We start from the raw sequence: 113,514 nt of genomic DNA, 5'->3' as shown, positions 1-113,514 counted from the left end.
TGTTGCGGCGATCTGCGCGCAGCTGGAAGTACCGCACACCATCCGGACGCCCCCACAACCGATTTCCGGAAATCTTCAGTCGGCGGCACGGGCGGCCCGCTATGCGTTGCTGGAGGATTGGGCGACGCGCGAACATCTGCGCTGGATTGCGACGGCGCACCATGCCGACGACCAGCTCGAAACGGTATTGATGCGACTGATGCGCGGCAGCGGCATCGACGGATTGTCGGCCATCCGCCCGGTCAACGGCAAGATCATCCGTCCCCTGCTCCGGTTTCGCAAGGTCGACCTTGTCGCACATATTGAAAGCCGCGGCCTGGAGGCGGTTGCGGACCCCAGCAATGTGGACGACGCCTTTGACCGGGTCCGACTGCGCAAAACCCTGTCCGGCTTCCCCGACTTCGACCCCGAACGCCTGGAACGCAGCATCCGCGCGACGCGGGAAGCGGGCGATGCATTGCGATGGGCAAGCGCGCGGGAGGCCGAAAACCATATTCAGCCGATCGGGGATGGGGTGATACTGACACGCACGGACTATCCCGCCGAACTGCTCCGAAGGCTGGTTATCGCCTGTCTCGATGCCGTCGACCCCGGCCATGCAGCACGCGGACCGGCGCTCGACCGGCTTATCGAAACGCTTTCCGAAGGACAAAAGGGAATGATCGGCAAAATTCTCTGTGTCGCTGAAAGTTCCGATAATTGGCGGTTTTCAAAGGCTCCGCCCAGGAAAACGGGCTGAAATGGTTCAGCCATCGGGCGGTCATCCGTACCAGCCAATTGTCTTTTGACCACAAAATCCTATTTTGGTCGGAACAGAAGGGCCTACACGCGATGAATGACGACAAAGAACCCCAAGACGGCGGCACCAGCCCGTGGATGAAGAGCCTCTTCATCTGGGCTGGCATTCTGGTCGCGCTCATCCTGTTCGTCACCATGTTCGACAGCGGTGCCGAAGCGACGGACAACACGCTCGCCTACTCGGATTTTCTCGATCGCATCGAGCAGAACGAGGTTCAACAGGTCGAGATCAACGAAGGCTATATCAGTGGCACACTGACCGACCAGTCCACCTTCCGTACCGATATGCCGCCGCGCGTGGCTGTGCCGATGGACGAGATGCGCGACGCTGGTATCGCAATCAGCGGCCGCCCCGCCGAACAGGCCAGTATCTGGACCTATGTGCTGCTCAACCTTCTGCCCTTCATCCTGATCTTCGGCATTGCTTTCCTGATCATCCGCCAGATGCAGAAAAATGCTGGCGGCGGCGCGATGGGCTTTGGCAAGTCCAAGGCCAAATTGCTGACCGAGAAACAGGGCAAGGTGACGTTTGAAGATGTCGCCGGTATCGATGAGGCCCGCGAAGAGCTTCAGGAAATCGTCGAGTTCCTCAAAGACCCGGGCAAATTCTCCCGCCTTGGCGGACAGATTCCCAAGGGCGCCCTGCTTGTCGGTTCTCCCGGCACCGGTAAAACCCTGCTCGCCCGCGCGATTGCCGGGGAAGCGGAAGTGCCCTTCTTCACGATCTCCGGCTCCGATTTTGTCGAAATGTTCGTCGGTGTCGGCGCAAGCCGCGTCCGCGACATGTTCGAACAGGCCAAGAAGAATGCCCCCTGCATCGTCTTCATCGACGAGATCGATGCCGTCGGCCGCCATCGCGGCGCGGGCCTTGGCAATGGCAATGATGAGCGCGAACAGACGCTCAACCAGCTGCTCGTCGAGATGGACGGCTTCGAAGCGAATGAAGGCATCATCATCATCGCCGCCACCAACCGGCCCGATGTGCTTGACCCTGCATTGCTGCGCCCGGGTCGTTTCGACCGCCAGGTCGTCGTGCCGCGTCCCGATATTGACGGCCGCGAGAAGATTCTCGATGTCCATATGAAGAAACTGCCGCTGGCACCGGATGTGAAATCCCGGACGATTGCCCGCGGTACGCCCGGCTTTTCCGGTGCCGACCTTGCCAATCTGGTCAATGAGGCAGCGCTGCTGGCAGCCCGCAAGGGCAAACGCCTTGTCGCAATGGCCGAGTTCGAGGAAGCCAAGGACAAGGTGATGATGGGTTCCGAACGGAAATCCATGGTCATGACCGAAGACGAGAAGCGGATGACCGCCTATCACGAGGCCGGCCATGCGATCGTCTCGATCCACGAAAAGGCATCTGATCCCATTCACAAAGCCACGATCATTCCCCGTGGCCGCGCGCTTGGCATGGTCATGCGTCTGCCCGAACGCGATAACTACAGCTATCACCGGGACAAGATGCACGCGAACCTCGCGGTCAGCATGGGCGGCCGCGTCGCCGAGGAAATCATCTTCGGCTATGACAAGGTTTCAAGCGGCGCTTCCAGCGATATTCAATATGCAACGAAGCTCGCCCGCGACATGGTCACCCAATGGGGCATGTCGGACGAAATGGGGCCGCTGCAATATGAAGAACCGCAGGGCGAGACTTTCCTCGGCTATTCCCAGTCGAAAAGCGTCAACATGTCCGACGAGACGGCCAAGAAGATCGACAGCGAGATTCGCCTGCTAATCGACAACAGCTATTCGCGTGCCAAGCAGGTTCTGACCGATAACGCTGATGAGCTCCATGCGCTGGCTAATGCGCTGCTGGAATATGAAACGCTTTCCGGTGACGAGATTGACGAGCTGATCGAGACGGGCAAGTTCGAACGGCCCGACGGCGAAACCGTCAAACCCTCGACAGTGCCGCCCGGCGGTTCGAGCATCCCCAAGACCAAGCCGCGCAAACGGCCCTTCGGAGATGCCGCCCCCGAAGGCGCATAACCGATATTATCATGACACGGAAAAGGCTCGCTTCGGCGGGCCTTTTCTTTGCCCGGTCTCTGCTATCCCAGCGCTCCGATGGTAAGCAACATTACAAAGAAGATAAACGCCGCAGTGAAACAGAAAAACGACAGGAGCACCGTTCTGAAAAAGGCGCTTATTCGCCCAATTTGATAAGTTCCGCGCAATTGCTTGTACATATGGATGAAGGGAATGAAGACCGCCGCGAGCGGTATCCAGGGTATCCCCATGCCCGCGAAACCCAGCACCGTCAGTATGATCGCGAAGAGCGACATGAAGGCCAGCGAATAGGTGACGAACACGGTGTGATCGTACATCTTGAAGCGTCGTGTATAAAAGAACAGCAGCCAGACAAAGGGCACGGAAAGCGGGATCAGCAGCCAGGAAAACTTATAGAAGTTGGCCTGCAATTTGTAGAGCGCCAGCCCCGGATTTTCGTTGATCTTCTGGATGCCATAATCGAGCCTGGCCCAGCCTGTCGAAATATTTGTACCGCTGATATTGGCCTCACCGGCCGGCCCGCCAATCAATTCAAGCGAGTCCTGGCCGAACTCCATCTCCGCGATTCGCTCATCGAGAGCCGCTGCTTCCTGCGCCAGTTCCGCGAGTCTCGCCCGCTGCCCCGGCTGGCTACCGGCTATCGCAATTCTGCGATCGACAGCCTCCCTCTCCGCCTGCACTTCGGCCATTTGCGTATTGATATGCGCGCGAGCCGCGTCCACGTCCACAACGGCCGGGCGGTCGCCAATGTCGATATTGGAGAGTGACGCGCCATAGATGGTCAGAATCCCGAACATCAGGAACACGCCAAACAGAAACATGCCGAGCGGCGAAACAAACTTTGCGCGCTCGCCATGGATATAGCGGCGGGTCAGCTGGCCCGGTTGCCAGATCAGCAGGGGCAATGTCCGCCAGAATTTCCCGTCCAGATGCAACACACCGTGCATCAGATCATGGCCGATTGCCGAGATGGATCGGTGAACATGCGCTTTTTGCCCGCAATAGTGACAATGCGTCCCGATCAGTTCGGTCGAACAGTTCAGGCAATGGGTCTCGCTGTGCTCCGAAGCGCTTTCGCCATGGTCCGGTTCAACCGCCCGCGCTGCCAGCCCGCCGGTGATAGCGTCCCCGATCCCTTCGATACCATTGTCCATCATTTGCTCCCCCGACCGCACATAGCCGCGCCGGTACCGTTTCGTCGATAGTCGTTCACGCCCGGCGCCGGGCATGATATGGCCCGCCGCCATGAACGAACATCGCACCATCCCGACCCCCACGGCCCTGATCGCCGATATGGGTGCCCGCGCGCGCGCAGCTGCGGCAATTGTCTCACAAGCCTCCACGGCCGCGAAAAGCGCGGCTTTGCAACATGCGGCCAAGGCCCTGAGAGAGACCAGAGATACGATCCTCTCGGCCAATAAGGATGATATGACGCGCGGCACGGCCAACGGCCTGAGCCCTGCGCTTCTCGACCGGCTGAAGCTTGATCCGGAGCGGATTGAGGGCATTGCCGGCGCGCTGGAATCGGTTGCCTCGCTCCCCGATCCCGTCGGCGAGCTGATCGACAGCAGCACTCCGCCAAACGGACTGGAGCTGAGCCGGGTGCGCATACCGCTGGGCGTGATCGGAATCATCTATGAAAGCCGGCCCAATGTGACAGCCGATGCGGGCGCGCTCTGCCTGATGGCTGGCAATGCCGCGATATTGCGCGGTGGCTCGGAAGCGATCGAGTCCAGCCGGGCGATCCATGGCTGTCTGGTCACTGGGCTGCGCAAAGCCGGGCTGCCGGAAGACGCCATCCAGCTCGTGCCGACCACCGACCGCGAAGCCGTTGGCGCCATGCTGCGCGCGAGCGGCCTGATCGACATCATCGTACCACGCGGCGGCAAAGGGCTCGTCGCCCGGGTGCAGGATGAGGCCCGGGTGCCCGTGCTCGCCCATCTCGACGGCATATGCCACACCTATGTGCACGCCGCCGCCGAGCCGGAAATGGCCCGCTCCATCGCGGTCAACGCCAAGATGCGGCGGACCGGCATCTGCGGCGCAATGGAAACATTGCTGATCGATGCGCAATTTCCGGACGCCGCAGCCCTTGTCGCGGCCCTGATCGAGGCCGGCTGCGAAGTGCGCGGCGATGAGGCGGTTCAGGCGCTGGACAACCGGGTCGTCGTCGTCGCCGCCGAGGACTGGGACACCGAATATCTCGAACCGATCGTCTCGGCCGCTATGGTCGAGGGGCTCGATGCGGCGCTGGCTCATATCGCCGCCCACAGCTCGGGCCATACGGATGCGATAGTGACCGAGGATCTGGATGCCGCGACGCGCTTTCTCGCTACGGTCGACAGCGCCATTGTGATGCACAACGCCTCCAGCCAGTTCGCTGATGGCGGTGAATTCGGGCTTGGCGCGGAAATCGGCATTTCGACCGGTCGGCTCCACGCCCGCGGCCCGGTCGCGCTCGAAGGCCTCACGACCTATAAATGGATCGCGCGGGGCAAGGGGAACATAAGGCCGTGAGTGGTAGATTTCTGCTGATCGTCGGTGGATGGCTATCAGGCGCTGCCGCCCTTCTGCATCTCGCGGTGATTATCGGAGGGCCAGACTGGTACCGGTTTTTCGGTGCCGGCGAAGAGATGGCGAGAATGGCCGCCCGGGGGGATTCTTACCCGGCCATCGTCACGATCTTCATAGCCTCGATCCTTGCAATCTGGGCCGCCTACGCTTTTTCCGGTGCCGGGCTGATCCGCCGCCTGCCGCTGTTGCGCACCGGCCTTATCGCAATCTCCGCGATCTACTTGCTGCGCGGACTTATCCTGATTCCGATTCTGCTTTTCACGGCAACGCCCATCGGACAGTTCGGTATCTGGAGTTCGCTGATCGTTCTTGTCTACGGCGTCGCCTATGCCGCCGGCACATGGTTGCGCTGGCCCTTACTCGCCCCCGGCACGGAACAGTCCGCGTCTTGAAACCGACCGGTCTCCTTGGCGGTTCGTTCAACCCGGCCCATGGCGGACATCGAGGGATCAGCCTGTTCGCGCTCGATGCACTCGGGCTGGACGAGATCTGGTGGCTGGTTTCGCCCGGCAACCCGCTGAAAGAGGGCGCCAGGGATATGGCGCCGCTGCAGGCGCGGCTGAAATCGGCCCGGAAAATGGCGCGGGGTACACGGATTCGGCCGACCGCTATCGAGCGCGACCTGGGCACGCGCTACACCGTGGAAACGCTGGAAAAGCTGATCCGACGCTATCCGAAACGGCGGTTTATCTGGATCATGGGATCGGACAATCTCGCCCAGTTCCACCGCTGGAAAAACTGGCGGCGCATAGCCCGGCATATAGTGATTGCCGTAATCGCCCGTCCGGGGTATGACGATGAAGCCTTGTCCGCTCCGGCCATGGCTTGGCTGCGGCGCTTCGTCCGGCCCGCAAGCCAGTCGCGTAATTGGACCGATTGGAGACCGCCAGCGCTCGTGTATTTGCGCTTTCGACCCGATCCCCGTTCCGCCACCCGCTTGCGGCGTGACAATCCGCAATGGCATCTTGCCTTCTCAACCACAGCTTCGCGTGACCCGGTTACGCGACGGCGCATCCCATAGGAAAACCTTTTGCCCGCTTCATCAGTTGCGACGCTCCAGAACCGCGAAGCCTATACGGCCGAAGACCTTCACCAGCTCATTTTGCAATCCCTTGAGGACGATCAGGCACAGGATGTGACCTCGATCCCGCTTGCCGGAAAATCGTCGATTGGCGACTATATGGTCATCGCCAGCGGCCGCTCGACGCGCCATGTTGCCGCGATTGCCGAGAAGCTGGCCGAAGCAATGAAATCCGCATTCGGTATACCGACACGAATCGAGGGCCTGCCCACGGCCGACTGGGTACTGCTCGATGCCGGCGATGTGATCGTTCATCTGTTCCGCCCTGAAGTCCGTAGCTTCTACAATCTGGAGCGCATGTGGGGCTTTGGCGAGCAGGAAGAAAGCGAAGAAACCCCTGTCGAGGACGATAGCTGAGCCTTTCGCTCCACATTGTCGCCCGCGGGAAGATCGGCCGCGGACCGGAGGCCCAGCTTGTCGACCGCTATGTCCAGCGTATCGGATGGCCCGTCCGCCTGACGGAACTGCCGGAGAACGGAGGCAAAGTCCCTCCCCTGTCTGCAGCAAGCAGGATCGTGACGCTGGATGAAACCGGAAAACAGCTGGGATCGGTCCAGTTTGCGCGGCAGATTGGTGACTGGCAGGATCAGGGCATTCGCGAAATTCGCTTCCTGATAGGCGCCGCCGACGGCCTGACAGCAGAAGAACGAGCCAGCGCGGACCTGTCCATCGCCTTCGGCAAGGCAACCTGGCCGCACCTGATGGCACGGGCAATGCTCGCGGAACAGCTTTGGAGGGCAAGCTCGATCCTTGCCAATCACCCCTATCATCGCGAAGGATAGCCGGATGATAGTGCGCCTTCTCGCCCTGATCGCTTTGTTCTCGGCAGTTCTGGCCCCGTTTGCGCTCGCCCAGCCCGGAGATCGCGGCAGTGAAGCCGAAGCGCTGGAAGAAGCGCTGCGCCAGCGCACCATCGCCCAGCAACGGGCGAGCCAGTTCGAACGGCAAGCCGAAAATGCCCAGAGCCGTGCGGAACGCGCCGCTGCCGATGAAGCCGCCGCCGCGGCTCAGGTGCAGGCCGCCGAGGCAGATCTCACTGCTGCGCAAAGCCGCATTCGCCTGATCGAAGAGTTACGCGCCGGACAGCGGGCGCGCCTCGCCGAGCGGCAAGGAACGATCATCGGGTTGACCGCTGCGCTGCAAACCATGGCGCGCCGCCCCCCGGCACTGGCGCTGGTTCACCAGGGCAGCATCAGTGACCTTGTCCATATCCGATCCCTCTTTTCGACAACGCTGCCGATAGTCCGCGAGCGCACGGCGAGCCTCCGGGCGGAGGTTGTGCGCGGCTCCAACCTACGCCTCCAGGCCGACCGGGCGGTCGCGTTGCTCGGACAACAACAGGAAAATCTTGAGGCACGCCGGGTCCAACTCGCCGCACTCGAACGGGGTTCGCGGCAACAGGCCGAGCAGCTGGAGCGCTCGGCAATGTTCGAGGGTGATCGCGTCATGGCGCTGGGCGAGGATGCCCGCGATATTCGCACGCTCATGTCCGAACTCGACCGGCAGGCGGAGATTCGCGAGGATCTGATCACGCTTCCCGGGCCAAGATTGCGCCCAGCCCAGCCGGGAGAGGCCAGCGCGCCGACGCAACGAACGGCCCGCAACGCCAGCAACCGGCGGCCGCCCTATCGCCTTCCGGTGATGGGCGAAGTGGTGGAGGGCCTTGGCGAAGTGTCCGAGGCGGGCATCCGGTCCCGCGGCCTGACAATCGCCACCCAGCCGGGCGCACAGGTGATTGCGCCAACCGCTGGTCGGGTCAGCTATGCTGGCGATTTTCGCGGCTTCGGCCAGATTGTGATTATCGACCATAGCGGCGGCTGGACGACGCTGATCACCGATCTTGCTTCGGTCAGCGTACAGGTGGGCCAGCTTGTGCAGCAAGGCGCGCCGATCGGAAGAACCGGCGGCGACCGGCCGACCGTCACCGTTGAACTGCGCCGCGGCGGCGAGCCGGTCGATATTTCCTCTCTCGTAAGCCGCGGTTAAGGCAGATCAGCATAAGCTTTGCCGAAGACCCGAAAACCGCTATCATGCGGGCACCAGTTTAGAGAGTTAAAGCCATGGCAAGACCTATTATCAGTGCGATTGGTGCCGTCAGCACCCTGGCGCTAATCCCGGCCTTTACCGCCTCTCTCGCGGCCGTCGATGTCGACACCTATCGCGAGCTCGACCAGTTCATGGATGTTTTCGAGCGTGTTCGCGCCGAATATGTCGATGAAATCAGCGATGAAGACCTGATGCGCGGCGCCATCGGCGGGATGCTCTCGAGCCTCGATCCGCACAGCTCTTTTCTCGACGAAACGGGCTTTGAACGCCTGACGACGCAGAGCCAGGGCGAATATGGCGGCCTCGGGCTGACCGTGACGCTGGAAGACGGCGCGGTAAAAGTCATCGCACCGTTCGAAGACACGCCCGCCGACCGGGCCGGAATCCAGGCTGGCGACTATATCACCCATCTCGACGGCGAATTGATTTTCGGCGGTACGCTGGACGAAGCGGTCGAAGAAATGCGCGGCGCGCCGGGCACATCCATCGACCTGACCGTTGTGCGCCCGGGCGCCGACGAACCGCTCGAATTCACCCTGACCCGCGAAGTCATCGAACTCCATGCTGTTGAGTGGGAAGTGCAGGACCGGGTCGGCATCATCAATATCAACACGTTCAACCGCAACACCGGTGAGGAAGTGCAGGCCGCGATTGCAGCCATCAACCAGTCGCTTGGCGCACCGCCAACCGGCTATGTGATCGATCTCAGGTCCAATCCGGGCGGCCTGCTCGATCAGGCGATCGCGGTTTCCGACGTATTCCTCGAACGCGGTGAGATCGTATCCCAGCGCGGACGCCGGGCCGACGATATCGATCGCTATTATGCGCGTTCGGGAGACGACACCAACGGCCTTCCGATCGTTGTGCTCGTCGATGCTGGCACCGCCTCGGCCTCCGAGATCGTCGCCGGTGCGTTGCAGGACCATCGCCGCGGCCTGATCATCGGCGAACGGACATTCGGTAAGGGATCGGTCCAGACGATCCTGCCGCTTTCGGAAACCACCGCCCTGCGCCTGACCACCGCGCGCTATTACACACCTGCCGGCAATTCGGTGCAGGAAGGCGGGATCGAACCCGATCTCGATGTGCCACAGCTTACTAACCCGAACTGGCGGGATGCGCCGCGCTTTCGTGAAGCCGATCTCAGACGCCATCTGGTCAACGAGACGGCAGTGCAGGATGACGTGATCGAAGAAGATGTTCGGGACGATCCGCGTTTCTCGGCCACCACCGAGGAATTGGCGGAACAGGGCATCACGGATTTCCAGATGCATTATGCTGTGGAAACGATTGCACGCCTTTCACGGGAACGCCGCGCGGTTGCCGCCGCGCCGACGGCCAACCGCACACGCAACCGGTAGATAGGATAATCTGGTAATGGGTTCCATTGGCCTTGCCCGGACGCTTGCACTGGTGGTGCCGGTCGCCCTGCTCGCAGGCGCTCTCGGTTCGCAGTATCTGGGCGGCCTTTACCCATGCGAAATGTGCCATTGGCAGCGATGGCCGCATTACGCCGCTGTGCCGCTCGCATTGCTCTCTATTGTCCTGCGCGACAAAGGCATGGGAACGGTTTTTCTGTGGCTTGCGGCAGTGGCGATTTTCGCAAGCGGAGCGATCGGCGTCTTCCATGCCGGGGTCGAATATGGCTGGTGGGAAGGCTTGACCAGCTGTTCAACCTCCCCCGGCGGAGGTGGCGATTTCCTTGCCGATATCATGGCGACGCCGGTTATCTCCTGCGATCAGCCGCAATGGACATTATTCGGTATTTCGCTGGCCGGATTTAACGCGATAATTTCGATCGGCGCTGCTATGGTGATCGCATGGCTGACACGCAAAACGACGCGCTGACCCTACCCGGCGATTCCCGGCCCGATGTCGAATCGATGATTCGCGTCGATCAGGCCGGCGAATATGGCGCGACCCGCATTTATGCCGGACAACTCGCCATCCTGGGCGATCGCGATCCCGTAGCGCGCTCAATCGCGCGGATGGCAGAGCAAGAACGCCGCCATTGCGATCGGTTCGACGCGCTGACCATTGAACGCGGCGTCCGCCCGACCCTGCTACAGCCTTTATGGGATCGCGCCGGCTTTGCGCTTGGCGCGGCCTCCGCGCTGTTGGGGCCCAAAGCGGCCATGGCCTGCACCGCCGCCATCGAAACCGAAATCGATCTCCATTATAGCGAGCAGCTTGAGGAACTTGGCGATTCCGATCCCGAACTCAGCTCCATGATCGCCGAATTCCAGGCCGAAGAGGTCGAACATCGGGAGACCGCAATTGCCGAAGGCGCGGAACAGGCTCCCGGCTACCCCTTCCTGTCCGGCGCTATCCGCCTGGGATGCCGTATAGCCATTGCGGCCGCCAAGCGTATATGACGGTTTTGGCCAGTTCAGCATCGGGCAATATTGGTTAAGCCATCTTGCGAAGACCCAGCCAAAGGCTGTAGCGTTGAGGCTGCAATAGGAGAAGATAATGACGCGTTTGCTTGCCGCCACGGCACTTGTTGGGGCTCTGGCCGTTATTCCCTCCGCGCCGGCCGCAGCGCAGAATAATGTCCGGATGCAAATTGTCTATGGCGACGAGGAATGCACGACAAGCAATGGCGAGATCATCGTCGTTTGCGTTCGTCGTGACGAAAGCGAACGCTATCGCATCCCCCCCGAATTGCGCGACACGCGGGATCTTGCCGCCAATGAGAGCTGGCTATCCCGCTCACAAAGCGTTGAATATGTCGGCAGGGGCGGCACGATGAGCTGCTCGCCCGTCGGCCCCGGCGGCTTCACTGGCTGCACCCAGGAATTGCTACGTTCGGCCCGCGCGGAACGCGGTGCCCTGCTCGAATTCTAGCAGGCCACGGCCGGCGCGAAACGTTTAGCCGTCCAGCTCCGACAGTTGCGCCGCGATCCAGCGGTCGATCTGTCCTTCCAGCACATCCAGCGGAACCGATCCCTGCCCGATCACTGCATCGTGGAAATGCCGAACGTCGAAATTCTCGCCCAGCGCCGCTTCGGCCCGCGCCCGCAATGCGCGAATCCTGAGTTCGCCCATCTTGTAACCGAGAGCCTGGCCGGGCCAGCTGATATAGCGATTGACCTCCGCCTCGATATTCGCGTCGGTCAGCGCCGTATTCTCGCTCATAAAGGCGATCGCCTGCTCCTTGGACCAGCCGAGCGCATGAATGCCAGTATCGACGACCAGCCGGCAGGCGCGCCACATCTCATAGCTTAGCCGGCCCATATTCTCGGCAGGCGTATCGTAGAGCCCTATCTCGATGCCGATACGCTCCGAATACAGCCCCCAGCCTTCGGTAAAGGCGGTAAAGAAGGCGAGATTCTGGCGCAGCGGATGCATCTCGATTTCCTGCTGCAAGGCGATCTGGTTGTGATGCCCCGGCACGCCCTCATGCGCGGTGAGCGCAGGAATTTCCCATAAGGGCCGCTGGTCTAGCAGCGATGTGTTCACGTAATATGTGCCCGCAATGCCGCTCTCCGGCGAGCCGGGGCTGTAATAGGCCGTCGTCGTGCCTTCAGCGATTTCATCCGGAATCGCGCGGATGCCGTAGGGCAGCCTGGGCAGGGTTGCGAACATGGTCGGCATCAACCCGTCAATCTCCTTGGCCTGCAAGGCAACGGCGGCCATCAGCTCTTCCGGCGTCTCGGCATAATATTGCGGATCGGTGCGCAGATGCTCGATATAGGCTTCGCGGGTCTCGAACCCCGCTTCCGCCGTAACCGCTTCCATCTCGGCGCGGATCCGGGCGACTTCGGACAGGCCGATATCGTGGATTTCCTGCGCGGTAAGATCGGTGGTCGTCATCTGCCGGACGCGGAATGCGTAATAGTCGGCACCGCCCTCTTGCGCCGAAATGCCGACTTCTTCGCGGCAGGCCGGCCGATAGACGTTCAGATACCATTCCAGATGCTCGGTATATTCCGGCGCCAGGATGTTCGTGATGATGTCGTGCGCGCGCGCCGCATACCCGGCAAAGGCTTCCTCGCTCACGCCAGACGGACGCGGGCGCGTAAACGGTGCGTAGAAGCGCGACGCCAGGGGGTCGTCGCCGATCACGCCGGAGATCGACCGTTCGTAACCGTCCAGAACGGCACAGGGCAGTGTATAACCCTGCTCGACTGCCTGGGTGCTGATCGCGATCGCCTCGTCATTGATCGTCGGATACAGGCTGAGGCGGGTGAGATAGCTCTCGAAATCGGACGGCGTCTGGAACGACAGGGCATTTGCCAGCCCGGCGAAACTCTGGTGCCAGCCGCTATAGGTGGTGAACAGCATCACGCGCTGGCCAAAGCCATTGCCCTCGATCGTTTCGCTCAACAGGCGATCCAATATGCCGAAATTGGTTTGCCCATCGGCCGAGAGTTGATTCTGCGGGATCGCGCGCAGCCGGTCACGATAAGCCTGAGCCTCCGCAGCGCGACGATCCTGGGCGGCGAGGCTGATATCGAAGACCTGGTCGTCATAGTCATGGACACCGACCCGGGTCGCCATGACCGGGCTGTCGCGCAAGGCCGAAGCCCAGACTTCGTCCATCAACATTTCCAGATCGTCATCCGGCGCCGCCCAGGCGGGCATGGCGGTTCCCAGAGCCAGAGCCAATATCAATGCACGCATTTTGCCGTCTCCCCTATCCGTTATCGCCATGGGTTAAGGCGCGCCGCGCCTATTGGCCAGTATCGGCTCGACGAACGGGCCTACGCAATCTGCGAGCTTCTCCAGCCTCACCTCACCGGACAGTGATTCTTGAACCGCGGTGCAACCAAAAGCGCCTTCATGCTTTAATATGGTAAAAGGAAAGGAAAATCATGAGCGGCAATATCTACAAGGTCACCGAGGTCGTCGGCACGTCCGAAACCAGCATCGAGGACGCAATCAGCGGCGCGATCGAACGAACGGCAAAAACGGTTCGCGATATCGGCTGGTTCGAAGTCATCGACACGCGCGGCCATGTCGTCGACGGGAAAGTGGCGCATTATCAGGTGACGCTCCGAATCGGGTTCCAGCTCCACGACTGAATCCGCCTAATCGAGAAGCATCCGTTCACCGAGCAGGTTCCGGGCAGTATCTTCTTCCAGATCCAGGATTCTGAGCGGCGACGCGAGTGAGGCACCGGCCGTGCCGATCGCCAGGGTTGCCAGACCAAATCCCTGCTGTGTCAGGCCGCGCACGAGCGTCGCCGACTGCGCTTTGGCAAGAGGAAGGATCGTCACCCGCGGTCGCCAGAATCCTCGCCGAACAAATAGGACATCCTTCCAGAAACAATAGCCATGCGCGTGATACTGCAGCAGCGGTGCAATAAGCAGGAATGGTGCCGCCGCCAGCAGCAGGGGCCAGCCGTTCCAGAAGAATGCCGCGATCAAAACCGCAATGCCCAGTGCAAGCCCGTCTTGGGTCCAGCTCCGCCAGATCAGTTTCGGCGAAACGCGAACGAAATCCCGGGCGGGCGGCGGGAGCGGCATGCTCAGCTCATCCAAAACGGGGACGAGTTCATCAGACGTCGCGAGCGGCGAAACCTCGTGATGGGTGCCTGCATTGCCGTCGCTCCCCAGACTCTGAACCGCGAGGCCGCTCCAGCCGAACAGTCGTTTGATTATACCTGTCGAGACAATTCCCGCCTGCACGCGGCGCAGCGGAATAACGACATCGGTGCGGGTAAACAGACCCCGCTCCCTGCGCAGTCCCGTTTCTGTCCGTGTCAGCCTGAATCCAAAATCCCGGGCAATGGTCCGCATCAGCCCGGTCACGATACCGACCAGCAGCAAGAGCATTGCGAACGACAGGATGGACAGGGCGGAAATCAGGCCCACTGCCTCTTTGCGATAGGCGCCGACCCAGCGGCTCGGATCGAGATATTCGGCAGGCAGGTAGCTTCCCAGATATTGCCAGACGCCGCCCAGGATCGCGAGAAAGACAAGCGAGAAATTAAACAGTCCAGCAACGACCAGCCGCCTGAAATCCATCGCATAAAGCGGTGGCAGCGCCTCCCCCTTCCCTTCGTCGACAGTGTATTCCCGCTCCGCATTGCCGGCGCGATAGGCTCGAATCCGGTCGCGCAGACGATCCGCCTCCGCGCGGCTGACGCAATCCAGTTCACCCTCGTCGCCGCCCGAACTGCCGGTTTCGATCCGCACGATGGAAACGCCGAAGAGGCGCGCCAGCAGTTTCTGCTCCAGGCTGACATCCTGAATGCGGTCGAAAGGGATAGTCCGCCGGTTGCGGTTCACGATTCCGCTCTCGATCACCAGCTGTTCCGGGCCGACCCAATAGGTAAAGCGCCGCCAATAGACAAAGGCGAAGAGCATCGAGGCAGCCAGACCGGCGCCCGCCAGAAACAGGGCAACGACAATACCCGTATCGCCGATGAAATAGGCCGCCGCAGGAAGGCCCAGAACCAGCTCGGGTAGCCTTTCAAGCGCCCGGATCGCCAGGGTTGCTGGATGCAGTCGCGCCCAGTTTTCTGGCTCTTCGCTCACGCCAGGTCCTGGCCTATATGCGCACGGATAGCATCACGCATCCGGTTGGCGTCGGCAATCGCCAGGCCCGGCAAGTCGACTGTGCTGTTATAGCTTCCGGCCGTGTGCAGGGTCAGCGTGGCCACACCGAATGCGCGTTCGATCGGTCCGCGTGAGACATCGATATGCTGCACCCTGTCATAGGGCACGACGGTTTCCCTGCGCACCAGCAAGCCGGACGCAATACGGATGGCGCGTTCCCCGGTGCGGTATCCCCAGCGGCGATACCGCCTTCCCGGCAGCAGCAGAACGGAGAATAAGTATAACGCTATCCCTAGGCCGATGCCCCAGCCTAGGGAAAAGCCCAGTTCCCGGTTCAGGATGACATCGCCGATGGCCAACATCGCCAGCGGCACCAGCCCGGCAAGCAGCGCCCTGATACGCAGCACATGTTTCTGTCGCGGATCCAGCGCCGCAAGCCTGTCTGCTTCTCCCTGCGCGCTGTCTCGATTCTCGGCCATGGTTTTCCCTCGTTATCCGATCCTGACGCATTCCAACTAATAATTATTCTCAACTGAAACAATCGCCCCTGCCGCCCGTTGGTAAAGCAAAGCAAAGAAGGAGACAGCCACAATGGCAGTTGAGAACATTTTCGCCCGGCTCAAGGAAGATCATGACAAACATCGCACCATGCTCGACCTGATCGACAAGACCCATGGCGACAGCGAGGGCCGGCGCGAATTGTTCGGCCGCTTCAAGACCGAAGTCACCGCGCACGCCGCCGCCGAAGAGGAAACGCTTTATGCAACGATGTTGGCCGATCCGGACCTGCGCGACAAATCGCAGCATTCGGTCGCCGAGCATAAGGAGCTTGAAGATTACCTCGAAGAATTGGAAGAGATGGACTATTCCTCGACGGGCTGGCTCACGCGCTTCCGCACGATGAAGGATCGTTACCTTCATCATATAGAAGAAGAAGAGAATGAGATGTTCATCGCGGCGGCCAAGGGCCTGAACGAAAAGACCGAGAAGGAACTGGCGACCAAGTTCGAGAAACGCAAACCGGAAGAACTCGAACGAGCGGCGGACTGACGCCAATCCACTAATCACTTGCCGCGCACCGCCAGCGCTCTAGTCTACCCCAAAAATTTGGGGGAATGACAAGCTATGAGCGTGGGCGAAGCGAATGAAGCTGTAGCGGCGATGGAGGAGCCGATCGAGGATCGGTCTTTCCTGGGCCATCCCAAGGGCCTTGGCTATCTCGCCTTTACCGAAGCCTGGGAGCGCTTCTCATTCTACGGAATGCAGGCGCTCCTCGTGCTTTACATGGTCAATTATCTGCTGCTCGACGGGCGCGAAGAGGGCGTTCTGTTGTTCGAGCCGTTCAGCCGGCTTTATGGCGGCATTGAGGGCCAGGCGCTCGCTTCGGCGGTCTTCGGGACCTATGCGGCCAGCGTTTACCTCACCCCAATTATCGGCGGCTGGCTGGCCGACCGCATTCTCGGCAAAAGGCGCACAGTCCTGCTGGGCGCTGTCACGATGGCGTTCGGCCATTTCCTGATGGCATTCGAAGTGAGCTTTCTGTTTGCCTTGCTTTGCCTCATCCTCGGTTCGGGCATGTTCAAGGGCAATATCGCGAGCCAGGTCGGTGCCCTCTACAAGCCGGACGATCTCAGACGCGCCGACGCCTTCCAGATTTTCTATCTCGGCATCAATGCCGGGGTGATCGCCTCACCGTTCATCGTTGGTACGCTGGGCGAGAAAGTCGGTTGGCACTGGGGCTTCGGCGCAGCGGGCATCGGTATGCTGATCGGTTTGGCTATTTATGTCGCCGGGCAGAAATATCTGCCCAAAGAGCATTTCGAACCGCAGGGTGCGGGGGAAAAGACGGAAAAGCCGCCCAAGCTGGCGCGGAAGGACTGGCCGGCTCTAATCGCCTTGCTGATGCTCATTCCGGTACTCGCGATCGCAATCGTCCCCAACAACCAGATCTTCAACGCGTATCTGGTTTGGGGCGACCAGCAATTCGATCTCAATTTTTTCGGCACGCGATTGCCGACAACGTGGCTGATCACGCTTGATGCGATCGTTTCGGTCAGCTTCCTCGCCCTGGTCGCCCTATTCTACCGCTGGTACGGCAAGCATTGGCAGGAGCCGGACGAGATCACCAAGATCATCATCGGCTCGCTCTTTTCCATCGGCGGGATGCTGTGCCTGTTCATGGCGGCATCAACACAGGGGGAAGGCGAGAAGATCGGCCTGTTCTGGCCCGTCACCTTCCATGTCGTGAACTCGATCGGCTTTGCGCACATGCTACCTGTCAGCCTGGCGCTGTTCGCGAAACTCGCACCCAAGGCCGTGAACGCTACGGTTATCGGGCTGTATTATATGGCCTTCTTCGTCGGCAATTCGATGGTCGGCTGGATTGGCGGCTGGTACGAGGCGATGCCGACCACGACATTCTGGCTGATGCACGCTGGCTTCGCCGTCGTATCGGGCGTCTGCTTCATCCTGTTCAAGCTTATCGCTGGCCGGATATTGGCCAGCGATGGCAGCGATGCAGAGGCGACGGCCACCTAGCTAGAAGCGCAGTTCGACACCGCCAAGGATTGTCTGCGGCTTGCCGGGGCGCAGGCCCGCGGGGCGCCGCGCCACGGCATATTCTTCGTCGAACAGATTGTCGATGCGCGCAAACAGGCCGATCTGGTCGTTGACGGCGAACCGCGCGGCCAGATCGAAAACCCAGCGGCTCGGTACGCGCTCAAGCGTCGGGATCGTTCCCTGCCCGGCTTCCGTCCGTACCGAACTGACATAATTACCGCCGAAGGTCAGCGCCATACGGTCGCTCTCGATGCCGGCTGAAAGGTAAAGCTGGTGCTCGGGAATATAGGGCAGCGCATCTCCGGCAACCACATTGCCGAAAAAGTTTGAATCGAAGGTCTGCTGAAATTCCGCTTCGGTGTAAGTATATACCGCGCGGACCGGGATGCTGAAGGTTGCGTTGATCGGGAAAGCCCCGCCGACGACGGCCTCGAGGCCAAGCACATCGACTTCGCCGCCATTGAACTGGTCCCCGATATCGCCGGCGGTGCAGCCGGTCGCATTGGTGCAATCGCCGAGCAGGTTCGAATAGTCGTTGAAGAAACCGATGGCCGAGGCTTCCCAGTTGCCCCGTGCGAAACGAATGCCCGCTTCATAGTTCCAGCTCTTTTCAGGATCGGCAGCCGAACCCGGGCCGGGCGGCGAGAAACCGCGGCTGAAGCTCGCAAGCAGCAACAGGCCTTCGTCAAGTTCATAGGTTGCACCGAGCGCGGGGAGCACAGCCTCGACAAAATTCCGGCGGACCCGCGTGGGCCCGGCCGAGCGCGACGGATCGGCCGTGGAGTAATCGATACGTGTCAGCTGCACGCCTTCATAGCGCAGACCCGGCGTTACGGTAAGCGGCCCTGCCTGGATGACGTTCTGGATATAGAAGGCAAAGGCGTTGGCCTGTGCCTGCCGGTTGGCGTTGCTGCCGAGCGGGTCGACCGACGTACGGACTAGCTGCCCGTTCAACATCTGGAAGCGCTCGTAATTCTGGAGCCGGTCTTCCTCATCCTCGTGATAGCGCGCGGATACGGTCAGCACATTTTCCACGGACCCGATTTCCCAGGGCAGCGTCATCGCGGTCTGGAGACCGAAACTGTAATATTCGCGGCTATTGTTGCGCAGCCGCAGGGCATCCGGCGCCGTGTCGACCTCACCGCGCAGGACAGCAAGACCAAGGTTACTCGATGCGGTGCCCGGATTGCTGAAGAAACTGTTCGGGCTGACGAAACCGTTGCCATCGCCAATGTCGAGATTTTCTAGCTTGAACCAGTTGCGGGAGAATTCGTTGTAATAGGCCACAGTTTCGAACTGGGCACGCCCTGCCTCGATCGTGTGGGTCAACTGATACTGATAATGGTCGGACGCAAAATTGTCGGCCGCGCTCGCCGCATAACGGCGAAACGGATCGGTTGCGAAATCCGCATCCGACAGGCCGAGATAGGTTTCGCTGGCCTCGCGATTGGTATGGCCGAACTTGAATTCGAGGCTCATCGGCGTGGCCGCACCGGCCGGCGTTTGCCAACGAAGCCGGGCGAGATAATCCTCTACCTCGAATCCGGTGTCGCCGCCGCCATCAAGCTCTTTGAAGCCGTCGCTGCCCGACTGATAGGTCTCGACAAGCGCGGAAAACTGGCCGGCCGTGCCACCAGCCCAGCCATGCACGACATAATTGCCATCCTCGCCGATCTGACCGGAAAGATAGCCGGCATAGGGCGCGTCGGGAATCTGCGTCGAGCGCAGGTTGATCGCGCCGCTGATCGTGCGAGGGCCATAGCGAACCGCCTGGGCACCCTTCACGACCTCGATAGATTGCATCCGCCCGATCTGCGGGAAATAATAGGCTGCGGGCGCCGCATAGGGCGCGGGCGCGATCAGCACGCCATCTTCCATCAGGGTGATGTTCGAGGAACGCTCCACCGAGCTGCCGCGCAAACCGATATTGGGGAACAGGCCTGCCCCATCCTCTTCCTGCAGGTTAACGCCGGGAACCTGGCGCAGAATCCGGTTGGCATCGCCGTAGCGAAATGATGCCAGTGCATCCTGATCGAGCACGGTTACCGAGCCCGGCACGGCGAACGGATCGAAACGATTGCCGATCACGAGAATGGACTGAATCGACGACGGGTCGGCATCCGCAGCTGTCGTGGCGGCAGCGGCCGCAGCAGCGGTAGTCGCCACGGCGCCCGAACTGTCTTGCGAAACTTCCGCCTGGGCCGGATTTGCCAACATGGCCGCTACCGCAAGAAAAGACGTCGACACCGTGATACGCACACATATTCCCCTACAAATTCTCTAATGCAGGAGGCGGTTACACATGCTGCGAATGACTTGCAATAACAAATGATGTTTGCGAGCGATTTTCATTATCGGCTGCTTTACGCACTCCCGCTGAGAGCAAAACAGGATCGCCACAAACGCCCGGCAGCCCCTATTCGGCCGCCAGAAGCGTTTCTGCCCCGCCGAGATCGACGGAGACAAGACGGCTCACTCCGCGCTCGACCATCGTCACGCCGTAAAGGCGGTGCATGCGCGACATCGTCACCGCATTGTGGGTGACGATCAGATATCGGGTATCGGTTTCGGCGGACATTTGGTCCAGAAGTTCGCAGAAGCGCTCAATATTCGCGTCGTCGAGCGGCGCATCGACCTCGTCCAATACGCAGATCGGCGCCGGATTGGTCAGGAAGAGAGCGAAGATAAGGGCTACCGCCGTCAGCGCCTGTTCGCCGCCCGAAAGCAGCGTCAGCGTCGCCAGTTTCTTGCCGGGAGGTTGGGCCATGATCTCAAGGCCCGCCTCAAGCGGATCATCGGAATCGATTAGCGCGAGATGCGCCTGCCCGCCCTGGAACAGGGTGCCGAACAGCCGGCGGAAATGGATGTCGACTTCCTCGAACGCCGCAAGCAACCGGGCCCGTCCCTCGCGGTTGAGGTTGCCGATAGAACCGCGCAGCCGGTTGATCGCCTGGCCCAGCTCTTCGCGTTCGGCAATCGAACTGCCATGTTCGGCTTCAAGCTCTTCCAGTTCGCTTTCCGCGACAAGGTTTACCGGCCCGATCCGCTCGCGATCCGCCTTCAGCTTGTCGAGCTGCGCCGACTCGCGCTCTGCCTCTTCGACCGTTTCGGCGTCGAATTCGAACTTGGCGGCCAGCGCGCGCGGGGCCGACTGGAATCTCTCGCTCGAAACGCGTTCGAACTCGCGCCGCCGGGTCTCGGCATTCTCAAAACGGGCCTGTCCGGCGGCGCGATTTTCGCGGGCCATGGACAACGCCTCGATAGCCTCGGCAGCCAGACGCTCGGTCTCGGTTACCCGCTCCTCGCCAACCCGTTCTTCGGCACGGGCGCTTTCTGCCAGGACCTCTGCTTCACCAACCCGGGTCAGCAACGCGGCAATATTCGTTTCAATCTCTTCCGGCGCGTCGACCAGCGCCCTGGCTTCCGCTTCCGCTTCTGCCGCGCGCTTCGCCATTTCCTGCACCCGCCGCGCCGCTTCGCCGGCCCGGTTTTTCCAACTGCTCGCTTCGGCGCGGGCGGCATCCAGTCGTGCCTTGTCGGCGTCGATCGCCTGACCGATAGTCGCCGCTTCCGCACGCGCTTCGGCCAGGATAATCCGCGCCGCTTCGCTCGCGGCCTTCAACCGTTCGACCGTTGCATCGGAGTCTCCGCTGTCGGGCAGATCGGCAATTCCGCCTTCTGCTGCTTTCAGGCCTTGCTGCGCCTCGGCAAGCTCGGCCCGCGCCCGGTCACGGCGTTCTGCAAGCCCCGCCTGCTGGTCGGCAAGACGCTCTATCGCCGCCCGGGCTGCATCCTGTTCGCGGATCGCCGCGCGCGCGCGATTTTCAGCCTCGCCCATCGCCTCGCGAGAATCTTCCAGCACGGTGCGTGCTTCGGTAACCGCCGCCACCGCCGAGGTCGCACGCGCGGCGGCCTCCTCGACCTTGGCCCGAGCCTCTGGCAGCGCAGCCTCTATCGATTCCAGGCGATTGACGCGAACCAGCCGTTCAGCCGCCGCCGCGCCATCCCCGCGCGCGATATAGCCGTCCCAGCGCCTCAGCCCGCCCTCATGCGTGACAAGGCGCTGCCCCACGGCGAGCGCGATCGACCCGTCATCGGCATCAACGACACCGATCTGCGCCAATCTTCGCAGCAACTGGGCCGGCGCTTTGACATGCTCTGCCAGACATTGCGTACCTGCGGGCAGCGCAGGATCGCCATCTGCGGAGCTCGAGCCGGTCCAGCGTCGCGCCCCGGTTTCGCCAAGGCCAGCCTCCAGGTCGTCGCCCAAAGCGGCAGCAAGCGCCTTTTCATATCCTTTGGCCGCACGAACATGGCCGAGCGCCTTGTCCTCGACCGCATCGTCCATGCCTCGTTCCAGAGCCTGCGCCTCGGATTCGAGCGCTGCGAGCGCCGCGCGGGCGGCCGCCGTTTCGCTTTCGGCCTCGTCGCGGGCGTTCGCCGCTGCTTCCCGCTGCCCGTCCGCCATTTCGATGGCATCCCGTAACTCGGCGATCTTTGCTTCGGCCGCGTTCCGGGCCGTTTCAGCCTCGCGATACGCTGCCTCAAGCGGCTCCACATCGCCAAGTTCGGCCAGTTCCGTCGCGACCCGGCCTGCCTCCGCCTCGGCTCGCGCAAGACGCTGCTGCGCGCTTTCCATATTGGCTTCCGCCACGCGAATATCGGCCTGTTGCGATGCCTGGGCAGCCAGCGCCCGCGCCATGGCCAGTTCAGCATCCCGCGCAACGGTTTCGGCTTCCTGTAACTTGCGCTCACTCTCGGCCCGGCGTTCATCCGTGCCCTCGAGCCGGGCCGTAATTTCCTGCTCTTCCGTCTCAAGCCGCTCAAGCGCCGCTGCCGCATCGCTGGCCAGGGCGTCTTCCCGGCCCCGGTCGCGCGCCAGATTTTCCTGTTGGCTCGAAAGCTCCCCGATCCGCCGCTCGAGCGCGCTGCGCTCATTTTTCAATGCGGCCAGCTCATGGCCGAGGGTTGCTGCTGCAGCCCGCGCCTCTTCGGCTGCACTGCGCTGTTCGGCCAGTTTGCGTGCGGCATCGGCCTGATGCACGGCGGCGTTGCGCTGGCGTTCAGCGGCCTCCGACACCTGCGTTTCGGCCTGCTCAGCTTCGGCTTTTGCCACCTCTGCCGCGCTGGCCGCATCGCGCCAGCGCGCAAATACCAGCCGCGCCTCGCCCAATTCGATGGAATCGCTGAGCTTGCGATAGCGACGCGCCTGATTGGCCTGGCGCTTCAACGCGCGAATCCGGCCGTCCATATCGGCCAACAGGTCATCAAGTCGGGACAGGTTGGTTTCGGTTGCGCGCAGCTTCTGTTCCGCATCTTTTCGGCGCACATGCAGACCGGCGATGCCGGCGGCTTCTTCCAGCATCTGCCGCCGTTCGGCAGGCTTGGCGGAAACCACCGCGCCTATCTTGCCCTGGCTGACCAGCGCCGGGGAATGGGCGCCGGTCGCCGCATCAGCAAACAGCAACGCGACATCTTTGGCGCGTACATCGCGGCCGTTCACCCGATAGGCGGACCCAGCTCCGCGTTCGATCCGGCGGACCACCTCCACTTCGCTTTCCAGCGCAACAGTTTCGTTATCGGGGCGGTCACCCTCGTCGCGCTCCGCAAGGATGGATACTTCGGCAAAATCGCGCGCAGGGCGGGCATCGGTTCCGGCAAAGATCACATCTTCCATGCCGCCGCCGCGCATGGATTTGGGGGAGCTTTCCCCCATCGTCCAGCGCAACGCCTCGAGCAGGTTGGATTTGCCGCACCCATTGGGCCCGACAATGCCAGTCAGGCCGGATTCGATTCGCAGTTCCGTCGGATCGACAAAGCTCTTGAAGCCCGCAAGTTTCAGGCGCTTTATCTGCATCGGCTGAGCCTGTTCCGCATCCGCCTGCTGAATACCCCCCAAACGCTCAAACTACTCAACCAGCTCCTGGAGCCGCGCATCGAGCTGCGCCCAGTTCGAAACGCCTGCCGCCAGCTGGCCGTTGATAATGAATGCGGGCGTTCCCGTGATGTTGTGATCGTTTAAAGCTGCGTTCCGCATTTCCTCAAGCTCCTGCACGGCTTCGCCGTCAGCAAGGCACTGGCGAGCCTGCTGGTCGGAAATGCCGAGCCCGCCAACCAATTCTATCAGGCCCGCCGCTTCCGCAAAGCCGACAAAGGTCCGGCCGCTCTGCAGCGCTTCAGGCGTCGCAAGCGCCTGAAGCTGCGCCTGATCCGCTCCCTGGATCGTCTCGAACATGGCACCCTGATTGGCGAACAGCCTCTCATTGAGCTGGAAGAACGGCCCTTCGCCGTTGCACCGCGTCAGCAACGCCGCGCTCAGATCGAGCGGATCGCGGACGAAATTGCGCACCTCGAAATTGACGGTCCCCTGCGAAACATAATTCTCCGTCAGCGGCGTGAAACTCTCTTCCGCGAAAGTTGCGCAATGGCTGCAGGTCAGCGAAGCATATTCGATAATGGTAATCGGCGCGTCGGGGTTCCCCATCCGAAAGCCGCCATCTTCTGTCTTCGTCACCGTCTCGACCCAGTTTTCAGACGTATCGGCGGCAACCGGTCCAGTCGCCGCGCCGCCATTGGCGGATGTCTCGCTGCCGCATGCGGCCAAAGTTGCCGCCAATGCGATCGCGGATACCTTCAATAAGTTCGTCATTACTCGCTCACTCCGTTTGATGTGTCCCGGCCAATATCGCCGAGACGCTTAACCTGCAATTGCCGGGGCGGCACCTGATTATCGACCAACGGCGCTCCTTCAGTCGCGATCACCGAGGCCGCCAGTCCTTCCAGACAGGCGCGCAATTCGGGATCTGCTATTTCGCGTAGCGACGCGCCGAGCGCCTCCGGAACGGGCCTGAGCGAAGGCGGCGCTGGCGCGCGCCTGGCCGGTTTCTCTGCCCTGCCCTGCTGGATCGATATCCGCGCAATCGCCGGATAGCCGAAAAAGCGGTTCACCCGCTCGATAATGGCCGGCTCGATATGCTGCATCATTGTCGCATGCGCTCCGACGACGTTCAGCTTGAGCACTCCGTCCGACCGTTTGCCGACAGGAAAGCGGATCGATTCGGGCGTCGAAACCTCGGCATAGCGTTCGCCGACAATCTCCGGCCAGCGCGAAACAATCGAGCTCTGGACGAAACCGAAGCGTCGAAACGAGGCTTTTCCGATTTTCGGCAGCATATCGCCGACCGCACGCGGCCGACGACTGCGCCCAGCCGCCTTGTCAGACGGATCGGACTTGTCGCGTCCGGACATATTGCGGGTTTTCGCCATCCCACTGCTCATGCCATAGGGGCCCAATGGCTACCATAAAAACTTGCAGGCCCGTGTGGATAATCCGCATGGCACGAAAAGCACTGTGAATGGCTGAAAAACCACTCAGCGACGGGCTTTTGCGATGGTATCGTAGCCATGCGCGCGCGCTGCCATGGCGGGCCCCGCCTGGAAAGAAGCCGCCCGATCCCTATCGCGTCTGGTTATCGGAAATCATGTTGCAGCAGACGACCGTCGCGGCGGCAAAACCCTATTTCGCTACCTTCACCGAACGCTGGCCGACCGTTGAAGCGCTCGCAGCAACAGCCAGTGAGGATATCATGGCGGCATGGGCGGGGCTTGGATATTATGCCCGGGCCCGAAATCTCCATGCTTGCGCGCGGGCGATCGTCGCCGATCATGGAGGGCAGTTCCCAAGCACCGAAACAGAGCTGCGGACCCTGCCCGGGATTGGCGCCTATACCGGCGCGGCGATCGCCGCGATCGGCTTTGGCGAACCGGCTACCGTGGTCGATGCGAATGTCGAACGGGTGATCGCCCGCCTTTACGCCATCGAAACGCCGCTGCCCGGGGCCCGGCCCGAAATCCGGAAAATGGCCGAATTGCTGACACCGGAAGACCATGCCGGCGATTTCGCCCAGGCAATGATGGATCTTGGCGCCACAATCTGCAGCGCACGCGCACCGGACTGCACGCGCTGCCCCTTGCAAAACCGGTGCCGGGCGGCCCGAACGGAAGATCCCGGAAAATTTCCGTTCAAAGCGCCGAAGAAAACCAAACCCGTCCGCCGCGGCACGGCCTATTGGCTGGAGCGCGACGAAGCGGTGCTTCTGGTTCGTCATCCCGAACGCGGAATGCTGGGCGGTATGCGCGCCCTGCCCAGCCATGGCTGGCGGGAGCCCGCAGCCGACCCCGTAGAAACTCCCGGGGATATCGACTGGATCCGCTACGGCACAGTCCGCCATGTCTTCACGCATTTCGCACTCGAGCTCGATGTCGTGGGCGGACATGTCTTGACGGATGAGGCCCCCGAAGGCGAATGGTGGCCCATCGCCATGATCGAAGAGGCAGGACTGCCGACTTTGTTCGCCAAAGCCGTCACCCTGGTCGCGGCCTATAGGGAGAATGATCCGTGAATACGCCTTTTCGGCCCGGCCTGACCGGTTCGCGCCTCGACCGTGCGGACCAGATCCGGGTGAAAGATGAATTGCTCGACGAAGTGCGCGGCAATCTGCGTGCGCGCCTTTTAAAGCTGAACGATCTCGATCCCGAAATTAACCCGGACGGCACTCTGGTCTGGGGCTCGATGGCCGATCGCCCCGATGATGCGGAATTGCTGTTTCTAGGGCTCGACGACGGGATTCCCTGCTTTGCACCGCTGATCGAAAACCAGCCGCCGGCGGGTCAGCGGGCCTATGCGGTATGGCGCCATCTGGACATCATGCCGCCGGAAGAAGCGTCGACATACGCCGCTGCGCGCTCCCTTATCGAATGGCATCGCGGCCATCTTTTCTGCAGCCGTTGCGGCACGCGCTCTGCCCTCTCCAAGGGCGGCTGGGGCAGGAAATGCCCGGAATGCAATGCCGAGCATTTCCCCCGCGTCGATCCGGTGGTCATCATGCTCGCCACCTTTGAGGACAAGGCGCTGATCGGCCGCCAGCCCCTGTTCCCGCCCGATCGCTATTCGGCACTGGCCGGGTTCGTCGAACCAGGAGAATCGCTGGAAGGCGCGGTAACCAGAGAACTTTTCGAGGAAGCCGGCGTCCGGGCCACATCCGTCCGCTATCTGACCAGCCAGCCCTGGCCTTTTCCCAACACCATGATGATGGCCTGCATCGCACCGGTTGAGGATGATGCGCTAACGCTGGATACCGAGGAACTGGAAGCGGCCAAATGGGTGACCCGGGCCGAGGTTCAGGGGGCGTATGACGGCGCGGTGGATGCCGCCTTTATCGCGCCGCCCCATTTCGCGATCGCCCATACCTTGTTGCGCGCATGGGTAGACGGGAAATGATTGCCTGCTTGCGATAATGCAATCCGCTCTTTAAAGCACCGCGCAAGCAATCCGGACAGACGGGAATCAAACAGAATGAGTCAGTTCAACACCATTGCAGGCTGGTCTTTGGCGGGCGGCATCGTTGCCCTGGGCACATCGATCGTCGTTGGCGAAGTTTTTCACGCGGAACGCCCTGAGACGATGGGCTATGTCGTAGAAGGCGTGGTCGAGAATGGCGGTGAGGAAGAAGCCGAACTCACAATGGCTGCAGCGTTCCCGCAGGTGACCGTCGAACAAGGCGAAGCCGTATTCCGCCGCTGCGCGAGTTGCCACACGGTCAATGAGGGCGGAGCCAACGGCATTGGCCCCAATCTCTATGGCGTTGTCGGCGCCCAGCACGCGCATCGCGCAGATTTCGGCTATTCCTCAGCACTGAGCGAAATGTCCGGTGCGTGGACGTTTGACGATCTGAGCGCTTGGCTCGCCCGGCCTTCGGCATATGCGCAGGGAACGACGATGAGCTTCGCCGGTCTGTCCGATCCGCTCGATCGCGCTGCTGTCATCCTGTACCTTAATGCTCAGGGTTCCAACCTGCCTTTGCCTGAACCGCCGGCTGCGGACGAACCCGAAGCTGAAGATGAAGCGATGGAAGCCGAAGAAGCTGCCGATCCCGAAACTGAAGCGGATATTGAAGGCGGCGATGCCGCAGAGGCCGAGCCGGAAGCCTAGTCCAGTTCGACTTTCGTCGGCTCGCACTTCCAGCCGATCGGTTCCTGGTAGAATTCCGTAATCATCTGCCAGGCTTCATCGGCCGTTTCCACGAAGCGCATGATCTTGAGGTCGTCCGGCGATATTGTACCTTCTTCGGCCAGCGCCTTGAAATCGATCACCCGCGTCCAGAAATCCTTGCCGAACAGCAGGATCGGCAGGGCTTTCATTTTACCCGTCTGCACCAGCGTCAGCAGTTCGAACATCTCATCGAACGTTCCGAACCCGCCAGGGAACACGGCAACGGCGCGGGCACGGATAAGAAAATGCATCTTGCGCAGCGCAAAATAGTGAAACTGGAAGCTTAGCGACGGCGTCACATATTCATTGGGCGCCTGTTCATGAGGCAACACGATATTGAGGCCGATGGATTCGGCTCCCACTTCAGTCGCCCCGCGATTCGCCGCCTCCATAATGGCCGGCCCACCGCCCGAGCATACCACGAACTGGCGCTTGCCGTCTTCGTCGCAATCGCATTGGCTTGCCGCTTGGGCCAGCTTGCGTGCCTCTTCGTAATATTTCGCTTTGTCCTGCAGCCGTTTGGCAATGCGCTTCTGCGCGCCTTCGGGGGCGGCGGCATAGGCGGCATCGGCCTTGGCCTGTTCGTGAATGCGCGCCGAGCCGTACATCACAAGCGTCGACCCGATATTCGCCTCGTCGAGCAACAGCTTGGGCTTCAACAGTTCAAGCTGGAACCGGATTGGACGTAGATCCTCCCGCAGGAGGAAATCCGTGTCCTGAAAGGCCAGAGTGTATGCCGGGTGCTCGGTCTGCGGCGTCGAGACGACCTGACGCGCATAGGCCGCGTCCTCGCCGGAGGAATAGAAAATTTCATCGGGAATATGGGGATCGTTCATAACCCCACCCTATTAGCGGCAATATGGCCCGCGGCTACCCATATCGAAGTGAAAATGGTTCCGATGGTCGGCATTGGCATCTGGACCGAGCACAATTTCAAACCTTTCGCAGGCCCCGCGATGAAGATCGCGCAGGAAGCGTCGCTCGCGGCTGTCGCTGTTGTTCCATCCGTTAAGCACGGTAATTCGCCGGCCGCCTGACAGGTTGAAAGCGGAGATATCGATGGCGTTCGCCTTACCATGTTCCGATAGCCGCCCGGTTCCCGAAATATTGCGGCAGCCATAAGTGCCGAACGTCTCGACCAGCGATACCTGCTCGCCGAAATGCCGTTCGGCCGCTGGCTGCAAAACCTCCCTCGTCCAGCGGGCATAGCGGTCTGCGAGTGGACAGGTCATCGCCCCGAGATTGCGTGTCGGCGTGCCGACCTGCACCAGCTGAACCGCGCCAATTGCGCGGCAGCCATTGGCGAAATTGCGATCCGGAAGGCGGCGATATTCGACGCCCCGGCTCGAAAGGTTGGCAAGGCATTGCCGGGTTTCTCCGGTGGCCGCCGGAAGCCGCTCAGTCGTACGGGACGGTTGAGGCCCGTCTGTGTTGCCATCAATCATGCCACAGGCGGAAAGCAGCAAGGCAACGGGCAAGAGGATATGAAGCTGGCGCATGGCCGTATTTTTATCCTCTTATGGTTATCGCGGGGTTAACGCCGCTTCGCCTTGCCGCGCGAATCCATCCGCCAATCGGATGCGATCAACATCCCGGGCAATTTCATCTTCGATATTGACATGCTGCGCTGCAATACGCATTGCGGCGCCGGGCCACGCTGCCCCAACGCAGCGCTAACTCTCTGTGAGGAGAGACGATATGTCTACTGAACCTACGGTCCGTCCGGGCCGCCCGTTTTTTTCTTCCGGACCCACATCCAAATTTCCTGGCTGGTCGCTCGACAAGTTGAGCACGGAATCGCTCGGCCGTTCGCATCGTTCAGCACTCGGGAAGGGACGCCTCAAATATGCGATCGACCTGAGCCGCGAAATTCTGGGCATTCCAGACGATTATCTGATCGGCATCGTGCCGGCCTCCGATACCGGAGCCGTCGAGCTCGCCATGTGGAACATGCTCGGTGCGCGCCCGGCAACTGTTGCCGCCTGGGAAAGCTTCGGCAATGTCTGGATCCAGGATGCCGTCAAGCAACTCAAGCCGAGCAACCTGACCGTACTTGAGGCCGATTATGGCGAGATTCCCGATCTCTCCTCAATCGACAAGGGCGACGATATCGTCTTCACCTGGAACGGAACGACCTCGGGTGCCCGCATTCCCGACGCAGACTGGATCGCCGACGACCGCGAAGGTGTGACCATCAACGACGCGACCTCCGCCATTTTCGCGCAGGAGATGGATTGGTCGAAGCTCGATGCAACAACCTATAGCTGGCAGAAGGTTATGGGTTCTGAAGCCGCGCACGGCATGCTGATTCTCAGCCCACGCGCCGTTGACCGGATCGAAAATTACGACCCGGAATGGCCGCTTCCCAAAATCTTTCGTGTCAAGAAGAACGGCAAGATCAATCGGGCCATCTTCGAAGGCGCGACGATCAACACGCCGTCCATGCTGGCGACAGAAGATTATATCGCGGCGCTGGAATGGGCGAAATCGATCGGCGGAATGACCGAACTCCAGGCGCGTGCGGATCGCAACGCTGCCGTTGTCCAGGAATGGATCGATGCCACGCCCTGGATGCGGAACATGGTTTCGGATCCAGCCAAACGCACCAATACCGGTGTCTGCATGGTGTTTCAGGGTGAATGGTATGACAGCCTCTCGCCCGAGGACCAGGCTGGCGTGCCGAAGAAAATCGTATCGATGCTCGAAGAGCGCCATGTCGGATATGATTTCAATGGCTATCGCGATGCCCCTCCTTCCTTGCGCATCTGGTGCGGATCGACAGTCGAAACCGACGATGTCGCCGCGCTTCTGCCCTGGATCGAATGGGCCTATGCCGAAGTCAAAGCCTCTCATTCCTAAGACAATCCGTGCTCCTGCGCAGTCAGGAGACCAGGGCAGCCGATCGATGACCTTGCGGCCCTGGATTCCTGCCCGCGCAGGAATACAGTTGGAGACACTATCATGCCTAAAGTGCTTATTTCTGATAAAATGGACCCAAAAGCCGCCGAGATTTTCCGTGCGCGCGGCGTAGAAGTCGATGAAATCATCGGTCTTTCCAAGGAAGAACTGGCCGAGATCATCGGCAAATATGATGGCCTGGCCGTCCGTTCCTCGACCAAGCTCACGCCGAAGATCCTCGAATCCGCTACGAACCTGAAAGTGGTCGGACGGGCCGGGATCGGCGTCGACAATATCGACATCCCCGCCGCCTCGGCAAAAGGCGTTGTCGTGATGAACACGCCGTTCGGCAACTCGATCACGACCGCCGAACACGCCATTGCGATGATGTTCGCTCTCGCCCGCCAGCTGCCCGAAGCCGATGCATCAACCCAGGCCGGCAAATGGGAAAAGTCCAAATTCATGGGCGTTGAACTGACTCACAAGACGCTGGGCCTTATCGGCGCTGGCAATATCGGCTCAATCGTTGCCGATCGCGCGCACGGCCTGAAGATGAAGGTCATCGCCTATGACCCCTTCCTGACCGAAGAGCGGGCAGTCGAACTCGGCATTGAAAAGGTTACGCTCGACGAATTGTTCGAACGTTCGGATTTCCTCACGCTGCACACGCCGCTCACCGACCAGACGCGGGGCATCGTATCGCGCGAGGCGCTGGCCAAAACGAAAAAGGGCGTGCGCATCATCAATTGCGCGCGCGGCGGCCTGATCGACGAAGAGGCACTGAAAGACGCGCTCGAATCCGGCCATGTAGCCGGAGCGGCGCTCGACGTGTTTGCCGAGGAGCCAGCCAAAGAAAATGCGCTGTTCGGTACGCCTGGTCTGATCTCAACCCCGCATCTGGGTGCATCGACAAGCGAGGCCCAGGTCAATGTTGCGATCCAGGTGGCCGAACAGATGGCCGATTTCCTGCTCGACGGCGGCGTGACCAATGCCCTCAACATGCCGTCGCTAACGGCTGAGGAAGCGCCGAAGCTCAAGCCCTATATGGCGCTTGCCAAGAAACTCGGCTCGCTGGTCGGGCAACTGGCGCATGACGCGGTAAAGGGCATTTCGATCGAGGTCGAAGGCGCGGCCGCTGAACTGAACCAGAAACCGATTACCGGCGCGGTGCTGGCCGGTTTCATGGGGGCCTATTCCGATTCCGTGAACATGGTCAACGCGCCGTATCTGGCGAAGGAACGCGGGCTCGATGTTCGCGAAATTCGGCATGAACGCGAAGGCGTCTATCACACGCTGATCCGTGTCGCCGTGATGACGGACGAAGGCGAAAAGTCGGTAGCCGGAACATTGTTCGGTGAAGACGCGCCTCGTTTGGTCGAGCTGTTCGGAATCAAGATCGAGGCCGATCTCGATGGCGACATGCTGTACGTCGTCAACGAAGATGCGCCCGGCTTTATCGGCAGGATCGGCACGACTCTGGGTGCAGCAGGTGTCAATATCGGCAACTTCCATCTCGGTCGCCGCGACGGTGGCGGGGATGCCGTGCTCCTGCTGTCGGTGGACCAGCACGTCGATGAACCGATCTTGTTGGAGGTATGCAATCTTGAAGGCGTGAAGACCGTCAAGACGCTGAGCTTCTAGACAGGCAAGAAAGCGAGTATGAAACGGCCATGAGCAAGATACCGCCCGGCCTCCTTCCCGAAGGATTGCGCGACCGGCTTCCGCCAGAGGCGGAGGCCGCCGCGCGCCTGTTGCGTTCGATTATGGATAGCGTGGCGTCCTATGGCTATGAACGGGTGTCGCCCCCGCTTGCCGAATTCGAGGAAGGGCTGGTAGGCCAGCTGAAATCGGACGGCGCTCAGGACCTGCTCCGGATCATCGATCCGGTCTCGCGCCGGACGCTGGCCCTGCGGCCCGACATAACGGCGCAGGTCGGGCGGATCGCCGCAACCAGAATGGCTGGGCGGACCCGGCCTCTCAGGCTCGCCTATGGCGGCGAGGTGCTGAAACTGCGCGCGACCCAGTTGCGCCCCGAGCGCCAGTTGCTTCAGGCCGGCGCCGAACTGGTCGGCAGCGACAGCGTGGCGGCGGCGAGCGAGATCCTGTCCATGGCCGTGGACGCGCTCGAAGCGGCCGGCGTCACGGATATCACGATCGACCTGACCCTGCCCGATCTTGTGCCCACACTGGCCGCAGGCCCCTTTCCGCTCGACCCCGGTCTCGTCGATTCGGTACGTGCCGAGCTTGACGAGAAGGATGCCGGCGCAATCGCGGCCCTGGGCGCGGATGCGTATCTGCCCCTTGTCCATGCCGCCGGGCCGCTGGATATGGCGATGGAGCGGATGCGCGCCATCGATGCCGGCGGCGCCCTCCAGTCCCGTCTGGACGGGATCGCCGGGATCGCCGACGCGCTGCAAGGCCGCGCCACGATCACCCTCGATCCGACGGAACGCCACGGTTTCGAATATCAGAGCTGGCTGGGTTTTTCCCTGTTCGGCGCCGATATGGCCGGCGAGCTCGGTCGGGGCGGCAGCTACACTATCTGCCACGCCGATGGCGCGGAGGAAGTCGCGATGGGCTTTTCACTCTATCTCGATCCGCTGATCGATGCCGGACTTGGCTGGAAAGAAAAAAAGCGCCTGTTCGTGCCGCTGGGAACCGAATCCGACCTTGCCGACCGACTGCGTTCCGAAGGCTGGCGCACCGTTGCCGCGCTCACCGATGCGGACACAGCCGATGGGCTGGACTGCACCCATCAGCTGATAAACGGCGAACCGGAGCCACTATAAACCCAGACCTGTCCAGCACCTGTTGAACAGGGGCGTGGACGTGCCCGCTCAGGACAATTAGGAGCAGGGCGTAACCAGCAAGCGAAAGCAAATCCGCATGGCCAATGTAACCGTTATCGGCGCCCAATGGGGTGATGAGGGCAAGGGAAAGATCGTCGACTGGCTGTCATCCCGAGCCGATGTCGTCGTCCGCTATCAGGGCGGTCACAATGCCGGTCATACGCTCGTCGTCGGCAACGAGGTGTACAAGCTCTCCCTGCTGCCGTCGGGCATCGTGCGCGGCACGCTCTCGATCATCGGCAATGGCGTAGTCCTTGACCCCTGGCATCTTCGCGAAGAACTGGCGAAGCTGCGCGGCCAGGGGCTGACAATCACGCCGGACAATCTGCACATCGCCGAAACCTGCCCGCTGATCTTGCCTTTCCATCGCGATCTTGACGGGCTGCGCGAAGATGCCAGCGATTTCAAGATCGGCACGACCCGGCGCGGCATCGGCCCTGCCTATGAAGACAAGGTGGGCCGCCGCGCCATCCGGGTGTGCGACCTCGCCCATCTCGGCGATCTCGACCCGCAGATCGACCGGCTGTGCGCCCATCATGACGCGGTGCGTGCAGGGTTTGGCGAAACACCGATCGACCGGGATCGGCTCAAGCGCGATTTGGAAGATATCGCCCCGACAATCCTGCCCTTCGCCAAACCGGTATGGCGCGAACTCAACGATATCCGCCAGCGCGGCGACAGAATCCTGTTCGAGGGAGCACAGGGCATGCTGCTCGATGTAGATCATGGTACCTATCCGTTCGTCACATCCTCGAACACGATTGCCGGCACAGCCGCCGGCGGTTCGGGCGTCGGGCCGCAAACGACCGGCTTCATCCTCGGCATCGTCAAGGCCTATACGACCCGTGTAGGCGCCGGCCCCTTCCCGACCGAACTCGACGACGCCAACGGCCAGAAACTGGGCGAGCGTGGCCATGAATTCGGAACCGTCACCGGCAGGCAGCGTCGTTGCGGCTGGTTCGACGCAGTGCTGGTACGCCAATCTGCCGCCGTTTCGGGTGTGACCGGGATAGCGCTCACCAAGCTCGACGTGCTCGACGGGTTCGAGGAACTGAAGATCTGCACCGGCTATCGACTGAACGGCGAAACATATGACTATCTACCGCCCCATCCCAAGGACCAGGCGTCGGTCGAACCGGTTTACGAGACGATCGAGGGCTGGAGCGAGTCGACGGCGGGCGCACGGACATGGAACGAACTTCCCGCCCAGGCCATCAAATATGTGCGCCGGGTCGAAGAGTTGATCGGCTGTCCCGTGGCTCTCGTCTCGACGAGCCCGGAGCGTGAAGACACGATCTTGGTGCGCGACCCCTTCGCCGATTGATCGCTGACAGCGATGTTAGTAGACTGATCTCAAAAAGAGAGAGGATCAGATCTATGAAATCCATCGCAGCCATGGCCGCTATGTTGCTTGCGTCGACAAGCGCCTTTGCCGCCGTCCACACCGTAGAAGCCGGGCCGAATGCCCAGGAACGACTGCAGGGCGCGCTTATCGAGGCCGAGCCCGGCGATGTGATCGAAATCGGCGCGGGCCGGTTCGAGCTGACCGACGGCCTCTCGCTCGACGTCGACAATGTCACGATCCGCGGCGCGGGAGCGGGCGAATCGATCCTCGATTTCACGAATCAGGTCGGCGCGGGCGAGGGCTTGATGGTAACATCCGACGATGTGGTGCTGCGCGATTTCGCAGTTGAGAACAGCCGGGGCGACGGGATAAAGTCGAAAGAGGCGGACCGGATCGTGTATCACGGCCTGCGCGTGGAATGGACCAACGGGCCCGATCCAAGCAACGGCGCCTATGGCATCTACCCGGTCGAATCGACCCATGTTCTGGTTCAGAATTCCCAGGTGATCGGGGCATCGGATGCCGGCATCTATGTCGGCCAGTCCCAGCAGATCGTTGTGCGCCACAATATGGTGCGCCAGAATGTGGCCGGTATCGAGATCGAAAATAGCTATTTCGCCGATGTGTATGAAAATATGGCCACTGAAAATACCGGGGGCGTACTCGTGTTCGACCTGCCGAACCTGCCGCAAATGGGCGGCCATAGCGTCCGTGTTTTCCGCAACATGATCGAGAACAACAACACCGCCAATTTCGCGCCCGAAGGCAATATCGTCGCGGGCGTACCGGCCGGAACCGGCGTCATGGTGATGGCCAACCGCAACGTCCATGTGTTCGAGAATGTGATCCAGGAGCATGGCTCCAGCAATGTGATGCTCGTCGCTTACACTGAGACGTTCGACGACCCGAACTACGAACCCACGATTCGCGACGTTGTCGTCCATGGCAATGTTCAGGGACGGGCTGGCTATGCGCCCGATTTCGAGGGCGGCGAACAACTGGCCGCCGCCGTGGGCGGTACGCTTCCCCCGATCCTGTGGGACGGTATTGGCACGGGAATTGTCGTCAATGACGAAGTCCCTGTCCTGACGCTGGGCCTCACCGCCGCCGGACAGTCGCTCACGGAAGCGCAGCCTTCCATGGCCGAGCTTTCCAGCGAAACACCAGCCGCCAGCCCGGAAGCCGTCACGCTTCCAGAAAGCATGCTGGCCGCCGTTCAATGACCAGAGCCCTGCTCGCGCTTTTCGGGTGGCTGGCGCTGGTCAGCGCCAGCGCGCCGGTACCGGTGGCGACCGGCCTGATCATGGGTGACACATTGCCGCGCTCTCTGTCCGAATTCCGTTTCTTCGTTGACGGCATAGGGCACACACCCAATGACCGCGTGATCGGCTATGATCTCAATACGCCGCTCTTTTCCGACTATGCGGCCAAGAATCGCTTCGTCTATGTGCCCGAGGGCGAGACGGCGCGTTACACCGAAACGGGCGTTTTGGAATTTCCCGTCGGATCGGCGCTGATCAAGAGCTTCGGCTATCCGGCCGATTTCCGTGATCCGGACAGTCCTGTCCGCTGGATCGAGACGCGTGTCCTGCTGCGTCGGGAAGATGGCTGGGTCGCCCTTCCCTATATCTGGAACGAAGATGGCACGGACGCTGTCCTGGCGCGCGCCGGGCGCCGCCTGCCCGCCAACTGGATAGATGCGGACGGGGAAAGGCAGGAGATCAGCTACCGCGTCCCCAATCAGAACCAGTGCAAGACCTGTCATGCGCGGGATGGCGAGATCGCCCTGATCGGGCCGAGCGCGCGCAATCTCAACAATGGCCGCCGCCTCGCTGAATGGGTGGACTGGAGCATCCTCGATCACGCACCCGACAACGCACCGCGTGTGCCGCGCTGGGATGATGAAAGCGATGGAACGCTTGTCGAGCGCGCCAATGCCTATCTCGATGTCAATTGCGCCCATTGTCACAACGCCGCGGGCAGCGCGAGCAATTCGGGCCTCTTCCTTACCTATGAGGAGAGCAATCCTGTCACGCGCGGCTTATTGAAACGGCCCGTTGCCGCGGGCCGCGGCAGCGGCGGTTTCGATTTCGATATCGAGCCCGGCCATCCGGAACGTTCCATCCTGCTCTTTCGGATGCAGGCCAGCGATCCCGGAATCGCCATGCCCGAACTGGGCCGTGAATTGTTGCATGAGGAAGGCATCGCGCTTATCCGCCGCTATATCGCTGCGCTGGACGATCAGGGGTAGGCCGACTGCATGACATCGCGTGAATCGACCCAGTTGCTGCCCCGCGCCCATGCGGACGAAGCGCATTTCGAGCGCGAATGGCAGGATTGGGCCGCCCTTCTCGGCATTGGAGCCGTCCAGTGGCCCTGGCTTCTCAGATCGCTGCGCGGCGGGAGCAAGGCGGAGAAAAAGCGGCTGCTCGACAGGCTGGGCCTGCCGCTGGATGCCCTACCGAACCTCGGCAGCTGGAAAGCCGATACCAGTCTGCTCCACAAGATCGCCGATCGCATCCTTGACGCAAAACCTCAGCTTGTCGTCGAATTCGGCGCGGGCGCGTCCACGCTGATTGCCGCGCGAGCCCTGCAGATAAACGGGTCGGGTCGGCTGATCAGCTTCGACCAGCATGAGGATTTTGTTATCGCGACACGGCGCTGGCTGGGCGAGCACGGGCTTTCGACCGATATGCGCTCCGTGTCCCTGGTTCCGTCGCCGGATCGCTGGCGCGGCCTTTGGTACGATCATGGCCCCCTGCCCGACAATATCGATCTGATGCTTATCGACGGCCCCTGCTGGACCATTCACCCCTTTGGCCGGGGCGCGGCCGCGAGCCTGTTCGACAAGATCTCCGTCGGCGGCATGGTCATGCTCGATGACGGCGCCCGGCCCGGCGAACGGATCGTCCGCCGCCGCTGGGCGAAGATGTTCCCGAATTTCGATTTCGAACTGGTCAGCGACGGCACCAAAGGCACCGTTATCGGTGTTCGCCGCGCCTAAAAAAACGGCAGACCGATTGCCGGCCTGCCGTCCTCATTCAGGTAAAGCCCGGTTATTCCGGCTTTTCGCCCGGTGCGACTTCTTCGCCAGCGGCTTCCAGCCGGGCTTTTGCCGCGTCATTTTCCGCAGCCTCTTCTTCGCTCAGCATCGGGCGCGGTTCGCTGGCCTCTTCGGGTTTATCAAAATCCGGAACAGCCTGTGCTTCGACAGCCTGTTCGGTTTCTTCAGCAACACCATCGCTTTGAGCCATTGCGGGCGGGGTGCCCACCAATGCGACCAGCATGGTATAGACTAGCTTCTTCATTTTGCGACACTCCATATTTGGGCGCTTGCCCTGGCGTGCAGCCCGAGCATCGCGCGGCCCGCGAAATGGGAATGAAACCCGCAATTGTCCAGTATAAATGCGACGAGAAGTTGCAGCTAGACGTCGTCGGCCGAAATCAGTTCCTCACGATCCAGTTCGCCCGTCATGGCCGCCACTGTCGTCGCCACCGCCGCATCACCCGATACGTTGGTCGTCGTGCGCATCATGTCCATGATCCGGTCGACGCCGGCGACAAAGGCGATCGTTTCCAGCGGCACACCCACGGCGCCGAAAACCAGCGCCATCATGATGAGTCCAGCGCCAGGAATACCTGCCGCACCGATTGCGCCCAGCGTGGCGAGAATGGTGATCAGGAAATATTGGCCCCATGTCAGGTCGACGCCGAATATCTGCGCGCCGAACAGCGTGGCCAGCCCCAGATACATCGCAGTACCGTTCATGTTGATCGTCGCGCCAAGCGACACGACGAAGCTCGACACGGGCTGCGAAACACCCAGGTTGCGCTGGGTGCAGCGCAGTGTCACCGGTAGCGTTGCGTTGGACGAGGCCGTCGAATAGCTGACAGCCATCGCATCGATGATCCCGCGGAAAAAGTCCCTGACGGGAACTTTTGCAAGGAACTTCACCATCGCCGAATACATGACGAATATGATCAGCAGGCAACCAGCATAATTGAGCGCCACCAGCTTGGCGAGCGAGACCAGTGCATCCATACCAAGAGTGCCGGCGACCCATGCCATCAGGGCAAAGACCCCGAACGGCGTCATCTCCATAACGATCATCGTCACCTTCTGCATGACGATCGCCCCGGAATCGAAAATGCGCTGGGCCGGTTCCCCGTCTTTCTTGGCCATCAGGATGCCGATGCCGATCAGCATCGAAAAGACGATCAGCGGCAGGACATTGACATCGGCCATCGCCTGAACCGGGCTGTCAGGCACGACAGAGAGGATCATGTCCTGGAAACCCGTGGGATTGGGTTCGGGAACCGGTCCCATCTCGATGGTGCTGGTATCGACGCCGACACCGGGCTGGATTATGGTGCCCAGCAACAGGCCGAGCCAGGCGGCAATCTGGCCAGAGACTATGAACAGCAGCAGGGCGCGCCCGCCTACGCTGCCCAGTTTACGCAGATCCCCGATCGCTGCGACGCCCGAAACCAGAGAGAAGAAAATCAGCGGCACAACGAGCATCTTGATCGCGCGAATGAAGAGATCGCCGATCCATTTTATGCTCTCGGCATCAGGACCCCAGAGAAAGCCCGTCACAACGCCAAGGATCAATGCGCCCACAACCCGCTGCCAAAGCGGAATCCCAAACCAGAATTTCATGCGGCGCTCCCCCCGAGACGAAAAATTTGCGCAACGCTAGAGCGCGGTCGCACACACCGCAACACCCTCAGGCGAACATAAAGGCGATGGTAAGGCATGTCGTAAAGCCGACCGCAGCCGTCAGTGGCAGGCCCGCCTTGATGAAATCGACGAAACGGTAATTGCCGGCCGCATAGACGAGCGTGTTGGTCTGATAGCCTATGGGCGTGGCAAAACTGGCCGAAGCGGCGAACATCACGGCAATCACGAGCGGCCGGGGATCGATGCCCAGTTGCGCGGCGAGCCCGATAACGATCGGCGTGACGACGACAGCGACGGCGTTGTTCGTGACGATCTCGGTCAGGATCACCGAAAGCGCATAGACGATGAATATGAGAGACCAGGCCGGCATAAGCTCCAGCGCCGGAACCGCCGCTGCTACGATCAGGGATACACTTCCCGCCTGTTCCAGCCCGACGCCGACGGCCAACATGGCGAAGATTAGGATCAGGACGTTGCCGTCGATCGAACCCCAGGCCTCTTCCGCGTCGATGCACCGGGCGGCGAGGATTGCGCCCATAGCGAGAATTGCAGCCACCGCGAGGGAAACGATATTGAGAGCGGCCAGCAGCACGACGGCGGCCAGCGCAAGGATGGCGACGGGCGCGCGATCCCGGCGGAATTCCCGGGTGCGGGTTTGCCCAACGCCGAGCAGGTTTGGATTTTCATACATGCGCCGGATGGCATCTTCGGAACCGGTGACGAGCAGATGATCGGCCGCGCGCATACGGGCATTGGGCATGTCGGGCCCGGGCAACTGGCGGTGGCGCGTGATTCCGATGATTCGCACCCGCAACCGGCTGAGGAACGGAATATCGCTGAGCCGCCGCCCGAGGCTGGGATGGGTCGGCGCGATCGTTGCCTCGACAAGCGCCTCGCTGTTCGCACTGGGGCCGTTCTTGCCGGCCAGCCCCATCTCGAACTGGCGCGTCCGGCGCAGCGAGAGCAGCTCGGTCATGTCCGTTCGGATGATGAGATGATCACCAGCCATCGCAACTTCCTCGGCAATATCCTGCCGGATGAACTGATCGTCCCGCTTGATCGCCAGTACCTTGAGCCTGCTTGGCCGCAATGCGGAAAGTTCGCCGTAATTCTTGCCAATGACATCGCTGTCGTCGAGCACGATAAGCTCGGTCAGAAAATCGGTGTCTTCGGTGCTGCGATAGAGCGAAGTCGGATCGCCTTTGGGCAACAAGAGTGGGCCGAAAATAGCCAGCGTAACGGCACCGGCAAGGGCCGCCATCAGCCCATAGGGCGTAATCTCGAATATGCCGAAGGGCTCGAGCCCTTCCTGGCGGGCGACGGCATCGACGATCAGGTTGGTCGAAGTACCGATCAGCGTCATCGTACCGCCGAGAATACAGATATAGGACAATGGGATGAGCAGGCGCTTGACCGACATGCCCGTCGCTTCGGCGAGGCGCGCCATGATCGGGGTCAGCACGAGCACGACCGGCGTATTGTTCATGAATGCCGAGGCTGTGAACGCGCCTGCCAGCAGCTCGACCAGGGCCAGTTTCGGTCGCTTGGCCGCGCGCGTGACAATGCCGGAAGCCAGTGCATCGATCGTTCCGGTCCTTAGCAAGGCACCGGAAAGCACGAACATGGCCCCGATCGTTATCGGAGCGGGATTGGAGAATACCGAGAGCAGCCCTTCTGAATCGAGAATGCCGAGAAACAGGAATGTACAGGCGCCAAACAGCGCGACAACTGCTGCGGGAAATCGTTCGAACAGGAAGGCGACAAACATCACACCGAGAATGATGAGGCCGATAACCGCCTGATTAACCTCGATAAAGAGTCGAATTGCTTCCAAAATTTACCCCTCAGCCAACCCGCTTATCAGCCGCATTGCGCGCGGTGAAGCAACATTTGATCGGCAAGGACGAGTGCCATCATCGCCTCGACAACGGGAACCCCGCGAATACCGACACAGGGATCGTGCCGGCCCTTTGTCGAAATCTCGGCTGCCTCGCCATCGCGCGTCACCGTTTTGAGTGGTGTCAGGATCGAGCTGGTTGGTTTGAAGGCCGTCCGGCAGATGATCGTATCGCCGTTCGATATGCCGCCAAGCACGCCGCCCGCATTGTTCGAAAGGAATCGCGGCCCTGTATTGCCCGGTTCCATTTCATCGGCATTTTCACGGCCGGTAATCCGCGCCGCCTCAAACCCGTTACCGATCTCCACGCCCTTGGTCGCATGGATCGACATCATCGCAGCAGCCAGCTCCGCATCCAGCTTCGCATAAACCGGCGCGCCCCAGCCTGCCGGAACGCCTGTCGCGATGCACTCGGCAACCGCACCCAGCGAATTGCCATCCTTGCGCGCGGTATCGACGGCGGATTCCCATTCGCCGACCGCCACCGGATCGGGGCAGAAAAAGTCGTTTGCATCGATTGCGGCATCGTCAAACCGGTCTCGGTCGATGGCGACACCGCCGAGTTCCGTCAGATACGCCCGGATCGCGATACCGTCGCCCAGCACCTTGCGCGCAACGGCGCCTGCCGCCACGCGCGCGGCGGTTTCCCGCGCTGAAGATCGTCCGCCGCCGCGATAGTCGCGAAAGCCATATTTGGCATCATAAGTGAAGTCAGCATGGCCGGGTCGGTATTTGGCCGCGATCTCGGAATAGTCCTTTGAACGCTGGTCGACATTCTCGACCATGAGATGAATCGGCGTCCCCGTCGTCTTGCCCTCGAACACGCCAGACATGATGCGAACAGTGTCCGGTTCGCGGCGCTGGGTTGTGTGGCGGGACTGGCCCGGCCGGCGCTTGTCCATCCAGGGCTGGATATCGCTCTCGTCGATCGCAATGCCCGGCGGGCAGCCGTCCACGATCGCGCCGAGCGCCGGGCCATGGCTCTCGCCCCAGGTGGTGAAACGGAACAGATGTCCAAAACTGTTATAGCTCATCGGGTTCCGTCAGTCCTCAAATGCGGCAAAAGCCGGAGCATAGTCGGCCCTGCCGGATTTTGGCAGCACAAAAGTGTCATCGAGCAACAGGGCCTGGAAATAGGGTCCGGCATAGGTCGAGGCGAAGGGTGTGGCCGTTTCCGCAGAAAAGCCGAATCGCCCATAATAGTCCGGATTGCCAAGCAGGAAGATTGCGACAATGCCCTCGCCTCGCGCCCAGGCGATACCAGCCCGCATGAGCATGGCTCCGATGCCCTCGCCCTGACGATCGGGGCGAACACCAATCGGCCCGATAGCTGCAGCGCGAAGGGACATGCCGTCACCTTCTGCCACCATCAGCGACAGGATCAGATTGCCTACCGGTTCATCGCCGTCGAGCGCCACCAGCGAAAGCAGAACCTCTCCATCGGAACGGAGCTTGTCTGTGAGGCGGGCCTCCAGATCGGTTTCGAATGCCGCAGCGTGGATGGCGAAAACCGCGCGTTGATCATCCGGCCGTTCAGCGCGAAGAGCAATCACTTCTCCAGCGCGATGTCCGGCGCATCCTCGGCCTTCATGCCGATGACGTTATACCCCGCATCGACATGATGGGTTTCGCCGGTAACGCCCGAAGAGAGATCGCTGAGCAGGTAAACCCCTGCCCCCCCGACATCGTCGATCGTCACATTGCGGCGAAGCGGCGAATTCAGCTCGTTCCATTTGAGGATGTAGCGAAAATCTCCGATGCCGCTCGCGGCCAGCGTCTTGATCGGGCCGGCCGAGATCGCGTTCACGCGAATATTGTCGGGGCCCAGATCCATGGCCAGATACTGGACGCTGGTTTCCAGCGCCGATTTTGCCGGCCCCATCACATTGTAATGCGGCACGACCTTTTCCGCGCCATAATAGCTGAGGGTCAGGATAGAGCCGCCGTCCGGCATCATCTCGCTTGCCCGCTTGGTGACGGCAACCATGGAATAGACCGAAATGTTCATGGTCATCAGGAAATTGTCGAGACTGGTATCGAGATATTTGCCTCGCAGCTCATTCTTGTCGGAGAAACCGATCGCATGCACGACAAAGTCAATGGTTTCCCATTTCTCTTTGAGCGTCGCGAACGCAGTGTCGAGCGCATCCATGTCGGACACGTCGCACTCGATCAGGAAATCCGATCCCACGCTCTCGGCGAGCGGTCTGACGCGGCGTTCCAGTGCGTCGCCCTGATAGCTGAACGCCATTTCCGCGCCCTGTTCATGCAACTGTTTGGCTATGCCCCATGCCAGCGATCGGTCATTGGCAAGCCCCATGATCAGCCCGCGTTTCCCTTTCATCAGTCCCGTCATTAAGGTTCCTCGACTTCAGTTTCTTCTATGTGCTTCCTTAACTCGCTTTCAGGCACTTCCGCCAGTGCCGCGTTGAGATAAGCCGCAACGACAACCCCGAATCCGATGACGAAAAAGAACATCATCGAAAGCATGAAGCCCGCCAGGCTGCCATAGGTCAAATCATAACTGATCAGGTTTTCGAGTATGACGGGCATCAGGGCCGTCGTGCCGAGCCACCATATGGTGACGAGCAGCGCGCCAGGCCATTTCGGATAAAGCCGCGCGCGATATTGGCGCGGCGTAAGAGACCAGAAAACAAGATAAAATCCGAGAAAGATCGCGAATGCCGGAACCAGCCGGGAAAGGGAGAGAAATATCCGATACTCCTCCAACAAAGGCACGAGGCGATAGATGAACTGCTCCACCCCGGTCATCACGAATTGCAGGGCGAAGGCGAGCAATGCCAGGGCAACGGAAATGATGATCAAGCCGATTGAAAAGAGCCGGTACTCGTAGAATGGCCGTCCATAGGGAGTGCCATAAGCACGACGCAGAATTTCCCGCACGGTTTCGATAAAGCTGGCGGTTGTCCAAAGCCCGATAGCCGCGCCTATCCACAGCAGATTTCCGGTGCGCGCGGAAAGAACGCTGGCAATCGGGTCTTCCAATGCGGTCGCCACGCTGGGGGGCACATTCTGCAGGAAGATCGCGACCGCCTGCAACCCATCCTCGGTCCGGCCAAGGCTTTGCGCGATGGCTGCCAATACGATGAAGAAGGGAAAGAGGGCGAGCAGCGCCATAAAAGCGAGGTTGCCCGCATGGATAAAGCCTTCCGCGTAGACGCCATCGGCTACGCGTTTCAGCGTCGTCCAGCCCCAGGTGCGCGGCGGTGGATAATCGAGAGGCCGGCCCTCTCGGATACGAACCTCGGCCAGCCTGCGGCGCGCCTCAGGCGATTGCGAGGCTTCATGAGTCAATGATCAGACACCAAATTCCGAACGCGGGTTTTGCGGCTTTCCGGGCGTCCAGCCCTTCACAAACTCCGCCAGTTCCGCATCGTCTTCGGGCAGGTCAATTTCCAGTTTCACCAGCTGGTCGCCCCGGCCACCGTCCTTTTTGTGGAAGCCTCTACCCTTGAGCCTGAGCGTTTTTCCCGAGGCGGCATTTTTCGGCACTGTGAGCATCACCGGCCCATCGACCGTTGGCACCTTGATCTTCGCGCCGAGCACAGCCTCGTCGAGGCCGATCGGAACGTCGAGGCGAATGTTGTCACCGTCGCGCTCGTAGAATTTGTGATCCTGAACGAAGATTGTGACGATCGCATCGCCGGCTCCGCCCGGCCCTTCCTGACCCTGGCCCGAGAGCCGCATCTGCGTACCGCTCTCGACGCCGGGCTTCAGTTTCAGGTCAATCGTCTTGCCGCTCGACAGCGTGATCCGCTGGTCATCAAGCCGCGCTGCGGCCTCGAATGGCACGGCAAGGCGATAACCCATATCCGCGCCCTTGGGCGGAGGGGCCTGACGCCTGCCGAAACCGCTAAACGGTCCGCGCGAGGAACTGGCCGTCCGCCCGCCGCCGCCGCCAAACAGCCCTTCGAAAATATCGCCGATATCGCCGCCTTCGGAAAATTCGAACGATGAACCACCCTGGGCGCCGCCAAAACCGCCGCCGCCAAATGGATTGGTGGGATTGCCATCGGCGTCGATTTCTCCGCGATCGAACTGGGCACGTTTAGCCTTGTCGCTCAGCAAATCATAAGCTTCCGTCGCCGCCGAAAATTTCTCGGTAGCCTTCGGATTATCCTTATTCCGGTCCGGATGCAGCTCCTTGGCGAGCTTGCGATAGGCCTTTTTTATATCGTCTTCGCTCGCGCCGCGCGAGACTCCGAGAGTTGCGTAAGGATCTGCTACCATGGTGTCCGTGTCGTATATCATGTGCCGTTAGCCAACTGTTGCAGTATTACAACAGTTGAAATGGGGAGATGGTTCCGTTGTTTCAAGCGGCTTCGCGCGATCCATGTATCCGCCGGACGATCAGGTAAATGGCCAATCCGAACGGCCCGAAAATAAAGGTGGCGAGAAGGATCGGCGCCTGCACAAACCGCGACAGGGATATCTCATCCGCATTGCGCGCGACCCAGAGACCCACGAACAGATCGAACGCCAGATAGTGCACCCAGCCCAATGTGAGGCCGGCATCGGCTGCGAATGCCGTGCGAACGCCCTCGATCGTCGTGAAATCCGGCCCTCCACCCCCCGTCGACGGAGCGATAAACAAGAGATAAACCAGCAGGGATGCGTAGAAGAGACTAAAAAGGCCGACGACCCCGTCGAACAATATCGTGTATATCGCCTCGCGTCTCGGCCCGAAAATCAATACCGCCCAGGCCAGCATTGCAAACAGGTTCGCGAATTTGAAAACCGTTGGCCAGTCCATCGCCATTCCCCCAAATCGATTTTGCCTGCGACATTGATAGACCATGCCCGGCTGGCCTAGAAGCCCCCTCATGACAGACGATTCCACTGGCGATCCTCACGCTCTCTTCACCGCCTGGGCCGCCGAAGCCCGGGCCAGCGAGATCAACGACTCCAACGCTATGGCGCTGGCGACGACGACCCCGGACAACCAGCCCTCGGTCCGTATGGTGCTGCTCAAGGGCCATGATGAGCGCGGCTTCGTCTGGTACACGAATCTCGAGAGCCGCAAGGCGGATGACTTGCTCGCCACCCACAAAGCAGCCCTGCTTTTCCACTGGAAGTCGCTGCGCCGGCAGGTCAGGATCGAAGGACCGGTAAGTCGGGTTTCCGATGAGGAAGGCGACGCCTATTTCGCGACGCGAAGCCGCGATTCGCAACTGGGGGCATGGGCATCGGACCAGTCCCGTCCGCTCGACAGCCGGGAGACTTTCGAAGCACGCTACGAGGAAGTGCAGGCACAGTTCGAAGGCAAGGATGTCAAGCGCCCGCCGCACTGGTCGGGCTTTCGTCTCGATCCGCAGCGAATCGAATTCTGGCAGGATGGCGCACATCGCCTGCATCATCGGCGCGTGTTCACGCGCAGGACGGATAGTTGGGACGAAGGGCTGCTTTACCCCTGATCAGATAATCGCGCTTCGTCGCGCGCCGCTCCCGCGATAGAGCGGGCCGAAGCGAAGGAGCATGTCATGCCGAAACTGCCTTACTATCATGTCGACGCTTTTGCCGAACGACCCTTTACCGGCAACCAGGCTGCCGTCATGCCGCTGGAAAGCTGGCCGGATGACGATCTTCTGCGCGCAATCGGCGAAGAGAATAATTTTGCCGAAACCGCCTTTTACCTGCCCGACCAGAGCAGCGAAGCCGATTATGAGCTGCGCTGGTTCACGCCGACCGATGAAATCCGGCTATGCGGTCATGCAACGCTCGCAAGCGGGCATATCCTGCTGACGGAGAATCCCGATCTTGAGCGGGTGCGATTCCGGACGCGCAAGGCGGGCATATTGGAAGTGTGGCGTGAAGGCGATGGCTATGCGGTGGCGTTGCCCGCAATCGTGGCTGAGCCTGCGACCCTACCCGAAGCCGAAGCGGCACTCGGCAAGAAACCAGTCGCCACCTATCGCCATCCCGACCATTATAATGTGTTTCTCTATGAAACCGCGGAAGATGTACTCAATCTCGATCCCGATATCCGGGCCTTGGGCGCGCTGGGAGATGACAGCTTCACCGTTACCGCGCCCGGTAAGGATACCGATGTCATCAGCCGGGTGTTTGTGCCTGGTGCCGGCGTGGACGAGGATAGTGTGACAGGCTCGGCCCATTCAGTCCTGACCCCGTTCTGGGCCAAGCGATTGGGGCGCGATAGCTTCACCGCCTTTCAGGCGAGCAAGCGCGGCGGTTATTTAAGCTGCAGGCTGGACGGGGATCGCGCAATCCTGATTGGCGATTGCGTTACCGTTGTCGAAGGTAGTTTCACGATCACCTAGATCGACTGGGCCGCGCCCTAGTCGCCGCCTCTCACCACGCCGAACTGTTCGGGCAGCGTGACGAGGATATCGTCCACCTCAACACTGCCGCGCTGCACGACCAACTCCTGATGGTTGCGCTGGGCGTCGCCGGTTTCGGCTTCGATACAGTTGCGTCCGTCGCACTGCGCACGGAAGCGGTAGCGCAGATAGGATACCAGTTCGCCGGCCGTGATATTGCCATCGGCATTGTCATCGGCCTGTCCGCCCACGCCGTCCGAGAAGAAACGCGAGAGATAACCGCCCGCATTGAACTCAGACGCGACAAGGCTCGTCAGATCCTCTTCCGAACTGAACAGCCCCATCATGTTGGGCCGTGTGATCAGATCGCGCTCGAACCCTCCCGAGAAACAGGAGTCGAGAACAACCATCGTCGTCCCCGCCCGCACATCGGCGAACATCAGAGCGAGATCGTCATCCGTCAGTTCCTCGCCATCGGCAAAGACAAGCGTTTCATCGCGCCCATCGAGCTCGCCCCGATCATTCGGGTCTTCAATCTGGTTGCCATGCCCAGAATAGAAGAAAAGGAAGATATCGTCCGGCCCTGCCTGTGCTGCTACCCGCTGGAACGCCCGGCGGAATTCGGGCAGCGTCGCCTGCTGGTTGGTGAGCAGGATGCTTTCCTGCCGCAGCATGCCGAGCTCTTCGAACTTCTGGTAGAGCTTCGCCGCATCGGTATCGGTATAAGTGAGATCGGACGTATTTCCCCCATAATCGGCAATCCCAACCGAAATCGCGAACACCTGCCGCTGCCGGGCATTGGCCGGAATGCGGCTCGTGCCCTCGCTCAGGGCCAGTTGGAACCGGCCGGTTGCAGCCGGGGCATAAGAGGTTGCGACGATGGTATAGACGCCATCCTCTTCCAGGACGCGCTCGAACCGGCTGTTGAGAGATTCGCCAGTATCGTCGATATCGATCTGCTCGCCCGACGGGGTCCGCAGTATTAGATATGTATCGAACTCATCCGAACTCAGGTCGACCGTGACCGGCTGGCCGCGGCGGCCGGTAAAGCTGTAGCGCTCAAGATATTCGCCGCTGTTCAGCGTGTCGTCATCCTTGCCGAGCTCGCTCGTCAGGGTCCGGCCAAAAGCCAGCGGCGCGGCATCTGCATCGATGAATTCGGTGTCTGCGATCTGGCTTCGGTTCAAACCCGTTATCAGCGCATAATCGCCGGTATCGCCGCGACCATAGCTGGTAACGGCAATCACATAACGACCATCGGCAGGCAGGGTAGCGAGAATGCGGCTGTCCAGCGTCGGCTCGCCCGCAGTCGTGTCGTCGTCATTGCGAACCGAATAACTGCCCGGGCCCGACAATGTCAGCATCGTATCGAAATCGCCCGATACGTTCAGGTCGACGCGCTGGCCGCGCGTACCGCTGAATTCGTAGCGATCCGTATAGCGGCCCGCGACCTGGCTATCGCCGTCCGAAGAAAGCGCACCTTCGCGCGACTGGCCGATCGTTATGACCTGTGGCGGCGTTGCGGCTTCCGCTGCCGCCTGCAGCGATTCTGTCGAAACCAGGCTTATGGTATAGGCGCCGCTTTCCGCGGGCCGGAACGCCTGCGCGCGCACGACCAGCCTGCCCGTATCGGGCACGACGACATCGAGGCGGCTGTTGGTGGTTTCCGGCACCCAGTGGTTATCGTCGTTGACGAAGGCCGTGCCGTCAGGAAGGCGCGCCTGGAGCTGGGTATCGAACGCATCGGATTCCATGACGATAGAGACATGCTGGCCAGCAGTCCCGCGAACGCTCCATTCGTCATAATATTGCTGCTTGCCGCCGGCGACCTGATCGCCCTCGGCCAGTTCGCCACCAAAGGTGCGACCGATCGCAAGCGTACCGTCCTGCGCCTGGCCCTGAACGGGCTGCGCGACACAGAGCGCAGCTACGGCAACGCCCATACCGGCGAGCATCTTCGATTTCATAGTCATGATCTTCCCCAATTCGCCGACCCGCCTATCACTTAGCAAACCTGCGGTGAAGCGGGGCTGAACGACGACAAAGCGATTGCGCCCCGCAATATGGGGTCGCGATATCAGGATCGCGGAGCGGCAATTATGATCTGAAGCACATGGTCAGCCGGAGTCTGTTTCACCGGTGGTTTGCCCGAAAGCCTCGAAAATCCGAGCCAGCCGCATCACCACGGCTTCGCGCAGTTCGCCGTCGGGCGTATTGCCCAGCCGGACGACCGTGAGCCCCTGAGCCGGCGATACCATCACATATTGACCAAGATGGCCATTAAAGGCGAACAGCGATTGCGGCGCGCGATCCGGGAACAATACGGGATTGTCGTAGACGCCGCCGGGCCGGTTCAGCCAGGTCTGGCCGCCATATTCGCCGTTACGAGGGGATGGCGTCAGCATGAACTCGCGCCATTCGGACGAGATGATCGGGGTTCCGTCTGGCCCCTGCCCGGTGCGCATGACTTCGCCCAGCCGCGCCCAGTCCCGCGCCGTCGCATGGATCAGGCTGCCGCCGATCTGCGTGCCGCGCGCATCGAATTCGAAATAGACGCTCGATATCCGCGCCGGACCAAGCAGTCGCTGTTCGGCGAAATGGCGATAGGCCGCAGCCCGCTCGCCCGGATCGTCCGAATCCGTCAGCTGGTCGGCGATAATCCGGGCAATGATAACGGTCGTCGCGCTGCTATACTCATATTTGTCGCCAGGATTGGCTTCGAGCGGCCGGGAAACAGCATAGCCGGCCATATCGTCCGTCTCGGTCGAGAACAGCATCCGGTTCGTGTCCGAATCCCAGATCGGTTCATTGACCTCGGTATGATCGAGGCCAGACGCCATATGGAGCAGGTGGCGCAGGGTGATATTGCGCCGGGCGTCATTTTCCCCCTGCCATTCTGGCACCGGCGCGGGCGCGTCCAGATCCAGCACGCCATCGTCGACGAGAAAGCCGACGAGCATGGCCGTCACCGTCTTCGCCATCGACCAGGAGATATAACGCATGTCCGCCGAATAGCCGGGCGCATAACGCTCTGCGATCAGCTCGCCATTGTGCATCACCAGAACAGCGCGGGTTTCGCCAACGCCCTCTTCGGAAAACAGCGCATCGACAAGCGGCGCGATATCGGCGCGGGCGGGAACGGGCGCATCTGCGGCGATTGAATCATCCTCCGCGCCTTCCCGTTCGAGGACCGGTGCCGCGGCGCTGACGAACAGCGCCAGTGCCGGCGCGAGCGGGATAATCCATCTTTGCTTCATCATCGCATCAGGCTACGTCTGGACGCCATGAAAGTGAAGCGCCCTTTTCTCACCGCCACGATTGTCATCCTACTCATTCTGCTGGTTGCGGCCGTTACTTATGCTGTGCGCATGAAACCGACCATTGAACTCGGCGTGGGCTATGGCGCGCATGTCGTGTGTTCGTGCCGCTATATCGGCGGGCGCGACATGGAGAGCTGCTACAACGACTATGAGCCCGGCATGGAGATGATCTCCGTCGCCGAGGATGAAGAAAATAAACGGATCACCGCCAGTGTTCCGCTGCTCGCCAGCCGTTCGGCGCAGTTCCGCGAAGGTTTAGGGTGCGTTCTTGAGCCACTTCCATAGGGAGGCATTGGCGCCCACGATGGTGTCCTTCCAGTGCTTTACCCAAGCCGATATTTTCGCTTTGGCGGGCTCGGCCCTGCTATCGATATAAGTCAGGAGCATAACGCCGACCAACACCGTTAAGGCAGCTACCACGCTGCCAACCACGTAGTTTCCATCCCCCTTTGCCCAGGAGAATGCGAAAAATACTACGACAGCCCACTCGGTCCCGAGATACACAATTCGAAACGATCTAGAGCTCCAGAGCGCCCAGAATCCTAAGGCGACGACACAGACCCCGACCGGTTCGGCGAATATCCCGTACCAGCCACCCGCATTATTCAAAATATCAAGCATCATATAGGCGGCCAAAAATATCGGTAGGAATGGGGCCGATATCGCCGCGAGGACTGCTGCGACTGCCATGGCAAGCGCGTAAAGTGCGAGGCCCGCACCAACTATCATCAGTGCCGCCAACTGTTGATCAAAGACTTCCTGATCTGATTTGACCGATCCTATCTTTCTGCCGTTTCCATCAAAAATTTGTTGTCCCATGGTTCACTCCAATGATGCGCCAGCACTCCTCTCTTTGGGTTTTTATGCAACACTGACCGATGTAGTTATACCACACCAAGCCACAGGACGCACGACTCTACGTTAGGAATATTAGATTACTGGGACAAAGCTTATTGCAACTTCCGTTTCGAGGCGTGATTTGTTGTTGCTATCGAGCACCACTCCTGTCGGCTGCAAATTGCATGGGTTCGGCGACAGCGTTCTTCATTGCGGATAACCGTTCTTAACTCTGTAAGCGGGTGCTCATCCGCGGTACTACAATTACCCCGATAGTCTCCCAACACCCGTGAACTTGAACGCGCACATAAGATGGAGCGCAGCCTCGGAGCCTCTTCTTGCAGTCGACCCCTCCCATATCCAGCCTGCTGCCAGACCGGATCCGCGAAAAGCTTGGGCGGCGGGCCGGCGCCGTGCTGTTCGTGGTGTTTATCGAGGCACTCCTGCTCTTTCTGTTGCTAACCCTGAATCAATCGAATGCAGAGGAAGAACGTGAAGTCGTTCCCATGTCCAGCTTCACCCTAAGCCCCCCGAGGGCCGCGCCTCCCTCTCCGGCAGAGGCCGGACCGGAGGTTCCGCAACAGGCCAGCCAGCCCCAACCGGCGCCCGAACCGGATACCGTCAGACCGGATGACACTCCGGCTGAGCGCGTTCCCGCGCCGTTGCTCCCCTATACGCGGCAGCAAGCGGCCCCTCTGGACATCGCCGACATACCCGCCCGCCCGGCCCCGCCAGCGCCGACCAATGGAGAGACGATGGGTCCGCCGGCTCCGCGCGCGCGGAGAGGGGGCGGCGATTCACAACGAGTCGAAGGTGCAGGCCCGAATGGCGAACCGCTCTATGCGGCCTCCTGGTATTACGAACCACGACCAGATGAACTGGATGGCTATCTGGACACCGCTCGGGGACCGGGCTGGGCCCTCATCATCTGCCAGACCATGCCCGAATATCGCGTCGAAAATTGCGAGCTTCTCGCTGAGCATCCGCACGGATCGAATATCGGTCGATCGCTGCTTGCCGCGACATGGCAGTTTCGCGTGCGCCCACCCCGAATCGGCGGAGAATCGCAGGTCGGCGCCTGGGTAAGAATCCGGTTCGATTATGATGATCGCCGGCGGTGATGCCTGCTCGCAAAGCGTTTGGTGAAGTTTAGCGATAGACCGAACTGACAGTATTACCCTCGACGGCAGGCGTGGCGCAGCGACCAGTTGAGAGCATGCGCAAGAATGAGGGCCAAACTTCCAATAACAGTAAACGGCATTTCCCAGGCTGTCTCCACCAGCAACAGCGTCGCCGATGCTAGCAGCATAAGACCGGCGCTACCGGCGAGGCATGGCCGGATATCGCGATGGCTCAGGTAACCGGACAACAGGGCAATCCCAGCCGCTGGAATGACAAAGGCGAGCAGCCAGACATGCACCTGTTCCGGGATCGGCATGGTATTTGCGAGGAAGGGAAGTGTCGCAAAAGCGATGGGCAAAACCAGACAATGGACAAGGCACAACAGGGAGGCCCCTATTGCGACGCGTTCTATCCTGTCTTGGCTAGCTGCACTGCCTATGCCCATTTCAATCGCCTATCACTATGATGATACATTATCACATAATGCTCTTGCGAAAAATGTCCAGCGCGGGAAGACGGCAAGCTTTGAATTTCGCGATGGTGGAGAAACTGGAGGCCGTCAGGCCGCCAACACCTCTTCGGCAGCTTCCGTTTCCGCGATCCAGCCGCCGCCCATAACGCGGTCGCCCGCATAGAGGACAGCCGCCTGCCCGGGAGCCACACCGAATTCGGGCGTGTCGAAAACCACTCGTGCTCCATCGAAGCGGGCTGGAGCGGGTTTTGAGAGGGAGCGGACCTTGGCCGTCATCTCCCCCTCGAAAGCCTCGCCCAGCCAGTTCAGATCCTCGATCCGCGCTGCGGTCACTGCCAGCGCCGATTTCGGCCCGACCACAACACGGCGCGTCTCGGGCTCCAGCTTTACGACATAAAGCGGTTCGGGCTGGCCTCCGATCTCGAGCCCGCGACGCTGGCCGACCGTATAGTGGATCAGGCCTTTGTGCTCGCCGAGCACCTCGCCAGACCGCGTCACGATTTTTCCGCCCTCGCCCGCCTCGGGCCGGACCTTCTTCACGATCTTGGCATAATCGCCGTCCGGCACGAAACAGATATCCTGGCTGTCAGGCTTGAGTGCCACGCCAAGGCCAAGCTCTTTGGCAATCTCTCGCACCTGGGTTTTCGGCATTCCACCCAAAGGAAAACGCAGATAATCGAGCTGGTCCTGCGTTGTCGCGAACAGGAAGTAGCTCTGGTCGCGCGCCGGATCGAGCGCCCGGTGGAGTTCGGGACCGCTCTCGCCCATGACCCGGCGCACATAATGGCCAGTCGCCAGGCAATCGGCACCCAGGTCGCGAGCCATGTCCAACAGGTCCTTAAACTTCACACTCTGGTTGCAGCGGATGCACGGGATGGGTGTCCGCCCGGCCATATATTCGTCGGCAAAATCGTCGATCACCGATTCGCGGAAACGACTTTCATAGTCGAACACGTAATGGGCGATGCCGAGTTTTTCGGCAACGGCGCGCGCGTCGCGGATATCCTGCCCAGCGCAGCAGCTGCCGGTGCGGCCCGTTGCTTCGCCATGATCGTACAGCTGCAGCGTGATACCGATTACCTCGGCACCAGTCTTCGCAGCAAGCGCGGCGACAACCGATGAATCGACGCCGCCGGACATGGCAACGACGATACGGCTTTCGCTCGCCGGACGGTCAAGATCGAAATCTGCGTTCATCATACAGGGCCATTTAGTGTTTCGTAGCGCCGCGCGCAAAGGGCAATGCGGTTCGCATTATCGCCCGGATAACCATGATCGGTAAAATCGGTCCGCAAATCCTCACCAAAGCGTTGCCAGCGCCTTTACCACGTTTTCAACCTTCGTCCCTATTACGCTGCTCCATGGACATGAGTTTCACTTCCTTTGGCAATCGCATGGATGCGGCCGGCAGTATCAAGCCGGACTTTCACGCACTTGTGGCTTTCCTGGCCGCAGCACAGGCTGCGCAGCCGACGAGCAGGCTTGCAACGCGCCTTGCAATGGGGGGGGCTAGCCAGATGGCTGCAATCGAGGCGCTGATCACGGTGTTCGCGCCGCGACCAGGCGCCGAAGGTATGAACGTCATGGGACAGGGGCAGGCATTAAAGGGTTGTTTCAACCCCGCTGTGCCGATTTCGTACATCCCGGTAACCAACAAGAAAGGTTGGTAAAGTGCCTATTTACCTTGGCATTTCAGCCTTTTTTCAACGAGCTTTGCTTACAAGGTGTTCATCGTAATGCTGACGACCAAGCAAGGATCGAAGGATCCCATTGAGGAAATAATGATCGAGAACCAAAAGATACGTCCGGCGCAAGTCATCGGCCCCTTGGGAGAGCCGCTCACACTTGATTCCCTTCCGCCACCTTCGACCCGACGCTGGGTCGTGCGTCGCAAGGCCGAGGTAGTGGCCGCCGTCAATGGCGGGCTGCTGTCGGTCGACGAGGCCTGCGATCGCTATGACCTGACGGTCGAAGAGTTTGCCAGCTGGCAAAGGGCCATCGATCGGTCGGGCATGCCCGGGCTGCGTGTCACGCGGATCCAGCACTATAAATCGCTCTACGAGCGCCAGCAGAAATACTAGATCTGAAATAATCGGAATTGTCGCACGGTCGATCAGCGGCCGCCAGCGAGCAACGGGTTCCCCGGTCGCCAACTCCGTCGGCGGCCGGGGAATTTGTTTTTGGCACCGATGCCACTAGGCTCCCTCCATCGCACAGTCGATTCGCGGCACCATCTGGATGATGGTGCTACCGACTGTTGGCAATACAGGGAGAGAGACTATGTGGGGTTGGATTATTGCACTGGCGGTCGGCGGCGTGATCGGTTGGCTGGCAAGCCTCGTCATGAATCGCGACGCGTCGATGGGCATCTTCTGGAACATCGTTGTCGGCTGTATCGGCTCCATCCTGGGCCGGTTCGCCTACGGTCTGGTCGCAGGCGGAGCATCCGAGCGGCTGCGCGACAATGCGTTCAACGTGGAGACATTGCTGGTCGCCTTTGGCGGGGCGATCGTCCTGCTTGCGATCATGAACCTTATCCAGCGCGGGCGCGTACGGTAATCGCCGAACCTGACCGATACTGTCGGGGCCGCGCGAGAGGATCGCGCGGCCCTTTTCGTCATTGGAGCTCGAACATCACGGAAATGTTCGCCGTCAACCGCTGCTCGCCGGCCGCGATCTGCAACGGAGCCGATTCAGCCGTATCCATCGCCATCGCACGTCCAGCCAGCGCCACCGGTGAGCGCGCCGCCCCCGCTTCGCTGATAGCCACTATGCGCACGACCTGCATGCCTGCCGCCGCTGCATAGAGTTCGGCCCGCTGTCGCGCCTTGGCAATAGCATCGCGGCGCGCTTCGTCCATTGCCGCATCGAGCTCGTCGATCTGCAGACTCGGCCCGTTGATCTGGTTGACGCCCTGCGCCACCAGCGTGTCGATTATCGCCCCTGCCCGCGCGATCTCGCGAAAGCGGACGGTCAGTTGATTAGAAGCGGTATAGCCGAGAAGCCTTGGCTCGCTGCGGTCCGAATAGTCATAACGTGCATTCAGGTTGATCGAGGCAGTCTGGATATCGCGTTCCTCTATACCCGCTGCATCCAGCGCCCGGAACACCGCCTGCATGCGGCGGCTATTGTCGGAAAGCGCAGCCGTGGCGGAGGGCGCCTCGGTGACAACGCCGGCATTGATTACCGCAATATCGGGAACCTGGCGCGACTCGCCGATCGCAACGATATTGAGTCGCGTACCTTCTATTACCGGTGCCGGTGTCACGATCTGGGCGGAGGCAGTCGATCCAATCGAAACGGTCGAACAGGCGGCAGCCAGAAGGAGAGCCATGTTTTTCATCATCATACTCCAAGATTGCATGTGCAGAGATATCCGCTCCCAATCGGAGCAGATTGGGGGTTTCGCTTCGATGAACGGTAAACTCCCTACGGCAGTTTACCTTGATTTTGCAGTGCAAAAAAACGTAAACGAATGGCAGATTCACTTCCGACTTGAGCCTTGTGTTTTATTTATGTAATACAGTATGGCAGTAAGGCACAGCGGAGTATGGCCAAGGTGGCAGACATGAATATTGAACAGAGCTTCGCGGACGGAGTTTCCGAACCGATGAACGAATTTGAAGCAGAAGAACGGCGGGCCGACAGGCGGCGTCGTTTCATCATTGTCGGCGTAGTAGTCGGGGCGCTCGCCGTTCTTGCTGCCTATTTCATGTTCCAAGGCGGCGCCGGCGAGAATGCTGGCGCAGCCGGTGGCGAAGGCGGCCCGGCGCGGGTGTTGCCGACAGTGACCGTTATCGTGCCCGGTTCGGAAGCCATATCCAACACAATCTCTGCGAGCGGGACATTGGCAGCGCGACGGGAAATGCCAGTCGGCGTTGCCGGAGAAGGCGGCCAGATCGCACGTGTACTGGTCGATGCAGGTGACTGGGTCGGTGCAGGACAGGTACTCGCCACCATCGAAAGCTCCGTGCAGTCACAGCAGGTCAATTCTGCGGCGGCCCAGGTCGAAGTCGCACGTTCCGACCTCGCCCTTGCCCAGGCCGAACTCGACCGGGCGATGCAGCTCGTGGCCCGCGGTTTTATCAGTCAGGCCGATATCGACCGCAAAACTGCAACGCGAGACGCGGCTCGGGCGCGCGTGAATGTCGCAGGCGCCCAGCTTAACGAATTGCGCGCTCGCGCCGGAAGGCTCGCCATCCGCGCACCGGCGGCAGGCCTGGTCCTCGAACGCAATGCCGAGCCCGGACAGGTTGTGAGCGCCGGCAGCGGCGCACTGTTCGTGCTGGCCCGGGGCGGCGAAATGGAAATGAATGCGCAGGTGTCCGAGTCCGACCTTACCCGGATGTCGATCGGCCAGAGCGCGACCATCACACCGACTGGCACCGATCAGACTTTTGAGGGCCAGATCTGGCAGCTTTCCCCCACCATTGACGGCCAGAGCCGACAGGGCACCGCCAGCATAGCGCTTTCCTATCAGGAAGGGCTGCGCCCCGGCGGGTTCGCCAGCGCAGAGATCGTCAGCGGTTCTATCGACGCACCGATGCTGCCGGAATCCGCAGTACAAAGCGATGCTCGGGGCAATTATGTCTATATCATCACGCCAGAGAATATCGTCGAACGCCGTGATATTACCATCGGTTCGGTCGGCAGCGCCGGCATCACTGTCCGCGAGGGTCTTGAGGGCAATGAGCGGGTCGTGCGCTCGGCGGGCGCATTTCTCAATCCGGGCGACGAGGTCATCCCACAGCGCCAGTCTCAAGACGACGACAGTTAGGAATCAGGCATGAGTTTCCGCACCGTATCGACATGGGCCATCAAGAACCCAACGCCGTCGCTGGTCCTGTTCCTGGGGCTCATGCTGGCTGGGCTGATCAGCTTTGCCCGGCTTGACGTCAATGACAGCCCGGAAGTCGATTTTCCTGCGGTCCGGATAATCGTCGCGCAGCCTGGCGCGGCTCCGACCGAGATGGAAAACCAGGTTACCCAGCGAATCGAAGCGGCGGTTCGCAACATCAACGGCGTCAATACGATCCAGTCCTTCGTCAATGAGGGCAATTCGCGGACCTTTGTCGAATTCACCATCGGTACGCCGGTCGATCGCGCAGTTAACGACGTGCGCAACGCGGTGGCCCAGATACGCGGCGACCTGCCGGATGGCATCCTGGAACCCCAGGTCCTGCGCGTCGAGATCAACGGCGGCGGGACGATCGCCTATTTTGCGGTCGAAAATGTCGATATGACGCTCGAGGAACTGAGCTGGTTCGTCGACAATACCGTCGCGCGCCAGCTGCTCTCCGTAGAGGGCATGGCTGCGGTCGATCGCGGCGGCGGGGTCAGCCGGGAAATTCGGGTGATCCTCGATCCTGCGCGGCTCCAGTCGCTGGGCATCACGGCCAGCCAGGTCAATGCGCAGTTGCGCGCAACCAATCTCAACGCGGCCGGCGGGCGGGCGGAAGTGGCCGGATCCGAACAATCTGTTCGCGTTCTTGGCAACGCCGAAACCGCCTATGAGCTGGGCCAGACGGATATTGCACTGGGCGGCGGCCGTACGATCAAACTGGCGGATATCGCCGAAGTCCGCGATCTCTATGGCGAGCAGCGCTCGCTTTCGAAGATGAACAACCGTCAGGTGGTGAGCTTCGGGATCGAACGGGCCAAGGGAGCGTCCGACGTCACCGTCTACGACAATGCGGAAGCCGTTCTCGCCCAGATCGAAGAGAATAATCCGGGCGTCGTTTTCACCCGACTCTTCACATCCGTCGAATACACGCGCGAAAATTATGAGTCTGCCATGGCCGCTTTGGTCGAAGGGGCGGTACTGGCCGTTATCGTCGTCTTTTTCTTCCTTCGGGACTGGCGCGCCACGCTGATCTCTGCAATCGCCATACCGCTTTCGGCGATCCCAACCTTCTGGTTCATGGACCTGTTCGGCTTCTCTCTGAATTTCATCAGCCTGCTCGCGCTCAGTCTGGTGGCCGGTGTGCTTGTCGATGACGCAATCGTCGAGATTGAGAATATCGTCCGGCATATGCGCATGGGCAAATCCTCCTATCAGGCATCGATCGATGCGGCGGAAGAGATCAGCCTTGCTGTGCTGGCGACGACAATGGCAATCGTTGCTGTATTCCTGCCGGTCGCGCTGATGCCCGGCATTTCAGGCCAGTTCTTCATCCAGTTCGGCATGACCACCGTGGTCGCGGTGTTGATGAGCCTAGCCGTGGCCCGCCTCATCACACCCCTGGTCTCCGCCTATTTCCTCAAAGCCGAAGGCGTTCGCGAACATGGCGAGGGACCGATGATGGACCGCTATATGGCGCTCCTGCGCTGGTCTCTGGTCCATCGCTGGAAAACGGCTCTTATCGGCGGCGGCGGTGCAATGGTCGCCACGGTCATCGCATTCAGCCAGCTGCCGATGACCTTCCAGCCGGAAACCGATGATGATTTCAGCCGGGTGACTATTGAAATGGTCCCGGGCACAACGCTGGAAGAAACTGAACAAGTGTCTGACCGGGTTGCCGCCATATTGCGCCAGCAACCGGAAGTTCTGACCGCTTTCCAGCGGATCGATCCGGGCAGCGGCCGGATCTTCATGACGCTGCGCGACGACCGGGAACGAAAGAGCACCGAGTTCGAGCGCGAAACCGCTCCGCTGCTGCGCGCGATCCCCGATGCTCGTGTGACCTTCATGTCGCAGCAGGGCGGCTTTAGCGGCCGCGATATCTCGATGACGCTCGGCGGCGACGACCCCGTTGCCCTGGAAGAAGCTGCCAATGAGCTGGTCGCGCAGATGAGCACATTGGATACGATCATTGCCCCGCGTATCGACGGCGATCTTCGCCGGCCGGAAATCGTCGTTACACCGCGTCTCGACCTGGCGGCAGACCTTGGCGTAACAACTGCGGAGCTCAGCCGGGCCATTCGCATCGCCACCCAGGGTGAAATCGATCAGAATGCCGCACGTTTCTCCTTGAGCGACCGCCAGATTCCGATCCGTGTCGCCCTTGCCGAAGAATCCCGGCGCGACCTTTCGACGATCGAGAACCTGCCGGTCGCTACGGCGAATGGCGGCTCTGTGCCCCTGCGTCTCGTGGCGGATATCGGCTTCGGCTCGGGCCCGACCGAGATCCGGCGCTACAACCAGCGGCGGCGCATCGTGATCGGTGCCGATCTCGCCCCCGGACTGGTGACGGGCGACGCGATGACCCAGATCAACGCGCTTGAATTCTGGGAAGATATGCCCCCGGGTGTAGATCGCGTGATCGCCGGCCAGGAAGAATGGCAAGCCGAAATGCTGTTCAACTTCCTCGTTGCCGTAATCTCGGGCGTGCTGCTCGTGTTCGCCGTGCTCGTCCTGCTTTACCGCAGGATCATGGCACCGCTGGTGAATATGGGCTCACTGCTGCTTGCCCCGCTGGGCAGCGCAATCGCCCTCCATCTCGTCGGACAGCCGATATCGATGCCGGTATTCATCGGAACGCTCATGCTGCTTGGCATTGTTGCGAAAAACTCGATCCTGCTGGTCGATTTCGCGATCGAGGAAATGGACAAAGGCGTCGACAAGGACACCGCCATAATCGATGCGGGGCACAAGCGCGCTCAGCCGATCGTCATGACGACGGTCGCGATGACCGCAGGGATGGTGCCAACCGCCCTGGCGTTGACCGGCGATGGTGCATGGCGCGCGCCAATGGGCTGGACCGTGATTGGCGGGCTGTTGCTGTCAACGGTGCTCACTCTGGTTATCGTGCCTGCCTGTTTCAGCCTCGCCGACAGCATCGAAAGGCGTATGCGGCGGTTCTTCGGTCGGCTTATTACCTACCGGCCGGAAGACGATGACAAGGCGTCCATCCAGCCGGCAGAATGACATCGACGGACCGATCCCGGCCGCTCGGCCGGCTCGGCGCGGCGGAGGATCGCGGCAAGGCCATGCGCCGCACCGCGACCGCCATGCTGTTCCTAATGGCGGGGATATTCGTCCTCGCCCATAATATGGAAGAGAGCCATGCGGCGTGGGGCTTTGTCCGCGCCTTTGCCGAAGCGGCCATGGTCGGCGGGCTTGCCGACTGGTTCGCCGTCACCGCCCTCTTCCGGCATCCGATGGGCATTCCGATCCCGCACACCGCTATCGTGCCCAACAACAAGGACCGGATCGGCGAACAGCTGGCCTGGTTCCTGAAAGACAATTTCCTCACGCCCTCCATCGTCGCGCGGCGGATGAAACGATTCGATGTCGCCGGGGCTATCGGGACCTTCCTGACCGACCCGTCGGGCGGCGAAGGCCGAATGCGCCAGGGGGCATCCCGGCTTGTCGCCATGATCCTTGAATCGCTTGACGATGAACGACTTGGCGGAACGACCAAGCAGATGATCGCGAACCGGCTACGCGAGCTGGATATCGCGCCGCTGCTGGGCCAGTCTATCGAGGCGGCAATGCAGGAGAACCGGCATGTCCCGGTAATCGACGGTATAGTGCGCTGGGCCGCCAATATCCTCGATTCGAACGAAGATATAGTCCGCGCGATGGTCCATGAACGCGCCAATAATTTCATGCGCTGGCTCGCTATCGACGACCGGCTGTCGGACTCGATCATCAACGGACTCCGCCGCCTGCTCGTCCAGATGGAGGGAGATCCCCACCATCCGTTGCGCGATCAGGCCAATGAGGGCTTTGTCCGCCTGATCTTCGATCTCCAGCATGATCCCGAGATGCGGGCGCGGGTTGAGCAGTTCAAATCCGAACTGATCGACAATCCGGCGGTCGCCGACTGGCTGGACGGACTGTGGGAACAGGCCCGCGAGGCTCTGCTCCGGGCAGCGCGCAACCCCGATAGCGCGATGGACGGGCGGTTCGGCGATGCCCTGCGGGAACTGGGCCACACGCTGCAGAACGACGCCGATCTCAAACGGGCGATCAACCTTTTCGCCCGCCGCGCGACAGTGGGTGCGGTTGCCGATTATGGCGACAGCATCGTCAAGCTGGTTTCGGACACGGTAAAGGGCTGGGACGCGAAAACGATTACCGACCGGGTCGAAAATGCCGTCAGCCGCGATCTTCAATATATCCGGATGAACGGCACGATCGTCGGCGGACTGGTCGGCCTGACTATTCATACGCTCATCACGATATTGTAAAAAAAATGCCGCCGTCGGGTAACGGCGGCATAAGTGGGTCATACTGGGTCCTGAAGGGCTGACCTACATCTGGTCGGGTTCGCCATCTCCATCATTGTCGAGCGCGTCGGGACGGCCATCGCCATCCCGATCCCAAGCATCCGCCCGGCCATCGCCGTCCCGATCCCAGGCGTCCGGCGTGCCATCGCCGTTGGTGTCGATTGTCGGCGGCGGTACTTCGCCACCCTGGACATAGGCCAGCGCAGGGACCGGTCCGATCATCAGTGCGATGATCGCCGGAACGATGAGTTTGCTGTTTGTCATGAATTCAATCCTTCACGTTGCGCCCTTCCGCGTGCAACATTTTGAAAGGATTGCGGGATATCGCCAATGCCGCTGCGGCAGCCAGAGCGGGAAATGCGCTGCGCGACGCCTGGGGAACGTTCCGCCGCTGACTGCGCACTATTTGCCTCCGGCCCGGAGAAATTAGCCTTCGCTGACGCGCTCAATATCGGCGCCGACGGCACTCAGCTTGTCTTCGAGGCTCTCATAGCCGCGATCGAGATGATAGACGCGCAGCACCTTGGTTTCGCCTCTGGCAGCCAGCCCGGCGAGCACGAGACTCATCGAAGCGCGCAAATCGGTGGCCATGACATTCGCGCCGACCAGCTCGTCAACACCTTTCACCACGGCCGTCCGGCCGCGAACCTCGATATCCGCGCCCATCCGCGCCAACTCGGGAACGTGCATATAGCGGTTCTCAAAGATCGTTTCGGTCAGCATGCTGGTGCCGTCGGCGAGCGCCAGCATCGACATGAACTGGGCTTGCATATCGGTCGGAAAGCCGGGGAACGGAGCGGTTGAGATGGTCGCCGGCTTGAGCCGCGCATCGGCACTGACCTTCACGCCATCGGCCAATTCCTGGACCCCAAGGCCAACATCGCGCAGGCCAGCCAGGATGGCGGCCATGTCATGCGCATCGGCGCCTTTGAGCATCAGCTCGCCGCCGGTGATCGCCGCGGCGCAGGCATAGCTGCCCGCTTCGATCCGGTCCGGCATCACGCTATAGGTTGTTCCGTGCAGGCGGTCCGTTCCATGAACGACAAGCCGGTCGCTTCCGATATCCTCTATCTCCGCCCCCATCGCGACAAGGCAGTTGCACAGATCGACAATTTCGGGTTCGCGGGCGGCATTTTCGATCACGGTTTCGCCGCTTGCCAGAACCGCCGCCATCAGCGCATTTTCGGTTGCGCCGACAGAAACCATGGGGAAGGAAATCGTTCCGCCTTTGAGCCCGCCATCCGGCGCGGTCGCCTTCACATATCCGGCAGCAAGCTCGATATCGGCGCCCAGCGCTTCGAGCGCCTTGAGATGCAGGTCGATCGGGCGGTTCCCGATCGCGCAGCCACCCGGCATTGACACAGTCGCCTCGCCTGCCCGCGCCACCAGCGGCCCGAGCACGAGAATCGACGCCCGCATCTTCCGTACAAAATCATAGGGAGCAACCGTCGACGCGATGGACGCGGCCTTGACCGTCATCTTGCGCCCGCCACCGTTGTGCCCGCCTTCGAGCATTGTCGACGCACCATGCTGGTTGAGCAGGTGCATGAAATTGTCGACATCGGCGAGACGGGGCAGGTTTTCGAGACACAGCCCCTCATCTGTCAACAATGCACAGGGCATGAGCGTGAGGACGGCGTTCTTCGCGCCGGAAATCTGCACGGTTCCTGAGAGGCGGTTGCCGCCGCGAACTACGATACTATCCATGACCGGCTTCTACCGGAACTTGGCGGCCGCGCAATCCCGGCGCCAACTCCCAATGTGCAATCAGGCTTTTTCAAGCGTGCATTGCAAAGGGTGCTGATTCTCGCGGGCAAAATCGATCACCTGAGTGACCTTGGTTTCGGCGACTTCGTAGCTGAACACGCCGCACACCCCAACGCCGCGCTGATGAACCTGCAACATAACCCGCGTCGCATCGTCCATGCCCATGCTGAAGAAGCGCTGGAGGACGAGCACGACGAATTCCATCGGTGTGAAATCGTCATTCAACATCAGCACTTTGTAGGGCGACGGCTTTTTGGTCCGTGTGCGCGTTTGCGTCGCGACCCCGAGGCCGGAATCGCCTGTTCCCTCTTCGTCGTCAGTGCCGGAGGCAAGAATTTCGTCGCTTTGGAGCATGGTTCTCGGAATATCGTATTGCGGGGCCGCTAAGCAAGGGGTTGATGTGGTGTAAAAAGCCTAACCGACTCGGAAGCCTGGATGAAGAAAGAGGGCTCCGACGAAAAAGGGCCGCCCCGCACTGCTGCGGAACGGCCCCTTGTTCATTGCGTTCAAGCGTGAAGCTTAGGCAGCAGCCTTCTTCACCTTGTCGGCAGCAACCGCGAAACGGTTGGAGATCGGCTCGGCAACCTCGCCGGCGAGCTTCAGCCATGCTTCGCTCATCTTCGAACCTTCCTGAACCATCGATTCGAATGCGCTCTTGGCGTAATCGTTCTGGATCTGGAAGAATTCGGTCGGCGACTTAACAGCAGCAACCTGCTTGATCGTGCCGGTCATCGTTTCGAAACGCTGACGGCCGAACTCGGCTGCTTCGCGAGCAATTTCGCCTGTGCCTTCGGCAGCGATGCGGGCCGAAGTAACCATGGCTTCAACATTGCCCTTGTTGAATTCGCCGATTTCGCGAGCCACTTCGGTGCCCTTCTCGACGGCGGTCTTCGCACGCTCGTTGATGTCACCGAACATTTCCTTGGCACGCTCGGTAGCGGCTTCGGCAGTCTTTTTCACGCTGTCCTGTGCTTTTTCAGCTGCATTCGTCATAATCGTTCCTTTCGAAGTGGCTGCAGATTTGACGGCAGCCTTTTTTGTTACAGTCTTCTTCTGTGCCGTCTTTGCGGCAGTTTTCTTGGCCGGGGTCGCTTTTTTTGCGGCAGCGGCGGTCTTGGTCGTTGTAGCCATGGTTAACTCCACACCTTCATTAATCTCTATGTTGCAGCGCACAATATAGGAAAGAATCGAAATTTGCAAGCACTTTTTGTGCGCTGCAGCATAGCGCGTGGGGAGGGCGATCCACCGCACGTCAGGCCATCATGCTTGTATCTGTAATATTTGGATAAACCCGCGTATCAGCGGGTCTTTACATAGCTTCCCGGAGCATCTTCCAGTGCCTTCAGCTTGCCTTTTCCAGGCTTGCGCGGGCCTTTGGCGTCCACCTTTTTTCCGGCATGGCCTTCGAGCCAGTCGAGCCAGTCCGGCCACCAGCTTCCGGGTGTTTCCTTCGCTCCTGCAATAAAGCCCGCCAGCGAATCGGCGCCCTTCTTGTTCGTCCAATACTGATATTTCTTTGCATCGGGCGGATTCACGACCCCGGCGATATGGCCGGACCCGGCAAGCACGAAACGCAATGGGCCTTTGAAATGTTCGGTGATCTTCCAGACGCTCTCAGGCGGCGCGATATGGTCCTCCCGGCCCGCCTGGACATAGGCGGACGTTTCCACGCTGGTCAGATCGATCGGCACATCGTCGACTGAAAGGCCTCCCGGTGTCGCAAGCTTATTGTCGCGGTAGAAATCGTTCAGATAGTTGCGATGCCACTTGGCCGGCAGGTTGGTCGTATCGCCATTCCAGTGCAGCAGGTCGAATGCCGGATAATCCTCGCCCAGAAGATAGTTGCTGACGACATAGTTCCAGATCAGATCGCGCCCGCGCAGCAGGTTGAAGGTCGCCGCCATGTAACGGCCATCCAGATAGCCTTCGCCCTCCCCCAACTGTTCGATCAGCTTGGCCTGGGTTTCATCGATAAAGAGCTGGAGATCGCCGGCTTCGGTAAAATCGACCTGGGCCGTGAAGAAGGTCGCGCTCTCCACCTTGTCCGCCTCGCCCTTAGCGGCGAGATAGGCAAGCGTCATAGCCAGCGTCGTACCAGCCACGCAATAGCCGATGGTGTTGACCGAAGGCACATCGAGCAGCTTGCGCACCGTATCGATTGCATCGACCTGACCGCGCACGACATAATCGTCCTGCACCACATCGGCCATGCTGGAATCGGCGGATTTCCAAGACACGACGAAGACCGTGATCCCCTGCGCCACGGCCCAGCGGATGAAGCTTTTTTTCTCATTGAGGTCGAGAATGTAAAAACGATTTATCCAGGGCGGAAAGATCACGAGCGGCGTCTCGCAAACCTTTTTCGTCGTCGGCTCATACTGGATCAGCTGATAGAGCGGAGTTTCCTTGATCACCTTGCCAGGCGTCGTCGCGATATTCTCACCCAGCGCAAACGCAGAAGAATCTGTATGGGTCAGCTGGCCCTTGTCCAGATCGGCCAGCATATGCTCAAGGCCGTTGAGGAAGCTCTCCCCCTTGGTCTCGATCGCCTTTTCCAGGACTTGCGGATTGGTCAGTGCAAAATTGCTCGGGCTCATCGCATCGACAAATTGCTGGGTTGCGAAACGGGCCTGCTCCTTCTGTTTCGGGTCCACCCCATCAATTGTATCGACGCTACGCAGCATGTGATCGGCAATCATAAGATAGCTTTGGCGTATCATGTCGAAGACCGGATTGCTCTGCCATTGCGGAGCGACGAACCGGCGATCCTTCGGCTTGGGAGCTTCTTCACCCTCCTGCTCGCCATCACCGGGGTTTAGGAAGCGCGTCCACAGTTTGACACTGTCTTCCCAGAAATCGGATTGTGCCTGAATGAGCCGCTCCGGATTCAGCGTCATGGACGAAAGGCCGGCGAACATGGCGGGAAGCTGGTCCGCACTGGGCATCGCGGTTTCAGAAAGCGTTTTCGGATCGACCTCGGCGGCCCGCTGCATCTGGCGCGTAGCATATTCCAGCATCATTTGTTGCGCACGGCCAAGTACGCCCGTCCAATGCTGCATATCCTCCAGGCTGGGCAAATCGGCGCCAGCCATCGGGCCATCTTCAGTTGCTGCCATGATTTCGAATCCTTTGCCTGGGCTCAGCCTATCCGATGCGCGGGCGGGTGCAAGCCATGTTCGGCTATAGCCCGCCCTGATAGACGATGATTGCGACACCATTCGGATCGGTCAGATACAGATAATGCGATCCCCATGGTCGTTCGACCGGCCCCCGGCGCTCCATACCGGGGTCGAGACGCTCCACAAATGCGGTGAGGTTCCCCGTCCTGAACTGCAGGCTGAGCCCCGAAAAATCATGAGCCTCCTCGCCGTCATAAATCTCGAGAAATGCCTCTTCCCTGCCGTTCCGGAATGCGAGGATAACACCCTTGTCGTTCGGGCTGTCCCATTCTTCGGCAACAACCATATCGAAAACCCGAACATAATAGTCCCGCGTTTCGGCCAGCCTTGGCGTTGTAATCTTGGTTTTGAGCGAAAATGCCATAACCGCCCTTTTTCCTGCAATATTGCCCCACCAACATTGACGATGACATTGGCAATCCATTGCGTATAGGGGAAGGACTATGAACACAGACTTTTACCGCATCCGCCGCCTGCCCCCTTATGTCTTCGCCGAAGTGAACGCGATGAAGGCGGAGGCTCGCGCCCGCGGCGAGGATATTATCGATCTCGGTATGGGCAATCCGGACAGCCCCCCGGCCCAGCATGTGATCGACAAATTGTGCGAAGTCGCCAACGATCCGACCGCGCACCGCTATTCGGCGTCCAAGGGCATTCCGGGTCTCCGCAAAGCGCAGGCCGCCTATTACAAGCGCCGCTTCGATGTCGACCTCGACCCCGATAGCGAAGTCGTTGTCACGCTTGGCTCCAAGGAGGGCCTGGCCAATCTTGCCCAGGCCATCACGGCGCCCGGCGATGTCGTGCTCGCGCCGAACCCCAGCTATCCGATCCACACCTTCGGCTTCATCATCGCGGGTGCGGCGATCCGCTCCATCCCTGCCCAGCCGGGGCCGCAATTTTTTGACCGGCTGAAATATTCGCTCGCTTATAGCGTGCCGAAGCCATCGGTGCTGGTCATCGGCTATCCGTCCAACCCGACGGCTTATGTGGCCGATCTCGATTTCTACACCAAGGTGGTGGAGTTTGCCCGCGAGCATGAAATCTGGGTGATCAGCGATCTCGCCTATGCCGAACTTTATTATGGCGACACGCCGACGCCTTCGCTGTTGCAGGTGCCGGGCGCAAAAGAGGTTGCCGTTGAATTCACCAGCATGTCGAAAACCTACAGCATGGCCGGGTGGCGCATGGGCTTTGCCGTGGGCAACGAACATCTGATCAGCGCGCTGACGCGGGTGAAGAGCTATCTCGATTATGGTGCCTTTACGCCGATCCAGGTCGCCGCGACCGCCGCGCTCAACGGTCCGCAGGATCATATCGACGAGGTGCGCGCGCTCTACAAGAAACGCCGCGACGTGATGGTCGAAAGCTTTGCACGGGCGGGCTGGAACGTCCCTTCCCCCGAAGCCAGCATGTTCGCCTGGGCCCCGATCCCCGAACAATGCGCGCATATGAGCGCGATGGAGTTTTCCAAGGAGCTGCTCCAGCATGCACAGGTCGCGGTCAGCCCCGGCGTCGGTTTCGGCGAAGAAGGCGAAGGCTTTGTGAGGATCGCCCTCGTCGAGAATGAACAGCGCATCCGGCAAGCGGCGCGGAACATCAAGAAATATCTGGATGGCTTTCGGTCGAACAGTGCGGGTGCCGACGCCGACTAATGTCGCCCCCCTTCACCCATCGTTTTCGTGTCCGCTATTCCGAGGTCGATCCGCAGTCGGTCGTGTTCAACTCGCGCTATCTGGAATATGCGGACCTGATCCTCACCGAATATTGGCGGTCGATCGGTTTGCATTTCACCGGCGACGATGCGCTGGAATTTCATGTCGTCAAAGCGGTGGTGGAATTCAAACAGCCAATCCGGGCGGATGAAGAGATTGACGGCACGGCTGTTACGACCCGGATCGGTTCCAGCAGCGTGACCATCGAAATCCGGTTATACGGGATGGGCGGCGAGGATGATCTGCGGGCGATTATCGAACTCGTCTATGTCCATGTCGATCTGGAGAGCGGCAAGCCTGTTCCGATTCCTGAAGATGCAAAGGCGCGATTGCTTGCAAAGTAGGAAATTGGCTGGAACACTTGGCGCATTGCCATAGACCAAAGGATATCGAGCCAAGCGATCTGGCGGGACGAGGAGCTGACCACCTTCCAGCAAAGGTCACAGTCGAAAGTACAAATTCCCCGTTTTCCGGGATTTCCGATGCCCCTCTACCCCCGGCCTGTGTCAACCAGTGTCAACTTGGCCGTAAAGCCGGATTGAGGATCAGGACAGGAGCGAAAGCAGCACTCTATGACCAAAGTGGAATTCTTTTTCGATCTGTCCAGCCCATGGACCTATATGGCCTTTCACAATATCCGGCCGATCCTTGCCGAGACCGGCGCGGAGGTGACATGGCGGCCGATCCTGGTGGGCGGCGTGTTCAATGCAGTGAACAAGGCCGTCTATGCGGCGCGCGAAGAGAGCACAGGCCCCAAGGCGCAGCATTACGCCAAAAGCCTGAAAGACTGGGCCGCGTGGTCGGGCCTGCCGATGAACTTTCCATCTCAATACCATCCGGTGCGCAGCGTGCATGCGATGCGGCTGTGCTGCGCTCTGGAAGACGATCAGGCGGCGCTGGCCCGGTTCGCGGACGCCGCTTTTGCCGCCTATTTCGGCGAGCAACGGAATCTCGATGACCCGGCCGTGCTTGAGGCTATCGCTGACAGTATCGGCATGGACGGCGCAGCCCTGCTCGCGCAGTCACAGACCGAATCGGTCAAGCTCAGGCTACGCACCAACACCGATGAAGTGATCGCGCGCGGCGGCTATGGGTCGCCATCGATCTTTGTGAATGGCGACGATATGTATTTCGGCAACGACCAGCTGCCGCTCGTGAAAAAGGCGATCGAAAGGGCCGGATAGACATCAGGTGTATTAGTTGGCAAATACACCTTTAGTTCGCGATCACTCTGCTATATGATGCGCCTACACAGACAAGGATAACGCCGTGACTTCCGAACCCTCCCCCGAGCCCGATCCACGAAGAAAACGGGCGCTCGTAATCGGCGGCATTATCGCGGTGGCGGCCATCGGCTGGAATATCGAAGACTGGACGGACAATGAGCCTCCGGTCATTATTTCGGTGGATGGTGACGGTGAGAATGTCCGTGACGCGCGCGATGCGGTCCGTTCCGCGATCCGCGATGAAATCCGCGCCGGCATTCGCGGCGACGACGCACCGGCCGAGGACGCGGCCGCGGAGGAAGCCGACAAAGATGCAGGCGACGATGTCGCCAATCAGGCGGGTGGCGATGAAAATACGGGCGAAGAGGTCACGGCCGGCGAACGGCGGCTCGTTGAAACCGAAACGGGCCCCAATCAACGCTCCTTTCGCATCGAAGGCGACGATGGCCGCGGCGTGACGATCAGCGTAGATGCCGACACCGCCAACTAGGGGCGCACCAAACCGGTAAATTGTCACGGCCATCGCCCATCCCTATATCGGCAAAATGCGCTATCAGCCGGCCTATCTGATCGGAATTATGTCCGCACTTCTCATCGTTGGGGGCTTTTATGCCGGAGGGGTGTGGCTGGTTGCACTCGTCCTGCTGCTCTATTTGGCGCTGCCCGTCGCCGAACATCTGGTGGGAGAGTCGCGCTGGCCGTCCGAAAAGCGGATCGCCGCCTTAACGCCTGCCGTTACCCGGCGGTACGACCTGATCGTCATTGTCACAGCAGGCTCTTTCATCCTTCTCGTCGGCTGGGCCCTATGGGCCGTTTCGATCACCACATTGACTTGGTGGGAGTTCACCGCCTTCGCAGTTCTGATGGGCGAATATGGCGGATTTGTCGGCATCGTTACCGCGCACGAGCTGATGCACCGCAACCGGGCCGGCAAGCGCCAGCTCGCCTTTCTCCTCCTCTCGCTCGTCAGCTATTCCCATTTCTGCATCGAGCATGTTCGCGGCCACCATGTGCGGGTTGCCACACCCGAAGATCCGGCTACGGCACGGCGCGGAGAGACACTCTACGCGTTTTTGCCGCGCACGATAATCGGCGGATTCCGCAGCGCCTGGGGCCTCGAGAAAGAACGGCTGGCCCGCAAAGGCCTGTCAGCATGGTCGATCTGGAACAATATGCTCAGATGGCATGGCTTCACCATCATTCTGATGACGGGCATCGGCTTACTGCTCGGTCCGCTTAGCCTGTTGCTGTTCGTCGTCCAGAGCATCATCGCGATCGTCGCGCTTGAGGCAATCAACTATACCGAGCATTATGGCATGGCGCGCAAACGCTTGCCGGATGGCAAATATGCGCGCGTCAGGCCCGAGCATAGCTGGAACTCGAGCCATATCCTGTCGAACATCAACATGTTCAATCTGGGCCGCCATTCGGACCATCATTACCAGTCGAACAGGCCCTATTATAAGCTGCGCCATTACGACGATATCCCGCAATTCCCCTATGGGCTTGCAGGGATGATCATACTGTCCTTCGTCCCGCCGCTCTGGTTTCGTGTGATGGATGCGGAGCTTGACCGGTTTCAGGCGTCGGCGGCGAGCAATTCTTCGGTCACCCGGTAGGTTCGCTCATTGTCGACATCGATAGCCAGCCGCCCGTCATCGAGCACATGGGCGATGACCCGTACACCAAAGCGCTTCGATAGCCGGTCCATCGCGCCATAGAGCGTATCCATCCGAAAACGGAAACGGATCAGGTTCCAAAGGCCGAACGCCTTGCGGATTGCACCGGGCGTCTTGATGAATTGCCCGCCGTCGCGAAATGCCTCGGCCGCCTGCAAAGATTTCTCGTTGCGCAGCCAGTAAATATTGCAATTGGCGATCGCGATATCCTTGAACTCGTAAAATTTTCTCTGCCCATCGGGATGCGCGGCCTGAATATCTTCGCGCCGCGCCAGACCGAGAACGGCATCCGCGCCGCGATCATGGCCCGCCGCATTGACGGCGCGCAACGCATCGACCGTTGTCAGCACATTATCGCCGGTCGTGATCAGCAAGGGAAAACCGCCCTGAGCAGCCGCAGCCTCGACGCTTTCAACGATGCCATGCTGGGCCATCGTCATTTCCAGCCGACCGGCGGATTTCAGCCGTTTCACCTCTTCCACATCCTCAAGAACGGAGGGATCGTGGATCGAAATCAGGATCTTCGCATCGTCCCAGGCGGCTTCCAGCGTCTGCAGAACATGACCGATCAGCGGCCTGCCTGCAATTGGCACAACGGCCTTGTGGCTGACGCCAGCACGCTCGGCGAGCGGATCAAGCTTGCCGTCACGTTTGCCGGCGAGCACGAGGATTGTGGGTGTAGGATGGTCGGTCATCATATTTGTCCGGTAGCATTTGAACCGGGACACAATTAAGGCCTCTCCGTCATTAGTTAAAGGGCAGCCGAAATGAGTGAAGCATTGCGCGTGGCGCTTGCAGGATTGGGAACCGTTGGTGCGGGCGTTATCAAACTGCTCGATGAGAATCGCGAGCTGATCGAACGGCGCGCCGGGCGGCCCATCGAAATCACCGCGGTATCCGCGCGTGATCGCAGTCGCGATCGCGGCGTCGATCTCTCGCCCTTCGCCTGGGAAGACGATTCCGCGGCGCTGGCGGCGCGCGCGGATGTCGATGTGGTTGCCGAACTCATCGGCGGATCGGATGGTCCTGCGCTGAACCTGGCCCGCGACACCCTGAAGGCCGGGAAATCCTTCGTGACCGCCAACAAGGCGATGATCGCGCATCATGGCCTCGAACTCGCCGAAATGGCAGAAAAGGCGAAAGTCGCGCTCAAATATGAAGCAGCGGTTGCAGGCGGCATCCCGGTTATCAAGGGGTTGCGCGAAGGCGCTGCGGCGAACGCCATTACTTCGGTGTACGGCATTCTTAACGGCACCTGCAATTATATCCTCACCGAGATGGAAAGCGCGGGCGGCGATTTTTCCGATGTACTCGCCGAGGCGCAGGCGCTGGGTTATGCGGAGGCCGATCCCACCTTCGATATCGACGGTATCGACGCAGCCCATAAGCTCGCCATTCTTGCCAGCCTGTCTTTCGGCACGGCGCTCGATTTCGACTCCGTTGCCACCAGCGGTATCCGGCAGGTCATCGCGGCGGACATTGCCGAGGCGCGCGCACTGGGCTTCAAGGTACGGCTCGTCGGCATGGCCGAAGCAAATGGCGGCAAGCTTTTCCAGCGCGTCCATTGCTGCCTTGTGCCGCGCAAACACCCCCTCGCGCATGTTGCAGGATCACTCAATGCTATCGTTGCGCAGGGCAATTTCGTGGGCCGCCTCTTCTTCGAAGGCGCCGGTGCGGGCGAAGGCCCGACCGCCAGCGCGGTTGTCGCGGACCTGATCGATGTTGCGCGCGGCGAATATGGCCCGGCCTTTGCCATGCCCTTTGCCCGCCTCACCACATCGGATCCCGTTAATGTCGGCGAGCGACGCGGCCGGGCCTATCTGCGCTTTGCCGTACATGACCGCCCCGGCGTGCTGGCCGAAATCACCGCCGCGATGCGCGATGCCAATGTCTCGATCGAGAGCATGATCCAGCGGGGCGGTGCAGCGCCGAGCGAGGGCAGCGACGATGTCGTCCATCTGATCATGGTCACGCACGAAGGGCCGGAACGGTGCGTCGCCGATGCGCTCGAGCGGCTCAGGGGCTCGCAAAGCCTGGCGGGCGAGCCGATGCTGATGCATATTCTGGACCTGTAGTTCCCGGCACGGCCATTCTCGACAATGTAACAGGGCTCGCCTATCGCAGCGCCCAACTAAAGAGGGGAATACAAGACATGACGCAGCCCAGTGAAGTTCTGGACAGGGTACTCGTTCTTGAAATGGTGCGCGTCACCGAAGCGGCGGCAATCGCCGCCTCGCACCTGATCGGACGGGGTAACGAGAAAGCCGCCGACGCCGCCGCCGTCGAGGCCATGCGCACTGCATTTAACGGGCTCGATTTCGACGGGACGGTTGTTATCGGCGAGGGCGAGCGCGACGAAGCGCCGATGCTCTATATCGGTGAAAAAGTGGGCCAGGCAACGAAGGGCAGTCCCAAGGTCGATATCGCGCTCGATCCGCTGGAAGGCACGACGATTACTGCAAAAGCCGGCCCCAACGCTCTGGCCGTTCTGGCCATTGCCGAAGAGGGCTGCCTACTCAATGCGCCCGATACCTATATGGACAAGATCGCAATCGGCCCGGGTTATCCAGAGGGAACGATCGACCTTTCCAAATCGGTCACCGAAAATATCGAGGCGATCGCCAAGGCCAAGGGCGTGAAACCGAACGAGCTTATCGCCTGCGTCCTCGATCGCCCGCGCCATGAAGGGTTGATTGCCGAACTGCGCGGCATTGGCTGCGGCGTTCAACTGATTCCCGATGGCGATGTCGCCGGCGTGATCGCAACGACAGACGAAGACACGACGATCGACGTCTATATGGGCCAGGGCGGCGCGCCTGAAGGCGTGCTTGCCGCAGCAGCGTTGCGCTGCGTCGGCGGGCAGTTCCAGGGGCGTCTTGTCTTCCGCAATGACGACGAGAAAGCCCGCGCCCGTAAATGGGGCATTCCCGACGAGGATTTCGACCGCATCTATACGCTGAAAGAACTCGCCAAAGGCGATGTAATCTTCGCCGCAACCGGCGTGACGGACGGCTCCATGCTGGATGGCGTAAAAAGGCTGCGCAAGGGCTGCATGACCACCGAAAGCGTCGTCATGCGGGCGTCATCGGGAACCGTGCGCTGGGTAAAGGGCGAGCATTACAAAAGCTAGAAAACGCCCATTTCCAGCCCTGCCGCCAGCGCTGCGCCGATTTCGCGGCACTGCGCCAGCTCCTCCTCACCAATCTGTTTTTCCGCCAGAATCTCTTCCTTCGTCTGCGCATGGGTGCAGACGATCGGAGTGTCGGCGACCTTTTTCAGCCGCCAGCCGGTCGCGATACGTTCCAGCTGGGTCCGCGCGTTTTCGCCGTCAGACCCTGCGCAGATCAGCGCCGCATAGGGGCGCCCCTCGATTTTCCCCAGCACGGGGTAATAGCAGCGATCGAAAAATGCCTTCATCACCCCGGCGATCGCGGCGAGGTTTTCCGGTGTCGCAAACAGATAGCCATCGGCGGCGAGCAGATCCTCCGGCCCGGCATCCGGCGCCTCTTTGATCACCACTTCCGCTCCACCCGCATCCCGCCCCGCTGCAGCCGCTGCCTCGGCCATCTGCCGGGTCCCGCCGGTCATGCTGTGATAGACGATGAGGAGAGTGGAAATAACTGTGCCTCCAAAGCTAATTGCACCATTATACACTAACCCGTTTGTGCTGAGCTTGTCGAAGCACTGCTCTTCACTTTCGTGCCAAGAAAGATCAGCCCTTCGACAGGCTCAGGGCATACGGTCTTTTGATGCTACTCCTTCAGCCGATAGCCGGTCCGGAAAATCCAGATGACAACCGCCAGGCAGGCAATAAGAAAGGCAGCGGTTATCCCGAGGCTGAGGCCGATGCTGACATCGCCCTCACCGTAGAAACTCCAGCGGAAACCGCTGACGAGATACACCACCGGGTTGAACAGGCTGATCGAGCGCCATGGATCGGGCAGCATGTTTATCGAATAGAAAGCCCCGCCGAGAAAGGTGAGCGGCGTGACGACCAGCATCGGGATGAAGGAAAGCTGCTCGAACCCGTCCGCCCAAATGCCGATGATGAACCCGAACAGGCTGAAGGTGAGCGCCGTCAGCACGAGGAACAGGATCATCACCAGAGGATATTCGATCCGCACATCGACGAAGAGATTGGCCGTCGCGAGGATGATCAGGCCAAGCAGGATGGATTTGGTCGCCGCGGCGCCGACATAGCCCAAGACCAGCTCAATCGGTGACATAGGCGCCGAGAGCATCTCATACACCGTGCCGCTGAATTTGGGGAAATAGATGCCGAAGGACGCATTGGATATGCTCTGGGTCAACAGCGAAAGCATCATCAGGCCCGGCACGATGAATGCGCCGTAATCGACGCCGCCGATGTCCTCCATCCGCGAACCGATCGCACTGCCGAACACGACGAAATAGAGAACGGTCGTGATGACCGGCGTCACGACGCTCTGCCACAGCGTCCGCCAGGTGCGCTGCATCTCGAAACTGTAGAGCGCCCACACACCGCGAATGTTCATGCTGCCGGCTCCTGCTGTGCATTGACGAGACCGACGAAAATATCCTCCAGAGAGCTTTTCGATGTGTCGAGATCGGCAAAACCGATGCCAAGATCGCCCATCCGGCGGAGCAGGGAAGGAATGCCCGTGCTCTCGTCATTGGCGTCGAAGGAATAGACCAGCCGATGCCCTTCATCGGCAAGCTCCAAATGCCACTCGGCCAGGGCGTCCGGCACAGTCTCCATCGCTTCGGTCAGGGTCAGGGTGAGCTGGCGCTTGCCGAGCTTGCGCATGATCGCTTCTGTTTCCTCGACGACGATAATCTCGCCGCCCCGGATCACCCCGACCCGGTCGGCCATTTCTTCGGCCTCTTCGATATAATGGGTTGTCAGGATGATCGTGACCCCGCGCTCGCGCAACCCGCGCACCAGATTCCACATGCTGCGCCTAAGCTCGACATCCACGCCCGCCGTAGGCTCGTCGAGGAACAGGATTTCAGGCTCATGGCTGAGCGCCTTGGCGATCATCACCCGGCGTTTCATCCCGCCCGAAAGCTCCATGATTTTCGCGTCTTTCTTGTCCCACAGGGCAAGATCGCGAAGCAGCTGCTCGATATAGGCGCGGTCCCCCGCCTTGCCGAAAAGCCCGCGGCTGAAATTCACCGTCGCCCAGACCGTTTCGAACGCATCGGTGCTGATTTCCTGCGGCACCAGCCCGATCATCGCCCGCGCCTTTTTATAGCCGCGGATGATGTCATGACCGCCCGCCAGCACCGTTCCCGATGTCGGCGTGACGATGCCGCACACGGCGCTGATCAGCGTGGTCTTGCCGGCCCCGTTGGGCCCGAGCAGCGCGAAAATCTCACCCTGCTCAATGTCGAGGCTGACGGAATTGAGCGCCCTCACACCCCCGTCATAGGTTTTGCTGAGATTGGAGATGGAGATAATCGGCTGCATGGCCATTTCCTGCACGTCCGGGCAGGCAGGTTCAACCAAAAGACGGAATGTCGCAAAACATTCCTGCCATTTGCAATTTTGTCTCCACAGGGCATTGTCGGCGAAGGGGAGACTGAAAGCCATGGAAATGGAGCATGCAATCGCGGCGCTGGCGTTGCTCTTTGTCGGCTATGGCATTTTCTCCAAACCTCTGGCCGCAACGATTGCCCCTGCCCCCCTTGTCTTTGCTCTAGCCGGGCTGGCGCTGAGCGCTACCGGCTTCATCCTTTTTACCGTGGATCCCAGGTCCGAAGTCCTACTGCTTTTTGCCGAAGGAACGCTTGCGCTGGTGTTGTTCGGCGATGCCTCGAGGCTCTCGCTGCGCAAGGTGGTCGGCATGAATGCGATCGCCCAGCGCATGCTGTTGATCGGACTGCCGCTGGCCATCCTCTTCGGTACCCTGGCGGCGCTCGGCCTGATTTCCGGGCTTTACTGGATGGAGGCGGCATTGCTGGCAGCAATACTCGCGCCCACGGATGCGGCTCTCGGCGCCGCCGTAGTGGAGAATGAGAATGTTCCCCTGCGCATTCGCCGCGCGATCATCACCGAATCGGGGCTCAACGACGGGCTAGCCGTGCCGCCGGTGCTGCTATTTGCGGCGCTGGCCGGTTATGTCGAGCTCGGCGCACAGGGCGATCTGGCCTTCTGGGTCCGCTTTGCCGCGCAGCAGATCGGGTTCGGCCTGCTCGCCGGGATTGCCGTCGGGACCGCCGGCGGTTTCGCCATCGTCCAGGCCGCCCGTGCCCGCTGGCTCGATCCGCGATTCGAGACGCTTGCCTGTGTTGGGGTAGCCGCCGGTTCCTTTCTCGCTGCCGAGGCAATAGGCGGCAATGCCTTTGTCTCGGCCTTCGTCGCCGGCCTGAGTTTCGCCGCCATCTGCGAGGAACGCACCGGCATGGTGGCCGAATTCGTGGAGGAAGAAGGCAAGTTTTTCAGCCTTACTCTCTTCTTCATATTCGGCCTTGCCCTGGCTCCGGTCGCGCTTGCGGAATTTGAGTGGGTCTATCTTCTTTATGCGGTGCTCAGCCTTACCGTGGTCCGGATGGGCGCCGTGGCGGTATCGCTGATCGGCACCGGTGTGAAACTGCCAACACTATTGTATCTCGGCTGGTTCGGGCCGCGCGGACTGGCGACCATCGTTTTCGTGCTGCTCGTGTTCGGTGAAGGCATAGTCAGCGAGCCGATCCGCGCCATCGCCTATCTGACAGTTCTACTCAGCACCCTTCTCCACGGCATCACCTCGGCGCCGTTCGCCGCGATCTATGCCCACAGCCGGGCTGCCAAGGCCGATGGCAAGGAATAGGTCCGTCGGCTAAGGCCGGGCTCATGAAACCCGCGCTCGACATTTCCCATTCGATTTCCGGTCAGCCATGGCACTGGCGCGGCGGCGCGATTGACGGGCTGAGCGACAGTTTCCAGCCCGACGATCTGGTCACCGGGCTGCTCCTTTCACGAGGCTGCGCACGCGAAAACCTCGATATCTACCGCGCCCCGACGATCCGCGGTTTCATGCCCGACCCCTCTATCTTTCACGATATGGACCGGGCGGCAGCGCGGATCGTTGAAGCGATCGAAGCGCAGGAGAAAGTAACGATATTCGGGGATTACGATGTCGACGGAGCCACCTCCGCCGCCCTCCTGATCCGCCTGCTTCGCAATCTCGGGCTGGACGCCGGATATTATATTCCGGACCGGCTAATGGAGGGTTACGGGCCCTCCGGAGAGGCCCTTGTCAGGCTGGCCGAACAGGGCTCTTCCCTCATCGTAACCGTCGATTGCGGCGCCCAGGCGTTCGAGGCGCTGCAACAGGCGAAGGAGGCGGGCGTCGACGTCATCGTGGTCGATCACCACAAATGCGCGGCCGCGCTTCCGCCCGCGCACGCCCTGGTCAATCCCAACCGGCTCGATGAGGGTGAGGGCGCGGCGCATGGCCATCTTGCGGCCGTGGGCGTCGCCTTTCTACTGGGTGCGGCCATCGTCCGACATCTGCGCGAGAAAGGATATTTCGAGGAGCGCCCCGAACCCAAACTGATCGAATTGCTCGATATTGTCGCTCTCGGCACGGTCGCCGATGTCGCGGCTCTGCATGGCCTCAACCGCGCCTTTGTCGCCCAGGGCCTCAAGGTTATGGCCGCGCAGCGCAATATCGGGATCAACGCCCTGCTGGAGGCTTCGCGGCTCGACCGCGCGCCGATCGCATCAGACCTCGGCTTCCGGCTGGGGCCGCGAATCAATGCCGGAGGACGGGTCGGAAAATCGGATCTGGGCGTACGCTTGCTGACCACGCAGGACCCGGAGGAAGCCCGGGCCATTGCCGCCGAACTTGAACATTTCAACGAAGAACGCCGCGCCATCGAATCAGCCGTCACCGAACAGGCACTGGAAGCCGGCAAGGGACAGGATAACCGCGCCGTCGCGCTGGTGTCGGGCAAGGGCTGGCATCCTGGTGTGATCGGCATTGTCGCCAGCCGGTTGAAGGAAAAACTCGGCCGCCCTGCAATTGTGATCGCTCTGGACGATGAGGGCATCGGCAAGGGGTCGGGTCGCTCAATCGGCGGCGCGGATCTCGGCGCTGCGATACTCGCCGCCAAGGATATGGGCCTGCTGATCGCCGGCGGCGGTCACCCGATGGCGGCTGGCATCACCATCGCCGAAGACCGGATCGACAGTTTTGCGGACTTTCTCGACGAGCGCATGGCCGAAGATGTGACCCGGGCTCGCGGCGAACGCGCCTTGCAACTCGATGCCGTGGTCGCGCCCGGGGGCATCACACCCGCTTTCGTCGAAGCGCTGGAAGAAGGTGGCCCTTATGGCATGGGCTGGCCCGCCCCGCGCATCGCGGCCGGGCCGGTCCGGATCATCAAGGCGGATATTGTCGGTACCGATCATGTCCGGGCAATTGTCGCCGGAGAAGACGGCCGCAGCCTTAAGACCATCGCCTTTCGTGCGGCGGACACTCCCCTGGGGCAAGCCGTGCTCGGCGCGGGAAGCACTCGCAAGCTCTGGGTCGCCGGCCGCGCCAAGATAGACGATTGGGGCCCCCGCCCCGCCGCCGAGCTGCATCTCGAAGATGCAGCCTGGGCAGACTAGAAGCAGACTGAAGGGAAACAATCATGTTTGGTCATGTAACGCTCGGGTGCGACAATTGGGACCGCGCAAGGCCTTTCTGGATGGCGGTTATGGAGGTGCTCGGCCATCCGGTTTTCCGGGAAAGCGAAGCGGGCGCGGCATTCGGTGAAGTGACCGGGCAGAAAACCTTTGTCGGCCCGGCGTTCAACGGAGAAGCGGCAGCGGCGGGCAATGGCGTCCACATCGCCTATCTCGTAAAGGACCGGGCGACAGTCGACGCCTTTCACGCGGCGGCTCTAGCCAGTGGCGGGACGGACGAAGGCCCGCCCGGCCTGCGCTCGCATTATCATCCCAACTATTATGGCGCCTATGTCCGCGATCCGGACGGCAACAAGCTTCAGGCCGTCTGCCACAGCGCAAAAGGATGACGCACTGCAACACAGTGCTTGACCCGCAAAGCGGCCTCGCCTATCTGCGCACCCGCTGGGACGGCCCCTTCGTCTAGCGGTTAGGACGCGGCCCTTTCACGGCTGAAACACGGGTTCGATTCCCGTAGGGGTCACCAGCATTTTCCTCTCTTGCTCGTACGGTCTCGCGCCCACGCATGTGCGGCGCTGTATGTTCAGCACTCGACGACATTGACGGCGAGGCCGCCCTGGCTCGTTTCCTTGTATTTCGACGACATATCGAGCCCTGTCTGGCGCATGGTTTCGATCACCTGATCAAGGCTCACATGGGCCTGGCCATCCCGGTGCAGGGCAAGGCGCGCTGCGTTTACCGCCTTGACCGCGCCGATCGCATTGCGCTCGATACACGGTATCTGGACAAGACCGCCAACCGGATCGCAGGTCAGGCCGAGATTGTGCTCCATGCCGATTTCCGCAGCACTCGCAACCTGGAGCGGTGTGCCGCCCCACAGGGCCGCAAGGCCAGCGGCCGCCATCGAACAGGCAACGCCAACCTCGCCCTGGCATCCCATCTCGGCCCCCGAAATAGAGGCGCGCTGCTTGTAGAGCATACCAACGCCGCCAGCCGTCAGCAGGAATTTACGGATCGCCGCCGCATCGGCGCCCTCGGCTTTGCAATAGTGGCGGATCACCGCCGGAATGATTCCGGCCGCCCCGTTTGTCGGTGCAGTCACGACCTGCCCGCCAGCGGCATTTTCTTCATTCACCGCCATCGCATAGACGTTAAGCCAGTCGAACAGCTGCTCCTGCTCGTTAGACTGGGGATTGGCGGAAAGCTTGGCCCAGAGGTCGGGTGCCCGCCGTTTGACTTTCAACGCGCCGGGCAGGACACCCTCCCGCTTCAACCCCCGGTCGATACAGGCCATCATCACTGCGCCGATCCGGTCGAGCGCCTGGTCGGTCGACGCGCGCGGCCGGCGGGCATCCTCGTTGGCGTAGATAAGTTCGTGGATCGCCAGATTTTCCGTCTGGCACATGTTCAGAATTTCCTGGGCCGAACCGAAAAGATAGGGAACGGGCTTTCCCACGCGAATCATGTCATTCTTCACGGGCCGTTGGAGCTGCCGCTGCGAGGCGATAAAACCGCCGCCCGTAGAGAAATACACGCGCTCACTCAGTTGCCGGCCTTCGGCATCGAACGCCAGCATCCGCATCCCGTTGGGATGCAGATCCGGAATCTTGTCATAGGCGAAAATGATGTCCGTATCGGGGTCGAACGCGATGGCGATGCCGTCGCATATCGTCAGGCGTTTCGCGATATGGGTCGCATCGATGGCCGCATCTGCGGATTCCGGATCGAGCGTTTCGGGCTTGAGGCCCATCAGGCCCAACAAGACCGCCTTTGGCGTAGCATGCCCGGCACCGGTCAGCGCGAGAGACCCTTGCAGCTCCACCTGAATATGGGCAGTCTTCTCAAGGCATCCCTGGCGTTTCAGGCTGCTCAGAAACCGGCGGCCGATACGCATGGGTCCCACCGTGTGGGAGCTGGATGGCCCGATGCCGATGCGAAATAGATCAAGAACAGAAAGCATGAGACAGTTTTTCCTAGGGAGAACTGCCTCATAGCGGCTTATCGATCAGCCCGCCATCGTCATGCGCAATGGGCTGGCGGGGGATAGTTTATTCTATTCTGGTGCAGAGCATTTCGTATGTGACGGACGACCATGTGGCGCCACCATCCTCTGACCGCGTGGCGCTCATCCGGAAAGAAGCGGCCTGAATATCGTAATAGCGCTCCCGGTTTATCACCGGCCCGTTCGATCCAGTGTCGCTGGTTTCAACGATGAATTCGCCATCGACAAACTCGCCGGTCGATTCTGTCCATGCTGTTCGAAAAGTATAATAGTTCCGTCCCTCCCACTGACCGGTCACAGGATTGAAAGAGCGCAGTTCAGTCCCGGTGGCAAACGGCCCGCGCCATTCCTGCATGACGACAAATCCATTCACGACCCAATGATTGTGCCAGCGCGCCTGATAGGAAATACTGTCTCTGTCCGGCGGATGCAGGGTGAGGGCGACATCCCAGTCCCCTATCAGAAAATCGAGCTGCTGCGATTGTTCTGGCGCCGCCGGGTTTCGCACACCAATCGGCGAATCAGGGTCGGGCTGATAGATTATCGGAGGTGCAGGCTGCGTCTGTGCCGCAGCAGGCGGAACCAACATACATGCGGCTAATGCACCAACCAGATTCATACGCAGTTTGTACATGGTAATATCCCCTTTTTCCCGCGCTTGGCGTAGCAGCGGATCGAGGCGGAGACAGACTTGATCGATAAACGGTCGACAATCGACGATCACAGGGTGAATGCGTTCGACATAGGCGATGAATCAAATCTTATCTTTGGCCAATGCACATGGACCCGGTAAGGCAATCCCATGCCAACACCCCGCCTTGTTCTGTTCACACGCTATCCCGAGGCGGGAAAGGCGAAGACCAGGCTCATCCCCGCACTGGGAGAGGCGGGCGCGGCGACAATCCACAGAAAGCTGGCCGAACGGACGGTGCGCGCCATGCGCGACAGCGGACTTCCCGTCGAGATCCGCTTTACCGGAGCCGGCTCAAGCGCGTTTCAGCAATGGCTGGGCGAGGATCTCGCCTATACGGAACAGGGCGATGGCGATCTGGGAGATCGCCTGCGCGAGGCCAGCCGCAACCCGCCCGTTATCTTCGTCGGCGCGGACTGCCCGGATCTGCAGGCCTCCCACCTTCAGCTGGCGGCAGAAGCGCTTGAAGACAATGACGTCGTCATCGGCCCGGCCGAGGATGGCGGTTACTGGCTGATCGGCCTTGCCTCGCCGCATGACTGGCTGTTTTCCGACATGGCATGGGGAACCGGAGCCGTACTGCCGGAAACGCTGCGGCGACTCGAAGCAAAAAAAATGCCCCCCGCCCTGCTTGAGACGCTCGCCGATTGCGACAGGCCCGAAGATCTGCGCCGCTGGCCATGGCTGACCGCATGATAGCCCAACCTCGCAGCGAGGTCGCAATTGTCATACCGATGATCGACGAAGAGGCTGCGCTGCCGGGCGTCATCGCCAATATTGCCGCGCTCGACCCTGCGCCGGCGGAAGTCATCGCCGTCGATGGCGGCAGCCGTGATCGCTCGGTGGAGATTGCGTGTGCGGCAGGCTTCCGGATCGTCGAAAACGATGCAAAAGGCCGCGCGGTTCAGATCAACCGCGGCGTTGCCGAAGCCCGGACGCCGCTGGTTTGCGTGCTCCATGCCGATACCGAACTGCCCGCCGATGCGCTGGCCGTTGTCGAGCGCACTCTGGCGTATCCGGGCCGCGTACTCGGCGGCTTCACACCGCTGCTAACCGGCACGAAAACGCGCTGGGGGACAAGTTTTCACAACTGGGCCAAAACCTACTACGGACCGATCCTGCTCCGCCCGCATCTGTTCGTCCGGGGTTTGCGTCTCCTGTTCGGCGATCACGCCATGTTCTTCCGCCGTGCCGATTTCCTGCGCGTCGATGGCTGCGATCCCGATATGAATATCATGGAAGATGTCGATCTGTGCCTGAGGCTGTGCCGTATGGGCAGCGTGAAGCTGGTTCCGCGCATCGTTCGCACATCGGACAGGCGGATCGCCGAATGGGGTCCGTTAAAGGCCAACTGGATCTATATGAAGTGCGGGATGAACTGGGCGTTCGGGCGCAAAAAGGGGCTGGATCGCTGGTACCCGGATGTGCGCTAGTTTGCCAGAATATCCTTTGCAGGAAATCGCCGCACCGCCCTCCGATGACATCCAACGACGCCTCGCGCCTCCGGAGCCTGCGTCATCTCCGCCCGCGCCTCCACCCTGCCTCCCACTCAGCGTATTCTATGGGAGACCGGGTGGGTGAGCGGGCTGGTGCGGCGCTCGACCGTTGGGTCGAGCTTGATCAAAATTAGGCCAGTTCCACCGGCGTTACGCCAAACCCGGCCTCTTCGAGCGCTTCGATAAGCCGTTGCAGATGGTTCCGTCCGCGGGTTTCGCACTCGATATCGGTGATCAGGCCTTTCGCGGGCAGCGATGTGAATATCCGCTGGTGATAAATCTCGATGATATTGGCCTGCTGTTCGTCGAACACCTTGGCGACATGATAGAGCGCGCCCGGCCGGTCCTTGAGCCGGATGCGCAGGCGCGCGAGGCGTCCGTCGCGGGCCAGATCGCGTAGCAACACATTGGCGAGCAATCGGGTATCGATATTGCCGCCGCACAGGATCAGCCCGATCTTGCGACCCCTGAAGCGCTCCGGATGGCCGAGCATCGCTGCCAGACCGGCCGCGCCGGCCCCCTCGACCACCGTCTTTTCGATCTGCAACAGGAGCGAAACAGCCCGTTCCAGATCGCGCTCGGACACCAGGACGATTTCGTCTACAATTTTCCGGATCACCTCAAGCGTGAACTTGCCCGGTTCCTTCACGGCAATACCCTCGGCAAGCGTATCGCCTTCGCAGGGCAGATTCAGACCTTTCAGCTTCGAATAGGTGGACGGATAAAGTTCCGCTTCGACGCCGACCAGTTCGAGACCGGGCTTGATGCCCTTTGCCGCTACGCCCATGCCCGAAATCAGGCCGCCGCCGCCAATCGGTACGATCAGTGTATCGATTTCGGGAACATCCTCCAGCATCTCGAGCGCCGCCGTGCCCTGTCCCGCCGCGATATCCGGGTCGTCAAAAGGATGGACGAAGGTCAGTTCGCGTTCCGCAGCCAGCTCATAGGCATGAGCCTGGGCATCATCGAACCGTTCCCCGTGCAGCACTACCGTCGCTCCATGGCTTTCGGTCTGCTGCACTTTTACCGTCGGCGTATGCTGAGGCATGACGATGGTGACGGGGATGCCGAGCCGCGCGCCGTGATAGGCGACGCCCTGGGAATGATTGCCCGCCGATGCCGCAATCACACCGCGTTCGCGCACATCTTCGTCCAGCATCAGCATAGCATTCAGGGCACCGCGTTCCTTGAACGATGCGGTGAACTGGAGATTGTCGAATTTCAGCCAGACATCCGCGCCCGTCATTTCCGACAGGGTAATGCTCTTCAGCGTCGGGGTTCTCACGATCGCATCGGCAATTCGCTCATGCGCGGCGCGAACGCTTTCCAGCATCAGGGTCGAATCGGTTGCGGTTTGTGCTGCTGTGGCCATAATCCGCCCGCCCTAGCCTATCTGGCGTCTCCGGCAAACACATCCTATGGGTCCCCCTCGACAGAAATTTCGGGCAGCTTCCAATGGCAAAAATCGCATTTATCGGGCTGGGCGTGATGGGCGCTCCCATGGCCGGGCATCTCCTGAAGGCCGGCCATAAAGTTACGGTATTCAATCGCACGGCTTCCAAGGCCCATGATTGGGTCGAACGCCATGGCGGGCAATATGCGGAAACATCCGCCAAAGCGGCGGAAGGCGTCGATGCCGTCATCGCCTGTGTCGGAGCGGATGCGGACCTCGAAGAAGTTGCCCTGGGCTCGGACGGCAGCTTTGCGGCGATGCATGCCGGAACGCTGTTCATCGATCACACCACCGTATCAGCCAGGCTGGCACGCAAACTGTCCGAGGCGGGCGAAGCGCAGGGCATTCACTGCGTCGACGCTCCGGTATCGGGGGGGCAGGCAGGCGCGGAAAATGGCGCGCTGGCCATCATGTGCGGCGGCACCAAGCGGGCGATGACGCTCGCCGAACCGATCATGCAGGCTTATGCCGCACGGATCGTGCATTGCGGCGAGGCCGGCGCCGGTCAACAGACCAAAATGTGCAACCAGCTCGCCATTGCCGGGGTTTTGCAGGGGCTTTCAGAAGCGCTGCATCTGGCCAAGCGGTCTAGCCTTGATCTCGACAAGGTGTTTGAGGCGATTTCCGGCGGCGCGGCGCAAAGCTGGCAGATGGACAATCGCTGGAAGACGATGGCGAAGGGCGAATTTGATTTCGGTTTCGCGGTTGACTGGATGCGCAAGGATCTCGGCCTCGCGCTCGACGAGGCTGAAGCCAATGGCGCAAAACTGGAACTCGCGAAGCTTGTCGACGGATATTATGCCGAAGTGCAGGCCATGGGCGGCGCAAGGCAAGACACAAGTTCACTGGTGAGGAGACTGGAAGAGTGAGAAACGATATCGTCCTGGCGGCCCTGTTCGCCCTCGCCGCCCTGCTTCTCCCTCTGCCGGCACAGGCCGATGTGCTGGTCGACAATGCCAATGGCTATACGCTGGACGAAGAGGGCAATCTTGTCCGGTTCACCGGCCTTGTGTTCGACAGCGACACCGGCCGCGTAACCGATTTGCTCCGCCGCGGGGACGACTACCCGGAAGGCTTGGAAACTCGCTATGACATGCAGGGCCGTACGCTCATTCCCGGTCTGATCGACGCGCATGGCCATCTCATGGGGCTTGGATACAACGCCATCCAGCTCGATCTGTCCGACACAACCAGCCTTGACGAAGCCATGGCGCGGCTCGCGCAATATAGCGCGGACAACCCAACCCTGCGCTGGGTTGTAGGGCGCGGATGGAATCAGGAGCGCTGGGGCCTTGATCGTTTCCCGGCAGCCGCCGACCTGGATGCTGCGGTTCCGGATCGTCCCGTCTGGCTCATCCGCGTCGATGGCCATGCCGGCGTCGCCAACAGCACCGCCATGGCGGCCGCCGGGATCAGCGCTGCATCCCAGTCTCCCGCGGGCGGGAGGATCGGACGCGACGGCAACAGGCCAAACGGCGTGTTCGTCGATGCGGCAATGGGCCTTGTCGCGAGCGCCATCCCGACACCCGAACCGCCGGTACGCGATATGGCTCTGCGAGAAGCCCAGTCACTACTTCTCAGCCATGGCATAACGACCATGCACGATATGGGGACAAGCGCCGACGACTGGAGCACGGTCCGTCGCGCGGGCGACCGGGGGCGGCTCGGCATCCGCGTTGTCTCTTATGCCGGATCGCTCCAAACGCTGCTCGATATCGCCGGCGACAGCATGACGCCCTGGCTCTATGATGGGCATCTGCGCATGGTCGGCCTGAAAATATATGGCGATGGCGCGCTCGGATCGCGGGGCGCGCTTTTGAATGCACCCTATGCCGATGCCCCCGGCGAGACGGGGCTGGCGCTGATCGACAGCATAGGCCTGCGCAATCGGTTGAGCCGCCTTTCTCTCGACAGGTTCCAGGCGGCAATCCATGCGATTGGCGATGGGGCCAATCGGGCCGCCCTTGGCGCGATCGAGGAACTGGCCACACGCTACACAGATGATCGGCGCTGGCGGATCGAGCATGCCCAGATTGTCGATCCGGCCGACCTGCCCCGGTTCGGCCGGCACGGTATCATCGCTTCGATGCAGCCTGTGCACCAAACATCGGACCGGCTGATGGCGGAGGCGCGGCTAGGCCCGGACCGGCTGGTTGGCGCCTATGCCTGGAATTCGATGCTGCGCAACGGTTCTGTCCTCGCCTTTGGCAGCGATTTCCCGGTCGAGAGCCCCAACCCCTTTCCCGGTCTGGCGGCGGCGGTCAGCAGGCAGGATGCCAATGGAGAACCCGTTGGCAGCTGGCAGGCCCATGAGCGGATCTCGCTTCAACAGGCCTTTGCCGCTTTCACGATCAACGCCGCCTTTGCCGGTTTTTCGGAAGACCGGACCGGGCGGTTAGGCGCAGGTCTCTATGCCGATTTCATCATCCTGGACCGCGATATCTTCGATGCAACGCCAGAGCAGATCCGCGAAACACAAGTCACGGAAACCTGGGTCGGCGGAGAGCGCATGTGGGTGCGCGGCGCGGCCGATGCCCCGCCTATGGATGCGCCCATCGGACCGATGATTTCACAGGATGAGGATGTGGGACGTTAGGTCCCGAGCCCGGTGAGCATTCCCACCGTCAATATCTGCGGCAGGACTTCCGGCTCGCCGCCCGGCGCATAATAGAGATACAGCGGCACGCCGGACCGTCCATGGCGTTCCAGAAAGCGGCCGATCGCCGGGTCGCCATTTGTCCAGTCACCTACCAGAACGGCGATGCCCTGCGCCTCGAAATGATCGGCCACAGCCTGGCGATTCAGCGCTCCGGCCTCATTCGCCTTGCAGGTGATGCACCAGTCAGCGGTGAAATAGACAAAGACCGGTTGGTCCGCCGCGCGCAATTCCTCCAGCCTCGCCTCGCCGAACGATTCCGCATCGAGCGCCCCGCCTTCCGCCTGCCCCGCCTGTGCCGGCATGGATGTCGGCACAAGCGCCAGCGCGCCCAGCGTCACGAGAATGGCGGGAATGATCGGCAGCCAGGCGCGTTTTCCCGCAATCTGCCGGTTTCCGGCCCACCAGAGCATCAGGGCAATGCCAAGGGCCCCGGCAATGCCAAGGGTCATGCCGTTGACGCCTGTCTGGCGACCCAGCACCCAGCCGAGCGCGAGCGCGGTCAGGAGCATCGGCACCGCCATCAGATGGCGAAACCCTTCCATCCATGGCCCCGGGCGCGGCAGCCTTGCCCGCAACGTCGGCACAAAGGCGAGGATCAGGAAGGGTAGCGCCAGCCCAAAACCGAGCCCGGCGAAAATCGCCATGGCGACGATCGTAGGCACGACAAGCGCCGCGCCAAGCGCCGCTCCCATGAACGGCCCCGTGCAGGGTGTGGCGACAAAGGCGGCCAACGCGCCGGTGAAGAAAGAACCCGTCGCCCCGTCCCGGTCTGCAAAACGGCCGCCGCCGGAAACACTGGGCAGTTCGAAGAGGCCGGCGAGATTCAGCGCGATGGCCGTCACGAGCAGGAGCAGGAAGAGGATCATGCGCGGATCCTGCAGCTGGAAGGCCCAGCCCGCCGCCACACCGCTTGCCCGCAGCGCCAACAAGGCCGCTCCGAGACCGAGGCAGACGATAACGACGCCGGCCGTATAGGCCAGCGCATCGCGGCGTACGGCCGACTCTTCGCCGCCCGCCTTGGCCAGGCTAAGCGCTTTGAGGCTGAGGATCGGGAAAACGCAGGGCATGATGTTGAGCAGCATGCCGCCCAGGATCGCTCCGCCCAGGGCAAGCAGAACCGTTGCAATATCGGCGTTCATGGCCCCGCTGTTGATCCGCTCCCCGGCAATCGGCGCTCCCGCGGCCGGGACATTGCCGGGTACAGCGGCCAGCAAAAGCCCGTCATGCTCGCCGATTTTGAGCAGGCCGTCGATGCGCGTCACCACCCCGGCGTCTTGCTCGGCGGGCACTTCGACAATCACCATATCGCCGTTACGCGATACGCTCTGCTCGGCGCTGTAATCGAGCACACGATCGGTCCGGCTGAAGAAATAGGGCGCGGAAATCGCGGCTGACTGCGGAAAGGGAATGGCTATTCGCAGCGTCTCTCCAACCTGTTCGAAAGCCGCTTCATTGCCGAGCGGACGCGGCAGTCGTGTTCGATATTCGTCAAATGCAGCGCCCTCCGTAATGGCACCGGACCCGGCGACAAGATCAATCCCGAATGCTCCGCTTTCCGGAACGCACACTTCATCCGTACAGGCCAGCCACTGCCCTTGCACACGAAGCGGCAATGCAGTTCCCAGCGCGATACCGCCATCGAGCGTCACCTCTGCCAGCAGCGCATATTCGCCATGATAGATGTAATTCATGATCCCGCTGATCGAGAGCCGCTCGGGAACCGGATAGCTAAGTGCGCCTATCGTTATGCCCTCCGGCACGTCCCACTCGAAACTGTCGGGAATTCCGGCTTCGCCTGGGTTGAGCCAATAGCCATGCCAGCCTTCGTCCGGGCGCATGCGGATTGCGATGGTGAAACTCTGGCCGGGCGCGGGTGTCTCGGTTTCGGCGAGCAAAGCAGTCTGAATCGCGTTCTCGCGCGGCATTTGTGCGTGAGCAATTGCTGGCACCAGACAGCAAATTGCGGCAATCAAGCCCAAGACGGTCTTCATAAGGGAAAATCGCACCTGTTTGCTCCTTCGCGAGCGCGCTATAGCAGCGGCATTCGCGCCGTGCACTATCAAGAGGATATCCGATGAAGTTCGTTCGCATCGCTGCTCTGGTTACAGCTTTAACCCTGCCTTTCGCGGCTTTTGCGCAAAGCGAGGAGAGCGCGGAAAGCACCGAGACACCGCCGCGACTCGTTGTCGCCATTTCCGTCGATCAGCTCAGCGCGGACCTGTTCGCCCAGCATCGCCAGAATTTCTCCGGCGGCTTCGCACGGCTGCTGCAGGGCGCGGTATTCCCGTCCGGCTATCAGGCTCATTCCACCACGGAAACCTGCCCCGGTCATTCGACGATCCTGACAGGGTCGCATCCGGCGCGCACCGGCATTATCGGCAATCGCTGGTTCGATATGAGCGTCGAGCGCGATGATGCACGCGTCTATTGCATGGAAGATTCGCGCGTCGAAGGCTCCTCCTCCAGCGACTATACTGTTTCCACGCGGCACCTGCTCGTCCCCACGCTGGGCGATCTGATGCAGCGCGTGAATGACGCCAGCCGGGTTGTCTCCGTAGGCGGGAAAGACCGTTCGGCCGTCCTGCTGGGCGGCGGCGATGCCGATCACGTATTCTGGCCCGGCGATGCCGGCTTTACGACCTTTGCCGGACGGGAAACCCCCGAAGCGCTGACACGCATCAACGAAGCAGCGATGCAGGCGGCGGTATCGAACCGCATCCCCCTTCCCGTACCGCAGCAATGTACCGCCTATAATCGCGCGGTTCCCGTTGGCGAGGGCACGACAGTCGGCACCCATCTCTTTTCCCGGGGCCCAACAACCAGCGGCCGGGACATACTGACCTCTCCGGAAGGAGATTTGCTGACACTGGTTCTCGCGGCCGATCTCGTTTCCGAACTTGAGCTGGGCCAGCAGGACACGACCGACCTTCTCACGATCGGCCTCGCTTCGACCGACTATATCGGTCATGCTTATGGCACAGAGGGCGTAGAGATGTGCGTCCAGCTGATGGCGCTGGATGCCATGCTGGGCGATTTCTTCGCCCGGCTCGATGCCCGGAATATCGACTATGTCGTAGTGTTGACGGCCGATCATGGCGGGCTCGACCTGCCGGAACGCCAGGTTGAACAGGCTGCGCCGCGCGCGGCGCGACTGCTTCCCGGGTTTGAAACTCTGGACGCACGCCTGGCCGAAGAAACCGGTCTTGCCGCGCCGGTATTGCGCGCAGACAGTCCGTTCGGCGATTTCTATATCGACCGTTCCGTACCCGAAGACCGGCGCGCCGAAGTCACGGACCGCGCCATTGCGATGATCTCCGCGCATCCGCAGGTCTACCGCGTCTATGGGCGATCCGAAATCCTTGCCCAGCCGATCACAACCGCACCGCCCGAACACTGGACCGTGCTCGACCGGGTTCGCGCCAATTTCAACGCCGAACGATCGGGCGATTTCATCGTCGTCCTGCAACCGCGCGTGACACCGATCCCCGAAGCCATTCCCGGCGCCTATGTCGCCACGCATGGCAGCGTCTGGGATTATGACCGGCGCGTACCGATCCTCTTCTGGTGGCCCGGTGCGGAGCATGTCGAACAGCCGCTCGGCGTGATGACGGTCGATATCCTTCCGACGCTGGCATCGCTTATCGATCTCGATCTCAGCAATGTCGAGATTGACGGGCGCTGTCTGGACGTGATGCCGGGCGTAGCGGAGAGCAACTGCCCCTGACCATCCGAACCCGCTCCGGCTGAGCTTGTCGAAGCCCCGCCCTTTTTTTTCCGATCACAACGGAAAAGAACAGCCCTTCGACAAGCCGAGTACAAACGGATTTTTCTAGATAGCGCGAGAGCCTTTCAGCTTCCGTCGTCGCCGATAGATCAGCCAGGCGATCGGCGCGACGAGGATCCCCCCGAGAAGCGCCAATATCCACCAATAGCGGCGCAGGATAGGACCGCGGCTATGCTGCTGCAGAGTCTTTACCGGGTCATAGCCCGCAGGCATTTCGAGGACGCCATTCTCCTCCGCCCAGGCGTCATATCCCGCCCGCATGGAAGCGAAGAGTTCGGGTTCGCTGGCTGACAGGTCGGTGGTCTCGCCAGGATCCGCCTCCAGATCGTAGAGACGCCAGACATTGTCGCCGAGCGGCAGGCCATTGCGCACGATCTTGTAGCGGCCCCGATAGAAAGCGCGCCGCCCGGCCGTTTCGATACCGAAACCGTCGTTCGGCCCGTAAATATCGGCCTCGTCGCCAGTCAGCGCGGCGAGCAGGCTGCGTCCCGTCATACCCGCGCCATCCGCTCCGCTAAGCACCGCTATCGTCGCCGGGATATCGCTTATCAAACCCAGCTGTCGCGCGATGCCGCCTTCGTCGATACCCGGCCCGGAAAAAATCAGCGGCACGCGCGTTCCACCTTCATTGGCATAGAATTTAAACAGGCTGTTCGGCGAGGCATTGGCACTTGCCCATTCCGGCCCGATATAACCCCAGCTGCCGCGCTCGCCCATGGTTTCGATATCGGTCGAATAGCCGACCATCCAGAACCAGGCGTCCATGATCCGGCTGCCTGCGGGCGAATTTCCTTCCGGGCCATTGTCGGACGTGACGATGAAAACGGTATCGTCATATTCGCCGGTCGCGCGCAGATGGGCGATCAACCGGCCAAGATGATGATCCATCGCTTCCAGCATGCCGGCATTCACCTCCATGGCGCGGGCGTGCCAGGCCTGTTCTTCGGCCGTCAGATCGTCCCATTGCCTGAGATCGGGATGGATAACACCCAGTGGAGCCCCCTCCGGGATGAGACCCGCTTCGATGGCGGCGGCATGGCGCTGCTCCCGGTGTATCTGCCAGCCGCGATTATAAACATCGCGGTAGCGCATCGTGAATTCGCGCGGTGCCTGCACCGGGATATGGATGGCCTGAAACGCGACATAGGCGAAAAAGGGATCGACACCCCCACCGCCAATGAAATCGATCATGCGGTCGACCAGAAATTCTGACGAATAGAAATCGTCGGGCAGCTCGTGGACCGCTTCGCCATCGGCGAACCATTCGGCACGGTCATAATAGGGCAAATAGGGGCGGTGCTCCCAATTGTCCGCACCCGTCGCATCGACAATGAAGGTCCGATCGAACCCGCGCGCACTGGGCAATGTTTCCGGCGTATGCCCGAGATGCCATTTGCCCGTCATATAGGTGCGATACCCGATGCCGCGCAGGCGGCTGGCGATGGTCGGCAGGCCTTCCGCCAAAAGCCCGCGATAGGCCGGCGAGCCTCTATGCGCGGTCGGCGTGGTTTCGGGGAGGTTGCCAATGCCGGCGCGGTGACTGTCGACCCCGGTCATCAGCATCGCCCGCGAAGGCGCACACATCGGCGTTGCATGGAAATTGGAGAAAATCGTACCCCGGCGCGCCAGCGCATCGATATTGGGGGTGCGGATCTCGCTGCCATAGGCACCAAGATCGGTAAAGGCGACATCGTCGGCGACGATCAGGACGATGTTGGGGCTGGCGGGTTGGCGTTCTGCAGGCTGCGCGGTTACCGCCGTCGTCATGGCCAGCGCCAATCCGAAAATCATCAAACGCGCCATAGCCGCCCTCCCCTTCGGCAAGGTTTCCGCGATAGGCTCTGTCTTGTCAATTTGCGCGGTGCATCAACGACTGTCGAATACCGAAATCCCCCGGCCCAGTGAATTCTCGCCGATCCGCAGGGCATCCCCGCTCCAATCGGCCACGAACCATGTGTTGCGGCGCACGCCGGGTGCAAGCGCCGCCCGGTTGCCCGCAATCACAAGGCCGGTGCTGGAATTGCCGCCACCTTCGGCCGATACCGCGATAAAGGCGCTCCAGTTTTCCTTGTCCTCGCCCTGAACGAAAATGTTGTCGGCAATCGTGCCGACTGCACCGGATGGCAGATCGATCATATAGTTGGTTGCGCTACCCGCAGTATCGTCGAAACTCGTATCGGTGATGCGTATCTGCGCGGCATGGCTTTTGACATAATGGCCGCCCGTCCCGCGCTCGAAGCGCGACCGGCTGACCTCCAGCGATCCGTAGCGACCGATATAAATGCTGTGCGCGCAGGAAAGCCCGCGGTCGCACCGGCCAAGACCGGAAAAGGTCGAACGGTCTATACGGATACTCGCGCCGCGATCTTCGGCGGACAGGATACCCTGCTCGCTGTCCCGGAACATGGAATTGTGAACCTGGAGATCGCCCTGTTCGATACGGATGCCCGCGCCATTGGCATCCGGGACGGAGAGATTTTGAAACACCAGACCTTCGACCCGAGCACCGCGCCCGCGCAATACCAGCGCAGCCTTTTGTTCGCAGGTCACGCCGTCGAAGATCGCCGAACCGGGCTCGGCGGCGCGATAGGTGATGATTCCCGCCTCCTGCACCGCACATTGGCGATAGGTACCCGGCGCGATGACGATCGTGCCCTGCGCCCCGCCAATCGCATCGACCGCCTGGTCGAGCCGCGCAAAGCCCTGCCCCGTTTCCTCCACGACAAAAGGGGCCGCGCTGCGCTGTGCGGACAGCGGTGCACATGTCGCCACGAGAACGGCAAGAATGATAACGGGTGAGATGCGCACGACTGGCCTCCTGATGGGGAACCTCCGCGATGCGCCCGTCCGGTTAACAAAGTCCGAAATTTTACGGTTAAGACCGCCTTATCAGCGCGTTAACGTTCTTTCTGGCGCATATTCAGCTTTCGAGATTGGGCCTCAACCAGCGCTTGGCGATATCCAGTTCGACGGTCCGGCGCTCGGCATATTCCTCAAGCTGGTCCTGCCCGACCTTGGCAACGCCGAAATATTGTGACTGTGGATGACCGAAATAGAAGCCCGAAACCGCTGCCGTGGGGAACATGGCGAAGCTTTCGGTCAGCTCGATCCCGGCCGGGCCATTATGCCCGGATCCGCCGCCGAGAAGCTCGAACAGGAGCGGCTTGAGACTGTGATCCGGGCAGGCCGGGTAGCCCGGTGCCGGGCGGATACCGGTATATTTTTCGCGGATAAGTTGCTCGTTGGGGAAATTCTCGTCTCCGGCATAGCCCCACAGCTCCTTGCGGACATGCTCGTGCATCCGCTCGGCAAAGGCTTCCGCCAACCTGTCCGCCAGCGCTTTCAGGAGGATATCGGAATAGTCGTCCGTATCCGCCTTAAAACGCGCCAGATGCTCCTCAATCCCATGGCCTGTGCAGACGGCAAAGCCGCCGATCCAGTCACCCGCCGGGTCTATGAAGTCGGCCAGGCACATATTGGCTCGGCCCGACCGTTTGGAGACCTGCTGGCGGAGCATCGGCAGGCGATGGTCGCCCCCGCCGTCCATCACAACGATATCGTCGCCCTCGCGCCTGCATTCCCACAGCCCGGCAACGGCGCGCGGCTTGAGCCAACCCTCCGCAACAATCCTGTCGAGCATGGCCTGGCCGTCCGCAAAGAGATCGCGGGCGCTCTCGCCGACAATCTCGTCATCCAGGATCGCCGGATAATTTCCGGCCAGCTCCCAGGCACGGAAAAAAGGCGTCCAGTCGATATAGTTGCGCAGATTGTCCAGCGGCCAATCGTCGAAGACGTGCAGGCCGGGCCTGGCCGGCGCCGGCGGCTTCAATGCCATATCGGCCGCGAAGCCATTGGCCCGCGCCTCGCCCAACGAAACGAGCTTGCTGGCACCCCGGCCCTTTCGGGAAGTCCGAATTTCGTCATACTCGTTCGCCGCCTTCTCGACGAAAGGATCTCGCTGCGTTTGGGAGACGAGTGTCGATGCTACGCCCACGGCGCGGCTTGCGTCGAGCACATGGATCGTCGGCCCGGCATAGGCAGGTTCGATCCTGAGCGCCGTATGCACTTTGCTTGTTGTCGCTCCGCCGATCAGCAGCGGAATCTCCAGCTCGGCACGGTCCATTTCCTCCGCCACGGTCACCATCTCGTCGAGCGAGGGCGTGATGAGGCCGGATAGGCCGATCATATCGGCATCATTCTCGTCGGCTGCGGTCAGGATATCGCTCCACGGCACCATCACGCCCAGATCGATCACCTCGAAACCGTTACACTGGAGCACAACGCCAACGATATTCTTGCCGATATCGTGCACATCGCCTTTGACTGTCGCCATGATGATCGTGCCCTTGCCCTTGGCTTTCTCGTCCTTTTCTTCCTCGATAAAGGGCAACAGATGAGCCACGGCTTTTTTCATCACCCGTGCGGATTTCACGACCTGGGGCAGAAACATCTTACCGCTTCCGAACAGATCGCCGACGACATTCATACCGTCCATCAACGGACCTTCGATCACTTCGATCGGCTTGCCGCCGCGTGCGAAAATTTCCTGCCGCGCTTCCTCGGTATCGTCGACAACATTGGCATCGATGCCTTTGACGAGCGCATATTCTAGTCGCTTGACGACTTCCCAGCTGCGCCATTCCTCGGCTTCTTTTTCGGCCTTTTTATCTGTCCCGCGATATTTCTCGGCCAGCGCGATCAGATTCTCGGTCGGATCTCCGCCGGCTTCCGGCGCGCGATCGAAGATCACATCTTCGCAGGCTTCCCGCAATTCGGGGTCGATCGCGTCATACACGTCCAGCTGCCCGGCATTAACGATACCCATGTCCATGCCGGCCGGGATCGCATGATAGAGGAACACGCTATGCATCGCCCGACGAACCGGCTCATTGCCGCGGAAACTGAACGACAGGTTCGATAGGCCACCCGAGATATGGACGCCCGGACAGCGCTCCCGGATTTCGCGGGCCGCCTCTATAAAGTCGATCGCATAGCGCCGGTGTTCATCGATACCGGTCGCAATGGCAAAGACATTGGGATCGAAAATGATGTCCTCCGGCGGGAAGCCGTTTGCGACGAGAAGCTTGTACGCGCGCTCGCAAATCTCGACCTTGCGTTCTCTGGTATCGGCCTGACCCGTTTCGTCGAACGCCATCACGACAATCGCCGCGCCATAGGCCCGGCATTTGGCGGCATGAGCGAGAAATTCCTCCTCGCCCTCCTTCATCGATATCGAATTGACGATCGGCTTGCCCGATACGCATTTCAGGCCAGCCTCGATAACCGACCATTTCGAGCTGTCGATCATGAAGGGGACGCGCGCGATATCGGGCTCGGCGGCGATCAGCTTAAGGAAGGTTGTCATCGCCTTCTCGGCGTCGAGCAGCCCTTCATCCATATTGATATCGATGATCTGCGCGCCGTTTTCGACCTGCTGACGGGCCACTTCCACGGCGGCCTCATAGTCATCGTTGAGGATGAGTTTCTTGAAGCGGGCAGACCCGGTCACATTGGTTCGTTCGCCAATATTGACGAATATTGCGCTTTTGTCGGTCATCGAAACTTTCAGGCGGCGAGCGTCATCGGCTCAAGGCCGGTGAGGAAGGTTTGTGTAATCGGGCCAGCAATCTTGCGGGGCGGCTTGCCCTCGACAAGTTCAGCAATCGCCCTGATATGCTCGGGGGTCGTCCCGCAGCAACCGCCGACGATATTCACCAGCCCCATGTCGATCCACTGGCTGACCTTGTCGCGCGTATGCGCCGCATCCTCATCATATTCGCCAAGGTCGTTGGGGAGTCCGGCATTGGGATAGCCGATCACCAACGTGTCGGCGATTTCCGAAATAGCCTGCATATGCGGCCGCAGCTTGTTCGCGCCGAACGAGCAGTTGAGACCAACCGCAAGCGGCGCGGAGTGGCGGACTGCGGCCCAGAAGGATTCAATTGTATGGCCGGACAGGTTGCGCCCGGACATATCAGTTATGGTCATCGACAGGATCAGCGGTAATGTCTTGCCGTGCCGATCCCCGGATTCGTGTGCAGCCATGATCGCCGCCTTGGCATTCAGCGTATCGAAAATCGTTTCGACAAGCAGCATGTCGACACCGCCTTCGATCAGACCATCGATCTGTTCGCCATAGACTTGCTTCATCTGATCGAAATCGACCTCGCGGAACCCGGGATCGTTGACGTCGGGAGAGAGGGAGAGTGTCTTGTTGGTCGGTCCGATCGAACCAGCCACAAAGCGAGGTTTTTCGGCAGTCGAGGCGGCGTCGGCCGCACGGCGGGCGATCCTCGCCGCTTCCACATTCAGCTCGTGGACCAAAGTTTCATCGCCATAGTCAGCCTGGCTGATCGTGGTTCCGCTGAACGTGTTCGTCGAGACGATATCGGCCCCGGCATCGAGATAGGCTGCCGTGATTTCCTGGACGATTTGTGGCTGCGTCAGGCAAAGCAGATCGTTATTGCCCTTCTGGTCGGCCCGAAACTCCCGGTCACCGCGATACCCGGCTTCGTCGAGCGCGTAATTCTGGATTGCCGTGCCCCAGGCGCCGTCGAACACGAGAATGCGCTCTTCGGCAATTGCCCTTATCCGTTCTGCAATATCGGTCATGATGTCTGGTCCGGTCCATGTGGCCGCATGCCGAGCAGGTGGCAGATGGCATAGGAAAGCTCCGCCCGGTTAAGCGTGTAGAAGTGAAACTCGCGGACGCCGCCTGCATAGAGCTTGCGGCACATTTCAGCGGCGACGGTTGCCGCGATCAGCTGGCGTGCCGCAGGCAGTTCGTCGAGCCCTTCAAACAGCCGGTTCATCCAGGGCGGAATAGCCGCGCCACACATGCCCGCAATCCGCTGTGTTGTCGCAACGTTCGAAACGGGCAGGATACCAGGTACGATTTCGGCATCGATCCCCGCCGCAGCCACGGCATCCCGAAAACGGAAGAAATTTTCGGCCGAGAAAAAGAACTGTGTAATGGCGCGCGTCGCGCCTGCATCCAGCTTGCGTTTCAGATTGTCGAGATCGGCCTGCGGACAATCCGCCTCGGGATGGACTTCAGGATAGGCGGCGACCGACACTTCGAACGGCTTGAAGGCCTTTATGCCGGCAACCAGTTCGGCGGCGCTCGCATAGCCTTCGGGATGCGGCCGGAAGGGTTCGAACGTATCGCCCTTCCGCGGTGGATCGCCGCGCAAGGCCACGATATGCCGTACGCCTGCATCCCAATAATCGCCGATGACCTCCTCAATTTCCGCCTTGCTGGCATCGACACAAGTCAGATGCGCCGCCGCCTGTATCGGCGTTTCCTCGACAATCCGGCGTACGGTCGCATGGGTCCGTTCGCGGGTCGACCCGCCAGCGCCGTAGGTTACCGAAACAAATCGCGGATTAAGCGGCTCCAGCGTCTTGACCGAATCCCAGAGCGTGGTCTCCATCTTTGCGTTTTTCGGCGGAAAGAACTCGAACGATATCTGCGCATCGCCGGCAAGGTCCGCAAAAAGCGGATCGTCGGTCGCGCGGCGCGCCTCATGCAGTTGGTCGACGGTCAGATTCATGCGGCCACCACCTTCAAACGCGGATCTGCCAAACGGCGACCGGACCATAATTTCACGGTAAGTTCACCACCGACAAGCTCATCGACCAAACCGCCTTCGATCCGGGCAGCCTCAAACCATCGTGCGATCTGCTCTTCGGAAAAGCCGAGCCGGGCATGGGCATTCTGGCTGCGCAGATCCTCGCGTTCATGGGCGGCAAAATCGACGATAAGCAAGCGGCCATCCGTATCGAGCAGGCGCGCCGCCTCGGCAATCGCCGCAGCGGGCTGCTGCGCATAATGGAGCACTTGGTGGAGGATCACGGTATCGGCAGAGCCGTTGGGAAGCTCCAGCGCATACATATCACCTTGCCTGATCTCGGCCTTTTCGAGACCGACCTCGGCGAGCTTGGCGCGGGCCAGGCGGAGCATTTCGGGGCTGCGGTCTATACCGATCGCACTCCCGGCCTGCGCGCCAAAGAGTTGCAGAATCCGGCCCGTGCCGGTGCCGATATCGACAAGCCGACCGATTGCATCCTTACCGAGAACACGCTCCATCGCCGCTTCGACTTCGCTCTCGGCCACATGCAGCGAGCGGATCGCATCCCATTGTTCTGCATGCGCGGCAAAATAGGCTTGAGCGGCAACCTGGCGATCCGCGCGAACCGCCGCTAATCGCGCAATATCGGCGCGGGTCCAGTGATCCTCACCCGGCTCGGACCAGCCATCAATGGCATTGAGCAACGGACGGACCCGTGCCGGATTACCCAGACCTAGAAACACCCAGCTCCCTTCCTTGCGGCGTTCGGCGAGCCCGGCATCGACAAGGATTTTGACATGGCGGGACACGCGCGGCTGGCTTTGCCCCAGAACCTGGGCCAACTCTCCGACAGACAGTTCCATCGCGCGCAATAAGGCCACGATCCTGAGTCGCGTCGGGTCGGCAAGCGCCCTGAAGATTTCGAGTTCGGATCTCATCTATAAAGACATAAAGATATCTTTATATGTGGTCAACCACCGAAGGTCGGGCCAATTTCCGTTGGAACTACAAGGCCTTCACTACATGCATGCAGAGATCTTGCGGTTGGATTTTAATCTTCAAATGACTCGACACGAGCAACCGTCCAAGGCATTTCATACGCCGCAATCCCTTGTATCCCGGAGACCGTTTCTTTGCGTAAGCTTTTGACTTCTTTGATGTTGATGCTGTTCCTGAGTGCCTGCGCAACGACCATGGCCGGGCCGAACGGTATGGCCGACCGGGATCGCCATGAAGAATTCAACCGTGACATGTGGGCGGTCAACCAGGGCATCGATACCGTATTGATCAGTCCGGCGGCCGACGTTTACCGAACAATCACGCCCCAGCCCGCCCGTCGCGGCATCACCAACATTTTCCGGAATCTCAGCGAGCCTTGGTCGTTCATCAACAACCTGCTGCAAGGCAGGCCTGACCGGGCGCTGCGCAATCTTGGCCGGTTCATTATCAATTCGACGATCGGCGTGGGCGGCCTGGCCGATCATGCGACGGCCATGGGAATAGAACCTGCGCCCGAGGATTTCGGGCAAACGCTGGCGGTATGGGGCGTGGGCGATGGCGGCTATGTCATGAATCCACTGCTTGGGCCTTCCACCCAACGCGATACGTTCGGTGCGATCGTCGACTTCGTTGCCAATCCGGTTTCGATCTTCTTCGATCGCGGCCTCAATCTGACGACCCAGGAGCAATGGGGCATAAGAGCGGCCAGTATAATCAGCACCCGCGCCGAACTGACCGAGAGCGGCGTCGACGCCTTCCTGGAAAGCAGCGCCGACCCCTATGCAGCGGCACGCTCTGCCTATTTCCAGAACCGCGAGGCCGCTATCCTCAATTATGATGCCGCCAGCCTGGCGGGCGAGGGCGAGGATGCCAGCGCGAGCGAAGACGCTGCATTCGAAGCGGCGCTGGACGATCTGGAAGACTTTGAAGTCATCGCCCCTGAAGAAGCGATCCCGGAAGGGACAGAAGCGCAAGAGACGGCACCGGTTGAACCCGAATAAGCGGCGGCACAGCTAAATATTGCTTTAGCGACCAATGAGCTGTAAAAAATGGCTGACTGGTTTCGGGGGAGCCACCTCGGGGGCCAATGTCGTTATACGAAATGATTTAACCACTGGGAGAACGACCCATGACTAAGACTTTTGCATTGCCTTTGGCCCTCGCCGCTTCACTTGGCCTCGCTGCATGTGCCGGTGCAGAGGACTCTGCCGCTGACGCCGCTGCCGCTGCTGACGAAGCCGCTGCTGACGTAAGCGCTGCTGCAGACGAAGCTGCCGCGGACATGGAAGCTGCTGCAGACGACGCAATGGCTGAAATGGACGAAATGGCCGGCGAAGCGGAAGCCGCTGTCGACGAAGCCATGGGCGAAGAAGCTCCGGCTGAATAAGGCTCGCCCTTACTTCAGACGATCAGGAAAGGCCGCGACCAACACTGGGCGCGGCCTTTTCCTTTGGTAATGGCCGGTCAAGAAAAGCCGGGGCGGCCGGGCCATATTTGGGGGAGGAAATTACATGACGAACACCCGTATTGTCGCTCCATTCGCGGCGGCTATTCTCCTGGCCGCGTGCGGTAGTCCGGACGGAGATTCGGGAATGACCAGCGCCGAGGAACGCCAGCTCGACGAAGCCGCCGCAGCGCTGGACGAGGCCCAGGCCGACTATGAAGCCGCCATCCAGGCGCCCGATCCCACCGCGTCCGCGGAGTCGGAAACCCAAGATTAGAGGTTGTTTCGCCTAATCGCGTTCGATTGCCGCGCTACCGGCAGGCAGGGTGAACCGCATCCCGTCCTGCGCCAGAACAATCTGGCCGTCATAGGCTTCGCCCGTTCCCCGCAGAAAATAGGCTTCGACCAGCCCGTTGGGTGCCGCCGGAACGATATGGGTCAGAACCAGCATGCGCGCCCGCGCCTGTATCGCAACTTCTTCGGCTTCGACCGGGGTCGTATGATAGTCTGTAATGTCTTCCAGAATCTGCGCCAACCGTGCATTTCCCGACGCTTCGACCCGGCGCCGTGCCGCCTGGACCATATCGATATTCAGGGCTTCATGAACCAGCAGATCGCATCCGCCACAGGCCCGGGCCACCATGTCGTTGCGCGTCGTATCGCCGCTGATCACAATCGACCGGCCGCCATAATCGAAGCGGTAGCCCACCGCCGGCCGCACGGGCCCATGATCCACCCGAAAGGCCTGCACCCGCAAACCATCGCCGGAGTACAGGGTATGCATCGCACCGGCCGCAGGCACTGCGAATGTGCGCGCCTCCCCGCCCTGCCCGCCGGACGGAACCACCTCTTCGCCATGATGGGCGACGCGATGGACGGTATCCATTGCATAAGCCCGGGCAAGGCCGCCAACGAGATCCTCAACGCCGGGCGGCCCGTATATCGGCAATGGGGCCCGATTGCCGCCCCCCGTCCAACGCAGCAGCATAAGTTCGCCCAGCCCATCGATATGATCGGAATGGTAGTGGGTGAGAAAGACCGCATCGACGTCGCCGACCGGCAACCCCATCCGGCCGAAATTGCGTACAGCCCCTGCCCCGACATCGACGATGAAAACCCGCTCCCCGGCAATCACGGCAGTGCAGGGCCCGGCGCGGCTTGGATCGGGCAGCGGCGAACCGGTTCCGCACATCACGACGTGCAGACCGTCGGGAAGCGTGGCCACACCGTTCGCGTCGATTGCGGCATCGACCCCATAGACAAAAAGTCGCTCACCGATTTCCGCTCGAAAATACCAGCCAAGCGCCAGAGCGACGCCGACAAGAGCGCCCAACACAATCATCGTCCGCCGCATCTGCGATCCCCTTTTTCTCTTGCCGGCCTGATCCACAGACCGCTGGATGGTTTAGCGCCTAGACACGCTCTCCGGTCCCGACAATCGCCCGAAACGCATTCGCGACATAGGCATCAATCGATGCAGGAATCGGCTTGTCGGGGAGATACAGGCGAACTGCGGCCAGCGGAAAAGCGACAAGCCCCAACCGGCACGCGTCAACAGAATATCCCCTGGTCGCTGCAAAGCGGCGAAGCGCCATAATCGCTTCATCGTTCGCGGATGCTATGGCCTCCTGCAACTCCCCGGATATGGTCGAGGACGCAAATTCGGCCTGACGACAACAGGCCAGCACGATCGCGCGGGCGTTGTCGGTGCGGCAGAATTGGGGAGTTGCCAGAGCCGCCCGTTCGCCGGCATCGTCCGCTCCGCTTTCCAGCGCTTCCCGGAATTTCGCCTGAAATGCCCGTACGGCGTCCAGCCATGTCATGGCGAGCAGGGTCTCGCGCGAGCCATAGCGATGGTAAAGCGATCCTATCGATACGCCCGTGTCCGCGACAATGGCCTGTAAAGTCACGGCTCCGGTGCGCGCAAGCGACGATCCCACGGCCGCAAAAATGAGGGAATCCTCAAAAGTTGACGATCGCGCCATATTAGAATATTAATTCTAGAACAATTATTCTAATTGGAGTCAAGCCATGTTTCTCCTCTGGACCGCCATGCTTATGTCCATAACGACCTTCTTCGTCCATCTGGTTGTCGGAGGAAAATTCGTCGCCGCGCCGCTGCTCGAAACCGACGCGCTTCCACCAGCATCGAAATGGCTCAACTATTATTGCTGGCATGTGACGAGCATCGTCATAGCATTCATCGCCATCGCCTTTGGCTGGATGGCGATGACCGGGGCCGATCCCGCGGCGATAATATTCCTGGCGGGCCTGACGGCCTCGCTTGCCGTATTGAGCGCGGCGGTTGCGCTCAAGGGCGGCATCAACCCGTTCCGCTTTCCCTCCACATCGCTATTTGCAGCCGTCTCGCTTGCCGGCTGGGGCACATTGCTCTGATGCTGATCATCGCCGCCATTCTGACGATCGCCGTAGGGCTCATGCATTCACTTGTTGGCGGGCGCCGCCTGATCCGGCCAATATTGGAAATGGAAGGGTTGCCGGTCATCCTTGGCGATATCCGCAACACAAGGCTGACACTCGAGATCGGCTGGCATCTCCTGACCCTTACATGGTGGGGCATGGCCGCGGTGATGATCTATCTGCATTATCAGGCTGATGAGATCGGAACGGTTTTTCTCGCAATGATCGCCACGCTTTTCGCCGTTTCCGGACTGACCGCACTCGTCGCTTCGCGCGGACGGCACCTTTCGTGGATCTTCTTCCTGCCAGTAGCCGCAATGACCGCCTACAGCGCCATCGCCACATGAAAAAAGGGGCCGAAGGATTGCTCCTCCGACCCCTTTTCCTGTTCAGCTAACGCCGGACCGGGTTTAGAAACCCATGCCGCCGCCCATGCCGCCCATACCGCCCATATCGGGCATGGCAGGAGCGCCGCCGGCATTGTCTTCAGGAAGTTCGGCTACCGTGGCTTCCGTGGTGATCAGCAGCGAGGCAACCGAAGCGGCATCCTGCAGCGCCGTGCGCACAACCTTTGTCGGGTCGATCACGCCAGCTTTCACCAGGTCTTCGTAGACGTCCGTCTGGGCGTTGAAGCCGGTTTTCGGATCCTTGCCGTCCAGCAGCTTGCCCGAAACCACCGCACCGTCATGACCGGCATTTTCGGCGATCTGGCGGATCGGCGCGTAAAGCGCCTTGCGGACGATATCGATACCGCGGGTCTGGTCGTCATTCTCTCCAGCCAAGCCGTCGAGCGACTTGGTGGCATAGAGAAGTGCGGTTCCGCCGCCAGGGACGATGCCCTCTTCGACGGCAGCGCGCGTGGCGTGGAGCGCATCATCGACGCGGTCCTTCTTCTCTTTCACTTCGATCTCAGTCGCGCCGCCAACCTTGATTACGGCAACACCACCAGCGAGCTTGGCGAGACGCTCTTGCAGCTTCTCTTTGTCATAATCGCTTGAGGTGGTTTCGATCTGCTGACGGATCGCTTCAACGCGGCCGGCAATAGCCTTCTTCTGGCCCGAACCGTCGACAATGACCGTGTTGTCCTTGTCGATGGTGACGCGCTTGGCTTCGCCGAGCATACCGAGCGTAACCGAATCCAGCTTGATGCCGAGATCTTCGGAGATCATCTCGCCCTTGGTCAGGATCGCGATGTCTTCAAGCATCGCCTTGCGACGATCGCCAAAACCAGGAGCCTTGACCGCAGCAACCTTGAGGCCGCCGCGCAGCTTATTGACCACGAGCGTTGCGAGCGCTTCGCCTTCAATGTCTTCCGCGATGATCAGGAGCGGACGACCGCTCTGAACGACAGCTTCGAGGATCGGCAGCATGTCCTGCAGGCTCGAAAGCTTCTTCTCGTGGATCAGAATGTACGGGTTTTCCAGCTCGACATTCATCTTTTCCGGGTTGGTGACGAAGTAAGGCGACAGATAGCCGCGATCGAACTGCATGCCTTCGACGACATCGAGTTCGAACTCGAGACCCTTGGCCTCTTCCACGGTGATCACGCCTTCCTTGCCGACGCGGTCCATGGCTTCGGCGATCTTCTCGCCAACTTCACGGTCGCCATTGGCCGAAATCACGCCGACCTGGGCCACTTCGTCAGAGCTTTTCACATTCTTCGAACGCTTCTGAATGTCTGCAACGACATTGGTGACCGCAAGGTCGATGCCGCGCTTCAGGTCCATCGGGTTCATGCCGGCAGCAACCGATTTCATGCCTTCGCGCACGATGGCCTGAGCCAGAACCGTTGCCGTCGTCGTGCCGTCACCGGCAATGTCATTGGTCTTGGAAGCAACTTCCTTGACCATCTGCGCGCCCATATTTTCGAACTTGTCTTTCAGTTCAATATCCTTGGCGACGGTAACGCCGTCCTTGGTGATGCGCGGTGCGCCGAAGCTCTTGTCGAGCACAACATTGCGGCCTTTGGGGCCGAGCGTGACCTTTACGGCGTCGGCGAGAATATCGACACCGTTCATGATGCGCTCACGCGCGTCGCGGCCGAATTTTACGTCTTTAGCTGCCATGATAGCTTACCTTTTTATTGTAGTGGTCTTGAAAGAAAAAGCGCGCGCGTCTCAGCCAACGATGCCGAGAATGTCGCTTTCCTTCATGATGATGAGATCTTCGCCGTTGAGTTTGACCTCGGTGCCCGACCATTTGCCGAACAGGATCTTGTCGCCCTTTTTGACGTCAAGAGGTGTAACCTTGCCATCATCGGACTTGAGGCCGGAACCGGCGGATACGACTTCGCCTTCTTGCGGTTTTTCCTGAGCGCTGTCGGGAATGATAATGCCCCCGGCGGTCTTGGTGTCGGCTTCTACGCGCCGGACAAGCACACGATCGTGCAGTGGACGAAATCCCATTGTAATTCCTTTCTTCTACTACCAAGTCAAAGGCGAAACCCGGGCGGTTCTCCTCGGAGCTCCCGGTGCGTCGCCAAATCCTGCAAACCAGTTTTTAGCACTCTAAATGAGTGAGTGCTAACACAAGCGGATTTAAACCTCTGCCTCCGGCTTTCAAGGCAAATTCCCAAAATTTTTCTATTTTTCGGGCGCCCGGCTGTAACCACCCGGGCGAGGCAGGCGAACCGGCAAGAGAATAGCCGGGTCTGCATCACGCAAATATAATGAACCATCCTGTTTCCCCTCGATCGACACATTTCCGAAAGGCTTGCCGGCTGCCCCCTTGCAAGCGACGCGGAACCGAGCGCGCGACATATGCCTCCCCGCGCAATCGGGCGGTCGAGGGCCGGGGAACCGCTTGGCGGTCGCAGTCCATGGGTCGCAACCAAGCCAGCGGTTCCCCACCCCTTCCCATCCGAATGACAAGGAGGCTGCACAGTGCGGATTGGCATGCTAGATCGGCATTGTGGTTGCCGACGATGAAACATTGGCGCGCCTCATGGCGCTTGCCCAGAAAGGCGACAAGGCGGCCTATCGCTCGCTACTCGGCGAATGCGAAACATGGCTCAGACGCTATTATGCGCGCAAGATCGGGCCGCATATACTGGAAGATCTCGTGCAGGACACGTTGATCTCCCTCCACCGCAAACGCGCATCCTATGATCCCTCCCGTGCTTTCCTGCCCTGGCTGGCGGCGATTGCCCGCTATCGCTGGATAGATCATCTGCGCAAAGCGTATCGCAACAAAGAGGTGGAGCTAAACGAAGAGCTCGCAGCCGATCCATCCGATCCGGCCGTCGCCGCAAAGATCGGGCTCGAACGGCTTATGGGGCTGATCCCGGAGAAACAGGCACTTGCAATCAAGCTTGTAAAGATTCAGGGGCTGACGATCGCGGAAGCTTCGGAAAAAACCGGCCAGTCCCAATCGCTGGTCAAAGTGAATATTCACCGCGGCATGAAGCGCATGGCCGCGGCGATTGAGGAAGAATGATGCCAACGGGTCTCGATCTCGATAGCCTTGCCGAAGAGCTGACACCGGTAAAGCCGCTCAACGCAGCCTATGCGATGGCCGGCATGGCCGTTTTGACGCTGGCGGGCGGCATTTTCGTTGTCGTCACACTCGGGTTCCGCAATCATTTTCTGGACGCGACGGCCGCCGACCCCATGTTCCTGATCCGCTCCGGCCTGTTGCTTGTGCTCGGCACGGCAAGCCTGAGCGCCGCGACCAGCATGGCCCGGCCAGCGGTCGGCACAAGCAGGACGGGCTGGCGCTGGACCACGGCGGCCGCGCTGATCGTCCCCGTAGCCGCAGCCATTGCGGCACTGGTCGGCAACACCCCCGTTGCCGAGCGATTGCATCCGCGAGACGGCATGGAATGCCTGACCTATTCGATCGGGATCGGCCTTGTACTGAGCGCCGTACTGACCCTGTGGCTGCGGCGCGGCGCGCCGACCTCGCCGGAACGCGCCGGTACGGTCATCGGGCTTGCCGCCGGCAGCCTGGGTACGCTCGCCTATTCTTTACATTGCCCCTATAACGACCTTGTTTATATCGGCCTTTGGTACACATTGGCGATCGCAGCGACGACATTGGTTGGCCGCCTGTTCGTACCGCACCTCATACGCTGGTAGAAACACCGATACCGCCGGGCGAACGAAATTTGTTTCCGGCCGCTTCCATCCCTAAATAGCGTCTGGCGAATGATAAGGAGCATGTGATGCGGCTGTTGAGCGGTGCCTGGAAAATACTGGTCGGGATCAAGGACGGCCTCGTCCTGTTGCTTCTACTGCTCTTTTTCGGGCTGCTCTATGCCGCTCTGACATCGAGCCCCAATCCCGTCGTACCCGGGACGGGCGCACTCCACCTCAATCTGGAAGGCGTTATTGTCGAACAACCCGAACAGATAAGCCCGTTCGACACGTTGACTGGCGGTGAAGCCATCCCCCAGCACCGCCTTCGCGACATCGTCCAGGCCTTGGAAAGCGCCGCCACCGATGACCGGGTAACGGCCGTCGCTCTGGATCTCGACGGATTTCTCGGCGGCGGGCAGACCGCCATCGCCCGGGTCGGCGACGCGCTGCAAACGGTGCGCGATGCGGACAAGCCGGTGATCGCCTATGCCACCGGCTATGGCGATGACGGCTATGCGCTGGCCGCCCATGCCAGCGAAGTCTGGGTTCATCCGATGGGCGGGGCACTGATCCTCGGCCCCGGCGGTAACCGGCTCTATTTCGGCGACATGCTGACCCGGTTCGGCGTGACGGCCAATATCTTCCGGGCCGGGACCTATAAATCCGCCGTCGAGCCTTTCAGCCGGTCCGACCAGTCCCCGGAATCGCGCGAAGCGAGCCAGGCGCTGGCCGACACCCTGTTCGAAGCGTGGCGCGAGGATGTCGCGCAAGCCCGCCCGGACGCCAATCTAGACGCGATCATCGCAACACCGGCCGACATGGTGGATGCGGCCAACGGTAACCTGGCAACCGCCGCCCGCGATGCCGGCATGGTCGATCATATCGGTACGCGGCTCGAATGGCAGGCGCGTCTTGCCGAAGTTTCCGGCGAAGACGACAAGACCGGCTTCCAGTCGATCCGCCTCGCCAACTGGATTGCCGCCAGTCCGCGTTCGGGTGGCGGCACCAATATCGGTGTGGTCACTGTCGCCGGCACGATTGTCGATGGCGAAGCGCCTCCGGGTACGGCAGGCGGGGAAACCATCGCCACCCTGCTGGAAGAGGCCACCCGGAACCATGATTTCTCGGCGCTGGTCGTGCGTGTGGATTCGCCCGGCGGCTCTGCCCTTGCTTCTGAACGGATCCGGCGCGCCATACTCGCCGCTGCAGAAGCGGAAGGCGACATCCCGGTTATCGTTTCAATGGGCAATCTTGCTGCGTCGGGCGGATATTGGGTGGCAACGGCTGGCGACTATCTTTTCGCCGAACCCGGCACGATTACCGGGTCGATTGGCGTATTCAGCATAGTCCCGACCTTCGAAGGCACGCTCGACCAGCTCGATATCGGATCGGATGGTGTCAGGACCACGCCGCTGTCTGGGGAGCCCGACATTTTTGGCGGCCTCGCCCCGGAAACGCAGCGTCTTTTCCAGTCCGGCACCGAAGATATCTATCGCCGCTTTCTGACCTTGGTCGCAGAGAATCGCGATATGCCGCGCGAACGGATCGCCGAACTTGCCGAAGGCCGCGTTTGGGCCGGAGCGACCGCGCGCCAGCTCGGGCTGGTCGACCGGTTCGGCAATCTCGACGACGCCATCGCCGAAGCCGCCAGCCGCGCCGAAGTGGCCAGCGACGATGTCCGTATCCTCTGGATCGAACAACCGCCCGACCCCTTCGCCGAGTTCATCCGCAACTGGACCCGCGAAGACGACGCCGAGGAGACCGCAACGCCGCGCGATATCTGGACGATGCTGGCTCCCGATCCGCGCGCGATCCTCGCAACGATGACAGCGGAAATGCAGCTGCTGCTGAATGGCCCGGCGATGCAGCTCAGATGCCTGGAATGCCCGGTTGAGATTATCCCGGGGCGCAGCCGCGCTGCTGAAAGCGAAACGTTTCAAACGTTGCTGACGGGCTGGCTTCGAGGGTGAGCCACATTGTAGAAGCCGGGAATTCGCGCTATAGGGCAATTCTCGAAAGTGGAGATTTCATGTCCCGGTGAAGTGGGGAGGAAAAACGGTCCTCCCGGCGCAAATTTAGCGATTGAGAGCGCTGCCAAGACCATCTTGGCGGGCCCGCTGGTTTGCAACCTCAGAAAGCACTGACACTTCAGGTCCGAGCCCCGCTCGCGGCCCAGACATGAAAGTTGACCGACAATGGTACGGGATTATTCCGCATTCCTTCCGCCCAACATTACGGGCGGCGGGCAAGAACGACACTTATCGCCACTCGAAGCACTCGGCTGGCAACCCTTTTTCGCAACGCAGATCGGCACCGACGAGTTAGCCGAGACACCGCCCGTCCGGGTCGTCGAAGTGCATCGCAGTGCGCTGCATATCATCGGCGAGAGCATCGACGAGACGATCCCGCCCTTGCCGGATGCAACCGTTGGCGACTGGGTATTGCTCGATCGCGGCCATCCCCAATCGAGCCGGGTGCTGGAACGAAAGAGTCTCGTCAAACGCCGCGCTCCGGGTACGGATCGACAGGTCCAGCTGATTGCCGCCAATATCGACACGGTCTTCATCGTGTCGTCCTGCAACCAGGATTTCAACGTCGCACGCCTGGAACGCTACATCGCCCTCGCATTTGAAGCGGACATCACACCGGTTGTCGTCCTCACGAAAGCCGATCTGGTTTCCGATGTTCAAAGCTATGTCGATCAGGCCAGCGCGATTTCGGAACTGATCTCGGTCGTTACGCTCGACGCGCGGGGCGGCGAACCAGGGGAAAAGCTGAAAGACTGGTGCAAGCCCGGTCAAACGGTCGCGTTTCTCGGATCCTCCGGGGTCGGCAAATCGACCCTGACCAACGCCCTGGCCGGGATGCAGTCGATTGAAACGCAGCCCATCCGGGAGGACGACGCCAAGGGCCGGCACACGACCACGAGGCGGCAACTGCATTTCGTGCCGGGCGGTTGTCTGGTGCTCGACACGCCCGGGATGCGCGAACTGCAACTGACCGATGCCGCCGCCGGTATCGACAGTGTTTTTGCGGATATTCAGGCGCTCTCGGCGCAATGCCGGTTCAACGATTGCGAGCACAGGACGGAACCGGGATGCGCAGTTCTAAGCGCCGTTGAGCGCGGCGATATCGATGAGGCTCGGCTTGGCCGATGGCGCAAGCTCAAGGCGGAAGAGGCATTCAATTCGGCCAGCCTCGCCGAGCGCCGGACGCGGGACAAGGCGTTCGGAAAAATGGTTCGCGAGATCAAAAAAGCAAAAAGCCGGAAAGGAATGGGGCGATGACAGTCGGCAAGGCGGGCCGAATTGGCTGGCACAATCTCCTCACCAGCAACCGGCAGCGCTCGATTGCCCCTTATTAAGATGTCGCAGGCTGGCTTTACGAAACCGAGCACGCGACGGATTTCGACTGGGGCGGCAGCGATGCAGCTTAGCTGCCGTCCCCCTTAAAGAAATGATTCCGAGGCGGTCAGACCGCACGGAAGGATGAGCGTTCACTTTTGTCGCTATGGGACCAGCGATTTAGAGAGGTAATGGGAGGCGTGGCCTTTCGGACGATTGTTCAGTGTCGCCATATGCTCGTACCCATGCCGCTCGTAAAACGGTTTAGCTTGCCAACCTGTTGTCTCGACAAACGCGTTCTCGCACTGATTCTGCAGCGCGTACCTTTCAGCATCCTCGATGAGCTTTTTTCCGATTCCCAGACCGCGACTTTCCTCCGACAACCAGAGAAGTTCTATATGCAACGTGTTCCAAAAGCATGTGGCGCGAATTCCACCCAACACTTTTCCGGTCTCGCTTTTTGCGAAGACGAAAAATTTTTTCTCCGAGTCAGGCGGCTCCAAATCCGGGACCGTCTCATTGTTGAAGCGGATGATTCCCTGACTAAGAACGTCGGCGTCCTTCTTCGAAGGATCCGATACTGTTTCTATATACATTGACTTGTTCCTATCTCGCGATCGCCTCTCGGCTATCGTGTGAACACCCTTTTCCCAACCAAATCCGACCGATGTCGAACGGCACAGGCGAAACGCTATCCACCCCGATAAACGGGCAGCGCCAACCCTTTCCAGATCGCAAGTGCTCTCAAGGCAAAACCCGCCAGTGCGGACACGCCCGCCGCCACCGGCAGCATCACTCCCGCCGCGCTCAATCCCACGAACAACGCTGCCGCCAGTGCCGCCGCGGTCACATACAGTTCAGGCTTGAGGATAATCGAGGGCTCACCGGCCAGCACA

General features: G+C 60.7%; 110 protein-coding genes and 1 tRNA gene (2 of these 111 cut by a window edge). 60 read left to right on the top strand and 51 right to left on the bottom strand.

Going from position 1 to position 113,514, the window contains the following annotated elements:
* Together tilS and ftsH are read left to right on the top strand one after the other, a co-directional pair.
* A protein-coding gene (gene tilS / locus DFR46_RS13615) for a tRNA lysidine(34) synthetase TilS (RefSeq protein ID WP_116236933.1) crosses the window boundary here: on the top strand, window positions 1-739 show its 3' portion. It extends 215 nt beyond the left edge of the window; only the last 739 of its 954 coding nucleotides appear in the window; its start codon lies beyond the left edge, outside the window; it ends in the stop codon at window positions 737-739.
* A 92-nt stretch (window positions 740-831) separates the two neighbouring features.
* The gene (gene ftsH, locus DFR46_RS13610) at window positions 832-2,787 is read left to right on the top strand and encodes an ATP-dependent zinc metalloprotease FtsH (protein ID WP_116237363.1); all 1,956 of its coding nucleotides are present in this window, start codon (window positions 832-834) and stop codon (window positions 2,785-2,787) included.
* Between the two features lie 62 nt (window positions 2,788-2,849).
* On the opposite strand, the gene DFR46_RS13605 is transcribed toward ftsH, so the two are convergent.
* A complete protein-coding gene (locus DFR46_RS13605) occupies window positions 2,850-4,073 on the bottom strand; it encodes a DUF3667 domain-containing protein (protein ID WP_245953863.1) in 1,224 nt (407 codons plus the stop codon).
* On the opposite strand from DFR46_RS13605, the gene DFR46_RS13600 reads away from it, so the two are divergent.
* From DFR46_RS13600 to DFR46_RS13555, 10 genes are all read left to right on the top strand, one after another.
* Window positions 4,054-5,325 carry a glutamate-5-semialdehyde dehydrogenase gene (locus DFR46_RS13600; protein ID WP_116236932.1) on the top strand — a complete coding sequence of 424 codons (1,272 nt, stop codon included), beginning with the start codon at window positions 4,054-4,056 and terminating at the stop codon, window positions 5,323-5,325. The genes DFR46_RS13605 and DFR46_RS13600 overlap by 20 nt on opposite strands.
* On the top strand, window positions 5,322-5,774 hold the full coding sequence (locus DFR46_RS13595; RefSeq protein ID WP_245953862.1) for a hypothetical protein: 453 nt from the start codon (window positions 5,322-5,324) through the stop codon (window positions 5,772-5,774). The genes DFR46_RS13600 and DFR46_RS13595 overlap by 4 nt, the downstream gene beginning before the upstream one ends.
* Complete coding sequence (locus DFR46_RS13590; RefSeq protein ID WP_116236930.1) at window positions 5,771-6,403, top strand: nicotinate-nucleotide adenylyltransferase; 633 nt, start codon at window positions 5,771-5,773, stop codon at window positions 6,401-6,403. Before DFR46_RS13595 ends, DFR46_RS13590 begins: the two co-directional genes overlap by 4 nt.
* 9 nt (window positions 6,404-6,412) lie before the next feature.
* Entirely contained in the window at window positions 6,413-6,820 is a 408-nt protein-coding gene (rsfS, locus tag DFR46_RS13585; RefSeq protein WP_116236929.1) for a ribosome silencing factor, read from the top strand.
* Window positions 6,817-7,245: a 23S rRNA (pseudouridine(1915)-N(3))-methyltransferase RlmH gene (locus DFR46_RS13580; RefSeq protein ID WP_116236928.1), complete on the top strand. Its 429-nt coding sequence runs from the start codon at window positions 6,817-6,819 to the stop codon at window positions 7,243-7,245. The genes rsfS and DFR46_RS13580 overlap by 4 nt, the downstream gene beginning before the upstream one ends.
* Window positions 7,246-7,249: 4 nt before the next feature.
* Window positions 7,250-8,449, top strand: a complete 1,200-nt coding sequence (locus DFR46_RS13575) for a murein hydrolase activator EnvC family protein (RefSeq protein WP_116236927.1) — start codon at window positions 7,250-7,252, stop codon at window positions 8,447-8,449.
* A gap of 74 nt (window positions 8,450-8,523) precedes the next feature.
* Window positions 8,524-9,870 carry a S41 family peptidase gene (locus DFR46_RS13570; RefSeq protein WP_116236926.1) on the top strand — a complete coding sequence of 449 codons (1,347 nt, stop codon included), beginning with the start codon at window positions 8,524-8,526 and terminating at the stop codon, window positions 9,868-9,870.
* Between the two features lie 16 nt (window positions 9,871-9,886).
* The gene (locus DFR46_RS13565) at window positions 9,887-10,357 is read left to right on the top strand and encodes a disulfide bond formation protein B (protein WP_116236925.1); all 471 of its coding nucleotides are present in this window, start codon (window positions 9,887-9,889) and stop codon (window positions 10,355-10,357) included.
* The gene (locus DFR46_RS13560; protein WP_116236924.1) at window positions 10,330-10,884 is read left to right on the top strand and encodes a demethoxyubiquinone hydroxylase family protein; all 555 of its coding nucleotides are present in this window, start codon (window positions 10,330-10,332) and stop codon (window positions 10,882-10,884) included. The genes DFR46_RS13565 and DFR46_RS13560 overlap by 28 nt, the downstream gene beginning before the upstream one ends.
* Window positions 10,885-10,981: 97 nt before the next feature.
* Window positions 10,982-11,356, top strand: a complete 375-nt coding sequence (locus DFR46_RS13555) for a hypothetical protein (protein WP_116236923.1) — start codon at window positions 10,982-10,984, stop codon at window positions 11,354-11,356.
* 24 nt (window positions 11,357-11,380) lie between these two features.
* Here the strand turns inward: DFR46_RS13555 and DFR46_RS13550 are convergent, their stop codons facing one another.
* Entirely contained in the window at window positions 11,381-13,135 is a 1,755-nt protein-coding gene (locus DFR46_RS13550; RefSeq protein WP_116236922.1) for a DUF885 domain-containing protein, read from the bottom strand.
* Window positions 13,136-13,326: 191 nt separating this feature from the next.
* On the opposite strand from DFR46_RS13550, the gene DFR46_RS13545 reads away from it, so the two are divergent.
* Window positions 13,327-13,536, top strand: a complete 210-nt coding sequence (locus DFR46_RS13545; RefSeq protein WP_116236921.1) for a dodecin — start codon at window positions 13,327-13,329, stop codon at window positions 13,534-13,536.
* A 6-nt stretch (window positions 13,537-13,542) separates the two neighbouring features.
* Here DFR46_RS13545 and DFR46_RS13540 read toward each other — a convergent pair whose 3' ends face one another.
* Both DFR46_RS13540 and DFR46_RS13535 read right to left on the bottom strand, forming a co-directional pair.
* Window positions 13,543-14,994 (bottom strand): PH domain-containing protein, encoded by a 1,452-nt coding sequence (locus DFR46_RS13540; RefSeq protein WP_116236920.1) that lies wholly within the window; start codon window positions 14,992-14,994, stop codon window positions 13,543-13,545.
* Window positions 14,991-15,494: a PH domain-containing protein gene (locus tag DFR46_RS13535; RefSeq protein WP_116236919.1), complete on the bottom strand. Its 504-nt coding sequence runs from the start codon at window positions 15,492-15,494 to the stop codon at window positions 14,991-14,993. Before DFR46_RS13535 ends, DFR46_RS13540 begins: the two co-directional genes overlap by 4 nt.
* Window positions 15,495-15,606: 112 nt before the next feature.
* On the opposite strand from DFR46_RS13535, the gene DFR46_RS13530 reads away from it, so the two are divergent.
* Both DFR46_RS13530 and DFR46_RS13525 read left to right on the top strand, forming a co-directional pair.
* A complete protein-coding gene (locus tag DFR46_RS13530; RefSeq protein WP_116236918.1) occupies window positions 15,607-16,065 on the top strand; it encodes a hemerythrin domain-containing protein in 459 nt (152 codons plus the stop codon).
* Window positions 16,066-16,140: 75 nt separating this feature from the next.
* A complete protein-coding gene (locus tag DFR46_RS13525; protein WP_116236917.1) occupies window positions 16,141-17,553 on the top strand; it encodes a peptide MFS transporter in 1,413 nt (470 codons plus the stop codon).
* Here DFR46_RS13525 and DFR46_RS13520 read toward each other — a convergent pair whose 3' ends face one another.
* The 4 genes from DFR46_RS13520 to DFR46_RS13505 all read right to left on the bottom strand — a co-directional run bounded on the left by DFR46_RS13520 (window position 17,554) and on the right by DFR46_RS13505 (window position 24,840).
* Window positions 17,554-19,833, bottom strand: a complete 2,280-nt coding sequence (locus DFR46_RS13520) for a TonB-dependent receptor family protein (RefSeq protein WP_116236916.1) — start codon at window positions 19,831-19,833, stop codon at window positions 17,554-17,556.
* A 157-nt stretch (window positions 19,834-19,990) separates the two neighbouring features.
* A complete protein-coding gene (gene smc, locus DFR46_RS13515) occupies window positions 19,991-23,431 on the bottom strand; it encodes a chromosome segregation protein SMC (protein ID WP_116237361.1) in 3,441 nt (1,146 codons plus the stop codon).
* A gap of 51 nt (window positions 23,432-23,482) precedes the next feature.
* Window positions 23,483-24,223, bottom strand: a complete 741-nt coding sequence (locus tag DFR46_RS13510; RefSeq protein ID WP_116236915.1) for a DsbA family protein — start codon at window positions 24,221-24,223, stop codon at window positions 23,483-23,485.
* A complete protein-coding gene (locus tag DFR46_RS13505; protein ID WP_211306433.1) occupies window positions 24,223-24,840 on the bottom strand; it encodes a DUF721 domain-containing protein in 618 nt (205 codons plus the stop codon). The genes DFR46_RS13510 and DFR46_RS13505 overlap by 1 nt, the downstream gene beginning before the upstream one ends.
* A gap of 89 nt (window positions 24,841-24,929) precedes the next feature.
* Here DFR46_RS13505 and mutY point away from each other — a divergent pair, with 89 nt between their 5' ends.
* From mutY to DFR46_RS13490, 3 genes are all read left to right on the top strand, one after another.
* Window positions 24,930-25,976, top strand: coding sequence for an A/G-specific adenine glycosylase (gene mutY / locus DFR46_RS13500; RefSeq protein WP_116236913.1), 1,047 nt, complete (start codon window positions 24,930-24,932; stop codon window positions 25,974-25,976).
* Window positions 25,973-26,854 carry an NAD(+) diphosphatase gene (gene nudC / locus DFR46_RS13495; protein WP_116236912.1) on the top strand — a complete coding sequence of 294 codons (882 nt, stop codon included), beginning with the start codon at window positions 25,973-25,975 and terminating at the stop codon, window positions 26,852-26,854. The genes mutY and nudC overlap by 4 nt, the downstream gene beginning before the upstream one ends.
* Before the next feature lie 75 nt (window positions 26,855-26,929).
* Window positions 26,930-27,565, top strand: a complete 636-nt coding sequence (locus DFR46_RS13490) for a c-type cytochrome (RefSeq protein ID WP_116236911.1) — start codon at window positions 26,930-26,932, stop codon at window positions 27,563-27,565.
* On the opposite strand, the gene DFR46_RS13485 is transcribed toward DFR46_RS13490, so the two are convergent.
* Together DFR46_RS13485 and DFR46_RS13480 are read right to left on the bottom strand one after the other, a co-directional pair.
* A complete protein-coding gene (locus DFR46_RS13485; RefSeq protein WP_116236910.1) occupies window positions 27,562-28,461 on the bottom strand; it encodes an LOG family protein in 900 nt (299 codons plus the stop codon). The two genes, DFR46_RS13490 and DFR46_RS13485, sit on opposite strands and share 4 nt — an antisense overlap.
* Before the next feature lie 12 nt (window positions 28,462-28,473).
* A complete protein-coding gene (locus tag DFR46_RS13480; RefSeq protein ID WP_116236909.1) occupies window positions 28,474-29,124 on the bottom strand; it encodes an extensin-like domain-containing protein in 651 nt (216 codons plus the stop codon).
* A 199-nt stretch (window positions 29,125-29,323) separates the two neighbouring features.
* Between DFR46_RS13480 and DFR46_RS13475 the strand changes: the two genes are divergently transcribed.
* The 7 genes from DFR46_RS13475 to DFR46_RS13445 all read left to right on the top strand — a co-directional run bounded on the left by DFR46_RS13475 (window position 29,324) and on the right by DFR46_RS13445 (window position 37,721).
* The gene (locus tag DFR46_RS13475) at window positions 29,324-30,484 is read left to right on the top strand and encodes a phosphoserine transaminase (protein ID WP_116236908.1); all 1,161 of its coding nucleotides are present in this window, start codon (window positions 29,324-29,326) and stop codon (window positions 30,482-30,484) included.
* A gap of 102 nt (window positions 30,485-30,586) precedes the next feature.
* Window positions 30,587-32,164, top strand: coding sequence for a phosphoglycerate dehydrogenase (gene serA / locus DFR46_RS13470; protein ID WP_116236907.1), 1,578 nt, complete (start codon window positions 30,587-30,589; stop codon window positions 32,162-32,164).
* Between the two features lie 29 nt (window positions 32,165-32,193).
* Window positions 32,194-33,312 (top strand): ATP phosphoribosyltransferase regulatory subunit, encoded by a 1,119-nt coding sequence (locus DFR46_RS13465; protein WP_116236906.1) that lies wholly within the window; start codon window positions 32,194-32,196, stop codon window positions 33,310-33,312.
* Window positions 33,313-33,409: 97 nt separating this feature from the next.
* Window positions 33,410-34,696, top strand: a complete 1,287-nt coding sequence (locus tag DFR46_RS13460; protein ID WP_116236905.1) for an adenylosuccinate synthase — start codon at window positions 33,410-33,412, stop codon at window positions 34,694-34,696.
* Between the two features lie 53 nt (window positions 34,697-34,749).
* The gene (locus DFR46_RS13455; RefSeq protein WP_116236904.1) at window positions 34,750-35,940 is read left to right on the top strand and encodes a parallel beta-helix domain-containing protein; all 1,191 of its coding nucleotides are present in this window, start codon (window positions 34,750-34,752) and stop codon (window positions 35,938-35,940) included.
* On the top strand, window positions 35,937-36,968 hold the full coding sequence (locus DFR46_RS13450) for an SO2930 family diheme c-type cytochrome (protein WP_116236903.1): 1,032 nt from the start codon (window positions 35,937-35,939) through the stop codon (window positions 36,966-36,968). Before DFR46_RS13455 ends, DFR46_RS13450 begins: the two co-directional genes overlap by 4 nt.
* A gap of 9 nt (window positions 36,969-36,977) precedes the next feature.
* The gene (locus tag DFR46_RS13445) at window positions 36,978-37,721 is read left to right on the top strand and encodes a class I SAM-dependent methyltransferase (RefSeq protein WP_116236902.1); all 744 of its coding nucleotides are present in this window, start codon (window positions 36,978-36,980) and stop codon (window positions 37,719-37,721) included.
* Between the two features lie 52 nt (window positions 37,722-37,773).
* Here DFR46_RS13445 and DFR46_RS13440 read toward each other — a convergent pair whose 3' ends face one another.
* The 9 genes from DFR46_RS13440 to DFR46_RS13400 form a co-directional block, all read right to left on the bottom strand.
* On the bottom strand, window positions 37,774-38,025 hold the full coding sequence (locus DFR46_RS13440; RefSeq protein WP_116236901.1) for a hypothetical protein: 252 nt from the start codon (window positions 38,023-38,025) through the stop codon (window positions 37,774-37,776).
* Between the two features lie 116 nt (window positions 38,026-38,141).
* On the bottom strand, window positions 38,142-39,377 hold the full coding sequence (locus DFR46_RS13435) for a dicarboxylate/amino acid:cation symporter (RefSeq protein WP_116236900.1): 1,236 nt from the start codon (window positions 39,375-39,377) through the stop codon (window positions 38,142-38,144).
* A 67-nt stretch (window positions 39,378-39,444) separates the two neighbouring features.
* Window positions 39,445-41,232 (bottom strand): SLC13 family permease, encoded by a 1,788-nt coding sequence (locus DFR46_RS13430; protein WP_245953861.1) that lies wholly within the window; start codon window positions 41,230-41,232, stop codon window positions 39,445-39,447.
* Between the two features lie 26 nt (window positions 41,233-41,258).
* The gene (gene aroC, locus DFR46_RS13425) at window positions 41,259-42,329 is read right to left on the bottom strand and encodes a chorismate synthase (RefSeq protein WP_116236899.1); all 1,071 of its coding nucleotides are present in this window, start codon (window positions 42,327-42,329) and stop codon (window positions 41,259-41,261) included.
* 9 nt (window positions 42,330-42,338) lie between these two features.
* On the bottom strand, window positions 42,339-42,848 hold the full coding sequence (locus tag DFR46_RS13420; RefSeq protein WP_116236898.1) for a GNAT family N-acetyltransferase: 510 nt from the start codon (window positions 42,846-42,848) through the stop codon (window positions 42,339-42,341).
* A complete protein-coding gene (fabI, locus tag DFR46_RS13415; protein ID WP_116236897.1) occupies window positions 42,845-43,651 on the bottom strand; it encodes an enoyl-ACP reductase FabI in 807 nt (268 codons plus the stop codon). Before fabI ends, DFR46_RS13420 begins: the two co-directional genes overlap by 4 nt.
* On the bottom strand, window positions 43,651-44,610 hold the full coding sequence (locus DFR46_RS13410; RefSeq protein ID WP_116236896.1) for a YihY/virulence factor BrkB family protein: 960 nt from the start codon (window positions 44,608-44,610) through the stop codon (window positions 43,651-43,653). The genes fabI and DFR46_RS13410 overlap by 1 nt, the downstream gene beginning before the upstream one ends.
* A gap of 3 nt (window positions 44,611-44,613) precedes the next feature.
* A complete protein-coding gene (locus DFR46_RS13405) occupies window positions 44,614-45,567 on the bottom strand; it encodes a DnaJ C-terminal domain-containing protein (RefSeq protein ID WP_116236895.1) in 954 nt (317 codons plus the stop codon).
* A 61-nt stretch (window positions 45,568-45,628) separates the two neighbouring features.
* Complete coding sequence (locus DFR46_RS13400; RefSeq protein WP_116237359.1) at window positions 45,629-46,069, bottom strand: ABA4-like family protein; 441 nt, start codon at window positions 46,067-46,069, stop codon at window positions 45,629-45,631.
* Window positions 46,070-46,139: 70 nt separating this feature from the next.
* Here DFR46_RS13400 and pdxH point away from each other — a divergent pair, with 70 nt between their 5' ends.
* The gene (gene pdxH, locus DFR46_RS13395) at window positions 46,140-46,730 is read left to right on the top strand and encodes a pyridoxamine 5'-phosphate oxidase (protein ID WP_425453147.1); all 591 of its coding nucleotides are present in this window, start codon (window positions 46,140-46,142) and stop codon (window positions 46,728-46,730) included.
* A 66-nt stretch (window positions 46,731-46,796) separates the two neighbouring features.
* Window positions 46,797-47,594: a PhzF family phenazine biosynthesis protein gene (locus DFR46_RS13390; RefSeq protein ID WP_116236893.1), complete on the top strand. Its 798-nt coding sequence runs from the start codon at window positions 46,797-46,799 to the stop codon at window positions 47,592-47,594.
* 17 nt (window positions 47,595-47,611) lie between these two features.
* Here DFR46_RS13390 and DFR46_RS13385 read toward each other — a convergent pair whose 3' ends face one another.
* Window positions 47,612-49,567 (bottom strand): pre-peptidase C-terminal domain-containing protein, encoded by a 1,956-nt coding sequence (locus tag DFR46_RS13385; protein WP_116236892.1) that lies wholly within the window; start codon window positions 49,565-49,567, stop codon window positions 47,612-47,614.
* Between the two features lie 144 nt (window positions 49,568-49,711).
* Window positions 49,712-50,854, bottom strand: a complete 1,143-nt coding sequence (locus tag DFR46_RS13380; RefSeq protein WP_116236891.1) for a serine hydrolase domain-containing protein — start codon at window positions 50,852-50,854, stop codon at window positions 49,712-49,714.
* Window positions 50,855-50,878: 24 nt separating this feature from the next.
* Between DFR46_RS13380 and DFR46_RS13375 the strand changes: the two genes are divergently transcribed.
* Window positions 50,879-51,199 carry a hypothetical protein gene (locus DFR46_RS13375; RefSeq protein ID WP_116236890.1) on the top strand — a complete coding sequence of 107 codons (321 nt, stop codon included), beginning with the start codon at window positions 50,879-50,881 and terminating at the stop codon, window positions 51,197-51,199.
* On the opposite strand, the gene DFR46_RS13370 is transcribed toward DFR46_RS13375, so the two are convergent.
* Window positions 51,170-51,733: a hypothetical protein gene (locus DFR46_RS13370; RefSeq protein ID WP_116236889.1), complete on the bottom strand. Its 564-nt coding sequence runs from the start codon at window positions 51,731-51,733 to the stop codon at window positions 51,170-51,172. The genes DFR46_RS13375 and DFR46_RS13370 overlap by 30 nt on opposite strands.
* Before the next feature lie 356 nt (window positions 51,734-52,089).
* On the opposite strand from DFR46_RS13370, the gene DFR46_RS13365 reads away from it, so the two are divergent.
* The gene (locus DFR46_RS13365) at window positions 52,090-52,872 is read left to right on the top strand and encodes a hypothetical protein (protein WP_116236888.1); all 783 of its coding nucleotides are present in this window, start codon (window positions 52,090-52,092) and stop codon (window positions 52,870-52,872) included.
* Between the two features lie 53 nt (window positions 52,873-52,925).
* On the opposite strand, the gene DFR46_RS13360 is transcribed toward DFR46_RS13365, so the two are convergent.
* Together DFR46_RS13360 and mnmA are read right to left on the bottom strand one after the other, a co-directional pair.
* Window positions 52,926-53,318 carry a MerC domain-containing protein gene (locus tag DFR46_RS13360; protein ID WP_116236887.1) on the bottom strand — a complete coding sequence of 131 codons (393 nt, stop codon included), beginning with the start codon at window positions 53,316-53,318 and terminating at the stop codon, window positions 52,926-52,928.
* A 114-nt stretch (window positions 53,319-53,432) separates the two neighbouring features.
* The gene (mnmA, locus tag DFR46_RS13355; protein WP_116237358.1) at window positions 53,433-54,542 is read right to left on the bottom strand and encodes a tRNA 2-thiouridine(34) synthase MnmA; all 1,110 of its coding nucleotides are present in this window, start codon (window positions 54,540-54,542) and stop codon (window positions 53,433-53,435) included.
* 74 nt (window positions 54,543-54,616) lie between these two features.
* Between mnmA and DFR46_RS13350 the strand changes: the two genes are divergently transcribed.
* From DFR46_RS13350 to DFR46_RS13340, 3 genes are all read left to right on the top strand, one after another.
* Window positions 54,617-55,015, top strand: a complete 399-nt coding sequence (locus DFR46_RS13350; RefSeq protein WP_147297694.1) for a hypothetical protein — start codon at window positions 54,617-54,619, stop codon at window positions 55,013-55,015.
* A gap of 111 nt (window positions 55,016-55,126) precedes the next feature.
* Entirely contained in the window at window positions 55,127-55,426 is a 300-nt protein-coding gene (sciP, locus tag DFR46_RS13345) for a CtrA inhibitor SciP (RefSeq protein ID WP_116237357.1), read from the top strand.
* Window positions 55,427-55,625: 199 nt separating this feature from the next.
* The gene (locus tag DFR46_RS13340) at window positions 55,626-55,904 is read left to right on the top strand and encodes a GlsB/YeaQ/YmgE family stress response membrane protein (protein ID WP_116236885.1); all 279 of its coding nucleotides are present in this window, start codon (window positions 55,626-55,628) and stop codon (window positions 55,902-55,904) included.
* 58 nt (window positions 55,905-55,962) lie between these two features.
* Here the strand turns inward: DFR46_RS13340 and DFR46_RS13335 are convergent, their stop codons facing one another.
* The gene (locus tag DFR46_RS13335) at window positions 55,963-56,679 is read right to left on the bottom strand and encodes an SIMPL domain-containing protein (RefSeq protein WP_245953860.1); all 717 of its coding nucleotides are present in this window, start codon (window positions 56,677-56,679) and stop codon (window positions 55,963-55,965) included.
* Window positions 56,680-56,913: 234 nt separating this feature from the next.
* Here DFR46_RS13335 and DFR46_RS13330 point away from each other — a divergent pair, with 234 nt between their 5' ends.
* The 3 genes from DFR46_RS13330 to DFR46_RS13320 are packed head-to-tail and all read left to right on the top strand — an operon-like array spanning window position 56,914 to window position 62,480.
* Window positions 56,914-58,122: an efflux RND transporter periplasmic adaptor subunit gene (locus DFR46_RS13330; RefSeq protein ID WP_116236884.1), complete on the top strand. Its 1,209-nt coding sequence runs from the start codon at window positions 56,914-56,916 to the stop codon at window positions 58,120-58,122.
* A 9-nt stretch (window positions 58,123-58,131) separates the two neighbouring features.
* The gene (locus tag DFR46_RS13325) at window positions 58,132-61,212 is read left to right on the top strand and encodes an efflux RND transporter permease subunit (RefSeq protein ID WP_116236883.1); all 3,081 of its coding nucleotides are present in this window, start codon (window positions 58,132-58,134) and stop codon (window positions 61,210-61,212) included.
* The gene (locus DFR46_RS13320) at window positions 61,209-62,480 is read left to right on the top strand and encodes a DUF445 domain-containing protein (RefSeq protein WP_245953859.1); all 1,272 of its coding nucleotides are present in this window, start codon (window positions 61,209-61,211) and stop codon (window positions 62,478-62,480) included. The genes DFR46_RS13325 and DFR46_RS13320 overlap by 4 nt, the downstream gene beginning before the upstream one ends.
* A gap of 63 nt (window positions 62,481-62,543) precedes the next feature.
* On the opposite strand, the gene DFR46_RS13315 is transcribed toward DFR46_RS13320, so the two are convergent.
* From DFR46_RS13315 to DFR46_RS13290, 6 genes are all read right to left on the bottom strand, one after another.
* Window positions 62,544-62,783: a hypothetical protein gene (locus DFR46_RS13315; RefSeq protein WP_116236882.1), complete on the bottom strand. Its 240-nt coding sequence runs from the start codon at window positions 62,781-62,783 to the stop codon at window positions 62,544-62,546.
* Window positions 62,784-62,945: 162 nt separating this feature from the next.
* Window positions 62,946-64,226: a UDP-N-acetylglucosamine 1-carboxyvinyltransferase gene (gene murA, locus DFR46_RS13310; RefSeq protein WP_116236881.1), complete on the bottom strand. Its 1,281-nt coding sequence runs from the start codon at window positions 64,224-64,226 to the stop codon at window positions 62,946-62,948.
* Window positions 64,227-64,286: 60 nt separating this feature from the next.
* Window positions 64,287-64,640, bottom strand: a complete 354-nt coding sequence (gene clpS / locus DFR46_RS13305; protein ID WP_116236880.1) for an ATP-dependent Clp protease adapter ClpS — start codon at window positions 64,638-64,640, stop codon at window positions 64,287-64,289.
* Between the two features lie 165 nt (window positions 64,641-64,805).
* The gene (locus DFR46_RS13300) at window positions 64,806-65,537 is read right to left on the bottom strand and encodes a phasin family protein (protein ID WP_245953858.1); all 732 of its coding nucleotides are present in this window, start codon (window positions 65,535-65,537) and stop codon (window positions 64,806-64,808) included.
* A gap of 47 nt (window positions 65,538-65,584) precedes the next feature.
* A complete protein-coding gene (locus DFR46_RS13295; protein ID WP_245953857.1) occupies window positions 65,585-67,402 on the bottom strand; it encodes a PHA/PHB synthase family protein in 1,818 nt (605 codons plus the stop codon).
* A 64-nt stretch (window positions 67,403-67,466) separates the two neighbouring features.
* A complete protein-coding gene (locus DFR46_RS13290; protein WP_116236878.1) occupies window positions 67,467-67,829 on the bottom strand; it encodes a VOC family protein in 363 nt (120 codons plus the stop codon).
* A gap of 79 nt (window positions 67,830-67,908) precedes the next feature.
* On the opposite strand from DFR46_RS13290, the gene DFR46_RS13285 reads away from it, so the two are divergent.
* The 5 genes from DFR46_RS13285 (at window position 67,909) to DFR46_RS13265 (ending at window position 72,022) form a co-directional block, all read left to right on the top strand.
* Complete coding sequence (locus DFR46_RS13285; RefSeq protein WP_116236877.1) at window positions 67,909-69,117, top strand: LL-diaminopimelate aminotransferase; 1,209 nt, start codon at window positions 67,909-67,911, stop codon at window positions 69,115-69,117.
* Complete coding sequence (locus tag DFR46_RS13280) at window positions 69,117-69,521, top strand: acyl-CoA thioesterase (protein ID WP_116236876.1); 405 nt, start codon at window positions 69,117-69,119, stop codon at window positions 69,519-69,521. Before DFR46_RS13285 ends, DFR46_RS13280 begins: the two co-directional genes overlap by 1 nt.
* Before the next feature lie 228 nt (window positions 69,522-69,749).
* A complete protein-coding gene (locus DFR46_RS13275) occupies window positions 69,750-70,361 on the top strand; it encodes a 2-hydroxychromene-2-carboxylate isomerase (protein WP_116236875.1) in 612 nt (203 codons plus the stop codon).
* Window positions 70,362-70,446: 85 nt separating this feature from the next.
* Window positions 70,447-70,893: a hypothetical protein gene (locus DFR46_RS13270; protein WP_116236874.1), complete on the top strand. Its 447-nt coding sequence runs from the start codon at window positions 70,447-70,449 to the stop codon at window positions 70,891-70,893.
* 88 nt (window positions 70,894-70,981) lie between these two features.
* Window positions 70,982-72,022, top strand: coding sequence for an alkane 1-monooxygenase (locus DFR46_RS13265; RefSeq protein WP_211306432.1), 1,041 nt, complete (start codon window positions 70,982-70,984; stop codon window positions 72,020-72,022).
* On the opposite strand, the gene DFR46_RS13260 is transcribed toward DFR46_RS13265, so the two are convergent.
* Window positions 71,983-72,777, bottom strand: coding sequence for an NTP transferase domain-containing protein (locus DFR46_RS13260; protein WP_211306431.1), 795 nt, complete (start codon window positions 72,775-72,777; stop codon window positions 71,983-71,985). The genes DFR46_RS13265 and DFR46_RS13260 overlap by 40 nt on opposite strands.
* A gap of 72 nt (window positions 72,778-72,849) precedes the next feature.
* Between DFR46_RS13260 and DFR46_RS13255 the strand changes: the two genes are divergently transcribed.
* Window positions 72,850-74,157 (top strand): homoserine dehydrogenase, encoded by a 1,308-nt coding sequence (locus DFR46_RS13255; protein ID WP_116236871.1) that lies wholly within the window; start codon window positions 72,850-72,852, stop codon window positions 74,155-74,157.
* A 77-nt stretch (window positions 74,158-74,234) separates the two neighbouring features.
* Window positions 74,235-75,212, top strand: a complete 978-nt coding sequence (gene glpX / locus DFR46_RS13250; protein ID WP_116236870.1) for a class II fructose-bisphosphatase — start codon at window positions 74,235-74,237, stop codon at window positions 75,210-75,212.
* On the opposite strand, the gene DFR46_RS13245 is transcribed toward glpX, so the two are convergent.
* From DFR46_RS13245 to DFR46_RS13235, 3 genes are all read right to left on the bottom strand, one after another.
* Window positions 75,209-75,736, bottom strand: a complete 528-nt coding sequence (locus DFR46_RS13245) for a flavodoxin family protein (RefSeq protein WP_342769841.1) — start codon at window positions 75,734-75,736, stop codon at window positions 75,209-75,211. The two genes, glpX and DFR46_RS13245, sit on opposite strands and share 4 nt — an antisense overlap.
* A gap of 98 nt (window positions 75,737-75,834) precedes the next feature.
* Window positions 75,835-76,596 (bottom strand): ABC transporter permease, encoded by a 762-nt coding sequence (locus tag DFR46_RS13240; RefSeq protein ID WP_116236869.1) that lies wholly within the window; start codon window positions 76,594-76,596, stop codon window positions 75,835-75,837.
* Entirely contained in the window at window positions 76,593-77,531 is a 939-nt protein-coding gene (locus DFR46_RS13235; RefSeq protein ID WP_116236868.1) for an ABC transporter ATP-binding protein, read from the bottom strand. Before DFR46_RS13235 ends, DFR46_RS13240 begins: the two co-directional genes overlap by 4 nt.
* 121 nt (window positions 77,532-77,652) lie before the next feature.
* Between DFR46_RS13235 and DFR46_RS13230 the strand changes: the two genes are divergently transcribed.
* The 4 genes from DFR46_RS13230 to DFR46_RS13215 all read left to right on the top strand — a co-directional run bounded on the left by DFR46_RS13230 (window position 77,653) and on the right by DFR46_RS13215 (window position 81,204).
* The gene (locus DFR46_RS13230) at window positions 77,653-78,873 is read left to right on the top strand and encodes a cation:proton antiporter domain-containing protein (RefSeq protein ID WP_162843479.1); all 1,221 of its coding nucleotides are present in this window, start codon (window positions 77,653-77,655) and stop codon (window positions 78,871-78,873) included.
* 23 nt (window positions 78,874-78,896) lie between these two features.
* Window positions 78,897-80,660, top strand: a complete 1,764-nt coding sequence (recJ, locus tag DFR46_RS13225) for a single-stranded-DNA-specific exonuclease RecJ (protein ID WP_116236866.1) — start codon at window positions 78,897-78,899, stop codon at window positions 80,658-80,660.
* Between the two features lie 23 nt (window positions 80,661-80,683).
* Window positions 80,684-81,067, top strand: a complete 384-nt coding sequence (locus DFR46_RS13220; protein ID WP_116236865.1) for a VOC family protein — start codon at window positions 80,684-80,686, stop codon at window positions 81,065-81,067.
* A 62-nt stretch (window positions 81,068-81,129) separates the two neighbouring features.
* A tRNA-Glu gene (locus DFR46_RS13215) sits at window positions 81,130-81,204 on the top strand.
* 57 nt (window positions 81,205-81,261) lie between these two features.
* On the opposite strand, the gene DFR46_RS13210 is transcribed toward DFR46_RS13215, so the two are convergent.
* Together DFR46_RS13210 and DFR46_RS13205 are read right to left on the bottom strand one after the other, a co-directional pair.
* On the bottom strand, window positions 81,262-82,638 hold the full coding sequence (locus tag DFR46_RS13210; RefSeq protein ID WP_116236864.1) for an L-serine ammonia-lyase: 1,377 nt from the start codon (window positions 82,636-82,638) through the stop codon (window positions 81,262-81,264).
* 88 nt (window positions 82,639-82,726) lie between these two features.
* Window positions 82,727-83,404 (bottom strand): hypothetical protein, encoded by a 678-nt coding sequence (locus tag DFR46_RS13205; protein WP_147297693.1) that lies wholly within the window; start codon window positions 83,402-83,404, stop codon window positions 82,727-82,729.
* A 78-nt stretch (window positions 83,405-83,482) separates the two neighbouring features.
* Between DFR46_RS13205 and DFR46_RS13200 the strand changes: the two genes are divergently transcribed.
* On the top strand, window positions 83,483-84,067 hold the full coding sequence (locus DFR46_RS13200) for a TIGR04282 family arsenosugar biosynthesis glycosyltransferase (protein WP_116236862.1): 585 nt from the start codon (window positions 83,483-83,485) through the stop codon (window positions 84,065-84,067).
* Window positions 84,064-84,804, top strand: a complete 741-nt coding sequence (locus tag DFR46_RS13195; protein ID WP_116236861.1) for a glycosyltransferase — start codon at window positions 84,064-84,066, stop codon at window positions 84,802-84,804. The genes DFR46_RS13200 and DFR46_RS13195 overlap by 4 nt, the downstream gene beginning before the upstream one ends.
* Before the next feature lie 193 nt (window positions 84,805-84,997).
* On the opposite strand, the gene DFR46_RS13190 is transcribed toward DFR46_RS13195, so the two are convergent.
* Window positions 84,998-86,239, bottom strand: coding sequence for a threonine ammonia-lyase (locus DFR46_RS13190; protein ID WP_116236860.1), 1,242 nt, complete (start codon window positions 86,237-86,239; stop codon window positions 84,998-85,000).
* 41 nt (window positions 86,240-86,280) lie between these two features.
* Between DFR46_RS13190 and DFR46_RS13185 the strand changes: the two genes are divergently transcribed.
* Window positions 86,281-87,189 carry an NAD(P)-dependent oxidoreductase gene (locus DFR46_RS13185; protein WP_281270042.1) on the top strand — a complete coding sequence of 303 codons (909 nt, stop codon included), beginning with the start codon at window positions 86,281-86,283 and terminating at the stop codon, window positions 87,187-87,189.
* Window positions 87,186-88,916, top strand: coding sequence for an amidohydrolase (locus tag DFR46_RS13180; RefSeq protein ID WP_116236858.1), 1,731 nt, complete (start codon window positions 87,186-87,188; stop codon window positions 88,914-88,916). Before DFR46_RS13185 ends, DFR46_RS13180 begins: the two co-directional genes overlap by 4 nt.
* Here the strand turns inward: DFR46_RS13180 and DFR46_RS13175 are convergent.
* The gene (locus DFR46_RS13175) at window positions 88,913-90,970 is read right to left on the bottom strand and encodes a protein-disulfide reductase DsbD family protein (protein ID WP_116236857.1); all 2,058 of its coding nucleotides are present in this window, start codon (window positions 90,968-90,970) and stop codon (window positions 88,913-88,915) included. The two genes, DFR46_RS13180 and DFR46_RS13175, sit on opposite strands and share 4 nt — an antisense overlap.
* Before the next feature lie 83 nt (window positions 90,971-91,053).
* Here DFR46_RS13175 and DFR46_RS13170 point away from each other — a divergent pair, with 83 nt between their 5' ends.
* The gene (locus DFR46_RS13170) at window positions 91,054-92,703 is read left to right on the top strand and encodes an alkaline phosphatase family protein (protein ID WP_116236856.1); all 1,650 of its coding nucleotides are present in this window, start codon (window positions 91,054-91,056) and stop codon (window positions 92,701-92,703) included.
* 105 nt (window positions 92,704-92,808) lie between these two features.
* On the opposite strand, the gene DFR46_RS13165 is transcribed toward DFR46_RS13170, so the two are convergent.
* The 6 genes from DFR46_RS13165 to DFR46_RS13140 form a co-directional block, all read right to left on the bottom strand.
* On the bottom strand, window positions 92,809-94,566 hold the full coding sequence (locus tag DFR46_RS13165) for an arylsulfatase (protein WP_211306429.1): 1,758 nt from the start codon (window positions 94,564-94,566) through the stop codon (window positions 92,809-92,811).
* Window positions 94,567-94,629: 63 nt separating this feature from the next.
* Window positions 94,630-95,571: a polysaccharide lyase domain-containing protein gene (locus DFR46_RS13160; protein WP_245953855.1), complete on the bottom strand. Its 942-nt coding sequence runs from the start codon at window positions 95,569-95,571 to the stop codon at window positions 94,630-94,632.
* A gap of 112 nt (window positions 95,572-95,683) precedes the next feature.
* The gene (metH, locus tag DFR46_RS13155; RefSeq protein WP_116236855.1) at window positions 95,684-98,320 is read right to left on the bottom strand and encodes a methionine synthase; all 2,637 of its coding nucleotides are present in this window, start codon (window positions 98,318-98,320) and stop codon (window positions 95,684-95,686) included.
* Window positions 98,321-98,328: 8 nt separating this feature from the next.
* Window positions 98,329-99,375 (bottom strand): homocysteine S-methyltransferase family protein, encoded by a 1,047-nt coding sequence (locus tag DFR46_RS13150; protein WP_116236854.1) that lies wholly within the window; start codon window positions 99,373-99,375, stop codon window positions 98,329-98,331.
* Window positions 99,372-100,316 carry a methylenetetrahydrofolate reductase gene (gene metF, locus DFR46_RS13145; RefSeq protein ID WP_116236853.1) on the bottom strand — a complete coding sequence of 315 codons (945 nt, stop codon included), beginning with the start codon at window positions 100,314-100,316 and terminating at the stop codon, window positions 99,372-99,374. The genes DFR46_RS13150 and metF overlap by 4 nt, the downstream gene beginning before the upstream one ends.
* Window positions 100,313-101,272, bottom strand: a complete 960-nt coding sequence (locus DFR46_RS13140) for an ArsR/SmtB family transcription factor (protein ID WP_116236852.1) — start codon at window positions 101,270-101,272, stop codon at window positions 100,313-100,315. Before DFR46_RS13140 ends, metF begins: the two co-directional genes overlap by 4 nt.
* Before the next feature lie 219 nt (window positions 101,273-101,491).
* Here DFR46_RS13140 and DFR46_RS13135 point away from each other — a divergent pair, with 219 nt between their 5' ends.
* From DFR46_RS13135 to DFR46_RS13125, 3 genes are all read left to right on the top strand, one after another.
* Window positions 101,492-102,334: an MlaA family lipoprotein gene (locus DFR46_RS13135; protein ID WP_116236851.1), complete on the top strand. Its 843-nt coding sequence runs from the start codon at window positions 101,492-101,494 to the stop codon at window positions 102,332-102,334.
* A 128-nt stretch (window positions 102,335-102,462) separates the two neighbouring features.
* Window positions 102,463-102,720 carry a hypothetical protein gene (locus DFR46_RS13130; RefSeq protein WP_147297691.1) on the top strand — a complete coding sequence of 86 codons (258 nt, stop codon included), beginning with the start codon at window positions 102,463-102,465 and terminating at the stop codon, window positions 102,718-102,720.
* Between the two features lie 124 nt (window positions 102,721-102,844).
* A complete protein-coding gene (locus DFR46_RS13125) occupies window positions 102,845-103,054 on the top strand; it encodes a hypothetical protein (protein WP_116236849.1) in 210 nt (69 codons plus the stop codon).
* Between the two features lie 12 nt (window positions 103,055-103,066).
* Here DFR46_RS13125 and DFR46_RS13120 read toward each other — a convergent pair whose 3' ends face one another.
* Together DFR46_RS13120 and DFR46_RS13115 are read right to left on the bottom strand one after the other, a co-directional pair.
* Window positions 103,067-104,131: an MBL fold metallo-hydrolase gene (locus DFR46_RS13120; protein WP_116236848.1), complete on the bottom strand. Its 1,065-nt coding sequence runs from the start codon at window positions 104,129-104,131 to the stop codon at window positions 103,067-103,069.
* Window positions 104,132-104,189: 58 nt separating this feature from the next.
* Window positions 104,190-104,762, bottom strand: coding sequence for a TetR/AcrR family transcriptional regulator (locus tag DFR46_RS13115; RefSeq protein WP_116236847.1), 573 nt, complete (start codon window positions 104,760-104,762; stop codon window positions 104,190-104,192).
* A 46-nt stretch (window positions 104,763-104,808) separates the two neighbouring features.
* Between DFR46_RS13115 and DFR46_RS13110 the strand changes: the two genes are divergently transcribed.
* Window positions 104,809-105,174 (top strand): hypothetical protein, encoded by a 366-nt coding sequence (locus DFR46_RS13110; protein WP_116236846.1) that lies wholly within the window; start codon window positions 104,809-104,811, stop codon window positions 105,172-105,174.
* A complete protein-coding gene (locus DFR46_RS13105) occupies window positions 105,174-105,545 on the top strand; it encodes a hypothetical protein (RefSeq protein WP_116236845.1) in 372 nt (123 codons plus the stop codon). The genes DFR46_RS13110 and DFR46_RS13105 overlap by 1 nt, the downstream gene beginning before the upstream one ends.
* 63 nt (window positions 105,546-105,608) lie before the next feature.
* On the opposite strand, the gene groL is transcribed toward DFR46_RS13105, so the two are convergent.
* Both groL and DFR46_RS13095 read right to left on the bottom strand, forming a co-directional pair.
* Window positions 105,609-107,264, bottom strand: a complete 1,656-nt coding sequence (groL, locus tag DFR46_RS13100; RefSeq protein WP_116236844.1) for a chaperonin GroEL — start codon at window positions 107,262-107,264, stop codon at window positions 105,609-105,611.
* 51 nt (window positions 107,265-107,315) lie between these two features.
* Window positions 107,316-107,603 carry a co-chaperone GroES gene (locus DFR46_RS13095; protein WP_116236843.1) on the bottom strand — a complete coding sequence of 96 codons (288 nt, stop codon included), beginning with the start codon at window positions 107,601-107,603 and terminating at the stop codon, window positions 107,316-107,318.
* A gap of 505 nt (window positions 107,604-108,108) precedes the next feature.
* Between DFR46_RS13095 and DFR46_RS13090 the strand changes: the two genes are divergently transcribed.
* The 4 genes from DFR46_RS13090 to rsgA all read left to right on the top strand — a co-directional run bounded on the left by DFR46_RS13090 (window position 108,109) and on the right by rsgA (window position 112,561).
* Window positions 108,109-108,633 carry a sigma-70 family RNA polymerase sigma factor gene (locus DFR46_RS13090; RefSeq protein WP_116236842.1) on the top strand — a complete coding sequence of 175 codons (525 nt, stop codon included), beginning with the start codon at window positions 108,109-108,111 and terminating at the stop codon, window positions 108,631-108,633.
* Complete coding sequence (locus DFR46_RS13085; RefSeq protein ID WP_116236841.1) at window positions 108,630-109,274, top strand: NrsF family protein; 645 nt, start codon at window positions 108,630-108,632, stop codon at window positions 109,272-109,274. Before DFR46_RS13090 ends, DFR46_RS13085 begins: the two co-directional genes overlap by 4 nt.
* An 86-nt stretch (window positions 109,275-109,360) precedes the next feature.
* Complete coding sequence (sppA, locus tag DFR46_RS13080; RefSeq protein WP_116236840.1) at window positions 109,361-111,244, top strand: signal peptide peptidase SppA; 1,884 nt, start codon at window positions 109,361-109,363, stop codon at window positions 111,242-111,244.
* A 225-nt stretch (window positions 111,245-111,469) separates the two neighbouring features.
* The gene (gene rsgA, locus DFR46_RS13075) at window positions 111,470-112,561 is read left to right on the top strand and encodes a ribosome small subunit-dependent GTPase A (RefSeq protein ID WP_116236839.1); all 1,092 of its coding nucleotides are present in this window, start codon (window positions 111,470-111,472) and stop codon (window positions 112,559-112,561) included.
* A gap of 221 nt (window positions 112,562-112,782) precedes the next feature.
* On the opposite strand, the gene DFR46_RS13070 is transcribed toward rsgA, so the two are convergent.
* Window positions 112,783-113,214: a GNAT family N-acetyltransferase gene (locus DFR46_RS13070; protein WP_116236838.1), complete on the bottom strand. Its 432-nt coding sequence runs from the start codon at window positions 113,212-113,214 to the stop codon at window positions 112,783-112,785.
* A gap of 95 nt (window positions 113,215-113,309) precedes the next feature.
* Window positions 113,310-113,514 carry the 3' portion of a trimeric intracellular cation channel family protein gene (locus tag DFR46_RS13065; RefSeq protein WP_116236837.1) on the bottom strand. The gene runs 422 nt beyond the window's last position, so the window shows 205 of its 627 coding nt (coding positions 423-627); its start codon lies beyond the right edge, outside the window; it ends in the stop codon at window positions 113,310-113,312.

Source organism: Parasphingopyxis lamellibrachiae (assembly GCF_003385775.1).
Taxonomy (GTDB): domain Bacteria; phylum Pseudomonadota; class Alphaproteobacteria; order Sphingomonadales; family Sphingomonadaceae; genus Parasphingopyxis; species Parasphingopyxis lamellibrachiae.
The sequence above is the reverse complement of the archived record's forward strand: the minus strand, read 5'-3'. Positions and strand labels throughout refer to the sequence as shown.

Bases quoted from the DNA above. Each gene is read 5' to 3' on its own strand.
- ftsH (WP_116237363.1), top strand. From the start codon at position 832: ATGAATGACGACAAAGAACCCCAAGACGGCGGCACCAGCCCGTGGATG.
- DFR46_RS13600 (WP_116236932.1), top strand. From the start codon at position 4,054: ATGAACGAACATCGCACCATCCCGACCCCCACGGCCCTGATCGCCGAT.
- DFR46_RS13605 (WP_245953863.1), bottom strand. From the start codon at position 4,073: ATGGTGCGATGTTCGTTCATGGCGGCGGGCCATATCATGCCCGGCGCC.
- DFR46_RS13575 (WP_116236927.1), top strand. From the start codon at position 7,250: ATGATAGTGCGCCTTCTCGCCCTGATCGCTTTGTTCTCGGCAGTTCTG.
- DFR46_RS13570 (WP_116236926.1), top strand. From the start codon at position 8,524: ATGGCAAGACCTATTATCAGTGCGATTGGTGCCGTCAGCACCCTGGCG.
- DFR46_RS13565 (WP_116236925.1), top strand. From the start codon at position 9,887: ATGGGTTCCATTGGCCTTGCCCGGACGCTTGCACTGGTGGTGCCGGTC.
- DFR46_RS13560 (WP_116236924.1), top strand. From the start codon at position 10,330: ATGGCTGACACGCAAAACGACGCGCTGACCCTACCCGGCGATTCCCGG.
- DFR46_RS13555 (WP_116236923.1), top strand. From the start codon at position 10,982: ATGACGCGTTTGCTTGCCGCCACGGCACTTGTTGGGGCTCTGGCCGTT.
- DFR46_RS13550 (WP_116236922.1), bottom strand. From the start codon at position 13,135: ATGCGTGCATTGATATTGGCTCTGGCTCTGGGAACCGCCATGCCCGCC.
- DFR46_RS13545 (WP_116236921.1), top strand. From the start codon at position 13,327: ATGAGCGGCAATATCTACAAGGTCACCGAGGTCGTCGGCACGTCCGAA.
- DFR46_RS13535 (WP_116236919.1), bottom strand. From the start codon at position 15,494: ATGGCCGAGAATCGAGACAGCGCGCAGGGAGAAGCAGACAGGCTTGCG.
- DFR46_RS13530 (WP_116236918.1), top strand. From the start codon at position 15,607: ATGGCAGTTGAGAACATTTTCGCCCGGCTCAAGGAAGATCATGACAAA.
- DFR46_RS13525 (WP_116236917.1), top strand. From the start codon at position 16,141: ATGAGCGTGGGCGAAGCGAATGAAGCTGTAGCGGCGATGGAGGAGCCG.
- smc (WP_116237361.1), bottom strand. From the start codon at position 23,431: ATGCAGATAAAGCGCCTGAAACTTGCGGGCTTCAAGAGCTTTGTCGAT.
- DFR46_RS13510 (WP_116236915.1), bottom strand. From the start codon at position 24,223: ATGACGAACTTATTGAAGGTATCCGCGATCGCATTGGCGGCAACTTTG.
- DFR46_RS13505 (WP_211306433.1), bottom strand. From the start codon at position 24,840: ATGGCGAAAACCCGCAATATGTCCGGACGCGACAAGTCCGATCCGTCT.
- mutY (WP_116236913.1), top strand. From the start codon at position 24,930: ATGGCTGAAAAACCACTCAGCGACGGGCTTTTGCGATGGTATCGTAGC.
- DFR46_RS13490 (WP_116236911.1), top strand. From the start codon at position 26,930: ATGAGTCAGTTCAACACCATTGCAGGCTGGTCTTTGGCGGGCGGCATC.
- DFR46_RS13485 (WP_116236910.1), bottom strand. From the start codon at position 28,461: ATGAACGATCCCCATATTCCCGATGAAATTTTCTATTCCTCCGGCGAG.
- DFR46_RS13480 (WP_116236909.1), bottom strand. From the start codon at position 29,124: ATGCGCCAGCTTCATATCCTCTTGCCCGTTGCCTTGCTGCTTTCCGCC.
- DFR46_RS13475 (WP_116236908.1), top strand. From the start codon at position 29,324: ATGTCTACTGAACCTACGGTCCGTCCGGGCCGCCCGTTTTTTTCTTCC.
- serA (WP_116236907.1), top strand. From the start codon at position 30,587: ATGCCTAAAGTGCTTATTTCTGATAAAATGGACCCAAAAGCCGCCGAG.
- DFR46_RS13465 (WP_116236906.1), top strand. From the start codon at position 32,194: ATGAGCAAGATACCGCCCGGCCTCCTTCCCGAAGGATTGCGCGACCGG.
- DFR46_RS13460 (WP_116236905.1), top strand. From the start codon at position 33,410: ATGGCCAATGTAACCGTTATCGGCGCCCAATGGGGTGATGAGGGCAAG.
- DFR46_RS13455 (WP_116236904.1), top strand. From the start codon at position 34,750: ATGAAATCCATCGCAGCCATGGCCGCTATGTTGCTTGCGTCGACAAGC.
- DFR46_RS13450 (WP_116236903.1), top strand. From the start codon at position 35,937: ATGACCAGAGCCCTGCTCGCGCTTTTCGGGTGGCTGGCGCTGGTCAGC.
- DFR46_RS13445 (WP_116236902.1), top strand. From the start codon at position 36,978: ATGACATCGCGTGAATCGACCCAGTTGCTGCCCCGCGCCCATGCGGAC.
- DFR46_RS13440 (WP_116236901.1), bottom strand. From the start codon at position 38,025: ATGAAGAAGCTAGTCTATACCATGCTGGTCGCATTGGTGGGCACCCCG.
- DFR46_RS13435 (WP_116236900.1), bottom strand. From the start codon at position 39,377: ATGAAATTCTGGTTTGGGATTCCGCTTTGGCAGCGGGTTGTGGGCGCA.
- aroC (WP_116236899.1), bottom strand. From the start codon at position 42,329: ATGAGCTATAACAGTTTTGGACATCTGTTCCGTTTCACCACCTGGGGC.
- fabI (WP_116236897.1), bottom strand. From the start codon at position 43,651: ATGACGGGACTGATGAAAGGGAAACGCGGGCTGATCATGGGGCTTGCC.
- DFR46_RS13405 (WP_116236895.1), bottom strand. From the start codon at position 45,567: ATGATATACGACACGGACACCATGGTAGCAGATCCTTACGCAACTCTC.
- DFR46_RS13400 (WP_116237359.1), bottom strand. From the start codon at position 46,069: ATGGACTGGCCAACGGTTTTCAAATTCGCGAACCTGTTTGCAATGCTG.
- pdxH (WP_425453147.1), top strand. From the start codon at position 46,140: ATGACAGACGATTCCACTGGCGATCCTCACGCTCTCTTCACCGCCTGG.
- DFR46_RS13390 (WP_116236893.1), top strand. From the start codon at position 46,797: ATGCCGAAACTGCCTTACTATCATGTCGACGCTTTTGCCGAACGACCC.
- DFR46_RS13385 (WP_116236892.1), bottom strand. From the start codon at position 49,567: ATGACTATGAAATCGAAGATGCTCGCCGGTATGGGCGTTGCCGTAGCT.
- DFR46_RS13380 (WP_116236891.1), bottom strand. From the start codon at position 50,854: ATGATGAAGCAAAGATGGATTATCCCGCTCGCGCCGGCACTGGCGCTG.
- DFR46_RS13375 (WP_116236890.1), top strand. From the start codon at position 50,879: ATGAAAGTGAAGCGCCCTTTTCTCACCGCCACGATTGTCATCCTACTC.
- DFR46_RS13370 (WP_116236889.1), bottom strand. From the start codon at position 51,733: ATGGGACAACAAATTTTTGATGGAAACGGCAGAAAGATAGGATCGGTC.
- DFR46_RS13360 (WP_116236887.1), bottom strand. From the start codon at position 53,318: ATGGGCATAGGCAGTGCAGCTAGCCAAGACAGGATAGAACGCGTCGCA.
- mnmA (WP_116237358.1), bottom strand. From the start codon at position 54,542: ATGAACGCAGATTTCGATCTTGACCGTCCGGCGAGCGAAAGCCGTATC.
- DFR46_RS13350 (WP_147297694.1), top strand. From the start codon at position 54,617: ATGATCGGTAAAATCGGTCCGCAAATCCTCACCAAAGCGTTGCCAGCG.
- sciP (WP_116237357.1), top strand. From the start codon at position 55,127: ATGATCGAGAACCAAAAGATACGTCCGGCGCAAGTCATCGGCCCCTTG.
- DFR46_RS13340 (WP_116236885.1), top strand. From the start codon at position 55,626: ATGTGGGGTTGGATTATTGCACTGGCGGTCGGCGGCGTGATCGGTTGG.
- DFR46_RS13335 (WP_245953860.1), bottom strand. From the start codon at position 56,679: ATGGCTCTCCTTCTGGCTGCCGCCTGTTCGACCGTTTCGATTGGATCG.
- DFR46_RS13330 (WP_116236884.1), top strand. From the start codon at position 56,914: ATGAATATTGAACAGAGCTTCGCGGACGGAGTTTCCGAACCGATGAAC.
- DFR46_RS13325 (WP_116236883.1), top strand. From the start codon at position 58,132: ATGAGTTTCCGCACCGTATCGACATGGGCCATCAAGAACCCAACGCCG.
- DFR46_RS13320 (WP_245953859.1), top strand. From the start codon at position 61,209: ATGACATCGACGGACCGATCCCGGCCGCTCGGCCGGCTCGGCGCGGCG.
- DFR46_RS13315 (WP_116236882.1), bottom strand. From the start codon at position 62,783: ATGACAAACAGCAAACTCATCGTTCCGGCGATCATCGCACTGATGATC.
- murA (WP_116236881.1), bottom strand. From the start codon at position 64,226: ATGGATAGTATCGTAGTTCGCGGCGGCAACCGCCTCTCAGGAACCGTG.
- clpS (WP_116236880.1), bottom strand. From the start codon at position 64,640: ATGCTCCAAAGCGACGAAATTCTTGCCTCCGGCACTGACGACGAAGAG.
- DFR46_RS13295 (WP_245953857.1), bottom strand. From the start codon at position 67,402: ATGGCAGCAACTGAAGATGGCCCGATGGCTGGCGCCGATTTGCCCAGC.
- DFR46_RS13290 (WP_116236878.1), bottom strand. From the start codon at position 67,829: ATGGCATTTTCGCTCAAAACCAAGATTACAACGCCAAGGCTGGCCGAA.
- DFR46_RS13285 (WP_116236877.1), top strand. From the start codon at position 67,909: ATGAACACAGACTTTTACCGCATCCGCCGCCTGCCCCCTTATGTCTTC.
- DFR46_RS13280 (WP_116236876.1), top strand. From the start codon at position 69,117: ATGTCGCCCCCCTTCACCCATCGTTTTCGTGTCCGCTATTCCGAGGTC.
- DFR46_RS13275 (WP_116236875.1), top strand. From the start codon at position 69,750: ATGACCAAAGTGGAATTCTTTTTCGATCTGTCCAGCCCATGGACCTAT.
- DFR46_RS13265 (WP_211306432.1), top strand. From the start codon at position 70,982: ATGTCCGCACTTCTCATCGTTGGGGGCTTTTATGCCGGAGGGGTGTGG.
- DFR46_RS13260 (WP_211306431.1), bottom strand. From the start codon at position 72,777: ATGACCGACCATCCTACACCCACAATCCTCGTGCTCGCCGGCAAACGT.
- DFR46_RS13255 (WP_116236871.1), top strand. From the start codon at position 72,850: ATGAGTGAAGCATTGCGCGTGGCGCTTGCAGGATTGGGAACCGTTGGT.
- glpX (WP_116236870.1), top strand. From the start codon at position 74,235: ATGACGCAGCCCAGTGAAGTTCTGGACAGGGTACTCGTTCTTGAAATG.
- DFR46_RS13240 (WP_116236869.1), bottom strand. From the start codon at position 76,596: ATGAACATTCGCGGTGTGTGGGCGCTCTACAGTTTCGAGATGCAGCGC.
- DFR46_RS13235 (WP_116236868.1), bottom strand. From the start codon at position 77,531: ATGCAGCCGATTATCTCCATCTCCAATCTCAGCAAAACCTATGACGGG.
- DFR46_RS13230 (WP_162843479.1), top strand. From the start codon at position 77,653: ATGGAAATGGAGCATGCAATCGCGGCGCTGGCGTTGCTCTTTGTCGGC.
- recJ (WP_116236866.1), top strand. From the start codon at position 78,897: ATGAAACCCGCGCTCGACATTTCCCATTCGATTTCCGGTCAGCCATGG.
- DFR46_RS13220 (WP_116236865.1), top strand. From the start codon at position 80,684: ATGTTTGGTCATGTAACGCTCGGGTGCGACAATTGGGACCGCGCAAGG.
- DFR46_RS13210 (WP_116236864.1), bottom strand. From the start codon at position 82,638: ATGCTTTCTGTTCTTGATCTATTTCGCATCGGCATCGGGCCATCCAGC.
- DFR46_RS13200 (WP_116236862.1), top strand. From the start codon at position 83,483: ATGCCAACACCCCGCCTTGTTCTGTTCACACGCTATCCCGAGGCGGGA.
- DFR46_RS13195 (WP_116236861.1), top strand. From the start codon at position 84,064: ATGATAGCCCAACCTCGCAGCGAGGTCGCAATTGTCATACCGATGATC.
- DFR46_RS13190 (WP_116236860.1), bottom strand. From the start codon at position 86,239: ATGGCCACAGCAGCACAAACCGCAACCGATTCGACCCTGATGCTGGAA.
- DFR46_RS13175 (WP_116236857.1), bottom strand. From the start codon at position 90,970: ATGAAGACCGTCTTGGGCTTGATTGCCGCAATTTGCTGTCTGGTGCCA.
- DFR46_RS13170 (WP_116236856.1), top strand. From the start codon at position 91,054: ATGAAGTTCGTTCGCATCGCTGCTCTGGTTACAGCTTTAACCCTGCCT.
- DFR46_RS13165 (WP_211306429.1), bottom strand. From the start codon at position 94,566: ATGGCGCGTTTGATGATTTTCGGATTGGCGCTGGCCATGACGACGGCG.
- metH (WP_116236855.1), bottom strand. From the start codon at position 98,320: ATGACCGACAAAAGCGCAATATTCGTCAATATTGGCGAACGAACCAAT.
- DFR46_RS13150 (WP_116236854.1), bottom strand. From the start codon at position 99,375: ATGACCGATATTGCAGAACGGATAAGGGCAATTGCCGAAGAGCGCATT.
- metF (WP_116236853.1), bottom strand. From the start codon at position 100,316: ATGAATCTGACCGTCGACCAACTGCATGAGGCGCGCCGCGCGACCGAC.
- DFR46_RS13140 (WP_116236852.1), bottom strand. From the start codon at position 101,272: ATGAGATCCGAACTCGAAATCTTCAGGGCGCTTGCCGACCCGACGCGA.
- DFR46_RS13135 (WP_116236851.1), top strand. From the start codon at position 101,492: ATGTTGATGCTGTTCCTGAGTGCCTGCGCAACGACCATGGCCGGGCCG.
- DFR46_RS13130 (WP_147297691.1), top strand. From the start codon at position 102,463: ATGACTAAGACTTTTGCATTGCCTTTGGCCCTCGCCGCTTCACTTGGC.
- DFR46_RS13125 (WP_116236849.1), top strand. From the start codon at position 102,845: ATGACGAACACCCGTATTGTCGCTCCATTCGCGGCGGCTATTCTCCTG.
- DFR46_RS13120 (WP_116236848.1), bottom strand. From the start codon at position 104,131: ATGCGGCGGACGATGATTGTGTTGGGCGCTCTTGTCGGCGTCGCTCTG.
- DFR46_RS13115 (WP_116236847.1), bottom strand. From the start codon at position 104,762: ATGGCGCGATCGTCAACTTTTGAGGATTCCCTCATTTTTGCGGCCGTG.
- DFR46_RS13110 (WP_116236846.1), top strand. From the start codon at position 104,809: ATGTTTCTCCTCTGGACCGCCATGCTTATGTCCATAACGACCTTCTTC.
- DFR46_RS13105 (WP_116236845.1), top strand. From the start codon at position 105,174: ATGCTGATCATCGCCGCCATTCTGACGATCGCCGTAGGGCTCATGCAT.
- groL (WP_116236844.1), bottom strand. From the start codon at position 107,264: ATGGCAGCTAAAGACGTAAAATTCGGCCGCGACGCGCGTGAGCGCATC.
- DFR46_RS13095 (WP_116236843.1), bottom strand. From the start codon at position 107,603: ATGGGATTTCGTCCACTGCACGATCGTGTGCTTGTCCGGCGCGTAGAA.
- DFR46_RS13085 (WP_116236841.1), top strand. From the start codon at position 108,630: ATGATGCCAACGGGTCTCGATCTCGATAGCCTTGCCGAAGAGCTGACA.
- sppA (WP_116236840.1), top strand. From the start codon at position 109,361: ATGCGGCTGTTGAGCGGTGCCTGGAAAATACTGGTCGGGATCAAGGAC.
- rsgA (WP_116236839.1), top strand. From the start codon at position 111,470: ATGGTACGGGATTATTCCGCATTCCTTCCGCCCAACATTACGGGCGGC.
- DFR46_RS13070 (WP_116236838.1), bottom strand. From the start codon at position 113,214: ATGTATATAGAAACAGTATCGGATCCTTCGAAGAAGGACGCCGACGTT.